The sequence below is a fragment of the Sphingomonas sp. GW821-FHT10C01 genome, assembly GCF_059415525.1.
The window spans coordinates 847582-958725 of record NZ_JBWKNK010000001.1 but is presented as its reverse complement, the minus strand read 5'-3'; the positions used below and the strand labels follow the sequence as shown (position 1 = coordinate 958725).

121 protein-coding genes and 1 riboswitch (2 of these 122 cut by a window edge) are annotated in these 111144 nt (G+C 65.2%); of the genes, 55 read left to right on the top strand and 66 right to left on the bottom strand.

Annotation, left to right across the window (positions count from 1 at the left end; all coding sequences use genetic code 11):
* Both gcvT and AC07M1_RS04640 read right to left on the bottom strand, forming a co-directional pair.
* On the bottom strand, positions 1–118 hold the 5' portion of the coding sequence (gene gcvT, locus AC07M1_RS04645) for a glycine cleavage system aminomethyltransferase GcvT (protein ID WP_495161395.1). It extends 1025 nt beyond the left edge of the window; the window shows 118 of its 1143 coding nt (coding positions 1–118); the start codon lies at positions 116–118; its stop codon lies off the left edge, out of view.
* 154 nt (positions 119–272) lie between these two features.
* Positions 273–366: riboswitch (glycine riboswitch) on the bottom strand.
* Positions 367–429: 63 nt separating this feature from the next.
* A complete protein-coding gene (locus tag AC07M1_RS04640; protein WP_495161394.1) occupies positions 430–1068 on the bottom strand; it encodes a hypothetical protein in 639 nt (212 codons plus the stop codon).
* A 114-nt stretch (positions 1069–1182) separates the two neighbouring features.
* Here AC07M1_RS04640 and ispH point away from each other — a divergent pair, with 114 nt between their 5' ends.
* The 3 genes from ispH to rnhA are packed head-to-tail and all read left to right on the top strand — an operon-like array spanning position 1183 to position 3540.
* On the top strand, positions 1183–2136 hold the full coding sequence (ispH, locus tag AC07M1_RS04635; RefSeq protein ID WP_495161393.1) for a 4-hydroxy-3-methylbut-2-enyl diphosphate reductase: 954 nt from the start codon (positions 1183–1185) through the stop codon (positions 2134–2136).
* Between the two features lie 4 nt (positions 2137–2140).
* A complete protein-coding gene (thrB, locus tag AC07M1_RS04630; RefSeq protein ID WP_495161392.1) occupies positions 2141–3100 on the top strand; it encodes a homoserine kinase in 960 nt (319 codons plus the stop codon).
* Positions 3097–3540, top strand: a complete 444-nt coding sequence (rnhA, locus tag AC07M1_RS04625; protein WP_495161391.1) for a ribonuclease HI — start codon at positions 3097–3099, stop codon at positions 3538–3540. Before thrB ends, rnhA begins: the two co-directional genes overlap by 4 nt.
* On the opposite strand, the gene AC07M1_RS04620 is transcribed toward rnhA, so the two are convergent.
* On the bottom strand, positions 3537–4463 hold the full coding sequence (locus tag AC07M1_RS04620; protein ID WP_495161390.1) for a LysR substrate-binding domain-containing protein: 927 nt from the start codon (positions 4461–4463) through the stop codon (positions 3537–3539). The two genes, rnhA and AC07M1_RS04620, sit on opposite strands and share 4 nt — an antisense overlap.
* Positions 4464–4576: 113 nt before the next feature.
* On the opposite strand from AC07M1_RS04620, the gene AC07M1_RS04615 reads away from it, so the two are divergent.
* The 3 genes from AC07M1_RS04615 to AC07M1_RS04605 all read left to right on the top strand — a co-directional run bounded on the left by AC07M1_RS04615 (position 4577) and on the right by AC07M1_RS04605 (position 6938).
* Positions 4577–5443, top strand: coding sequence for a pirin family protein (locus tag AC07M1_RS04615; RefSeq protein WP_495161389.1), 867 nt, complete (start codon positions 4577–4579; stop codon positions 5441–5443).
* Between the two features lie 108 nt (positions 5444–5551).
* Positions 5552–6193 carry a hydrolase gene (locus AC07M1_RS04610; RefSeq protein ID WP_495161388.1) on the top strand — a complete coding sequence of 214 codons (642 nt, stop codon included), beginning with the start codon at positions 5552–5554 and terminating at the stop codon, positions 6191–6193.
* Positions 6194–6257: 64 nt separating this feature from the next.
* A complete protein-coding gene (locus AC07M1_RS04605) occupies positions 6258–6938 on the top strand; it encodes a hydrolase (protein ID WP_495161387.1) in 681 nt (226 codons plus the stop codon).
* Positions 6939–7084: 146 nt separating this feature from the next.
* Here the strand turns inward: AC07M1_RS04605 and AC07M1_RS04600 are convergent, their stop codons facing one another.
* The 3 genes from AC07M1_RS04600 to AC07M1_RS04590 are packed head-to-tail and all read right to left on the bottom strand — an operon-like array spanning position 7085 to position 9355.
* Positions 7085–7258: a YegP family protein gene (locus tag AC07M1_RS04600; RefSeq protein ID WP_495161386.1), complete on the bottom strand. Its 174-nt coding sequence runs from the start codon at positions 7256–7258 to the stop codon at positions 7085–7087.
* Positions 7259–7310: 52 nt separating this feature from the next.
* On the bottom strand, positions 7311–8414 hold the full coding sequence (locus tag AC07M1_RS04595; RefSeq protein WP_495161385.1) for an NAD(P)/FAD-dependent oxidoreductase: 1104 nt from the start codon (positions 8412–8414) through the stop codon (positions 7311–7313).
* The gene (locus AC07M1_RS04590; RefSeq protein ID WP_495161384.1) at positions 8411–9355 is read right to left on the bottom strand and encodes an alpha/beta fold hydrolase; all 945 of its coding nucleotides are present in this window, start codon (positions 9353–9355) and stop codon (positions 8411–8413) included. The genes AC07M1_RS04595 and AC07M1_RS04590 overlap by 4 nt, the downstream gene beginning before the upstream one ends.
* Positions 9356–9404: 49 nt before the next feature.
* Between AC07M1_RS04590 and AC07M1_RS04585 the strand changes: the two genes are divergently transcribed.
* The 8 genes from AC07M1_RS04585 (at position 9405) to AC07M1_RS04550 (ending at position 16853) form a co-directional block, all read left to right on the top strand.
* The gene (locus AC07M1_RS04585; RefSeq protein WP_495161383.1) at positions 9405–9875 is read left to right on the top strand and encodes an A24 family peptidase; all 471 of its coding nucleotides are present in this window, start codon (positions 9405–9407) and stop codon (positions 9873–9875) included.
* Between the two features lie 52 nt (positions 9876–9927).
* The gene (cpaB, locus tag AC07M1_RS04580) at positions 9928–10953 is read left to right on the top strand and encodes a Flp pilus assembly protein CpaB (RefSeq protein ID WP_495161382.1); all 1026 of its coding nucleotides are present in this window, start codon (positions 9928–9930) and stop codon (positions 10951–10953) included.
* The gene (locus AC07M1_RS04575) at positions 10953–12575 is read left to right on the top strand and encodes a type II and III secretion system protein family protein (RefSeq protein WP_495161381.1); all 1623 of its coding nucleotides are present in this window, start codon (positions 10953–10955) and stop codon (positions 12573–12575) included. Before cpaB ends, AC07M1_RS04575 begins: the two co-directional genes overlap by 1 nt.
* A 17-nt stretch (positions 12576–12592) precedes the next feature.
* The gene (locus AC07M1_RS04570; protein WP_495161380.1) at positions 12593–13231 is read left to right on the top strand and encodes a CpaD family pilus assembly protein; all 639 of its coding nucleotides are present in this window, start codon (positions 12593–12595) and stop codon (positions 13229–13231) included.
* Positions 13228–14523: a CpaE/TadZ family protein gene (locus AC07M1_RS04565; protein WP_495161379.1), complete on the top strand. Its 1296-nt coding sequence runs from the start codon at positions 13228–13230 to the stop codon at positions 14521–14523. Before AC07M1_RS04570 ends, AC07M1_RS04565 begins: the two co-directional genes overlap by 4 nt.
* A 51-nt stretch (positions 14524–14574) precedes the next feature.
* Positions 14575–15552, top strand: a complete 978-nt coding sequence (locus tag AC07M1_RS04560) for a type II secretion system F family protein (RefSeq protein WP_495161378.1) — start codon at positions 14575–14577, stop codon at positions 15550–15552.
* Positions 15553–15556: 4 nt separating this feature from the next.
* Entirely contained in the window at positions 15557–16555 is a 999-nt protein-coding gene (locus AC07M1_RS04555; protein WP_495161377.1) for a type II secretion system F family protein, read from the top strand.
* A gap of 61 nt (positions 16556–16616) precedes the next feature.
* A complete protein-coding gene (locus AC07M1_RS04550) occupies positions 16617–16853 on the top strand; it encodes a hypothetical protein (protein WP_495161376.1) in 237 nt (78 codons plus the stop codon).
* Here the strand turns inward: AC07M1_RS04550 and AC07M1_RS04545 are convergent.
* The 4 genes from AC07M1_RS04545 to AC07M1_RS04530 form a co-directional block, all read right to left on the bottom strand.
* Positions 16850–17344, bottom strand: a complete 495-nt coding sequence (locus AC07M1_RS04545; protein WP_495161375.1) for a chorismate--pyruvate lyase family protein — start codon at positions 17342–17344, stop codon at positions 16850–16852. The two genes, AC07M1_RS04550 and AC07M1_RS04545, sit on opposite strands and share 4 nt — an antisense overlap.
* Before the next feature lie 50 nt (positions 17345–17394).
* Complete coding sequence (ppdK, locus tag AC07M1_RS04540; protein ID WP_495161374.1) at positions 17395–20073, bottom strand: pyruvate, phosphate dikinase; 2679 nt, start codon at positions 20071–20073, stop codon at positions 17395–17397.
* 196 nt (positions 20074–20269) lie between these two features.
* Positions 20270–22474, bottom strand: a complete 2205-nt coding sequence (gene glyS / locus AC07M1_RS04535) for a glycine--tRNA ligase subunit beta (protein ID WP_495161373.1) — start codon at positions 22472–22474, stop codon at positions 20270–20272.
* Positions 22471–23352: a glycine--tRNA ligase subunit alpha gene (locus AC07M1_RS04530; protein ID WP_495162812.1), complete on the bottom strand. Its 882-nt coding sequence runs from the start codon at positions 23350–23352 to the stop codon at positions 22471–22473. Before AC07M1_RS04530 ends, glyS begins: the two co-directional genes overlap by 4 nt.
* 199 nt (positions 23353–23551) lie before the next feature.
* Here AC07M1_RS04530 and AC07M1_RS04525 point away from each other — a divergent pair, with 199 nt between their 5' ends.
* From AC07M1_RS04525 to pth, 4 genes are all read left to right on the top strand, one after another.
* Positions 23552–24985 (top strand): hypothetical protein, encoded by a 1434-nt coding sequence (locus AC07M1_RS04525; RefSeq protein ID WP_495161372.1) that lies wholly within the window; start codon positions 23552–23554, stop codon positions 24983–24985.
* Positions 24986–25118: 133 nt separating this feature from the next.
* Entirely contained in the window at positions 25119–25964 is an 846-nt protein-coding gene (locus AC07M1_RS04520; protein ID WP_495161371.1) for a TraB/GumN family protein, read from the top strand.
* A gap of 149 nt (positions 25965–26113) precedes the next feature.
* Positions 26114–26791, top strand: a complete 678-nt coding sequence (locus AC07M1_RS04515; protein ID WP_495161370.1) for a 50S ribosomal protein L25/general stress protein Ctc — start codon at positions 26114–26116, stop codon at positions 26789–26791.
* An 81-nt stretch (positions 26792–26872) separates the two neighbouring features.
* Positions 26873–27448 (top strand): aminoacyl-tRNA hydrolase, encoded by a 576-nt coding sequence (pth, locus tag AC07M1_RS04510; RefSeq protein ID WP_495161369.1) that lies wholly within the window; start codon positions 26873–26875, stop codon positions 27446–27448.
* 83 nt (positions 27449–27531) lie between these two features.
* Here pth and AC07M1_RS04505 read toward each other — a convergent pair whose 3' ends face one another.
* Together AC07M1_RS04505 and AC07M1_RS04500 are read right to left on the bottom strand one after the other, a co-directional pair.
* Positions 27532–28518 (bottom strand): transferrin-binding protein-like solute binding protein, encoded by a 987-nt coding sequence (locus AC07M1_RS04505; RefSeq protein WP_495161368.1) that lies wholly within the window; start codon positions 28516–28518, stop codon positions 27532–27534.
* Between the two features lie 167 nt (positions 28519–28685).
* Complete coding sequence (locus tag AC07M1_RS04500; protein ID WP_495161367.1) at positions 28686–29222, bottom strand: hypothetical protein; 537 nt, start codon at positions 29220–29222, stop codon at positions 28686–28688.
* Positions 29223–29472: 250 nt separating this feature from the next.
* On the opposite strand from AC07M1_RS04500, the gene AC07M1_RS04495 reads away from it, so the two are divergent.
* The 3 genes from AC07M1_RS04495 (at position 29473) to ychF (ending at position 31905) form a co-directional block, all read left to right on the top strand.
* On the top strand, positions 29473–30072 hold the full coding sequence (locus tag AC07M1_RS04495; RefSeq protein WP_495161366.1) for a TIGR02466 family protein: 600 nt from the start codon (positions 29473–29475) through the stop codon (positions 30070–30072).
* A gap of 78 nt (positions 30073–30150) precedes the next feature.
* Positions 30151–30684, top strand: a complete 534-nt coding sequence (locus tag AC07M1_RS04490; RefSeq protein ID WP_495161365.1) for a glycine zipper 2TM domain-containing protein — start codon at positions 30151–30153, stop codon at positions 30682–30684.
* Between the two features lie 120 nt (positions 30685–30804).
* Entirely contained in the window at positions 30805–31905 is a 1101-nt protein-coding gene (ychF, locus tag AC07M1_RS04485) for a redox-regulated ATPase YchF (RefSeq protein WP_495161364.1), read from the top strand.
* 31 nt (positions 31906–31936) lie between these two features.
* Here the strand turns inward: ychF and AC07M1_RS04480 are convergent, their stop codons facing one another.
* On the bottom strand, positions 31937–32773 hold the full coding sequence (locus tag AC07M1_RS04480; protein ID WP_495161363.1) for an oxygenase MpaB family protein: 837 nt from the start codon (positions 32771–32773) through the stop codon (positions 31937–31939).
* 87 nt (positions 32774–32860) lie between these two features.
* Here AC07M1_RS04480 and AC07M1_RS04475 point away from each other — a divergent pair, with 87 nt between their 5' ends.
* The gene (locus tag AC07M1_RS04475) at positions 32861–34093 is read left to right on the top strand and encodes an alkaline phosphatase family protein (protein ID WP_495161362.1); all 1233 of its coding nucleotides are present in this window, start codon (positions 32861–32863) and stop codon (positions 34091–34093) included.
* 38 nt (positions 34094–34131) lie between these two features.
* On the top strand, positions 34132–34578 hold the full coding sequence (locus AC07M1_RS04470; RefSeq protein WP_495161361.1) for a MaoC family dehydratase: 447 nt from the start codon (positions 34132–34134) through the stop codon (positions 34576–34578).
* Here the strand turns inward: AC07M1_RS04470 and AC07M1_RS04465 are convergent, their stop codons facing one another.
* The 5 genes from AC07M1_RS04465 to petA form a co-directional block, all read right to left on the bottom strand.
* Positions 34579–35106, bottom strand: a complete 528-nt coding sequence (locus AC07M1_RS04465; RefSeq protein WP_495161360.1) for a hypothetical protein — start codon at positions 35104–35106, stop codon at positions 34579–34581. It lies immediately after the preceding gene.
* Between the two features lie 71 nt (positions 35107–35177).
* Positions 35178–35717, bottom strand: coding sequence for an adenine phosphoribosyltransferase (locus AC07M1_RS04460; RefSeq protein WP_495161359.1), 540 nt, complete (start codon positions 35715–35717; stop codon positions 35178–35180).
* A gap of 77 nt (positions 35718–35794) precedes the next feature.
* Complete coding sequence (locus AC07M1_RS04455; protein WP_495161358.1) at positions 35795–36628, bottom strand: cytochrome c1; 834 nt, start codon at positions 36626–36628, stop codon at positions 35795–35797.
* A gap of 17 nt (positions 36629–36645) precedes the next feature.
* On the bottom strand, positions 36646–37935 hold the full coding sequence (locus AC07M1_RS04450; RefSeq protein ID WP_495161357.1) for a cytochrome b: 1290 nt from the start codon (positions 37933–37935) through the stop codon (positions 36646–36648).
* An 11-nt stretch (positions 37936–37946) separates the two neighbouring features.
* A complete protein-coding gene (gene petA, locus AC07M1_RS04445; RefSeq protein WP_495161356.1) occupies positions 37947–38519 on the bottom strand; it encodes a ubiquinol-cytochrome c reductase iron-sulfur subunit in 573 nt (190 codons plus the stop codon).
* Positions 38520–38725: 206 nt separating this feature from the next.
* On the opposite strand from petA, the gene AC07M1_RS04440 reads away from it, so the two are divergent.
* The 3 genes from AC07M1_RS04440 (at position 38726) to AC07M1_RS04430 (ending at position 40772) form a co-directional block, all read left to right on the top strand.
* Positions 38726–39190, top strand: a complete 465-nt coding sequence (locus AC07M1_RS04440; protein WP_495161355.1) for a tRNA (cytidine(34)-2'-O)-methyltransferase — start codon at positions 38726–38728, stop codon at positions 39188–39190.
* A gap of 9 nt (positions 39191–39199) precedes the next feature.
* Entirely contained in the window at positions 39200–40051 is an 852-nt protein-coding gene (gene hemF / locus AC07M1_RS04435) for an oxygen-dependent coproporphyrinogen oxidase (protein WP_495161354.1), read from the top strand.
* 121 nt (positions 40052–40172) lie between these two features.
* Entirely contained in the window at positions 40173–40772 is a 600-nt protein-coding gene (locus AC07M1_RS04430; protein ID WP_495161353.1) for a GNAT family N-acetyltransferase, read from the top strand.
* Here AC07M1_RS04430 and AC07M1_RS04425 read toward each other — a convergent pair.
* Together AC07M1_RS04425 and AC07M1_RS04420 are read right to left on the bottom strand one after the other, a co-directional pair.
* The gene (locus AC07M1_RS04425) at positions 40736–41467 is read right to left on the bottom strand and encodes a hypothetical protein (protein ID WP_495161352.1); all 732 of its coding nucleotides are present in this window, start codon (positions 41465–41467) and stop codon (positions 40736–40738) included. The genes AC07M1_RS04430 and AC07M1_RS04425 overlap by 37 nt on opposite strands.
* Entirely contained in the window at positions 41467–42279 is an 813-nt protein-coding gene (locus AC07M1_RS04420) for a hypothetical protein (protein ID WP_495161351.1), read from the bottom strand. The genes AC07M1_RS04425 and AC07M1_RS04420 overlap by 1 nt, the downstream gene beginning before the upstream one ends.
* A gap of 97 nt (positions 42280–42376) precedes the next feature.
* On the opposite strand from AC07M1_RS04420, the gene lipB reads away from it, so the two are divergent.
* From lipB to AC07M1_RS04405, 3 genes are all read left to right on the top strand, one after another.
* On the top strand, positions 42377–43045 hold the full coding sequence (lipB, locus tag AC07M1_RS04415; RefSeq protein ID WP_495161350.1) for a lipoyl(octanoyl) transferase LipB: 669 nt from the start codon (positions 42377–42379) through the stop codon (positions 43043–43045).
* Positions 43046–43134: 89 nt separating this feature from the next.
* Positions 43135–43389, top strand: a complete 255-nt coding sequence (locus tag AC07M1_RS04410; RefSeq protein ID WP_495161349.1) for a hypothetical protein — start codon at positions 43135–43137, stop codon at positions 43387–43389.
* A gap of 183 nt (positions 43390–43572) precedes the next feature.
* Positions 43573–44247: a hypothetical protein gene (locus AC07M1_RS04405; protein ID WP_495161348.1), complete on the top strand. Its 675-nt coding sequence runs from the start codon at positions 43573–43575 to the stop codon at positions 44245–44247.
* A 4-nt stretch (positions 44248–44251) separates the two neighbouring features.
* On the opposite strand, the gene queE is transcribed toward AC07M1_RS04405, so the two are convergent.
* The 8 genes from queE to AC07M1_RS04365 all read right to left on the bottom strand — a co-directional run bounded on the left by queE (position 44252) and on the right by AC07M1_RS04365 (position 50821).
* Positions 44252–44884 (bottom strand): 7-carboxy-7-deazaguanine synthase, encoded by a 633-nt coding sequence (gene queE, locus AC07M1_RS04400; RefSeq protein ID WP_495161347.1) that lies wholly within the window; start codon positions 44882–44884, stop codon positions 44252–44254.
* A 9-nt stretch (positions 44885–44893) separates the two neighbouring features.
* Positions 44894–45586, bottom strand: a complete 693-nt coding sequence (gene queC / locus AC07M1_RS04395; RefSeq protein ID WP_495161346.1) for a 7-cyano-7-deazaguanine synthase QueC — start codon at positions 45584–45586, stop codon at positions 44894–44896.
* Between the two features lie 37 nt (positions 45587–45623).
* Entirely contained in the window at positions 45624–46031 is a 408-nt protein-coding gene (locus tag AC07M1_RS04390; protein WP_495161345.1) for a hypothetical protein, read from the bottom strand.
* Positions 46032–46100: 69 nt separating this feature from the next.
* Entirely contained in the window at positions 46101–47012 is a 912-nt protein-coding gene (locus AC07M1_RS04385) for an Hsp33 family molecular chaperone HslO (RefSeq protein WP_495161344.1), read from the bottom strand.
* Between the two features lie 131 nt (positions 47013–47143).
* Positions 47144–48067, bottom strand: a complete 924-nt coding sequence (gene argF, locus AC07M1_RS04380) for an ornithine carbamoyltransferase (protein ID WP_495161343.1) — start codon at positions 48065–48067, stop codon at positions 47144–47146.
* Between the two features lie 55 nt (positions 48068–48122).
* Positions 48123–49319 (bottom strand): aspartate aminotransferase family protein, encoded by a 1197-nt coding sequence (locus AC07M1_RS04375; RefSeq protein ID WP_495161342.1) that lies wholly within the window; start codon positions 49317–49319, stop codon positions 48123–48125.
* A gap of 159 nt (positions 49320–49478) precedes the next feature.
* Entirely contained in the window at positions 49479–49883 is a 405-nt protein-coding gene (locus tag AC07M1_RS04370) for a hypothetical protein (RefSeq protein WP_495161341.1), read from the bottom strand.
* Between the two features lie 92 nt (positions 49884–49975).
* The gene (locus tag AC07M1_RS04365; protein ID WP_495161340.1) at positions 49976–50821 is read right to left on the bottom strand and encodes an ABC transporter permease; all 846 of its coding nucleotides are present in this window, start codon (positions 50819–50821) and stop codon (positions 49976–49978) included.
* Positions 50822–50881: 60 nt separating this feature from the next.
* Here AC07M1_RS04365 and AC07M1_RS04360 point away from each other — a divergent pair, with 60 nt between their 5' ends.
* Positions 50882–51559 (top strand): GcrA family cell cycle regulator, encoded by a 678-nt coding sequence (locus AC07M1_RS04360; protein WP_495161339.1) that lies wholly within the window; start codon positions 50882–50884, stop codon positions 51557–51559.
* Between the two features lie 6 nt (positions 51560–51565).
* Here AC07M1_RS04360 and AC07M1_RS04355 read toward each other — a convergent pair whose 3' ends face one another.
* The gene (locus AC07M1_RS04355; protein ID WP_495161338.1) at positions 51566–53056 is read right to left on the bottom strand and encodes a ComEC/Rec2 family competence protein; all 1491 of its coding nucleotides are present in this window, start codon (positions 53054–53056) and stop codon (positions 51566–51568) included.
* A 216-nt stretch (positions 53057–53272) separates the two neighbouring features.
* Here AC07M1_RS04355 and AC07M1_RS04350 point away from each other — a divergent pair, with 216 nt between their 5' ends.
* Together AC07M1_RS04350 and AC07M1_RS04345 are read left to right on the top strand one after the other, a co-directional pair.
* A complete protein-coding gene (locus tag AC07M1_RS04350) occupies positions 53273–53593 on the top strand; it encodes a hypothetical protein (RefSeq protein WP_495161337.1) in 321 nt (106 codons plus the stop codon).
* Complete coding sequence (locus AC07M1_RS04345; protein ID WP_495161336.1) at positions 53590–55113, top strand: methyl-accepting chemotaxis protein; 1524 nt, start codon at positions 53590–53592, stop codon at positions 55111–55113. Before AC07M1_RS04350 ends, AC07M1_RS04345 begins: the two co-directional genes overlap by 4 nt.
* Before the next feature lie 109 nt (positions 55114–55222).
* On the opposite strand, the gene AC07M1_RS04340 is transcribed toward AC07M1_RS04345, so the two are convergent.
* The gene (locus AC07M1_RS04340) at positions 55223–56062 is read right to left on the bottom strand and encodes an outer membrane protein (RefSeq protein ID WP_495161335.1); all 840 of its coding nucleotides are present in this window, start codon (positions 56060–56062) and stop codon (positions 55223–55225) included.
* Between the two features lie 147 nt (positions 56063–56209).
* Between AC07M1_RS04340 and parE the strand changes: the two genes are divergently transcribed.
* The 5 genes from parE (at position 56210) to AC07M1_RS04315 (ending at position 61948) form a co-directional block, all read left to right on the top strand.
* Complete coding sequence (parE, locus tag AC07M1_RS04335) at positions 56210–58189, top strand: DNA topoisomerase IV subunit B (protein WP_495161334.1); 1980 nt, start codon at positions 56210–56212, stop codon at positions 58187–58189.
* Positions 58190–58241: 52 nt separating this feature from the next.
* Positions 58242–58784: an RNA polymerase sigma factor gene (locus AC07M1_RS04330; RefSeq protein ID WP_495161333.1), complete on the top strand. Its 543-nt coding sequence runs from the start codon at positions 58242–58244 to the stop codon at positions 58782–58784.
* Entirely contained in the window at positions 58781–59359 is a 579-nt protein-coding gene (locus tag AC07M1_RS04325) for a hypothetical protein (RefSeq protein WP_495161332.1), read from the top strand. The genes AC07M1_RS04330 and AC07M1_RS04325 overlap by 4 nt, the downstream gene beginning before the upstream one ends.
* Positions 59360–59422: 63 nt before the next feature.
* Positions 59423–60685 (top strand): serine hydrolase, encoded by a 1263-nt coding sequence (locus AC07M1_RS04320; RefSeq protein ID WP_495161331.1) that lies wholly within the window; start codon positions 59423–59425, stop codon positions 60683–60685.
* A 111-nt stretch (positions 60686–60796) separates the two neighbouring features.
* The gene (locus tag AC07M1_RS04315; RefSeq protein ID WP_495161330.1) at positions 60797–61948 is read left to right on the top strand and encodes a hypothetical protein; all 1152 of its coding nucleotides are present in this window, start codon (positions 60797–60799) and stop codon (positions 61946–61948) included.
* Positions 61949–61995: 47 nt separating this feature from the next.
* Here the strand turns inward: AC07M1_RS04315 and AC07M1_RS04310 are convergent, their stop codons facing one another.
* Genes AC07M1_RS04310 through AC07M1_RS04295 form a run of 4 tightly spaced genes read right to left on the bottom strand, consistent with a single transcriptional unit; the run spans position 61996 to position 64935 of the window.
* The gene (locus AC07M1_RS04310; RefSeq protein ID WP_495161329.1) at positions 61996–62532 is read right to left on the bottom strand and encodes a GNAT family N-acetyltransferase; all 537 of its coding nucleotides are present in this window, start codon (positions 62530–62532) and stop codon (positions 61996–61998) included.
* Between the two features lie 8 nt (positions 62533–62540).
* A complete protein-coding gene (locus AC07M1_RS04305; protein ID WP_495161328.1) occupies positions 62541–63335 on the bottom strand; it encodes a LysR family transcriptional regulator in 795 nt (264 codons plus the stop codon).
* Complete coding sequence (apaG, locus tag AC07M1_RS04300; protein ID WP_495161327.1) at positions 63332–63730, bottom strand: Co2+/Mg2+ efflux facilitator ApaG/CorD; 399 nt, start codon at positions 63728–63730, stop codon at positions 63332–63334. The genes AC07M1_RS04305 and apaG overlap by 4 nt, the downstream gene beginning before the upstream one ends.
* Positions 63727–64935, bottom strand: a complete 1209-nt coding sequence (locus AC07M1_RS04295; RefSeq protein WP_495161326.1) for a trans-sulfuration enzyme family protein — start codon at positions 64933–64935, stop codon at positions 63727–63729. The genes apaG and AC07M1_RS04295 overlap by 4 nt, the downstream gene beginning before the upstream one ends.
* An 84-nt stretch (positions 64936–65019) precedes the next feature.
* On the opposite strand from AC07M1_RS04295, the gene AC07M1_RS04290 reads away from it, so the two are divergent.
* A complete protein-coding gene (locus AC07M1_RS04290; protein ID WP_495161325.1) occupies positions 65020–66258 on the top strand; it encodes a phospholipid carrier-dependent glycosyltransferase in 1239 nt (412 codons plus the stop codon).
* A 1-nt stretch (position 66259) separates the two neighbouring features.
* Here AC07M1_RS04290 and AC07M1_RS04285 read toward each other — a convergent pair whose 3' ends face one another.
* The 6 genes from AC07M1_RS04285 to AC07M1_RS04260 form a co-directional block, all read right to left on the bottom strand.
* Positions 66260–67210, bottom strand: coding sequence for a TraB/GumN family protein (locus tag AC07M1_RS04285; protein ID WP_495161324.1), 951 nt, complete (start codon positions 67208–67210; stop codon positions 66260–66262).
* Between the two features lie 42 nt (positions 67211–67252).
* Entirely contained in the window at positions 67253–68356 is a 1104-nt protein-coding gene (locus tag AC07M1_RS04280; RefSeq protein ID WP_495161323.1) for a glycosyltransferase family 2 protein, read from the bottom strand.
* Positions 68353–69399 (bottom strand): 3-isopropylmalate dehydrogenase, encoded by a 1047-nt coding sequence (leuB, locus tag AC07M1_RS04275; protein WP_495161322.1) that lies wholly within the window; start codon positions 69397–69399, stop codon positions 68353–68355. The genes AC07M1_RS04280 and leuB overlap by 4 nt, the downstream gene beginning before the upstream one ends.
* A 47-nt stretch (positions 69400–69446) precedes the next feature.
* Positions 69447–70178, bottom strand: coding sequence for a DNA repair protein RecO (gene recO / locus AC07M1_RS04270; protein ID WP_495161321.1), 732 nt, complete (start codon positions 70176–70178; stop codon positions 69447–69449).
* 190 nt (positions 70179–70368) lie between these two features.
* On the bottom strand, positions 70369–71286 hold the full coding sequence (locus tag AC07M1_RS04265) for a GNAT family N-acetyltransferase (protein WP_495161320.1): 918 nt from the start codon (positions 71284–71286) through the stop codon (positions 70369–70371).
* Positions 71283–72236: a polysaccharide deacetylase family protein gene (locus AC07M1_RS04260; RefSeq protein WP_495161319.1), complete on the bottom strand. Its 954-nt coding sequence runs from the start codon at positions 72234–72236 to the stop codon at positions 71283–71285. Before AC07M1_RS04260 ends, AC07M1_RS04265 begins: the two co-directional genes overlap by 4 nt.
* 480 nt (positions 72237–72716) lie before the next feature.
* Between AC07M1_RS04260 and AC07M1_RS04255 the strand changes: the two genes are divergently transcribed.
* A complete protein-coding gene (locus AC07M1_RS04255) occupies positions 72717–73967 on the top strand; it encodes an MFS transporter (protein ID WP_495161318.1) in 1251 nt (416 codons plus the stop codon).
* Between the two features lie 60 nt (positions 73968–74027).
* On the opposite strand, the gene AC07M1_RS04250 is transcribed toward AC07M1_RS04255, so the two are convergent.
* Together AC07M1_RS04250 and uvrC are read right to left on the bottom strand one after the other, a co-directional pair.
* A complete protein-coding gene (locus AC07M1_RS04250; RefSeq protein ID WP_495161317.1) occupies positions 74028–74279 on the bottom strand; it encodes a hypothetical protein in 252 nt (83 codons plus the stop codon).
* A 313-nt stretch (positions 74280–74592) separates the two neighbouring features.
* On the bottom strand, positions 74593–76509 hold the full coding sequence (gene uvrC, locus AC07M1_RS04245; protein WP_495161316.1) for an excinuclease ABC subunit UvrC: 1917 nt from the start codon (positions 76507–76509) through the stop codon (positions 74593–74595).
* Between the two features lie 77 nt (positions 76510–76586).
* On the opposite strand from uvrC, the gene AC07M1_RS04240 reads away from it, so the two are divergent.
* Together AC07M1_RS04240 and AC07M1_RS04235 are read left to right on the top strand one after the other, a co-directional pair.
* Positions 76587–77906, top strand: a complete 1320-nt coding sequence (locus AC07M1_RS04240; RefSeq protein WP_495161315.1) for an amidohydrolase — start codon at positions 76587–76589, stop codon at positions 77904–77906.
* Positions 77907–78001: 95 nt separating this feature from the next.
* On the top strand, positions 78002–78751 hold the full coding sequence (locus AC07M1_RS04235) for a class I SAM-dependent methyltransferase (RefSeq protein WP_495161314.1): 750 nt from the start codon (positions 78002–78004) through the stop codon (positions 78749–78751).
* 45 nt (positions 78752–78796) lie between these two features.
* Here AC07M1_RS04235 and AC07M1_RS04230 read toward each other — a convergent pair whose 3' ends face one another.
* The 8 genes from AC07M1_RS04230 to AC07M1_RS04195 form a co-directional block, all read right to left on the bottom strand.
* Positions 78797–79711, bottom strand: a complete 915-nt coding sequence (locus AC07M1_RS04230; RefSeq protein ID WP_495161313.1) for an alpha/beta fold hydrolase — start codon at positions 79709–79711, stop codon at positions 78797–78799.
* Positions 79712–79839: 128 nt separating this feature from the next.
* Positions 79840–80424, bottom strand: a complete 585-nt coding sequence (locus AC07M1_RS04225) for an outer membrane protein (RefSeq protein ID WP_495161312.1) — start codon at positions 80422–80424, stop codon at positions 79840–79842.
* Positions 80425–80618: 194 nt separating this feature from the next.
* A complete protein-coding gene (locus AC07M1_RS04220; RefSeq protein ID WP_495161311.1) occupies positions 80619–82475 on the bottom strand; it encodes a CHASE3 domain-containing protein in 1857 nt (618 codons plus the stop codon).
* A gap of 76 nt (positions 82476–82551) precedes the next feature.
* Positions 82552–83172 carry a F0F1 ATP synthase subunit B family protein gene (locus AC07M1_RS04215; RefSeq protein WP_495161310.1) on the bottom strand — a complete coding sequence of 207 codons (621 nt, stop codon included), beginning with the start codon at positions 83170–83172 and terminating at the stop codon, positions 82552–82554.
* Positions 83165–83659: a F0F1 ATP synthase subunit B family protein gene (locus AC07M1_RS04210; protein ID WP_495161309.1), complete on the bottom strand. Its 495-nt coding sequence runs from the start codon at positions 83657–83659 to the stop codon at positions 83165–83167. Before AC07M1_RS04210 ends, AC07M1_RS04215 begins: the two co-directional genes overlap by 8 nt.
* A 64-nt stretch (positions 83660–83723) precedes the next feature.
* The gene (locus tag AC07M1_RS04205) at positions 83724–83951 is read right to left on the bottom strand and encodes an ATP synthase subunit C-like protein (RefSeq protein ID WP_066573537.1); all 228 of its coding nucleotides are present in this window, start codon (positions 83949–83951) and stop codon (positions 83724–83726) included.
* A 47-nt stretch (positions 83952–83998) separates the two neighbouring features.
* The gene (locus AC07M1_RS04200) at positions 83999–84757 is read right to left on the bottom strand and encodes a F0F1 ATP synthase subunit A (protein WP_495162811.1); all 759 of its coding nucleotides are present in this window, start codon (positions 84755–84757) and stop codon (positions 83999–84001) included.
* Between the two features lie 63 nt (positions 84758–84820).
* Positions 84821–85138: an AtpZ/AtpI family protein gene (locus AC07M1_RS04195; RefSeq protein ID WP_495161308.1), complete on the bottom strand. Its 318-nt coding sequence runs from the start codon at positions 85136–85138 to the stop codon at positions 84821–84823.
* A gap of 176 nt (positions 85139–85314) precedes the next feature.
* Between AC07M1_RS04195 and AC07M1_RS04190 the strand changes: the two genes are divergently transcribed.
* Positions 85315–85782: an OsmC family protein gene (locus tag AC07M1_RS04190; protein WP_495161307.1), complete on the top strand. Its 468-nt coding sequence runs from the start codon at positions 85315–85317 to the stop codon at positions 85780–85782.
* A 45-nt stretch (positions 85783–85827) separates the two neighbouring features.
* Positions 85828–86505 carry a RadC family protein gene (gene radC, locus AC07M1_RS04185; RefSeq protein WP_495161306.1) on the top strand — a complete coding sequence of 226 codons (678 nt, stop codon included), beginning with the start codon at positions 85828–85830 and terminating at the stop codon, positions 86503–86505.
* Positions 86506–86761: 256 nt separating this feature from the next.
* On the opposite strand, the gene AC07M1_RS04180 is transcribed toward radC, so the two are convergent.
* Positions 86762–87280, bottom strand: coding sequence for an EF-hand domain-containing protein (locus AC07M1_RS04180; protein ID WP_495161305.1), 519 nt, complete (start codon positions 87278–87280; stop codon positions 86762–86764).
* 266 nt (positions 87281–87546) lie between these two features.
* On the opposite strand from AC07M1_RS04180, the gene purB reads away from it, so the two are divergent.
* The 3 genes from purB (at position 87547) to AC07M1_RS04165 (ending at position 90184) form a co-directional block, all read left to right on the top strand.
* Positions 87547–88860, top strand: coding sequence for an adenylosuccinate lyase (gene purB / locus AC07M1_RS04175; protein WP_495161304.1), 1314 nt, complete (start codon positions 87547–87549; stop codon positions 88858–88860).
* A 63-nt stretch (positions 88861–88923) separates the two neighbouring features.
* On the top strand, positions 88924–89571 hold the full coding sequence (locus AC07M1_RS04170) for a hypothetical protein (protein ID WP_495161303.1): 648 nt from the start codon (positions 88924–88926) through the stop codon (positions 89569–89571).
* A gap of 13 nt (positions 89572–89584) precedes the next feature.
* On the top strand, positions 89585–90184 hold the full coding sequence (locus AC07M1_RS04165; protein WP_495161302.1) for a DUF4126 domain-containing protein: 600 nt from the start codon (positions 89585–89587) through the stop codon (positions 90182–90184).
* Here the strand turns inward: AC07M1_RS04165 and AC07M1_RS04160 are convergent.
* Positions 90181–90906: a dienelactone hydrolase family protein gene (locus tag AC07M1_RS04160; protein ID WP_495161301.1), complete on the bottom strand. Its 726-nt coding sequence runs from the start codon at positions 90904–90906 to the stop codon at positions 90181–90183. The two genes, AC07M1_RS04165 and AC07M1_RS04160, sit on opposite strands and share 4 nt — an antisense overlap.
* A 69-nt stretch (positions 90907–90975) precedes the next feature.
* On the opposite strand from AC07M1_RS04160, the gene gpmA reads away from it, so the two are divergent.
* From gpmA to AC07M1_RS04145, 3 genes are all read left to right on the top strand, one after another.
* Positions 90976–91662 (top strand): 2,3-diphosphoglycerate-dependent phosphoglycerate mutase, encoded by a 687-nt coding sequence (gene gpmA, locus AC07M1_RS04155; protein WP_495161300.1) that lies wholly within the window; start codon positions 90976–90978, stop codon positions 91660–91662.
* 190 nt (positions 91663–91852) lie between these two features.
* Complete coding sequence (locus AC07M1_RS04150) at positions 91853–92749, top strand: SDR family oxidoreductase (RefSeq protein ID WP_495161299.1); 897 nt, start codon at positions 91853–91855, stop codon at positions 92747–92749.
* A gap of 12 nt (positions 92750–92761) precedes the next feature.
* Complete coding sequence (locus AC07M1_RS04145; RefSeq protein WP_495161298.1) at positions 92762–93799, top strand: oxidoreductase; 1038 nt, start codon at positions 92762–92764, stop codon at positions 93797–93799.
* A 201-nt stretch (positions 93800–94000) separates the two neighbouring features.
* On the opposite strand, the gene AC07M1_RS04140 is transcribed toward AC07M1_RS04145, so the two are convergent.
* The 12 genes from AC07M1_RS04140 to AC07M1_RS04085 form a co-directional block, all read right to left on the bottom strand.
* A complete protein-coding gene (locus AC07M1_RS04140; protein ID WP_495161297.1) occupies positions 94001–95341 on the bottom strand; it encodes a glycosyltransferase family 87 protein in 1341 nt (446 codons plus the stop codon).
* Between the two features lie 10 nt (positions 95342–95351).
* Entirely contained in the window at positions 95352–95744 is a 393-nt protein-coding gene (locus AC07M1_RS04135) for a GtrA family protein (RefSeq protein ID WP_495161296.1), read from the bottom strand.
* A 2-nt stretch (positions 95745–95746) separates the two neighbouring features.
* A complete protein-coding gene (locus AC07M1_RS04130) occupies positions 95747–96709 on the bottom strand; it encodes a glycosyltransferase family 2 protein (protein ID WP_495161295.1) in 963 nt (320 codons plus the stop codon).
* Positions 96702–97607 carry a hypothetical protein gene (locus tag AC07M1_RS04125; protein WP_495161294.1) on the bottom strand — a complete coding sequence of 302 codons (906 nt, stop codon included), beginning with the start codon at positions 97605–97607 and terminating at the stop codon, positions 96702–96704. The genes AC07M1_RS04130 and AC07M1_RS04125 overlap by 8 nt, the downstream gene beginning before the upstream one ends.
* A 261-nt stretch (positions 97608–97868) precedes the next feature.
* Entirely contained in the window at positions 97869–98534 is a 666-nt protein-coding gene (locus AC07M1_RS04120; RefSeq protein WP_495161293.1) for an HAD family hydrolase, read from the bottom strand.
* Complete coding sequence (locus AC07M1_RS04115) at positions 98531–100387, bottom strand: thiamine pyrophosphate-binding protein (protein WP_495161292.1); 1857 nt, start codon at positions 100385–100387, stop codon at positions 98531–98533. The genes AC07M1_RS04120 and AC07M1_RS04115 overlap by 4 nt, the downstream gene beginning before the upstream one ends.
* Before the next feature lie 2 nt (positions 100388–100389).
* Positions 100390–101181 carry an aldolase/citrate lyase family protein gene (locus AC07M1_RS04110; RefSeq protein ID WP_495161291.1) on the bottom strand — a complete coding sequence of 264 codons (792 nt, stop codon included), beginning with the start codon at positions 101179–101181 and terminating at the stop codon, positions 100390–100392.
* 79 nt (positions 101182–101260) lie between these two features.
* Positions 101261–102187, bottom strand: coding sequence for an NAD-dependent epimerase/dehydratase family protein (locus tag AC07M1_RS04105; RefSeq protein ID WP_495161290.1), 927 nt, complete (start codon positions 102185–102187; stop codon positions 101261–101263).
* 6 nt (positions 102188–102193) lie between these two features.
* Positions 102194–103558, bottom strand: coding sequence for a lipopolysaccharide biosynthesis protein RfbH (gene rfbH / locus AC07M1_RS04100; protein WP_495161289.1), 1365 nt, complete (start codon positions 103556–103558; stop codon positions 102194–102196).
* Positions 103555–104649: a CDP-glucose 4,6-dehydratase gene (gene rfbG, locus AC07M1_RS04095; RefSeq protein WP_495161288.1), complete on the bottom strand. Its 1095-nt coding sequence runs from the start codon at positions 104647–104649 to the stop codon at positions 103555–103557. The genes rfbH and rfbG overlap by 4 nt, the downstream gene beginning before the upstream one ends.
* Positions 104640–105410, bottom strand: coding sequence for a glucose-1-phosphate cytidylyltransferase (gene rfbF, locus AC07M1_RS04090; protein WP_495161287.1), 771 nt, complete (start codon positions 105408–105410; stop codon positions 104640–104642). The genes rfbG and rfbF overlap by 10 nt, the downstream gene beginning before the upstream one ends.
* A gap of 263 nt (positions 105411–105673) precedes the next feature.
* Positions 105674–106099, bottom strand: a complete 426-nt coding sequence (locus AC07M1_RS04085; protein ID WP_495161286.1) for an OsmC family protein — start codon at positions 106097–106099, stop codon at positions 105674–105676.
* Between the two features lie 110 nt (positions 106100–106209).
* On the opposite strand from AC07M1_RS04085, the gene AC07M1_RS04080 reads away from it, so the two are divergent.
* From AC07M1_RS04080 to AC07M1_RS04070, 3 genes are all read left to right on the top strand, one after another.
* Positions 106210–107307 carry a sensor histidine kinase gene (locus AC07M1_RS04080; RefSeq protein WP_495161285.1) on the top strand — a complete coding sequence of 366 codons (1098 nt, stop codon included), beginning with the start codon at positions 106210–106212 and terminating at the stop codon, positions 107305–107307.
* A 102-nt stretch (positions 107308–107409) separates the two neighbouring features.
* Positions 107410–108213 carry a LytR/AlgR family response regulator transcription factor gene (locus AC07M1_RS04075; RefSeq protein ID WP_495161284.1) on the top strand — a complete coding sequence of 268 codons (804 nt, stop codon included), beginning with the start codon at positions 107410–107412 and terminating at the stop codon, positions 108211–108213.
* Positions 108214–108304: 91 nt separating this feature from the next.
* Positions 108305–109057: an isocitrate lyase/PEP mutase family protein gene (locus AC07M1_RS04070; RefSeq protein WP_495161283.1), complete on the top strand. Its 753-nt coding sequence runs from the start codon at positions 108305–108307 to the stop codon at positions 109055–109057.
* A gap of 129 nt (positions 109058–109186) precedes the next feature.
* Here the strand turns inward: AC07M1_RS04070 and AC07M1_RS04065 are convergent, their stop codons facing one another.
* Both AC07M1_RS04065 and AC07M1_RS04060 read right to left on the bottom strand, forming a co-directional pair.
* Positions 109187–109459, bottom strand: coding sequence for a DUF3297 family protein (locus tag AC07M1_RS04065; RefSeq protein WP_495161282.1), 273 nt, complete (start codon positions 109457–109459; stop codon positions 109187–109189).
* Between the two features lie 97 nt (positions 109460–109556).
* A complete protein-coding gene (locus tag AC07M1_RS04060; protein ID WP_495161281.1) occupies positions 109557–109970 on the bottom strand; it encodes a hypothetical protein in 414 nt (137 codons plus the stop codon).
* Positions 109971–110150: 180 nt separating this feature from the next.
* On the opposite strand from AC07M1_RS04060, the gene AC07M1_RS04055 reads away from it, so the two are divergent.
* The 3 genes in view from AC07M1_RS04055 to tolQ are tightly spaced (at most 53 nt apart) and all read left to right on the top strand, a layout consistent with a single transcriptional unit that may run on beyond the window.
* A complete protein-coding gene (locus tag AC07M1_RS04055) occupies positions 110151–110552 on the top strand; it encodes an EVE domain-containing protein (RefSeq protein WP_495161280.1) in 402 nt (133 codons plus the stop codon).
* A gap of 53 nt (positions 110553–110605) precedes the next feature.
* The gene (ybgC, locus tag AC07M1_RS04050) at positions 110606–111058 is read left to right on the top strand and encodes a tol-pal system-associated acyl-CoA thioesterase (RefSeq protein WP_495161279.1); all 453 of its coding nucleotides are present in this window, start codon (positions 110606–110608) and stop codon (positions 111056–111058) included.
* A 7-nt stretch (positions 111059–111065) separates the two neighbouring features.
* A protein-coding gene (gene tolQ, locus AC07M1_RS04045; protein ID WP_495161278.1) for a protein TolQ crosses the window boundary here: on the top strand, positions 111066–111144 show its start. It continues 626 nt past the right edge of the window; 79 of the gene's 705 nt are visible here — the first part of the coding sequence; the start codon lies at positions 111066–111068; its stop codon lies off the right edge, out of view.

The window sequence follows — 111144 nt, the reverse complement described above, 5'->3', positions numbered from 1 at the left end:
CCGGCATCTCATAGCTCGCGAACGGCACCATCCGGCCGCCCTTGGCGCGATGCCAGGCATCGAGCGGAAGCAGCGCCAGCTCTTCGACGATTTCGGGTTCTTGCGTGGCGTCGCTCATGTCCATCTCCAAAGGAATCGACGGAACAGCCGCAAGATGCGGCCATTCACCGTCGCCCCCTCTGTCACGGAACCTGAGAGCTTTCTCCCGTCCTGCGGCGGACGGAATTACCCCTTCGGTGGCCACCCTTGCGAGCGGCGCTTTCCAGAGTGTCGTGGCTCGCGCGGTCCCTGGTGCCTGAGAGATTCCGGGGCGGTTGCTCCTTCGGCGGAGGCGGTTTCCCGCCTCAACTCTCCCGCGCGCGCCTTCAGCGGTTGCCCACTGCTGACCCGCCCCATCTGCTGCGGCGGGCCAGACGAGTCAATCGCGATTCAGCGCGTCGCGTTGTACTTGAGCTGCTCGTCGGTCAGCTGGAAACCGACCAGAGCCTCGAAAGTCGCACGAAGCACTGCTTGGCGAATCTCCGGCCGCGCCAGCGGATCGACCGCAGCGGTCTCGTCGCCCGCCTTGCGCTTGGCCAGGATCTGGCGGCGGATATCCTCAGGCAGGGTTGCCGCCGAACGCGAGACGATGGCGTAGCTCGTGCCTGTCGCTGACGCGCGGCTCTGGCCCTCGGCGAAGTTCAACGTCACCTGGCCCAGCCGCTTGGACACAACCGAGCTGCCGCCCTGCACCACCGCGACATAATAAGGCAAAGTCACCTGACGCGCCTCACTGCCGAAGCGGCGGCTGCCCAGCACCTCGAAATTGATCGTGGTCTGGATATTCTCGCTCGCGTCGTCGCAGATCGAGGTGACGTTGGTCAGCACCGCAGTCACGTCGATCGCATTGGCGTCGCGACTGGTCGGCGAATTAAACAGGGTCACGTCCCCGGTATGCGCCGCCACGCCGACGCGCGGGCAGGCCGAACGGACCTGAGTGATGCCGCCTTCGGCGATGTCGCCCGTTTTCGCGCAGCCCGCGAGTGCCAACATCGTCGTCGCGGCGAGAGCCAGATTGCGGATACGCAAGGGGGACACCTTTCCTGAAACCTTGATAGGGCCGCCTTCGCTTCGGAAACCGGCGCGGCCCGTCATAGGAACCGCCTTTCGCCCGCGCAAGCAATCGCGTAGAGCCGCCTCGACATGAGCAATGCCGAAAAGCCCGCCCTCGAGCTCCTGATCGCCGCGCCACGCGGCTTCTGCGCCGGTGTCGACCGCGCCATCCAGATCGTAGAACGCGCGATCGAGAAGCACGGCGCGCCGGTCTATGTCCGGCATGAGATCGTCCACAACAAGTTCGTCGTGGATTCGCTCAAGGCCAAGGGCGCGGTGTTCGTTGACGAGCTGGACGAGGTACCCGACGGCGTCCCCGTGGTCTTCTCGGCGCACGGCGTGCCCAAGTCGGTCCCGGCCGAGGCGCAGGATCGCGGCCTCTCCTATCTCGACGCCACCTGCCCCTTGGTGTCCAAGGTCCATCGCCAGGCCGAGCGCCTGGTCGCCGCCAAGCGCCATATCCTGTTCATCGGGCATGCCCGCCACCCCGAGGTGATCGGCACCTTCGGCCAGGTGCCCGCGGGCAGCATGACACTGATCGAAACCGAGGCGGATGCCGAGGCACTGGTGGTCGCCGAGCCCGACAACCTCGCTTTCCTGACCCAAACGACGCTGTCGGTCGACGATACCGCAACGATCCTCAACATCCTCCAGCGCCGCTTCCCAGGCATCGTCGCGCCCAAGGCCGACGACATCTGCTACGCGACCTCGAACCGCCAGGCTGCGGTCCGCGCGATCGCCCAGTCGTGTGATCTGGTGCTGGTGATCGGCGCGCCCAACTCGTCCAACTCGGTGCGGCTCGTCGAAGTCGCCGAACGCGAGGGAACGACGGCCAAGCTGATCCAGCGCGCCGACGAGCTCGATTTCGACTGGCTCTGGGGTGTCGGCACGCTCGGCATCACCGCGGGTGCCTCGGCGCCCGAGCTACTGGTGCGCGAAGTGGTTGAAAGGCTCGCCACCCGCTTCGAGGTGACCGAGCGCCAGGTCGAAACGGCGCAGGAAACCATCGTCTTCAAGCTGCCCCGCGACCTCGAAGCGGCCTGATCCCATGGCAGTCTATACGCAGGTCTCGGCGGAAGCGCTCGCCGGCTTCCTGGCACGCTATGACGTGGGCGAGCTGGTCTCGGCCAAGGGCATCGCCGAGGGGGTCGAGAATTCCAACTATCTCGTCGAGACGACACGCGACCGCTTCATCCTGACGCTCTACGAAAAGCGTGTCGAGGCCGCCGACCTGCCCTATTTCATGGGTCTGCTCGATCATCTCGCCACCAAGGGCCTGCCGGTCCCGCCCGCGATCAAGGATCGGGGCGGCCTCGAGATTCAGGAACTGAACGGCCGCCCTGCCTGCCTGATCAAGTTCCTGTCGGGCATCTCGCTCTCCCACCCCACTCCGGCTCAGGCACGTGCCGCGGGTGAGGCGATGGCGCAGATGCACCGCGCCGTCGCCGACTTCCCGCTCGACCGCCCCAATTCGATGGGTATTGAGACTTGGCGCCCGCTATTTGATCGTTGCGGCGACAGCCTCGACCAGATCGTCCCCGGCCTCCACGCTGATCTCGGCTTCGCGCTCGACGCGACGCTAGCGAACTGGCCGGGCGAGGAACTGGACCGCTGCGCCATCCATGCCGACCTCTTCCCCGATAATGTTCTGATGCTGGGCGAGTCCGTGTCCGGACTGATCGACTTCTACTTCGCCTGCACCGACATCCGCGTCTATGATCTCGCGGTGATGCACAGCGCGTGGAGCTTCGACGCCTATGGCCGCAACTATGACGCGGCCGTCGGCAACGCGCTGATCGCCGGTTACGAGTCAAGCTTCCCGCTGACCGAAACCGAGCGTGCCGCCTTCGCGACGCTGGCGGCGGGCGCGTGCATCCGCTTCTCGCTATCGCGCGCGTGGGACTGGCTCAACACCCCGCCCGATGCGCTGGTGATGCGCAAGGATCCGCTCGCCTATGTCCGGCGGCTCAAGCATTACACGCCCGATCTGGTGAAGCACGTCGCATGACCGAGGAAATGCCGCTGGTCGAGATCGCCACCGATGGCGCGTGCAAGGGCAATCCCGGCCGTGGCGGCTGGGGCGTGCTGCTGCGCATGGGCAGCACCGAGAAGGAACTTTCGGGCGGAGAGCCGCACACGACCAACAACCGCATGGAGCTGATGGCGGCGATCCAGGGCCTCAATGCGCTCAAGAAGCCGTGCCGGGTCAAGCTGTCGACCGACAGCCGCTATGTCATGGACGGCCTCACCAAATGGATCAAAGGCTGGCAGCGCAACGGCTGGAAGACCGCCGACAAGAAGGCGGTCAAGAACGCCGATCTGTGGCAGCAGCTGCTCGATGCGGCCAAGCCGCACCGGATCGAATGGATATGGGTCAAAGGCCATGCCGGCCACCCGGACAACGAACGCGCCGACGGACTCGCCAGCGACGCGGCATTGCGGGCTTAGCTGTCGGCGCCCGATTCCGGGATCCGCCTCCGCTGCGCCCCGCATTCGTCAGTGAGGAAATCGAGCAGCGCCCGCACTGAGGGAAGCAGGCCTCGCCGCGACGGAAAGACGGCGTGGACGATCTCGTTCGCCGGCCGCCATTCAGGCAACACCGTAGCCAGCCGCCCGCTCTCAAGGTCGTCCCAGACGACCAGCGTCGGAAGCCGGACCGCGCCGGCGCCCGCGATCGCGGCAGCACGCAATGCCGCCATGTCATCGGTCACCAGGCGCGGTTGATGACGCACCTCGGCCACACTGCCATCCGCGTGGGTCAAGCGCCAGCGATGCTCGCCTCCAGCCGGACCGAAATCCAGGCTGGGCAAGCCGGCAAGGTCGGCGGGCAGCGCGATGCTGCGGGTTCGCAATAGGTCGGGCGCCGCGACGACCCGGATCGTACGCTCGTCGAAACGGCGCATCACCAGTTCACTCTCGGTGAGCGGCGGCGGACGGACGCGAATGGCGAGATCGAAACCCTCGCCGATCACGTCGACGCGGCGGTTGGTGCTTTCGACATGTAGTTCGACTTCTGGATAGAGCGCCATGAAGCGCCCGAACAATTCCCCGAACTGGAACGCGATCAGGCCGGTGGGACAGCTCAGCCGGATAATGCCTCGGGGCGTCGCACTAGACTGATCGATCGCCATCTGTGCAGCCTCGGCCTCGACCAGCATCGCGACGCAGTGGCGGTAATATTCGCGACCGATCTCGGTTACAGAGAAGCGGCGGGTCGATCGCTGAATCAACCTTACGCCCAGCCGCTCCTCGAGCAGCCCAATGCGGCGGCTGAGCTTCGACTTCTGCATCCCCAGTGCTCGCGCCGCTGCGGCGAAGCCGCCATGATCGACCGCCTGGACGAAGAGATAGAGGTCGTTGAGGTCCCGCATCGTCCTATTGGTAGGACACTGAGTCCATTTTCACAATCTTCTGCCCAGATTGGCGCGCGATTATTGTGTTCTCCAACAAGCGCACTCCCTTCGGAGGGCGCGGGAGAAATACCATGAAGACGATCCTCGGCACCTACAGCAACCCCAACCAGCATTGGGTCGGCGACGGCTTTCCGGTGCGCTCGCTCTTTTCGTACAACAGCCTCGGCGGGCAGGTGAGCCCGTTCCTGCTGCTCGACTACGCCGGCCCGTATAATTTCGCGCCGACCACCAACCGGCGCGGCGTTGGCCAGCATCCTCATCGCGGGTTCGAGACGGTCACGATCGTCTATGAGGGTGAGGTCGAGCACAAGGATTCGGCCGGAAACGGCGGCATCATCGGCCCGGGCGACGTCCAGTGGATGACCGCCGCAGGCGGCATCCTGCACGAGGAGTATCACTCCCCGGCGTTCGGCAAGACCGGCGGCCCGTTCCGCATGGTCCAGCTCTGGGTCAATCTGCCCGCCAAGGACAAGATGGCGCCGGGCGGCTACCAAGGCATCACCGCAGCGGACATCCCGACGGTCGAGCTTCCCGAAGGCGCGGGCCTTGCCCGGGTGATCGCGGGTGAGCTGTTCGGCGCGAAGGGGCCGGCGCGCACCTTCACCCCAATCAACGTCTGGGACGTGCGTCTGAACCGCGACGCCGATCTGACGCTCGACCTGCCCGAAGGGCACACCGCGATGCTTGTGGTGCTCGGCGGCCATGTCACCGTCAACGACAGCGAAACCGCGCGCGAGGCAGAGATGCTGCTGCTCAGCCGTGACGGCGACGGCGTCCGGATCCATGCGGACGGCGATGCAATGATCCTCGTCCTGACCGGTGAGCCGATCGACGAACCGATCGCAGGCTACGGTCCGTTCGTGATGAACAGCGAAGCGGAGATCCGTCAGGCGATCGACGACTTCAACAGCGGCAGGTTCGCGAACGCCGCGGCCTGACGCGGACCCGGCTCCTCTCTTTCCCCCAGGGAGCCGGGTCCCCCTTTCCCTGGACGGCTTCGCGTCCGGCCGTCGCCCCCCACAGGACGCAACAAGAAAGGAACTGTCATGGCCAGCGAGGCTACCCGCGATCCGCTGAAGGATCATCTGCTGACGCCGCAGAATTCGGCGTTTGTCATCATCGACTATCAACCGGTTCAGGTGAATTCGATCGCCTCGATGGATCGCCAGCTGCTGGTGAACAATATCGTCGGCACCGCCAAGGCGGCCGTCGCCTACGGTCTGCCGATCGTCCACTCGACCGTGAATGTCGAAACCGGCCTCAATCACCCGCCCATCCCGCAGGTTCGCAAGGTGCTGGCGGACTATCCGACCTACGACCGCACCACGATCAACAGCTGGGAAGACGTCGAATTCCGCAAGGCGGTCGAGGCGACCGGCCGCAAGAAACTGATCATGACCGCGCTGTGGACCGAGGCGTGCCTCACCTTCCCCGCGCTCGACGCGCTGGCGGCGGGTTACGAGGTTTATGTCCCGGTCGACGCCGTCGGCGGCACCTCGCTCGCCGCACACGATGCCGCACTGCGCCGCATCGAACAGGCGGGCGGCAAGATGATCTCGGTGCCCCAGCTCTTCTGCGAGCTGCAGCGCGACTGGAAGCGCAGCGAGACCGTCCCCGCCTTCATGAATCTGTTCATCGAGACCGGCGGCACCGCAGGAATTCAGTTCTCCTACGACAAAGCCGATTGACCCGCTTGCCCGCCGGGCCCGTATATCGCCCGGCGGGCAAGCCCAAGCTCAAGGAAAATACCCCATGTCCGCCCCCGCAAACTTCAACGGCGCCCGTCCAGTGATCGATCCCGATGACGCCGTCCTGCTGCTGATCGATCATCAGAGCGGCCTGTTCCAGACCGTCGCCGACATGCCGATGCCCGTGCTTCGCAATCACGCCGCGGCGCTCGCGCGCATGGCGACGCTCGCCAATATGCCGGTGATCACCACCGCGTCGGTGCCGCAAGGACCGAACGGCCCCCTCATTCCCGAGATCCACGAGAATGCCCCGCACGCCCAATATGTTGCGCGCAAGGGCGAGATCAACGCCTGGGACAATCCCGATTTCGTCGCGGCCGTGAAGGCTACCGGCCGCAAGACGCTGATCATCGCGGGCACGATTACCAGCGTCTGCATGGCCTTTCCTTCGATCAGCGCGGTGCAGGACGGCTACCGCGTGTTCGCGGTGGTCGATGCCTCGGGAACCTATTCGAAGATGGCGCAGGAGATAACGCTTGCGCGCGTCGTTCAGGCGGGCGTGGTGCCGATGGATACCGCAGCCGTGGCGTCGGAACTCCAGCGCACCTGGCATCGCGACGACGCCGCCGATTGGGCGCAGGTATATACGAAGATCTTCCCGCCCTATCAGCTCCTGATCGAAAGCTACGCCAAGGCACAGCAGGTCGCGACCGAGCATGAACTGCTCGATTCACAGCGCGACTGAGGCAAGCCGAATACAAGAACCGCTCCGGAGGCCTCCCCTCCGGAGCGGTTCCTATACTGGCATGAATCGATACCTGTTCCCGCTCAACGGCCATGCCGCCACGCGCAGTGGCGGATCAGCGGCCGCGATGGGCGGAATGAAACCGGTCAGCCTTCCTCGACTGGCGCGCCCGGCCCGTTCTTCAGGATCGACTCGATCGCGTTCCGTGCCGAGGCCTTGCTGGTATAGCCCTCGGTCCAGAAGATGATTTCGCTATTGTACTTGAACTTGGCGACATACTCGCCAGCCTTGTTCTGCTCGATCACGAACTTGTGCGCCATACGGGCCTCCATCGTTGCGGCCCTCGAACGATAGCCATTCCACGCGGCGCGTCTAGTCGCGGAATCGTTCGATTGAATAGGTTGCCGGGTCGATATGCGCGATCGCAGGATCGGGCGCGGTGCCGAGCAGCATCGATGCCGCCAGCGCCGACGCTGCGGGGGAAGTCTGGATGCCAAACCCGCCCTGCCCCGCACACCAGAACAGGCCGGGGGCCGCTGGGTCGAATCCGTACACCGGCTTGCGGTCCGGCGCGAAGCTGCGCAGCCCTGCCCATTTCCGCTCGACCGCCTCGACCGTCCAGTCGACCGCGCTCTGCAGCTTATCGATCGCGATCGCGACATCGATCTCGTCGGGCGCCGCGTCGCATGGAATGCTTGGGATCTCATCATGCGGCGATAGCCACAGCCGCCCCGCCTCGGGCTTGAAGTAGAATCGGTCGCGCGCGTCGGTCACCAGCGGCAGCGCCGCCGTCGCCGGCGGATCGACCCGCAGCTGGACCATCGTGCGGCGCAGCGGGGCGATGCCAATCGCCGAAGCGCCCGCCAGTTGCGCTACCGGATCGGCCCAGGCCCCCGCCGCGTTGACCAGCACATCGCCCTCGAACACGCCCGCTCGCGTCTCGACCCGCCAGTACCCGTCACGCTTCGCCCCGGTAACATTGGCGGAACACACCAGCTCCGCGCCGCCGCGCCGCGCCAAGGCGAGCCAGGCCGCATGCAACCGCGCGACGTCGATGTCGCTACAGGTCGGGTCCCACAGCCCTTCGGTCCATTCGGGGCGCAGACCCGGACAGCGCGCCGCCGGGTCCGTTTCGGCCAGCGTCACCCCCGCCGCCGCGAACGCCTCCGCGAACCCGTCCAGCACATGCCGGTCGGCCCGCGTGGCGATGAACAACTGCCCGCGCGGCGTCAGAAAGTCTTCGCCGCCCATCTCCACAGGCGGATCGCACAGGAATGGGTGCGATGCGATCGACAGCGGCTGAATATCCGGCCCGCCATAGGTTTCGGACCAGAAGGCCGCCGAACGACCGGTGGCGTGATAGCCCGGCTGCGTCTCCGCCTCGATCATCAGTACGCGCGCATGGGGCGCGACCCGCGCGGCAAGGCTGGCCCCGGCGATTCCGGCGCCGATAATCACGACATCGTAACGGCTCATTTCCCCGGCGTCTGCGCCTCCAGAAACCGGTCGATCTCACCGATCGCGCGATCCCGCACGGCATCCGCCTCGCGCAGGATCTCGTGTGCGCTTTCCGGTCCGAAACGCACGACGCGCGCATCGGGGAGTTTTGCTAGCGTGGCAAGTCCCGCCTTGGCATCGACCAGCCCGTCCGCCTCCGCGACCAGCGCGAGCATCGGCACGTTCATCGTGGCGAGCGCCGGATTCTCCCGCAGTTCGCGGGTCGAACGGAACGCCTCGATCAGCCAGTTCCAGCTCGGCGGGCCGGTGACGTTGGCGGGATTCGCCTTCTGCCACCAAAGCTCATCCTGATAGCGGTCACGGTCATGGGTCAGCAGCGATTGGCGCGACTCGATCGTGTAGGGCCGCTCATTGTCCTTCCACGCGGCCCGCGCCGGATTGCCCAGGCCTCCCATGAAGCGCGCGAACCGCTCGCCGACCGACGCCAGGCCGAGCGGCGATTTGAGGCCTAGCATCGGCGCGACCAGCACGGCGGCATCGGGCTTTATCGCCCGCTCCACCAGCGCGCGCAGCACCAGATGCCCGCCCATCGAATGGCCCATCACGATATGCGGTCCGGGTGTCGACGCCTGCCACTCGCGTGCAAAGGCGCGATAATCGGCGATATAGTCGGCGAAGTCCCGGATATGCCCGCACTTCGCGCCGTCGACGCGGCCCGATCCGCTCTGCCCGCGCCAGTCGAACGAGGCGATGTGCCAACCCTGACCATGCCAGTGGGCCAGCGTTTCCAGATATTTCTCGACCACGTCGCCGCGCCCGCCTTGGAACAGGATCGAACCCCGCGCGGGGCCGGTCACTGGCCAATCGAAGCGGCGCAACCGCCAGCCATCTTCGGCAGTCCAGCTGCCGATGGTCGCACCCCCGGGAATCACCCTGCGATCGAATGGTGAAGACGCCATTTGGGTTGGTTACGTTTTGGAAAGCCGCCGCGTCTAGAGATTAGTCGATATGGGGGCGTTAACATCTACAATTCTGCTGGTCGCGCTTGGCCTGATCCTGGTCTCCGCCGGGATCGAGGACGCGCGCAAGCGAGAGATCGCCAACTGGAAGAACGCCGCCATCGCGCTGCTTGCCGTGCCATGGTGGATCGCGAACGGGCTAACCTTCTGGCCCGACATCGTCATCCAGATCGGTATTGCGCTGGTAGTATTCGCGGTGTTCGCCGCGGCCTTCCATTTCGGGATGATGGGCGGCGGTGACGTCAAGATGATCGGCGCGCTCGCGCTCTGGTTTCCGTTCCAGCCGCTGGTGACGATGCTGATCATCATGTCGCTGGCCGGCGGGGCCATCACCTTGCTGATGTTGATCGACAAATGGCTGCGTCGCCAGAGCGCCCAGCCGGAGGTGCCATATGGCATCGCGATCGCCATCGCCGCCCTTCTCACACTTCGCGAACCGATTCTTAACCACTTCTCGTGAATGCTTAACGCCGGTGAAACCCGGTCCTGAAGACTGAAAGGCCTGAAACGTCATGGATGGACGGAAGATCATTTTGCTGGTGGGCGCGTTGATTATCGCCGCCATCACCGCATTCATGGCCCGGACCCTGATGGTCGGGACTCCAGCCCCTGTCGCCGATGCGGCACCCACCGCCGGCGGCCCCGCGCCGATCCAGGGGGTCGAGGTGCTAGTCGCGACCAAGGCGCTCCCCGTCGGTACGATCCTGGGGCCGGAATCAATCAAGTTCGTTCCCTGGCCCGCTGAGCTGGTCGAGGGCGCCTATTATCGCAAGGCCGATACCGACCTCAAGACGCTGCAGGGCACGGTGGTCCGCTTCGCGATCCCAGCCGGCCAGCCGATCACACAGGGCGGACTGGTCAAGCCCGGCGACCGCGGCTTCCTCGCCGCGGCGCTCGGCGCAGGCATGCGCGCGGTGACGGTCCCGGTTTCCGCCCAGAGCGCGGTCGCGGGCTTCGTCTTCCCGGGCGACCGGGTCGACCTGCTGCTGACCCAGACCGTTCCGGGCGGCGGCGACGGCCCTCCGCTCAAGGTGTCGGAGACGGTGCTACGCAACCTGCGCGTGCTCGCCACCGACCAGAAGACCGACAAGCAGACCGATGAGAGCGGCAACACCGTCGTCAACACCTACTCGACCGTCACGGTCGAAGCGACGCCACGTATCGCCGAGAAGATCGCGGTCGCGCAGACATTGGGTTCGCTCTCGCTGTCGCTGCGCTCGATCGCCGACAATAACGGCGATCTCGAGGAAGCGATCGCTGCCGGTGATGTTTCAGTGCCCGACAGCAACGATCCCAAGGCAGAGAAAGCTATGCTCGCTCGTGTCGCCGCGCGCCCGCAAGAGGGCCGTGCGACCCTGTCCACCGGTGCCGATGTGTCGCGTTTCCAGCGCAGCACCGTGCCGGGCAAGCCGGCCGATCGCAGCGAGGGCGCGTCCGGAGGCGCGTATCCGGGCGGAATGCCCAAAGCCGATGGACCAGTCGTCAAGGTTTCTCGGGGCAACACCGTTACCGTTGTTCCCGTGGGGGGGAATAGATAATGCGTTTCGCAACGATCCTGCGCCGCTCGCTCGCGGCAACGGTGGCGACGGCCCTGGTGATGACCGGGCCGGTGTCGCCGGGCTTCGCCCAGTCGAAGCGGCAAGGCGCCCGTGTGGGGGAGCCGGCGGGAAGCCAGCGCCCGACCCGCGACGTCTGGCTCTCGATCGGCGAAGGCGAGCGTATCACGCTGCCGTCCAACGTCGCCGAGGTGTGGACCTCCAACCCCGAGGTTGCCGACGTCTATGTCAGCAATCCCCGCCAGATAAACCTGTTCGGCAAGTCGTTCGGTGAAGCGACGATCTTCGCCACATCGGCCGGCGGCTCAGTCGTTTATTCGGCGCGCGTTCGGGTGAACCAGAACGTCACTTCGGTCGATCGCGTGCTCAAGGTCGCGATGCCGGATTCGGACATCACCGTCACAACGGTGGGCCAGGTCGCCGTGCTGACCGGCACCGTGGGCACCCCTGAGGATGTCGCGTCGGCGAACCGGCTGGTCGCCTCGCTGCTCAATCCGGGGGTCGATGTGACCGCGCCGGGTGCGACGCTCAAGATGGCTGTGATCAACCACCTCAAGACCGCGACGCCGCTTCAGGTCAATCTGCAGGTTCGCATTGCCGAAGTGAGCCGCAGCTTCTCCAAGAGCTTCGGCGTCAACCTCACCTCGCGCGACAGCAGCGGCGGGTTCCTGTTCGGAATCGGCCAGGGCCGCCAGGGTTCGATCACTGCGGGACCCAACGGTACGACCTACACCTTCCCGGCCGGACCTCCGCCGCGGGGCGGCACGATGTTCGGCGCGGCCGGCAAGATCCTCGGCCTCGACATCCTCGGCTCGCTCGATCTGGGCGAACAGATTGGTCAGGTCACCACGCTCGCCAACCCGAATCTGACCGCGCTGTCGGGCGAGACCGGCTCGTTCCTTGCGGGCGGCGAAATTCCGATCCCGATCAGCCAGGGGCTAGGCGCGGTGTCGGTCGAGTATAAGCAATATGGCGTCAGCCTCGCCTATACCCCGACGGTGCTGTCGGACGGCCGCATCTCGCTGCGCGTCCGCCCGGAAGTGTCACAGCTTTCGGCGGCCGGCGCGGTGACGATCGGCGGCACGCAGGTGCCGGCGCTCACCACGCGGCGTGCCGAGACCACGGTCGAGCTTGGATCGGGCCAGAGCCTGATGATCGGCGGCCTGCTTCAAAACACGCACGACAATTCGATCGATCAGGCGCCGGGCCTCGGCCATATCCCGATCCTGGGCGCGCTGTTCCGCTCGAACGGCTTCAAACGCAACGAGACCGAGCTGGTGATCGTCATCACCCCCTATCTGGTGAAGCCGGTCAACGCGAACGAGATCCGCCTGCCCACCGACGGTTATCGCGCGCCGACCGATGCCGGCCGCGTGTTCCTGGGTGAACTGGGCAAGGGCGACAGCGGTGCGCAGCGTCCGATGCCGCAAATGGCGCCACCGGCCGCAACCGGCCCATCGCTCGGCGCCGTGAACCCGATGCCGACCGACCCGCAACCGCAGCAGCCGTTCGCAACGCCCGCTCAGCCGGCGCTGGTGCAGGGCAAGCAGCCCAAGCGGAAGAAGGGGTCAGATGCCCCCGCTCCCGGCTTCGGCTTCAATTGATCGCAGGAGGAACGCCCATGTCGACGCGTAACACGATCCTGCTGCTGACCGGCGCCGCCGCCGTGCTCACAGCATGCGGCCCGACAACCATGCCGAAGAATCGCGGCGTGGAATCGATCAACCAGCCCGTAGTCGCCCGCACCGACTATGCCTTCGACGCTGCCACCGACGGCAGCGGCTTCGCTCCGGGCGAGCGGGCGCGGGTCGCTGGCTGGCTCGCCTCGCTACGCTTGTCCTATGGCGACCGCGTCTATGTGGACGATCCCGGTGGTGCGGGTGTGCGGAGCGAAGTTGCCGCGGAGGCCAACCGCTACGGCATCCTTCTGTCCGACAATGCCCCCATGACCCCCGGCGCGATCGCCCCGGGGACCGCGCGCGTCATCGTCAGCCGGATGCGCGCGACCGTCCCGGGCTGCCCAAACTGGGCACGCGAGGGTCAGGTCGATACCGACAATATCGCCAGCGCCAACTATGGTTGCTCGGTCAACGGCAACCTCGCCGCGATGATCGCTCGCCCCGAGGATCTCGTCCGTGGTCAACCGGGTACGGAAACCGCTGATCCGCTCACCAATTCGAAGGCGATCGACGCGCTGCGTAAGGCACCTCCGACCGGTGCGAGCGGCCTGAAGAGCGAATCCGCGGGAGGCAGCAAGTGAACGCACCCTTCAGCTCCGGGCGCACCGCGCATCGCGAGCCGTTCGTCGCTTTCGTTTGCGACGAGTCGACGGCGGAATCGCTCCGCCCGATCGCGATCGAGCAAGGCTGGAATCCCGAGCGGGTCAACAAGGGCGGCCTGCGCAATGCCGTGCAGACGCTCTCGGTCTCGGCCAGCCCCAACATCCTGTTCGTCGATCTTTCGGAGAGCGGCGACCCCCTCAACGACATCAACGCCTTGGCCGAGGTCTGCGAACCCGGCACCGTGGTGATCGCGGCAGGTCAGGTGAATGACGTTCGCCTGTACCGTGACCTCGTCGCCTCGGGTATCCAGGACTATCTGCTCAAGCCGCTCAACCCGGACGTGCTGCGGGAGACTTTCGTCCAGGCCCAGGCCGCCCTGAACGCGCCTAAGCAGAGCGACGCGCCGACCGATCGCCCACATTGCGCGGTGGCGGTCATCGGAACGCGCGGCGGCGTCGGCGCGTCGACGATCGCGACCTCCATTTCCTGGCTGATGAGCGAAAAGGGCGGACGCACCACGGCGCTGCTCGATCTCGACGTGCATTTCGGGACCGGCGCCCTCGCGCTCGACCTCGAGCCTGGGCGTGGCCTCACCGACGCGATCGAGAATCCGAGCCGCATCGACGGGTTGTTTATCGAACGTGCGATGGTGAAGGCGTCCGACAAGCTTGCCGTGCTCTCCGCCGAAGCGCCGATCAACTCGCCGGTGATGACCGACGGAGCGGCCTTCTTCCAGCTTCAGGAGGAAATCCGTAGCGCATTCGAATGCACCGTCGTCGATCTCCCGCGGTCGATGCTGGTCAATTACCCGCACCTGATCACCGACGTTCAGGTCGCGGTGCTGGTCACCGAACTGACGCTGGCGGCGGCGCGCGACGCGATCCGTATCTTGAGCTGGTTCAAGTCCAACGCGCCGCACACCCAGATGATCGTCGTCGCCAACCGCGTTCCCGCGGGCGGCCAGCTCGAAATCAGCCGGAAGGACTTCGAAGGGTCGATCGAACGCAAGATCGATTATCTCCTGCCCTATGATCCCAAAACCGCCGTCCAGGCCGCCAAACTCGGCAAGCCGCTGGCCGAAGCGGGCAAAGGCGTGAAGGGTCTCAGCCCCCTCGCTGAGATCGCGGAGCGTGTCGTCGCCTATACCGATTCGGCCGAAGACACGAAGGATGCAAAGGGCAAGGGAGCGAAGGGCGACGCGGGCAAGAGCAACTCGCTGCTCGGCAAGCTTTCAAGCCTGTCGATCAAACTGCCTGGCAAGAAGAAGTAACGCCGGCCGGCGCAAGGCCGGTCCGCTCAGGGTTCGGAGTCGTAGCAAGGCATGGATATGTTGCCGATCATGCTGCTCGCAGGGGGCGCCTTCATGGTGCTGCTGCTGCTGGTCCTCGCCTTCGCCGGTCCCTCGGCGCAGAAGGCTGGCGCGCGGCGGCTGACCTCGCTCCGCGATCGTCACGCCGGCGTTGTCGGCTCCGGTGCGGTCGAAGCGCAGATGCGCAAGATCTCGACCGCGCGCGCCACCAACATGGACAAGGCGGCGGCACGCTTCCTGCCCAACCCGGCCCTACTCGGCAAACGGCTCGAGATGACCGGCAAGGGCTGGAGCGTCGGTCAATATGGCCTGGTCACCTTGTGCCTGACGCTGGTCATCACCGCCGCAATGGCGGTCCAGGGGCTGCCGCTCCTGCTCGCGCTGCTTGTCGGTCTGGTGGTCGGCGTCGGCCTCCCGCATGCTGTTGTCGGCTTCTTCATCAAGAAGCGTATCGACAAGTTCACCGCCAAGTTTCCCGACGCGATCGAACTGCTGGTGCGCGGTCTGCGTTCCGGCCTTCCGATCACCGAGACGATGGGCGTCGTCGGTGCCGAGGTCGACGGCCCGGTGGGCGAGGAATTCCGCTCGATCTCGGACAAGATGAAGATCGGCCGCACCCTCGATCAGGCGCTTCAGGAAACCGCCGACCGGCTGGGCACACCCGAATTCCAGTTCTTCTGCATCACCATCGCGATTCAGCGCGAGACCGGCGGCAACCTTGCCGAAACGCTCGCCAACCTCGCCGATGTGCTGCGCAAGCGCGCGCAGATGAAGCTCAAGATTCGCGCCATGTCGTCGGAATCGAAGGCGTCGGCCTATATCATCGGCTCGCTGCCCTTCATCGTGTTCATGATGATCTGGTTCATCAGCGGCGAGTACATGCAGAAATTCTTCGTCGACGAACGGCTGATGATCGCCGGCGGCGGCGGACTCGTCTGGATGGCGATCGGCGGCCTCATCATGGCCAAGATGATCAGTTTCGAGATTTGATGCCATGATCAGCAGCCCCAACGGACCCACACTTCTTGGCGTCGACGTCATCTATGTCGCGACGTTGCTTGCGGGCGTGGCGGCGTTCTGCGTCCTCTTCGCCATCTACGCCGCGACCACGGTACGCGATCCGATGGCCAAGCGGGTCAAGGCGCTCAACGAACGTCGCGAGCAGTTGAAGGCCGGCATCACCGCATCGACCAGCAAGCGCCGCGCAAAACTGGTCCGCCAGAACGACACCACCGATCGTCTCCGCTCCTTCCTCTCATCGCTGAAGGTGCTTCAGGACGAGCAGGTGCAGGCCGCGCAGACCAAGCTGCTCCAGGCCGGCATCCGGTCCAAGGATTATGCCTATGCCGTGATCTTCGGCCGCATGGTGATGCCGATCGTGATCGGCGGGATCATGCTGTTCGTGGTGTATGGGACCGAGCTGTTCGCGGACTGGACGCCGATCAAGGCCTATGGCCTGGTCGCGGGCAGCTTCATCCTCGCCTACAAAGGCCCGGACATCTATCTCAAGAACAAGATTCAGAAGCGCAGCGCGGCGATCCGCAAGGGCATTCCCGATGCGCTCGACCTGCTGGTGATCTGCGCCGAGGCGGGCCTGACCGTCGACGCGGCGTTCGGCCGAGTCTCCCGGGAATTGGGCAAGGCCTATCCCGAACTGGGTGAGGAATTCTCGCTCACCGCGATCGAGCTGGGCTTCCTCACCGATCGCCGCATGGCGTTCGAGAATCTAGCGAAGCGCATCGATCTCGATTCGGTGCGCGGCGTGGTCACCACGATGATCCAGACCGAGAAGTACGGCACCCCGCTCGCCTCGGCGCTGCGCGTGCTGTCGAGCGAGTTCCGCAACGAACGCATGATGCGCGCCGAGGAAAAGGCCGCGCGCCTGCCCGCGATCATGACCGTGCCGCTGATCCTGTTCATCCTGCCCGTGCTGTTCATCGTGATCCTCGGGCCGGCGGCCTGTTCGATCAACGATGCGCTGATGAGTGGCTAGGGCGCGACCGGTGTCCGCCAGCCGCTGTTCACATCGCCGTCGCGCCAGCTAGGGAAGTTCGATGCCGTTCACCTCTCCCTTCGGATGGGTCCTGCTCGTCGCGGCGCTCGCGGCGGGCTGGCTGATCGGCGCGACGACCAGCCCGGTCGTCAGCAAATGGCGCAAACGCTACCGCGAGCGTGAAGTGATCATCGCCAAATACCGACGCGAGATGGAAAAGGCACTGCTCAAGGCACGTGAACGGATCCGCAAGCTCGAACGGGAACGCGCCCCGGGCGACGCCTCGCCGGAAGACTAGGCCCCCGTCACCAGGATCGCACGGTAATTCTCGATCACTTCGGCCAGCGGTCGGCCCTGCCCGTCCACCACCAGCGCACGGTGACGCAGGATCGTCACGGGCGCCGCGCCCTCCCCGTCCCACAGGATTCGGGTCGAGACCGTGCGGCGGCTGGGCGAGAAAGGCAGGATCACGCGGCCGAACGGCACGTCGCTCGTCTCCAGCGCCTCGTTCATCGCTGGCGTGAGCCGGCTGGCAACGTACCAGTTGACCGCCTCCGACAGGATCGCCTCACCGCACATCAAGTGGACGCGGCGATAGCCAAGCCGCTCGCCCTCGGCATCGAGGCGACGGCGGGCAGCCGCCTCGCCCGCGACCAGCCGGTCGCGGCGTACCTGCGCATGGACGCGCGGCGCTCCGGCAAGCCCCAACGCGACCGCGCGCTCCTCGAGCACTTCGGTGGCGGTACGGCCATTCAGGAGTTCAGCGTTGAGGCGGTCGACAGGATTCATTTCTAGGCGTGGTTTCAGGCTCACCGCGCCACCCATCGCCGCCACGTGCGTCAGCTCCCCCCGTTCGTTCGGGCTAGCGCCGCCTGCGCAGCGGCGAGCCGCGCGATGGGCACGCGATAGGGCGAGGCGGAGACATAGTCGAGACCCGTCTGCTCACAGAAGGCGATCGAGGCCGGATCGCCGCCATGCTCGCCGCAGATGCCGAGCTTGATTCCCGGCCGCGCCTTGCGTCCGCGCTCCGCCGCGATCTCGATCAGCTCGCCCACCCCTTCGACGTCGATCGAGACGAACGGGTCGCGGGCATAGATGCCCTTTTCGACATAGGTGGTCAGGAACCGGCCGGCATCGTCGCGGCTGACGCCCAAAGTGGTCTGGGTCAGGTCGTTGGTGCCGAAGCTGAAGAACTCGCCGACCTCGGCGATATCGCCAGCGCGCAGCGCGGCGCGCGGAAGCTCGATCATCGTGCCGACCAGATATTCGATCGTGCGGCCCTTCTCGGCGAACACCGCCTGCGCGGCCTTGTCGACCACCGCCTTCATCAGCTCGAGCTCGCGCTTGGTCGCGACCAGCGGGATCATCACCTCAGGCACCGGCGCCGCGCCGGACTTCTCCGCCACCTCGCACGCCGCCTCGAAGATCGCGCGCGCCTGCATCTCGTAGATTTCGGGATAGGTCACACCCAGGCGGCAGCCGCGATGGCCGAGCATCGGGTTGAACTCGTGCAGCTCGGCGGCGCGGCGACGCAGCGTCTCGACGTCGAGACCCGCGGCGGCGGCCACTTCCGCGAACTCGGCTTCCTCGTGCGGCAGGAATTCGTGCAGCGGGGGATCGAGCAGGCGGATCGTGCAGGGCAGCCCCGCCATCACCTCGAAGATCTCGGTGAAGTCCTTGCGCTGTTCGGGCAGCAGCTTGTCGAGTGCGGCGCGGCGGCCCTTCTCGTCCGCCGCGAGGATCATCTGGCGCACCGCGGTGATGCGCGCCGCGTCGAAGAACATGTGCTCGGTGCGGCACAGACCGATTCCCTCGGCGCCGAATTCGCGCGCGGTGCGGCAGTCGAGCGGGGTCTCGGCGTTGGTGCGCACCTTGAGGCGGCGGACCTTGTCGGCCCATTCCATCAGCGTGCCGAAGTCGCCCGCCAGCTCGGGCTGGATCGTCGGCACCTGGCCCAGCATCACCTCACCGGTCGAGCCGTCGATGGTGATCAATTCCCCTTCGCGAATTTCACGCGCTCCGACCCGCGCAATCCCTTCCTTGGCGTTGATCGAGAGCGTGCCCGCACCCGAGACGCAGGGACGGCCCATGCCGCGCGCCACCACCGCCGCGTGGCTGGTCATGCCGCCCCGCGCCGTCAGGATGCCCTTGGCGGCGTGCATGCCGTGAATATCCTCGGGCGACGTCTCGACACGGACGAGGATGACGGCGTCACCGGCAGCGGCGCGCTTCTCGGCGGTGTCGCTGTCGAACACCGCAAAGCCCGATGCCGCGCCGGGGCTGGCGGGCAGCCCCTTGGTCAGCACGTCGCGCGGCGCATCGGGATCGAGCGTCGGGTGGAGCAGCTGGTCGAGCGCCGCAGGATCGACGCGGGCGATCGCCTCTTCCTGCGTGATCAGGCCTTCGCTCGCCATGTCGACCGCAATCTTGAGCGCGGCCTTGGCGGTGCGCTTGCCCGAGCGGGTCTGGAGCATCCACAGCTTGCCGCGCTCGACGGTGAACTCGATGTCCTGCATGTCGCGATAATGGCGCTCAAGCTGGTCGAACACCCGCGCCAGCTCGCCATAGGCCTCCGGCATCGCCTCTTCCATCGACGCCGGCTTGGCGCCGGCATTCTCGCGCGCGGCCTTGGTCAGATATTGCGGCGTGCGGATGCCCGCGACCACGTCCTCGCCCTGCGCGTTGATCAGGAACTCGCCATAATAGGCGTTCTCGCCGGTCGCCGGGTCACGGGTGAACGCGACGCCGGTGGCCGACGTGTCGCCCATATTGCCGAACACCATCGCCTGCACGTTGACCGCGGTGCCCCAGTCGCCGGGAATGTCGTTGAGGCGGCGATAGACCTTGGCGCGCTCCGACTGCCACGATCCGAACACCGCGCCGATCGCGCCCCAGAGCTGGTCGTGCACGTCCTGCGGGAACGCCTTGCCGTCCCACAGCTCGACCACCAGCGCCTTGTACTCGGCGACCAGCGCCTGCCAGTCGCTCGCGGTCATCTCGGTGTCGAGATGATAGCCGCGATCCTCCTTGGCGATCTCCAGCGCTTCCTCGAACCGGCCATGGTCGAGCTCGAGCACGACGTCCGAATACATCTGGATGAAGCGGCGATAGCTGTCCCACGCGAAGCGCGCGTCGCCGCTGATCTCGGCGAGGCCCGCGACGGTCTGGTCGTTGAGGCCGAGGTTGAGGACGGTGTCCATCATGCCCGGCATCGACGCACGCGCGCCCGAACGGACCGAGACCAGCAGCGGATCGGCGGCGACGCCGAATTTCTTGCCGGTGATCCCCTCGATATGCGCGACGCCATTGGCGACTTCGGCCTTGAGGCTGTCGGGGAAGGTCCCGCCATTCTCGTAATAGAGCGCGCAGACCGGGGTCGAAATCGTAAAGCCGGGGGGCACGGGCAGGCCGATCGAGGCCATGCCGTCGAGATTGGCACCCTTGCCACCGAGCAGATTCTTGTCGCCGGCGCCGCCGTCCGAAACATCGCCGCCGAAGCGATACACATAACGAGTCATTCAAACCCCTTCCGTGGCGCCCTCCCCGGCGCGTTGGGCGCGCCTACCGCAGGTGCGAAGAAGGGGGAAGACCCTGTCCAGCGCTGTCACCGAACAGATTTGCTTGTGTTGCGGAAAAATGACGCGTGGTGCAGGCGGTCCAATCGGGCCGAAACGTCCCAAAAGTCACGGTCCTACACGCGCGCGAGTCGCTTCCTTACCCCTCGATCTTGCCGAAATCGGCGACGCGATGGACGGCGTCGCGCATCCGCGCGAGCAGCGCGAGGCGGGACTCACGCTTCGCGGCGTCCGAGTCGTTCACGGTCACCTTGTCAAAGAACGCATCGATCGGCGCGCGCAGCGTTGCCAATGCCGCCATCGCACCTTCGAAATCCTCCGCCTCGACCGCAGCCGCAGCCTTGGGCTCGGCGCTGTCGAGGGCGGCAATGAGGGCAGCTTCCTCATTTTCGGGTGTGTAGGAAAGTTGTTTGTGCGGAGCCGCTCCGTCACCCCGGACTTGTTCCGGGGTCCAGCCCTCCTCCCGCGATGCCGTCGCCTGCGGCGCGGTGGATCCCGGCACAGGGCCGGGATGACGGGTGGAGTCGGCGGCGGCGTAGCCCTCCTTCTTGAGGATGTTGGCCGCGCGCTTGTACCCGGCGAGCAGGTTCGCACCGTCGTCGGTCGCCATGAACGCCTGGAGTGCGCGGACGCGGGCGAGCAGGCGGACGAGATCGTCCTCCCCACCCAGCGCGAACACCGCGTCGATCAGGTCGTGGCGGACGCCAGCTTCGCGCTGCTGAACCTTGAGGCGGTCGGCGAAGAAGTCGAGGACATCCTCTCTCGCCAGCCCATCATCGTTCCGAAGCCGGCTCCTTGGCTGCTCGTACAGAAAACCATACGAACGGGCCGCAGCCATCCGCAGACTTACTCGCAACGAGTTTGCGGAGATCAATCGGATAACAGCTATCGCTGAACGACGAAGCGCGAACGGATCCTTCGAACCCGTCGGCATCTCGCCGGCCAAGAAAAAGGCCACAATCGTATCCAGCTTGTCCGCCAGCGACACCGCCACCGTCACCGTCACCGGCGCCGTGGGCACGTCATCGCCCTGTCCGACCGGCTTGTAGTGGTCGCGGATCGCCTCGGCGACCGCGGCGTCCTCGCCCTGCGCGGCGGCGTAATAGCCGCCCATCAGGCCCTGAAGCTCGGGGAATTCGCCGACCATGCCGGTGACGAGGTCCGCCTTGGCCAGCCGCGCGGCGCGTTCGGCCTGTGCCGGGTCCGCACCCTTGACGATCCCTTCCTCGACCAGCCAGCGCGCCAGCTTTGCCACCCGCTCGACCTTGTCGGCGACCGTGCCCAGCTTCTCGTGGAACACGATCTTCTCGAGCTTCTTCGCCTGTTCCGCGAGCGGAACCTTCAAATCCGTCTCGTAGAAGAAACGCGCATCGGCCAACCGCGCCGCGAGCACCTTCTGGTTGCCCTCGACGATCTTGGCGCCGCCATCGGCCGCGTCGATATTCGCGGTGCACACGAACGCGTTGGCCAGTTTCCCGGCGGCGTCCTGACACACGAAGTACTTCTGGTTCACGCGCGCCGTCAGCTGGATCACCTCGGGCGGCACGTCGAGGAACGCTGCGTCGAAGCGGCCGAGCAGCGGCACCGGCCATTCGGTGAGGCCAGCATTCTCGATCAGCAGGCCTTCGTCCTCGATCAGCGTGAGGCCGGCCTTGTTCGCCGCCATCTTGGCGCCGAGCGCGATGGTGACGCGGCGCTCCGCCTGGTCGACCACGACATTGCAGGCGCGCAGCTTCTCGACATAGTCCGACGCCGAACCGATGGTGATCGCGCCCGGATGGTGGAAGCGGTGGCCGACGGTCGCCGCGCCCGAACGGACACCCGCGACCTCGAACTCGACGACATCGTCGCCGAACAGCGCGACGATGCCCTGCAGCGGACGTACCCAGCGCAGGCTCTCGGTCGACTGCGACGCCGCGCCCCAGCGCATCGACTTGGGCCAGGGGAAGGCGCGGACAATCGCGGGGATCGCCGTCGCCAGTACTTCGGCGGTCGCCCGACCCGGCTTGTCGATCACCGCGAACAGGGTGGCGCGGCCCTTCACGTCGCGCGTCTCCAGCGCGTCGCGGGTCAGCCCGGCCTTGCGCAGAAAGCCGTCGATCGCCGCGTCGGGCGCGTCGGCGGGAGGGCCCTTCAGTTCCTCGCTCACGGCCTGCGTCTGCGCGGGCAGGTCGCGCGCGATCAGCGTCAGGCGGCGCGGGGTCGCATAGGTGACCAGCTCACCGGCCTTGAGACCGGCCTTTTCCAGCTCGGCGGTGAACAGGCGCGAGAGGTCCTCTCGCGCTTTGTCCTGCATGCGGGCCGGAATTTCCTCCGAGCGGAGTTCGAGCAGGAAATCGTTCACAGCGACCACTCCGGATATTTGGCGGTCCATTCAGGCGTCATGTGCGCGATCCACGCCTCGCAGCTGCCCTTCGCCAGATCGCGGACGCGGCCGATATAGGCCTGGCGCTCGGCGACCGAGATCACCCCGCGCGCCTGCAGAAGGTTGAAGAGATGGCTCGCCTCGATCGCCTGCTCATAGGCGGCGATCGGCACATTGTTGGTCAAGCAGTTCTCGCACTCCGCGACCGCCTTGCGGAACGAATCGAACAGCGTCTCGGTATCGGCGACCTCGAAGTTGTACTTCGACATCTGCTTCTCGTTCTCGAGGAAGACGTCGCCATAGGTGAACTGCGCCTGCCCCTCGCCGGCGTCGTTGAACGCCAGGTCGTACACGCTGTCCTTGTTCTGGATGTACATGGCGAGGCGCTCGAGCCCATAGGTCAGCTCGCCCGCGACCGGCTTGCAGTCGAAACCGCCCATCTGCTGGAAATAGGTGAACTGGGTCACCTCCATCCCGTCGCACCACACTTCCCAACCCAGTCCCCAGGCGCCGAGCGTCGGCGATTCCCAATCGTCTTCGACGAAGCGGATATCGTGCCTGGTGAAGTCGATGCCGATCGCCGCCAGCGACCCCAGATACAGTTCCTGCAAATCGGGCGGGCTCGGCTTCAGGATTACCTGATACTGGTAATAATGCTGAAGGCGGTTGGGGTTCTCGCCATAGCGGCCGTCGGTCGGGCGGCGGCACGGCTGGACGAACGCCGCGTTCCACGGATCGGGGCCGAGCGCGCGCAGCGTCGTCGCGGTGTGGAACGTGCCCGCGCCCATGCGCATGTCATAGGGCTGAAGGATCAGGCATCCCCGCTGGCTCCAATATTCGTGGAGCTTGAGGATCATGCCCTGGAAGCTGAGCGGCTGGGTCATATGGCTTCGCGCTTTGGCGCAGGGGCCATGCACGGTCAACCGCCCCCGCCATCCTCGTTCTTGCCGGGGGCCACCCTTCCGCAATCCGCACCGCCACCAATATCGTGGCAAAATCGCTACAAATTCTTGCGACCATTTGTTAGCTGGCATCCGGATATCAAGCGGGGGCGGGATGCGGTCTATTCAATTCGTTCGGATACTTGCCGCGGCGTCTATCGCCGCAATCATCGCCGGTTGCGGCGGGGGCGGAAGTTCGGGCGGAGGGAATGTCGTTACGGTTCCGCCCACGCCGACACCCACGCCGCCGGTGGTCACACCGACGCCGACGGGCAGCACCTTCTCCGTCGGGCTCGGCGCCGCCCTGATCGGCGAAATAACATTCGATACCAACAAGTCGGGAATATTCGGAGACAGGATCGAGTCCGCCGGCGTTGCCGTTTCGGACTGGCTTCTATTTGCCAATACATCCGGTCAATTTGGTCCGACAGGAACCCTTCGGAATGATAACACGACTGCCACGCTAACCCCGACCGCGGCGATACAGGCGCGCGGCATCGACATGCTCAGCGGGTACACATTTGCGGAGCTCACCGCGCCTCTTGGGGCCACCAACATTTCTGCGATCACCACATTGCTTCAATCAGTTGATGACGATCTGGTCGCCGTGAACACCGGCTTGGGGCTGAACGCCCGCGAACTTTCGACCTTCGCGGCGGTGCCCGCAATGTCGAGCAGCGATACCAGCACCGCCGCGCTTGGCCGACGGGTCACCGCCTATAATCTCAAGCTTTCGGCACTGGCGGCGCTCAGCCAACCAGCCCATGAAGCAATAGACCCGGACGGTCTTGTTCGCTTCAATACCTTGCGCGCCACCTTGGGCGAAGCATTCCGGCTGGGTCGCGTCGATCTGAACAGCGCAACCTCGATTCGCGCGCTGATGGAACGGATGCCACTCACAGCGCCGACCGCACCGTCGGAAAGAGGGCGGGCCATCGCGGCGCTCCTCGCCCGATATGGCGCCGCCGTGGACCTCTATCTGACAGACGCGCGGCGCGCCGCCGACGTCCAGCACGGCTACCGGTTCATCGTGCTTCCAGCGATTCTGGATACACTGCTCACTCGAATCTCGGCGGCGGACGCCGATGCGATAACGACCGATGCGATTGTCGCGGCGTTTCACGAATTTTCGGACCTTGCCGTGCCGAAAATTGAAACGCGACCCTATAGTAAAGAAGGGATTCCGCACAGTCTCGTCGCGGTCCCGGATTGGCGCGCGTTCAATCGCGTTGTGGAGAGCAATGTGCTCATCCTTCGCGCAAATTGCCGGCTGGGCAGCGGCGATAACGCCCCGCCCTTCTGCAACGATACCGCGATTACCAACATCGGCTCCACCGGCGTCGACAGAGACGAGCTCAGACTGGAAGCCGTCCGCGTGCCCGACAGGTTCGCGGGCCGAATGAGCGTGGTGCTGGCGCCCGACGGCGAAATCACGATCCGGCGATTGAACGGGGCAGTCGGCCTGGCCTGGTTCGACCATGGTATCGTCCATACGAACGGCTTGAAGGCCACCGGTCGCACCTTTGTCCAGCTGGGCCTTGCCCGCTAGCTTCCCCTTGAGGGGGTGGAATGAATGCGCCCCGGCGAAGGCCGGAATGGCAGGCATTGGAACAGGAACGGCCTCTGCTGGTTAACGGCGCGATAGTTGACGGCCCGGTGACATATGGGCTTGGTAGGACCAGATGCTCCGACGCACATTTCCCATCCTCTCCGCCCTCTTCCTCTCCGGTTGTTCGCTGTTCGGCGCCAATGCCGATCCGGCATTATGGGTGGTGAAGGACGACGACACGACGATCTACCTGTTCGGCACGGTCCATGTGCTCGAACCCGGCACGCGCTGGTTCGACGACGGGGTGCGCGAGGCGTTCGACCTGAGTGACGAACTGGTGCTGGAGATCGCCAAGCCCGATCCGGCCGCGATCGCCGCGCTCACCGCTCAGCTTGGGACGCGCGGCGGCCCGCCCTTCGCGCCCGAGGTGGATGAGGCGGCGCGGAAGCTCGGCATGGCCAAGGGCGAGATCGACAAGATGGAGCCCTGGCTCGCCGCGCTGACGCTCAACCAGCGCGCGGTGGCCAAGGCCGGCTATTCCGCCGACGACGGGGTCGAGGCGACCTTGTCGAGCGCGGCGGAAGACGCGGGCAAGCAGGTCAAGGCATTGGAGAGCGTGCGCGGCCAGCTGATGGCGTTCGATGGCCTGTCGGGCGCGGCGCAGAGCGCGATGCTCGACGCGACGGTCAAGGAGCTGCCGACCGCGGGCGAACGACTCAAGCGCTTCGTCAAGGCTTGGGGGGCGGGCGACGCCGAGACGGTCGGCGCCGAGATGAACCGCATCGGCGAATCCTCGCCCGAGCTGGCCGAGGTGCTGGTCGCCCGCCGCAACGCCCGCTGGGCGGACTGGGTCGCGGCGCGGATGGCCCAGCCCGGCACCGTGTTCGTCGCGGTCGGCGCCGGCCACCTCGCCGGCAAGGGCAGCGTCCAGGTGCTGCTGGGCGAGAAGGGCCTGAAGGTCGAGCGGGTGGCGTACTAGTTTCGCGTGTGCGAGCCGGTGCCGAAACCCACATAAGTCCCCCGGACTGGACTTTCCCTCCACTCTCCGGTAGAGGCGCGCGCTTCGATCAGGGTCATCCCTGGAGGCCTGGTCGAAGATGAACCAATTAGCGCACAGGAATTCGACACATGAGCGATACGCTTACGCTGTCGGCCGAGACGCGCGACCGGGTTGGCAAGGGAGCCTCCCGTGCGCTTCGTCGTGAAGGCCGCGTACCCGCCGTTATCTACGGCAACAATCAGGAACCGCTGAGCATCCACCTTGAAGAGCGTGCGCTCATCAAGGCGCTGAACACCGGCCACTTCTTCAACTCGGTCATCATGATCGAGGGCGCGAACGGCAAGCCGATCCGTACCCTCGCCAAGGATGCCGCGCTTGACGTCGTGACCGACCGCCCGGTCCATGTCGACTTCCTGCGCATCTCCGAGCATGCCAAGGTGCACGTGAACGTGCCCGTCGTGTTCGCCGACGAAGACGCGTCGCCCGGCCTCAAGAAGGGCGGCGTGCTCAACATCGTCCGTCACGAGCTCGAAGTGGTCTGCGACGCGGCCCACATCCCCAGCGAGATCACCATCTCGCTCGAGGGTCTGGACGTCGGCGCCTCGATCCACATCTCGAACATCACCCTGCCCAAGGGCGTCGAGAGCGCGATCGAAGACCGCGACTTCACCATCGCCACCATCGTCGCTCCGTCGGCGCTGAAGTCCGAGGAAGCCGAAGCGGCTGCCGAGGCTGAGGCCGAAGTCGAAGCGCCGGCTGAAGAAGCCGCCGCCGAAGGCGAGCCGGAGGCGAAGGAAGGCGAGTAAGCCTTTCCCGCCCTTTCGGGTTATTCTAGAGCGCCCTCGCACCCCGGTGCGGGGGCGTTCTTCGTTTCAGGGTGATTTCCAATGCAGTTGTGGGTGGGCCTCGGCAATCCGGGGCCGCAATATGCGATGAACCGGCACAATGTGGGCTTCATGGCCGCCGACGCGATCGCGGAGGTGCATGACTTCACGCCGCCCGCGAAGAAGTTCCAGGGCTGGGTCCAGGAAGGGCGGGTCGGCACGCAGAAGATCCTGCTGCTCAAGCCCGCGACCTTCATGAACGAGAGCGGCCGATCGGTCCGCGCCGCGATGGATTTCTATAAGTTGCCGGTCGAGGACGTGACCGTCTTCCATGACGAGCTCGACCTCGCCCCCTTCAAGGTCAAGGTGAAGCGCGGCGGCGGCGCGGCGGGGCAGAACGGCATCCGCAGCGCGATCGCCCATATCGGCGCCGACTTTCGCCGCGTGCGCATCGGCATCGGCCATCCGGGCCACAAGGATCGCGTGACCGGCTATGTCCTCGGCAATTACGGCAAGGCCGAGATCGAGGACCTCTCCGACCTGCTTGGCGCGATCGCGGGTGAGGCGGAATGGCTCGCCAAGGGCGACGACGCCCGCTTTATGAACGACATCGCGCTGCGCCTGCACCAGGAGCCCTGAAGGCACGGCACCGACCCCTCGCAGAAACGAAAAAAGGCCGGGGATCACCCCGGCCCTTTCCGAATTCAGCGCCTTGCGGCGGATCAGCTCTTCTTGCCGACCACCACGCCCACCGCGCGGCTGTTGGTGCCGGTGATCGCGAAGCTGATACCCAGCTCTTCCGCCTTCGATCCATAGGCCAGACCCTGGAACGTGCCACCCGCGGCACTGCCCGGGCCGAAGCTGCCGGTGAACTGGTTGTTGCCCGCCGCAATCGCACCGGTGCCGGTAAAGGTGCCGTACGGCGTCGCCGCGGCGCCATAGGTCAGGTTCAGCGTCACCGTGACCAGGCCGGTCGCATAGTTGATCGAGGTCGTGACGGTGCCGCCCAGCTTCTCGACGGTGCTCGCGCCAGCGGCGGGCGAGATGACCACGCGGCCAGCGATCCGCATCGTATAGTTGACCGTGCCGGCGGATGCGGCCGGCATGTCGCTCACTGCCGTGCCATAACCGAACGTGCCATAGGTCACGCGCTTGGCGCCCGCCGTACTGTCGCCACGCCACCAGGCGCCATAGCTGACGCGCGTCAGCGTCTTCAGGAACGCGTCGTTGGTGACCTGATCCTTGATCGTGTTGTTGAGCAGCTCAAGCTGGGTGAACTGCCCCGCCGTGGTCGGCGCCGTGCTCTCACGGAAGACATATTCCAGCGCGGCCGGCGTCGGACCGGTCAGCATGTCCGGACCCGTGAAGCGCGCTTCCTCGGTATTCTCGCGCACAACCTCTTCGGTGGTCATCGTCGAGGTAAGGGTGCTCTGCAGCGCAAGGCGCACGCGGTTCGAGAAGCCATCGGTTCCGGCGGTGCCGAGCGTGACCGGACCAGCGACGTCGCCGGTGTAGCTCATCGCGGCGCTGACGGTGAACACCTCGGCCGGCGCGGTGAGCGGGAAGCTCGAATAGCTGATCGGCGACGGCGACGGGCTGGGCGTCGGGGTGGGCGAAGGCGTGGGCGTCGGGGACGGGTCCTTGCCACCGCACCCGGCGACGGTCAGCGCCACGGCGGTGCTGGCGATCAGAATGGAACGGCGAATCATCCTTCGACTCCTGTTACTTGCCCATCTGCAAGGCGGTTTGCGCCTTTACCGCGGATGAACGGGCTGTGCCCGCAAGGGTTGCGTGCGATATCCGGTAGCGTGACGGAGACGGAAACGAAAGACCGCAATTGGACCTGCGCCCAACCGTGGCCGTCCCGCGACCAGCCTCAGCTTCCGGTCGCGTCCATGATCTGGCGAAGCTGCTGGATCTTGCCCAGCCGCTCGGCGGGGCTGATCTTCGCCATCGTACCGGCGCCAAACTCGGCACCGCTCTGCACACAGGTGGTGACGGTCGCGTAGTTCTGGGTGCGATCTCCCTTGTCGAACACAGTCGCCGCCTGGTCCTTCGCTGCCCAGTCGAGATAGGCGTCGAGGTTCGCCTTGGACAATTCGGGCTTGGAACCCGCGGCCGGAATCACCTGATCGCCCAATTTGTCCGCGATCATCTTGCGATAATAATCGAGGAACGGCGCCGCGCCGCCCGCGATCGAACGCGGCACCGGGCTGTCGAGCAGCCGCTGCTGCCACTTCACCGCCGCGAAGCAGCGCGTGTTGAGCGCCAGCGCATCCTCGAGCAGCTTGGCCTTCTGCGCGGCCTGCTCCGCCGCCTTGGCTTCCGCCGCGGCCTTTTCCTTGGCGCCGTTGTCGCCGCAAGCGGCGAGCGCGACGAACGCCAGCGGCATGAGAATAGCGATGCGCTTCATGGACTTCCCTTCCATTGGAAGCCGTGACTTTGCCGCCTGCGACCGGGGTGTCAACGTCTTAGAGACCATCTGAAAATGCGCTTGAAGCGCATTTGCCGCACCAGCCCGCTCCCCCACCCGGCCACCTATCGAGATACACTGAAGTGGCTGGCCGAGTGGAAAAACGGGCTGGTGCAGCCTTGAAATTCGCCCTTTCGCGAATTTTCAAACGAGCTTGCGCCGGCTCCCTGCGCGTGCTGTGCGAAGCGCCATGACGATCCGCAATCTCTTCGCCACCCGCTTCTCCGAAACGGTGCTCGCCGACGACACGCTGCTCGCCGAGCTGGCCGATGCGTGCCGCGACCTCGCCGCACAGGACCGAGCGGGCCAAGCCTGGTCGAAAGCGCATGGCTATCGCGGCTACACCTCCTATGCCTCGCTCGATGACCTGCCGATGCGTGACCCGCGCTTCGGCGACCTTGTCCGCCACCTCAACCGTCACGCGGCGAAGTTCGCGGACGAATGCGCGTTCGACCTTGGCCGCAAGCCGAAGCTCGACAGCCTGTGGATCAACATCCTGAAACCCGGCGGCACCCATTCCGGGCATATCCACCCGCACAGCATCATCTCCGGCACCCTCTATGTCGAAATCCCACCCGGCGCCGGCACGCTCAAGCTTGAAGACCCGCGCCTGCCGATGATGATGGCCGCGCCCCCTCGCCGCCCCGACGCGCCGGAGGATCTCCAGACCTTCGTCTATGCTCAGCCCGCGCCCGGCACGATCTTCCTGTGGGAAAGCTGGCTGCGGCACGAAGTGGCCGCCGGCAACGCCAAGGCCGACCGGATCAGCATCAGCTTCAACTATCGCTGAATCGCATCGGATCGGCCGAATTTCGGGAACCATTGCGCATGTGATACGATTCAACCGCTTAAGTTGAGGAGATTCACCATGCGCAAAGGACTGACAGCACTCTTGGCGCTGTCGCTGACCGTTCCTGCCGTTGCCGCCCCCATATTCGCGGGCACGGCACATGCGCAGACGTGGGAGGAGCGCCAGCGCGACCGGGATCGCGAACATAATGAGCGCCGTGGCGACTGGCGCGATCAGAATCGCGACGACAATCGTGACCGTGACTGGCGGGACCGGGATCGGAACTGGCGTGATCGCGACCGGGATGGCCAACGCGACTATCGCTGGCGCGGCGACCGCAGCGATCGCAACTGGGATCCCTATAACAATTATCGCCAGGGCAACTACCGCGAACGGCGCCTGGGCCGCCAGGACCAGATCTATCGCGGCCGTGACGGGCGCTATTATTGCCGCCGCAACGATGGCACCACCGGCCTGGTGGTCGGCGCGGCGCTGGGTGGCATCCTGGGCGGCGCGATCGGCAATGGCGACCTGCTCGGCGTGCTGCTCGGCGGCGCCGGCGGCGCGCTCGCGGGTCGCGAGATCGACCGCGGCAACGTTCGCTGCCGCTGATCCGCGCGAACTGACGAGACAGGCCCGCTGGTCGCAAGACCAGCGGGCCTTCTTGTTGGGCTGGCCTTTTGCGCCCGTCCGCCCTATCTGCGCGCCTTTCCCGAGTTACAGGACCAGATCATGGGCTTTCGCTGCGGCATCGTCGGCCTGCCGAATGTCGGCAAATCGACGCTTTTCAACGCACTGACCGAGACTGCGGCGGCGCAGGCGGCCAACTATCCCTTCTGCACGATCGAGCCGAATGTCGGCAACGTCGCCGTGCCCGACGCCCGCCTCGATTCGCTGGCGAAGATCGCCGGATCGGCCAAGATCATCGAGACCCAGCTCGGCTTCGTCGACATCGCCGGCCTGGTGCGCGGCGCGAGCAAGGGCGAAGGCCTCGGTAACCAGTTCCTCGGCAACATCCGGGAGGTGGACGCGATCGTCCACGTCCTGCGCTGCTTCGAGAATGACGACATCCAGCATGTCGACAACAAGGTCGATCCGATCGCCGACGCCGAGACGGTCGAGACCGAGCTGATGCTCTCCGACCTCGAATCGCTCGAAAAGCGCGTCCCCAATCTCCAGAAAAAGGCGGCACAGGGCGACAAGGAGGCGAAGATCGCCGCCAGCGTCCTCGGCCAGGCGCTCGACCTGCTGCGCGAGGGCAAGCCCGCGCGGCTGACCGTGCCCAAGGATATCGAGGAAGAGCGCCTGTTCGCGCAGGCACAGCTGATCACCGCCAAGCCGGTTCTCTATGTCTGCAACGTCAACGAGGAAGACGCCGCCAACGGCAACGCCTTCTCCGCGCGCGTGTTCGAGAAGGCCAAGGCGGAGGGTGCCGAGGCCGTCGTCGTCTCCGCCGCGATCGAGGCCGAGATCGCGACCATGCCCGCCGACGAGCGCGGCGAGTTCCTGGGCGAGCTGGGCCTTGACGAAACCGGCCTCGCCCGCGTGATCCGCGCCGGCTATTCGCTGCTCCACCTGCTGACCTTCTTCACCGTCGGTCCCAAGGAAGCACGTGCCTGGACCACCCATGTCGGCGCCAAGGCGCCGCAGGCGGCGGGCGAGATCCACACCGATTTCGAACGCGGCTTCATCCGCGCCGAGACCATCGCCTTTGACGATTACGTCAAGTTCAACGGCGAATCCGGCGCGCGCGACAACGGCAAGCTACGTTCGGAGGGTAAGGAATATGTCGTCCAGGACGGCGACGTGATGCTGTTCCGCTTCAACGTCTGAGTCTCCCCCTCTCCCTCCGGGGAGAGGGAACTTACCCGAACGCCCAGCGAAAGGTCTTGGCGATGGCCAGCGTCGATCCGCGCACCAGCGGCGCGGCAGGCGGACGCTTGAGGCCGTGCATCGCCCGTGCCCAGTCGGGCAGCAGGTCGACCGCCGCCGCGAAGATCGCGGTCTGGGCGGGCGCGATGATCAAATTGGGCGCCGGATGCTCCAGCACGAAGCGCGCGACCTCACGGGTGCGGGCGTCGACGACCAGCTGAGGGCGGATGGCGGCGATCAGGGCTTCGGCCTCGACCTTGCTGCGCGGAATCGGATTCGTGCCGAGCGCTTCGGCAGTCCGCGCGGTCTCCGCGTAGTAGATGTCTTCCTCGGCACGGCTGATCGGCACGCCATAGCGCTGCCATGCCGCAAGGAAGCTCCACATCTCGGTGACGTGCACCCACGCCAGCAATTCGGGGTCGTCGGCGCGATAGGGCGTGCCGTCGGGCAGCGTCCCCGCGACCCGTTCATGCACCTCACGCACCTTGGCGATGCTCGCTTCGGCGATACCACGCTCGGCATAGGTGGTATCGGCGATGAAGCGCGCGGTGCGGCGCAGGCGCCCCAGCATGTCCTTGCGGAAGGCGCTATGGTCCCACACGCCCGCCAGCACCGCCGGGTGCAGCATCTGCAGCAGCAGCGACGCGACCCCGCCAACCATCATCGTCGTCACGTCGCCATGCACGCGCCAAGTGACGCTATCGCGCGGGAAGAGCGCGTTATCGCTGCGCTGGACCGGCTTCTCGCCCTTGTCCTGATCATTGAAGGTGCGCCGGACCACCCCGATCAGGCGGGTGCGCAGGCCGGCGGCAAGATCGGGCGGAGACATGGATCGAAGCTAGGCGCGATGCATGTCTCCGGCAACGGTCCTTGGCCCCGCCTTCACCTTGTCATCCGATCCGGATAGGCCGCGCGCATGCACTGGTTCCGATCCCTGACCCTCGCCGCGATGGCCGCCCTGCTTCACGCCTGTACAGCCCCCGCGATCGCGCCGAACGCTTCCCCCGCTCCGATCCGGGAGACGCGGGCACCGGTGACGATCCTGATCGGGATCGACGGTTTCCGCGCCGACTATCTCGACCGCGGCGTCACCCCGACGCTGTCGCGGCTGGCGGCGGAGGGCGCACACGGGGCGATGCGCCCCTCCTTCCCGGTCAAGACCTTCCCCAATTTCTACACCCTCGTCACCGGGCAGCGGCCCGATCGCCATGGCATCGTCGCCAACCGGTTCGAAGACCCCGCCCGGCCCGGCGAGCGCTTCACCCAGGCGTCGTCCGAGCCGTATTGGTGGGACCAGGGCGAGCCGATCTGGGTCGCGGCGGAACGCGCAGGCATCCGTAGCTCGATCCTGTTCTGGCCCGGCTCCAGCGTCGCGGTGAATGGCGTCCGCCCCTCGGACTGGCGCCCGTTCGACATGTCGGTGACCAGTGAGGCGCGCGTCGATACCGTGATCGACTGGCTGCGCCGCCCGACGGCAGTCCGCCCGCGACTAGTCGCCGTCTACTTCGACACAATCGACAGCGCCGGTCACAAGCTCGGGCCTCAGGCGCGGGACCTCGACAAGCCCCTGGCAGAGATCGATGCGCAGATCGCGAGGTTGACCCGCGCGCTCGCATCCCTTGGTCAGCCGGCCAACCTCGTCATCGTCGCCGATCACGGCATGGGCGGCTCCAGCCCCGAACGCCGGATCCGGCTCGACCAGATGATGCCCGCCGACCTGTATCGCGTGATCGAGCAAGGCCCCTATGCCGCGATCGAGCCCGCGCCGGGACGCGACGGCGATCTTGCCGCGGTGCTGCTGAAACCCCACCCGCACATGCGATGCTGGCGCCGCAACGCGATCCCCGCGCGCCTCCATTATGGCAGCAACCCGCGCACGCCATCCTTCCTGTGCCTGCCCGAAATGGGCTGGATGATCGCCTCCGGCCCGCCGGCGGAAAGTGCCGGCAAGGGCGAACATGGCTGGGATCCCGACGCCACGGAGATGCGCGCGCTGTTCATCGCCCACGGCCCCTCGATCGCCCGGACCGGCACCTTGCCGGTATTCGACAATGTCGACGTCTATCCGCTGCTGCGCCGCCTCACCGGTCTACCCCCGGCGCAGGCTATCGATGGGGACGCGGCGACATTGGCGCCGGTCACGCCATAGGACTTGCATCAAATCCGTTTCTGATCGAAACTGATTGTATGAAGTATTTCGAGGACCTGACGGTCGGCGACAAGGCGAGCTTCGGATCGTACGAAGTGACGCGCGAGGAAGTGCTGGAGTTCGCGGAGAAATATGATCCGCAGCCCTTCCACCTGTCCGACGAGGCGGCGGCCAGAACCCATTTCGGGCGGCTGGCGGCGAGCGGCTGGCACACCTGCGCGATGACCATGTCGATGTTCGTCGCGCATATGAAGGCCAATCCCTCTGCCAGCCTAGGCGCGGGCGGGATTGACGAGCTGCGCTGGATCAAGCCGGTCTTTCCCGGCGATACGCTGCGCTGCGAGAACGAGCTGCTCGAGAAGGAGGCGATGGAGAAGCGCCCCGAAATGGGCCGGACGCGCGCGCGCATGACCGTCTATAACCAGCATGACGAGCCGGTGATGAGCTTCGTGGCCCGCGGCCTGGTCGCCCGGCGTCCGGCCTAACTAGTTCGGACGCCGCCGGTCGCGACGGTTCTCGCGGCCCAGCTCGCGCCGATCCTGGCGATACTCACGGTTATAGTCGCGCCGGTCGTCCCGCCGCTCCTCGCGAAACTGGTCGCGAGTCACGCGGCCGTCGCGATAGGCATCCCGGTCACCTCGCCGGTCCCGGCGATAGTCGCGGTCGTCCTGACGTCGGTCACGGCCGAATTCGCGCCAATTGTCGCGGACCTCGCGGCGATCGCCGCGCCAACCTTGGCGGCGCTGCTCCCAATAGCGGCGCTGGCTGTCGTTCCAGCGATACGGGCGGCGATAGCTGTCATAGACATAGTAGCCGGTGCCGGGATAATAATAGTCGCCCTGCCAGCCCCAATAGGGGTTGCCGTAGCTGCCACCATAATAGCCGTCGTCATAATAGCCGCCGCTGCCATAGCCGACCGAGACGCCCGAATAACCATAGCCGTCAGTACAGGCGGAAACCCCAAGCGCCGCCGCCCCGATCAGGCCGGCGGTGAAGATACGCGGGATATGCATGGTCGCTCTCCACGGACGCGTGAAGGCGCCCTTAACCGTCCCGAAACGGCGGAGAGGGCCGCAGGGTTCCCTCAGTGGCCGTCGAAGGCCACGAGGGTAACGACGTCGACCCCTTCCACCCGTAGCGCGTCGGCACCGCCCAGCTCGGGCAGGTCGATCACGAACGCCGCCTGAGTGACCGTTGCCCCCGCCTTCCGCAGCAGCCGCACCGCCGCCCGCGCGGTGCCGCCGGTGGCGATCAGGTCGTCGATCAGCAGCACGCGTGCGCCGGGCGCGAAGGAGTCGGCATGGATCGCGATCCTGTCGGTGCCATACTCCAGCGCGTAATCCTCGGCGATGGTCGCGCCGGGCAGCTTGCCGTCCTTGCGCACCAGCAGCACACCAGCCCCCAGCGCCAGCGCGACGGGCGAGGCGAAGATGAAGCCGCGTGCCTCGATTCCCGCGACCAGGTCGATCGGGCCATCCACCGCGTCGACAATGGCTTCGACCGCGCGAGCAAGCCCCGCGGGGTCGAGCAGTAGCGTGGTGATGTCGCGGAACAGGATCCCGGGCTTGGGGAAATCGGGAATGGTGCGGATCAGCGCGGCGAGATCGTCGGCAAGGGCGGTCACTGGCGGCCTCCTTCAAAAAAGCGAACGGCCCGGGAATCGCTTCCCGGGCCGACGGAGAAAGTGTCAGGCGGAGGAGCTTAGTCCTTCACGTTCCGCCAGATCTGCTTCTTGGCGCCATAAGCGAGGAAGCAGAAGATCACGAGGAAGATCAGCGTGGCGAGACCGGCGGTCTTGCGTGCTTCCATCTTCGGCTCGGCAGTCCAGGTCAGGAACGCCGCAACGTCCTTCGCATAGTTGTCGAGCGTCGCGGCGGTGCCGTCCGAATAGGTCACCTGACCATCCTTCAGCGGCTGTGCCATCGCGAGGTTGAGGGTGTGGAAATAGGGGTTGTAGTGCAGCCCCTCACCCGTCTTCGCCTCCGGGAATTCCTTCACCAGCGCGGCCGGCTGGTTCTGGTAACCCGTCATCAGCGAGTAGATATAGTTGCTGCCGTCCGGACGCGCCTTCGCCATCAGCGAGAGGTCGGGCGGAATCGCGTTGTTGTTCGCGGCGCGCGCAGCGACGTCATTGGCATAGGGCGACGGGAAGCGGTCATAGGGCGCGCCGTCACGGGTCGCCGGCTCACCCGTTTCCGGGTTGATCGACGGAACCTGGAAGCCCTTGGCGATGGTCTTCACCTGGCCTTCGCTATAGCCCAGCGCCTGGAGGTCGCGGAACGACACCAGCCGCAGCGAGTGGCAGGCCGCGCACACTTCCTTGTACACCTGAAGCCCGCGCTGGAGCTGCCGGTTGTCGTACTTGCCGAACATGCCCTCGAACGAGAAGCCCGGCTTCTTGGCGTGTTCGTGGAACTTCGCCTCGACCGTCGCCTTGGGCGGCTCCTTGATCCAGTTGGACACCGTGTCGAAGATGCCGAGCAGAAGGGCGAAGACAAACCCGACGCCGACGATAAATCCGCCAATGCGAACCATGTTATCTCAAGCCCCTTTTATTCGGCAGCCGGCGCGGTCTGCGCAGGCGAGGTGCCGCCCTTGCCGCCCAGCACAGCCTCGGTGATCGAGTTGGGCAGCGGACGCGGGCGTTCCATCGCCGACACGATCGGCAGGATCACGAGGAAGTGCAGGAAGTAGTAGGTGGTCGCGATCTGACCGATCAGGATCACGCCCGGCGTCGGCGCGGCGCCGCCGATGTAACCCAGCACCAGCACGTCGACCAGCAGCACCAGCAGGAACCACTTGTAGGTCGGGCGGTAGTTCGCCGAACGGACCGGCGAGGTGTCGAGCCACGGCAGGAAGAACAGCAGCAGGATCGAGCCGAACATCGCCAGCACGCCCCACAGCTTCGCCGGGAACAGGAAGTCGATCGTGAACGACTTCAGGATCGCGTAGAAAGGCAGGAAGTACCATTCGGGCACAATGTGCGCCGGGGTCGAGAGCGGGTTGGCCGGGATATAGTTGTCCGGGTGACCCAGCAGGTTCGGCGCGAAGAAGATCAGCGTCGCGAACACCAGCAGCGCCACGCCCACACCCACGCCATCCTTGGCGGTGTAATAGGGATGGAACGGCACGGTATCCTGCTCGCTCTTCACCTCGACGCCGGTCGGGTTCGACGAACCCGGAATGTGCAGCGCCCAGATGTGGAGGATGACCACACCCATGATCACGAACGGCAGCAGATAGTGAAGCGAGAAGAAGCGGTTGAGCGCAGCGTTGTCCGGCGCGAACCCGCCGAGCAACCACACGCGGATCGTCTCGCCCACTCCCGGAATCGCCGAGAAGAAGCCGGTGATCACCTGCGCGCCCCAGAAGCTCATCTGGCCCCAGGGAAGGACATAGCCCATGAACGCGGTGGCCATCATCAGCAGGAAGATGACGACGCCGAGCAGCCACACCATCTCGCGCGGCGCCTTGTACGAACCGTACCACAGGCCGCGGGCGATATGGATGTACACCACCAGCAGGAACATCGACGCGCCGTTGGCGTGCGCATAGCGGAGGAACCAGCCGGCGTTCACGTCGCGCATGATGTGCTCGACGCTGTCGAACGCGATGCCGGCATTGGCCGCATAGTGCATCGCCAGCACGATACCCGTGATCAGCTGGAACGTCAGGAACATCCCGGCGAGGACGCCGAAGTTCCAGAAATAGTTGAGGTTGCGCGGCACCGGATAGCCGGCGCCGACGGCGTTGTAGACGAAGCGCGGAAGGGGCAGACGATCGTCCACCCACTTCATCACGGGATGCTTCGGCTCATACTGCTTTGCCCATGGGAAGCTCATGCCAATAGCCCTCAGCCGACCCGGATCGCGGTGTCGGAAATGAATTCATACTCGGGAACGTGCAGGTTCGTCGGCGCCGGGCCGGTACGAATGCGGCCCGCAGTGTCGTAGGCCGAACCATGGCATGGGCAGAAATAGCCGCCGAACGGCCCCTTGTTCTCGCCCTCGCCCGCGCCCAGCGGCACGCAGCCCAGATGGGTGCACACGCCAAGGGTGACCAGCCAGTTCGACTTGCCTTCCTTGGTGCGCTGCGCGAGCGTCTGGGGATCGCGCAGGTCCGAAACCGGCACGGCGTTCGCCTCGTCGATTTCCTTCTGGGTCAGGTTGCGCACGAACAGCGGCTGCTTGCGGAAGGTCGCCTTGACCGACTGGCCTGGCTGGATCGCCGACACGTCGAGTTCGGTGGTCGAGAGCGCGAGCACGTCGGCCGACGGGCTCATCTGGTTGATCAGCGGCAGCGCGACGACGCCTGCGCCAACACCCGCCCAGGCGACCGCACCGATCGCGAGATAGTCACGACGGCGGGGATCGGCCGGCGCGTCGATCGCTCCGTCCTGGGTAACAGCTTCATCATGCGTTGCCATGCATCAGCCCTTGCACTTCATAATTCTGCGCGAATGCGCCTGTAAAAACCGGTGCGGCGAAACGCGCGAACGCAACGCCAAGCCCCCCGGTGCCCCCGGTGGCTGGGCGGCCTGATAGACGGCACATGCCGCATTTGCCAACCGCCTTTTTACCCAGCCCTTCGCCGACTTGCGGCTGACCGCACCGCTGCCCTATCGGGATCGGCATGCGTATTGCCCTGTTCCAGCCCGATATCGCCGGAAATGTCGGCGCCGTCCTGAGGATCGGGGCATGCCTGGCCACGGCGGTCGACCTGATCGAACCCATGGGATTCGCATGGGATGACAAGCGCGTCGCACGCGCGGGCATGGACTATATCGATCATGTCCAGATTACCCGCCATGACGGCTGGGACGCGTTCGAGCGGCAGGCACGAGGCCGAATCGTGCTGCTGACCACCAAGGGCGCGACGCCGCTGCACGATTTCGCCTTCGCGCCCGACGATATCCTGCTGTTTGGCAGCGAAAGCGCCGGGGCCCCCGAGCATGTCCATGCGCGCGCCGATGCGCGCGTCTACATCCCGATGGCGCCAGGGTTGCGATCGATGAACCTGTCGGTCTCGGCCGGCATCGTGCTGGCCGAAGGGCTGAGACAAACCGCCCTATGGCCTTCCCCAACGTCGATCGGCTAGGGGCCGCATATGCTGACCCTCGACGATCAACAAGCCACCGCCCGCGCCTGGTTCGAAGGCCTGCGCGATTCGATCTGCGCGGAATTTCAGGCGATCGAGCGTGAGGCGGGATCGGACGCCGCGTTCGACTATACGCCATGGGATCGCGCCGATCCGTCGGGCGAACCGGGCGGCGGCGGCGTGCGCGGGGTGATGAAGGGCAAGGTGTTCGAGAAGGTCGGCGTCAACGTCTCCACCGTCGGCGGCACCTTCGAGGGCGATTTCGCCAAGACCATCCACGGCGCGGGCGAGGATCCGCGCTTCTTCGCCACCGGCATCAGCCTGGTCGCGCACATGGCCAATCCGCATGTTCCCGCGGTGCACATGAACACCCGCTTCCTGTGCACGACCAAACGCTGGTTCGGCGGTGGCGCCGACCTCAATCCCCCGATTCCCTATGCCGACGACACCGCCGATTTCCACGCGACGATGCAGGCGGCGTGCGACGCGCATGGTCCGGAACATTATCCGCGCTTCAAGCAATGGGCCGACGAGTATTTCTACATCCCGCACCGCAAGGTGCATCGCGGGGTGGGCGGCATCTTCTACGATCACCTCGACAGCGAAGGCGATGCCTGGGACGCGAATTTCGCCTTCACCCAGGACGTCGGCCGCGCCTTCCTTCAAACCTTCCCGGCGATCGTGCGGCGGCGGATGGCAACGCCCTTCACCGAAGCGGACAAGGCCCAGCAGCTCGAATGGCGCGGCCGCTATGCCGAGTTCAACCTGGTCTATGACCGCGGAACGTTGTTCGGACTCAAGACCGGCGGCAATATCGACGCGATCCTGATGAGCCTGCCACCCCTGGCCACATGGAGTTGATGATGCGCCTGACGGCGCATGGCGGCACCAGCCCGCTCCCCCACCCGGCCACCCATGTCATGCTACCGCTGGGTGGCCGGGTGGGAGAGCGGTCTGGTACCGCATCGCGGAGCGCGCGAACATGTCGCTGATCCCCGTCAAGCCGGGCGAGGTGGCGACGATCGTCACCAGCCTCGAGATGCTCGAGCGGCCCCGCCCCCGGCCGCTGCCCGATTCGCCACTGCGGCTGGTGAAGTGGGAAAGACCCTCGCCGGATAAGTACCGCGCGCTGTTCCGCCGCATCGGCGAACCATGGCTGTGGTTCTCCCGCCTGATCATGGACGAAGGCCGCCTGACCGGCATCATCCACGACGCCGCGATCGAGATCTTCGCCGTCATCGACCCGCGCGGCATCGAGATCGGGCTGCTGGAACTCGATTATCGCGAAAAGCAGACTTGCGAGCTGTCGTTCGTCGGCCTCGTCCCCGAACTGGCGGGACAGGGCCATGGCCGCTGGCTGATGGCCCACGCGCTGATGCGGGCATGGCGGCAGGACGTGACACGGGTGTGGGTGCATACCTGCACGCTCGACCACCCATCGGCGCTGGGGTTCTACCGCGCGTCGGGATTCGTACCGTTCAGCCGCGCGATCGAGACGTTCCCCGATCCGCGCCTTTCAGGCCATTTGCCGCGCGAAGCGGCGCCTCATATCCCGTTGCTGGACCCCGCCAGCCGACGATAGGCGGCGATCCGGACCAAGGTGAACGCGGTATGCGCCACGGTCGCGGCGACAACGGGAAGGATAAGCAGAATCTGCGCCCACTCCGCCCCGCCAGCGGCGGCGATCCCTGCCTGCGCGAGGATCAGCAGCACCAGCGCGCCGGCGCCCGCAATCACCGCCACACCGAAGCCTAGGATCGCGATCCGCCAACCATTACCGATGCTGAGACGGAACCCGCGTTCCACCGCCCGCAACAAGCCGCGCTCGGGCTCCGCAGCATAGGCCGCGCCCATCATCCAGGTGCGACCAAAGATATAGATGCCCGGCAGGATGAACAGCGTGAAGCCAAGCTGCATCGCGGCGCCATTGGCGAAGCCAAGCAGCACGAAGGGGAGCAGCCGGACCGCTGTCGCCTGAAGCAGGTCACGCACGGTCTCAGCGCGCTGCAGAAATAGCTTGAGCAGCGCCAGACTGCCGAATTCCAGAGCAATCGAGATCAGCAGCAGCCAGATGAAATTAGCGCCGTAGAAGTCGCGCACCACTTCACGGATCTGATCCTGCGTTGCCTGCTCGGGCAGCGAAATCCCGCTCGCCAGCAACGCCAGCGCGAAGATCGGGAGCAGGTAGAAGACGCCGGCGATACGGACGATCAAGTCACGTTCCGCCCGCCACAGGGCCGCAGCGTCGGCGAGCGCGCTGCCAAACGAAAGTCTCATTACGCTGGGGCAACCTCTCTATCGGTGCGAAGCGCGAGATACAGCTTGGCCGTGAACGCGGCGCCTAGAACGGTGAAGGCGGTCGACACCGCACCGCCGATGATCACGATGAGCACCGTCGCCAGCGACAACCCATCCTCACCCCGCCCGGCGATCAGCGTGATCACCGCACCGAACGCGGTGGTCGCGGCGAGATAGGAAACCCACGCGACGATGGCATAAAGGATCAGCACGCCGATGATCCGCAGCGCCGAGCCGCGGGTCAGCGACCAGCTGCGCGGAATTGCGGACAGCACGCCCTTCTCCCCTACGAGCGCAGGCAGCAGCACAACGAGACGCGCCAGCACCCAGACCATCAACGCCAGCATCACAAGGGCATAGAGCGTCAGCCACAGTGCCGCGCCGGCGGATATCTGCGGCATCGCCCCCGTCGCGCTGGCACTGAGGTCAGCACCGCTCATCACCAGGATGATCCCGGCGGGAATGCTGAGCAGAAACAGCGCGACAAACAGCCCGATCATGACCAGCAGCGCGGCGGGAAGACGGCGCGTGGCGACATTCGCGGCACCCCGGCCGATGGCAGGATCAAGCGCGAGCGCAGTGATCGCGAGTTGCCCCCAGAATGAAACGATCGCGAGCACCACCGAGGCCAGCCCAAGCCCGGCCGCGAGGCCCGGCGTCGCGCCCTGCCCCAGTCCGGACAAGCTGCCGCTGACCGCTGCCGGTACGAACATGGCACCCAGCGCGATCGGCAGCACCGTTCCCGGATTGTCGCTCAGAAACTCCACCGTCCGATCCCAAACGGCACTCATGCTGACCATATGTCACCCCTTGCTCCAGTTCGTTAGCCGATCGCGAAACGACGCGCCACTAGTTGCGAAGCGGCGCGCGGCGGGCCATTTGCGCGCGATGGAGACGAAACGCGGCATCGAATGGCGGGTAGCTGAAGGGCGCGTGCCCTATCCGGAGGCCCTGGCTGAGATGGAGACGCGCGTCGCGGCGATTCAGCAGGGCGAAGCGGGCGAGCTGATCTGGCTGCTCGAACATCCGCCAGTCTATACCGCCGGTACCAGCGCCGATCCCGCCGAGCTGATCGACCCGCGTTTCCCGGTCTTCGCCACCGGACGCGGCGGCCGCTATACCTATCACGGCCCGGGACAACGGATCGGCTATGCGATGCTCGACCTCTCCCGCCGCAACAAGGACGTGCGCTGCTACGTCCATGCGCTCGAAGGCTGGGTGATCGCGGCGCTCGCCGAACTCAACATCAACGCCTTCCGCGCCGAAGGGCGGATCGGCATCTGGACCCGCGACGGCGGGAGCGAAGCAAAGATCGGCGCAATCGGCGTGCGGGTACGACGCTGGGTGACGATGCACGGTTTCGCGGTGAACCTGGCCCCCGATCTCGACGATTTCGGCGGGATCGTGCCGTGCGGCCTGCCCGAATTCCCGGTCACGAGCGCCGCGGCGCTGGGCAAGGATATTTCGCCCGCGACCTTCGATGCCGCGCTCGCGTCCGCACTCCCCGCCTTTCTCGATGCGCTGGGCGGTGATTGCGCCCTCGACAAGCGGGGTTGAGGGGATGGCCCGCACCGACTAAAGTCGCTCCCGGTTTGGGGGATTACCGCATCCGTGCCGCCCCCGCCCATATCTAGGGAGCCTCATACATGCGTGCACTTTTCACCAAGGCTGTTGCCGGTTCGATGATCGCCAGCGCCGCGCTGCTGCTGTCGGCCTGCGGCGAGAAGACCGAGACCACCGCTGACAACACCGCGGTTCAGGACGTGAACGCGACCGATCCGGTGCTCGACGGCACCATGAGCGACAACATGACCATGGTCGATGGCGCCACCGGCAACACGATGGGCATGGCGAACGAGACCGCCCCCGCCGGCAACGAGACCGTCGGCAACGGCATGTAAGTTCGCTTGCGCGAATTCGAGTTCGGGGCCGCGCGGGAAACCGGGCGGCCCTTTCGATTCAAGCCCTTGTAAATCCACGCCTTCTTGTCGGGTCGCGTCACAAGCGGGCAAAAAGCGCTTGGGCACAGGGTAAAAAATCCGTAACCCGGGGACTTATTCGAGTTTGCGTTCAAGAGGGTCAGGATGCTGGTTTCGCGTTTCATGTGCGCGGCCGCGGGAGCGGCGGCATTGTTCGGTGCGGCGCCCGCATCGGCACAATTCTATTTCAAGGGCCCCGACGTCGTCGGTCCGCGCGTCACCGGGGAAGAGCCGGGCATTCTCGCCCAGGCGCTGCCGGGAGCGACGCCAGCTGAGCTGCGCGCGGCGATGGTATGGAACGTCCGCGCCGCGCTCAACGTCGCCGCGCTGCAGTGCCAGTTCGCCAAGACGCTGCTGACGCTGCCCAACTACAACACCATCCTCAAGGATCACGCCACCGAGCTGAATGGCTCCTATGCGACGCTGACCAAATACTTCATGCGCGTGAACAAGACCCCCAAGGCGGGTCAGATGGCGCTCGATCAATATGGCACGCGGGTTTATTCGAGTTTCTCGGCGGTCCACGCCCAGCTCACCTTCTGCTACACGGCCGACGACATCTCGCAGCAGGTGGTCTTCGCCCCACGCGGCCAAGTCGGCGAAGTCGCGGCGCTGCGACTTCGTGAGCTGCGCAACAGCCTGACGAAATGGGGCGAGCACCAGTTTCCCGCCTTCCATTATTACTACGTTCCGGCGTCGGCACCGGTGCCAGTGTTCAGCGACGCGAAGTGCTGGCGCAAGGAAATCTATTCGCCGTCGCGCTGCCAGTCGAAGCGGTAAGCCCCTAACGAAGCCCCAGCGACTTGTGCGCCTGCAAGGTCAGGCGCCATTTCGGCCGTTCCAATGCGAAATCGACCGCCGCCTGGACATTGGCGGCGGCGTTCGCATCGTCCATCGGCTGAACCAGGAAATGGGCGAAGTCCCATTGCTCCAGCACCGCGACGTCGGTCCCCGACTGCGGCCAGACCAGCTTGAGCTCATCGCCGCGGCGCTGGACAACGTCGCTTCCCGCCTTGGGGCTGATGCATATCCAATCGATGCCAGGATGCGCGCGCAAGGTGCCGTTGCTCTCGATCGCGATGCGGAAACCGCGTGCATGGAGCGCATCGACCAGCGCGTCGTCCACCTGCAGCATCGGCTCCCCGCCGGTCAGCACGACGAAGCGACGCTCTGTGCCCACCCCCCAGAACGCCTCGACCGCCGCCGCCAGCGCATCCGCATCGGCGAACTTGCCTCCGCCTAGCCCGTCGGTACCGACAAAGTCGGTGTCGCAGAATTTGCAGACGGCGTCCGCCCGGTCCTGCTCACGTCCCGACCAGAGATTGCATCCGGCAAAGCGCACGAACACCGCGCGCGCGCCGGCATTCACCCCCTCACCCTGCAGCGTGAGGAACATCTCCTTGACCGCATAGCTCATCGTCGGCGCCTATCGCGGGGTTTCGGCATAGCGGGTGGGGTCGGGCACGCCCGCTTCCTCGAACCCCTTGGACCGCAAGCGACAGCTGTCGCACAGGCCGCAATGCATTCCACCCGGCGCCGGATCATAGCATGACCAGCTCAGCCCAAGGTCGAGGCCCAGGCGCGTCCCCTCACGGACGATATCCGCCTTGGTCATGTACTGAAGCGGTGATCGGATGCGGAACGGTTCACCCTCGACCCCGGCCTTGGTCGCTAGTTCTGCCAGCTTCTCGAATCCCTCGATGAACTCGGGACGGCAATCGGGATAGCCCGAATAATCGAGCGCGTTGACCCCGATATACAGGTCACGCGCGCCCGACGCCTCGGCCCAGCCGAGCGCCAGACTCAGAAAGATGGTGTTGCGTGCCGGCACATAGGTGACCGGGATGCCGCCTTCTTCCACCCCGGTCTTGGGCACGTCGATATCGGCGGTCAGCGCCGATCCGCCGAACTGCGACAGGTCCATCGGAAGCACGATGTGCCGCTCGGCACCCAGCGCATGGGCGATCCGTCGTGCGGCGGCCAGCTCGACATGATGGCGCTGATTATAGTCGACCGAGAGCGCCAGAAGGCGATAGCCGTCCGCGCGGGCGCTGGCGGCGGAAACGAATGAGTCGAGGCCGCCCGAAACAAGGGCGACGGCAATCTTGGTGTCGGTCATGGCTGCGGGCTACCGGCTTTGCCGCAGCGCGGCAAGGTCAGCGGGCCGTGGCGGCCTTGCAGGCCCCGGTCCGCCGGCCTTCATACTCCTCGGTGAAGGGCAGACCACGGCTGATCCCCTGCGTCTCAATGCGGACCAGGCGCGGTGTCTCCACCGTCAGGCTCGTGTCGGTCTTGCCCGTCGGACAGGTGAAGCTGATGCGCCCGCCATTCGGGCCATTCTCGACCACGAAATTAGTGCATCCCGCCGAGCGGTCGCGCAGCTGAAGCAGCACGCGCGGATCGGTGACGCAGATCGACCGGGTGCTTCCGTCGGACGCGCGCAGCGTCCACTCACCGCGCTCGATCTGAGCAAGCGCGCTGAGCGTGCCCGACTGGGCGAGCGCAAAGCCCCCGCCCCCGATCGAGAGGGCCAGGGCACCGGCTATGAAAGCGATTCTGCTCATTTCACCGCTCCTCTAGCACGATTCGGCTTTCGATTGGCTGACAATTACAACCGCCAATTGCGGCTGCAGTCAGGCGGCATCCACCGCGATCGGGAATTTTTGCGCGCAAAAGGCGCAATCGACCGTGATCACGCCGTCCTCGGCCATTTCCGCCCGATCCTCCGCGCTGAACTTGTCCAGCACCGATTTGATATAAGACGGGTCGCAACGGCAGCCGCGGACAAGGTCTACCCCACCCTGTACACGGACCTCATCTTCCTCATTGAACAGTCGCCAGACGAGATTCTCCAGCGGGATCGACGCGTCGGCCAGCTCGTCCGCACCCATGGTCGATCCCAGCGCCTCGACATGCTCCCACTCGGGATGGTGCTCGCGCGTATGCAGCCGTTCGCCGCCCTCCTCACCCTCGGGAAGGTGCTGCAGGAATAGCCCCCCGGCAATGCACTTGCCCTGCGCGTCATGGCCGACACCCAGCCGCACCAGCGTCGGGATCTGCTCGGACTGGTCGAAGTAGTTCTCCGCCGCTTCGGCCAGCGATCCGCCATCGAGCGGGACGATGCCCTGATAGCGCTCGCCGCTCGTCGCCTGATCGAAGGTGACGGCCAGATAGCCCTGGTTGAACAGCGCATAGAGCGAGGGGTTATCGCCCAGTTCGGCCAACCGCTCGGCATCGAACTGAACGTAACCGCGCAGTTCGCCGCCCTTATAGTCGCACACCAGCAGGCGGATGATTCCGCCGCCGCTCTGCGCCTGAACCTGGGCCTGCAAGGTGAGCTGACCGCCCGAATCCTTGAGCGTCGATCCGAGCAAGGCCGTCAGCGTCAGCGCTTCGGCCAGCACCCGTTCGATCGGCGCCGGATAGGCATGCGCCGCCAGGATCCGGTCGAGCACCGGCCCCAGCCGCGCGACACGGCCGCGCGCGTGGCGGGCCGGAATCGTGAAGTTGACCGTGCGGTCGAGGTCGGCGGCGGGCATCGTCATTGTCGTATCTCCACCATTCATACCGAACCCGGGATCGGCTGTCGCTGCCGGTCCCGGGTCGGGAAACGAACGGATTGTCGGGTTTCGGCGAATATGGGGAGCCAAGTCCCCGGTTCAACTCGCCGCCGATATCACCCGATCTGGCCGAAACACCAGCGCAGCACCGCCTTCTGGGCGTGGAGACGGTTCTCCGCCTCCGGCCAGATCAGCGATTGCGGCCCGTCGATCACCGCGTCGGTCACTTCCTCGCCACGATGCGCGGGCAGGCAGTGGAGGAACTTCGCGTCGGGCTTGGCCTGCGCCATCAGCGCCTCCGTCACCTGATAGGGTGCGAGCGCGGCGAGCTTCACGTCCGCATGCGCCTGACCCATCGAGATCCAGGTGTCGGTAACAATGATATCGGCGCCCGCGACCGCCTCGACCGGATCGTTGACGGTGCGCGCGCGGCCGTTGCCCAGCGCCATCGCCTCCTCGGGTAGCGCGAAGCTCTGCGGACAGGCGGCGACCACGTCGAAATGCATCAACCCCGCCGCCTCGACGATCGAGGCGAGCACATTGTTGCCGTCGCCCAACCACGCGACCTTGAGGCCGGGCAGCGCCTTGCCGCTCTCCAGAATGGTCTGGAGATCGGCCATGATCTGGCAGGGGTGGCTGTCGTCGGTCAGGCCGTTGATCACCGGGACGGTGGCGTACTGCGCCATTTCGAGCAGCTTGGCGTGGTCGTCGGTGCGGACCATGATCGCGTCGCAATAGCCCGACAGGACGCGCGCGGTGTCCGCCACCGTCTCGCCTCGCCCGAGCTGGCTGGTGGCGGCGTCGAGCACCACCGCGCTGCCGCCGAGCTGGCGGATCGCCATCTCGAAGCTGACGCGGGTACGGGTCGAATTCTTCTCGAACACCATGGCGAGCGTGCGACCCGCGAGCGGGGCGTCGGCGTCAACCGTCCCCTTGGGCAGGCCGGCACGGGCACGCTTGCGGTCGATCGCATCGGCCAGAATCGCGGCGACGCCATCGGCGCCCGCGTCGGAAAGCGACAGGAAGTTACGATAAGTCATGTTGTGGCTCCCCCGTCACCGCCGGTGCCGCGCCAACGGCACCGGCGGGAAGGAATCAATCGTCAGCGGGCGGCACGTAGCTGCGCGCGCCGGCGCTCAGCTTCTCGATGCACTCGGAGATATGGCTGTCGTCGATCACCAGCGGCGGAAGGACGCGGAACACGTTCTCGCCCGCGGCAACCGTGAGCAGTCCGTGATTGTCGCGCAGATGCGCCACGAAATCGCGCGCCACCGCCGGTTCCTTGAGCTTGACGCCCAGCATCAGCCCCTTGCCGCGGATCTCGTCGAACAGATGATCGTGATTGGGAATCAGCTGCTCAAACCCCGCACGCAGGCGCTCGCCCATCTGCTCGACGCGCTCGAAGAAGCCCGGCTCCAGCATCACGTCGAGTACCGCCTGCCCCGCCGCCATGGCGAGCGGGTTGCCGCCATAGGTCGATCCATGGGTACCGAACACCATGCCCTTGGCCGCTTCCTCGGTCGCGAGGCAAGCGCCGAGCGGGAAGCCGTTTCCGATCCCCTTCGCCGCGGTCATGATGTCGGGCGTGATGCCGTAATGCTCATAGGCCCACATCTTGCCGGTACGGCCATAGCCGCACTGGATCTCGTCCAGGATCAGCAACAGGCCATGCTCATCGCACGCCTTGCGCAGGCCCTGGATGAACTCGACCGTGCCTGCGGTCATACCGCCTTCGCCCTGCACCGTTTCGACCAGGAAACCCGCGGTCTCGTCGTCGATCTTGGCGATCGCGCCCTCGAGATCGTTGAACTTCACATAGTCGAAGCCCGGCAGCAGCGGCTCGAACCCGTCGCGCATCTTGGGCTGGTCGGTCGCGCTGATCGCGCCGATCGAACGGCCGTGGAAGGCGTTCTTGAACGTGATCAACTTGTGCCGCTGCGGGTTGCCGTTGACAAAATGATAGCGGCGCGCGGTCTTGATCGCGCACTCGATAGCCTCGACGCCCGAATTGGTGAAAAACACCGTATCGGCGAAGCTGTTGTCGACGATGCGCTGCGCCAGCGCCTCACCCTGCGGCGAACCGTAGAGGTTGGAGACGTGCATCAGCGTCGCGGCCTGCTCGGCGATCGCCTTGGTGAACTGCGGATGGCCATGGCCCAGCGCGTTCACCGCGATCCCCGCGGCGAAGTCCAGATATCGTTCCCCTCGTTCCCCGATCAGGTAGCAGCCCTCGCCTCGCACCGGACGCACTTCACACCGCGGGTAGACGGGCATGAGTGGGGTGATCGACATTGACTGTTCCTCCTTACAAAAAACTGGGGTTAGGCTCCGGAAACAACAAAGGCGGCCCAACCGGACCGCCCGGAGCGGGGATTTACGAGCGGAAGGGGCGTGCGGTCAACACCTCGCGACAGGGTACGGGAAACTCTTCCCGCACCCCCGCCCGCGACCTCAATCGTCCCAGCGATCGCGGCGATCGTCATCCCAGCGGTCCCGCCGTTCCTCGCGCCATTCCCGGCGCAACCGGTAAATCAGTCGGTCGGCACGTTCGTCGACCCTTTCGCGTTCCCGGCGCGAATAGCCATCGCGACGATAATCCGCCTCCAGCTCATGGATATCGCGCAGCTCGCTGCGATAACGGCGCACCTCGCCGCGCGACAGGATGCCGCGCTGGATCGTGCGATCGAGCATCCAGGACGCCCGGCGCAGCGACTCACTGCGATGGCCCCATCCACGATCCCGATCGTCATGCCAGCCGCGCCCGCCACGATCGCCGCCGTCCCATTGCTGCGCAGCCGCCGGCATCGCCGCCACCGCAAACCCCGCCAGCGCCAGTCCGATCATCAGTTTACGCATACCCATCGCCTCCTCAGTCGATGGAAACGGCGTAGTTGCGCAAGCAGAACGAAAAGCTGAACGCGGCTGACAGCGCCCGTTCAGCCTTATTTTCAGCTTCGCGTCTTCCAGCCCGAGCGCAGCAGCGCGTAGCAGGCGAACCCAAGCACCGCATTCAGCCCCAGGATCACCGCGCTGCCAAGCACGATCGGCGAATCGGCGACACCCAGGAATCCATAGCGAAAGCCCGAGATGATGTAGAAGAACGGGTTGGCGTGGCTGATCGCTTGGAAGGTCGGGGCGAGTTTGTCGACCGAGTAGAAGGTCCCCGACAGCAGCGCGAGCGGCGCGACCACGAAGTTGGTGACCGCGGCCGCGTGATCGAACTTCTCCGCCCAGATCGAGGTCATCACGCCCAACAGCGACAGGAACAGTGATCCCAGGAAACCGAACCACAGGATCGCCCATAGATGGTGCGGCATCACACTGACACCCGGCCACAGCGCCATCGCGAGCCACACGGCCGATCCGACACAGAAAGCGCGGGTGACGGCGCCCGCGCATAGCGCCGCGAGCAGTTCGCCGGTAGAAAGCGGCGGCATCAGGTAATCGACGATCGTCCCCTGGATCTTGCCGACCAGCAGCGAGAAACTGGCATTGGCGAAGGCGTTCTGAAGCATCCCCATGACGATCAGGCCTGGGGCGATGAAGTCGGCGAAGTGAATCGGCTTTCCGTCCAGCGTCACGGTGCGTCCGCTGCCGCCCAGGGCGACCGTGAAAACAACGAGGAACAACAAGGTGGTAACCGCCGGCGCCCAGATGGTCTGGAGCTGCACCTTGAAGAAACGGCGCACCTCCTTCACATATAGCGTCCAAAGCCCTCCCCAATTGACGTTGCGAATCACCGGGACGCCGGGGGCGGCGATAGTTGTTTCTTGCACGCGGGGTTGTTCGGTCATGGTTAGGCCGGGTAATGGCTCCCGCTGCCCCCCGCAACGGGGATGATGAAGGACGTTTGAATGAGCTGGACCGACGAACGGATCGAGACGCTGCGCAAGATGTGGGACAGCGGCCTGACCGCAACCCAGATCGCCGAGGAACTGGGCGGCGTCAGCCGCAATGCCGTGATCGGCAAGGCGCATCGCCTCGGCCTCGCCTCGCGCCCCTCGCCCGTGAAGCCCAATGCGCCCGAGGCGAAGGCTGCCGCTGCCGCGCCCGCCGCCGAAACCGCTCCGGCCCCACGGCCCGCGCCTGCGCCGAAGCCGGTGCCCGCACCGCCTGTCGCCGCGGCACCCGCACCGCGCGAGTCGGCGCCTGTCGCCGATACGCCTGCGGAGCCCGCACCGGCGAAGCCCTCAGGCCCGGTGCTGCGCTCGGTCGGCCCCGGCGGCTTCATCCGTCAGAACCCCGGCGAGCAGGCGCCTCCGATCTCGCCGGCCCCGCCGCGTCGCCTGGTTCCCGCCAAACCGAGCAAGGAGATCGAGGGCAAGACCAGCCTGCTCGATCTCAACGACAAGGTCTGCAAATGGCCGCTCGGCCATCCGGGTGAACCGGACTTCCACTTCTGCGGCGACAAGGTGAATCCCGGCTTCCCCTATTGCGTCGCGCATTGCGGCCACGCCTATCAGGCACAGCTTCCGCGCCGCGACCGCCGTCCGCCGCCGCCGATGCCCTATGGCGGTCCCCGCGTCCGCTAAGGTCCGCTAGGTCACCTTCGGCGCACTGACCGATACCGGTCGGGGCGCGAAGGCGATGTCGCCATTCGCCGATACCGCGAAGCGATAGGCCTCGTTGGTCCCGCGTTCGCCCGAATGGGTGAAGGCGAGTACGCGCATGCCGTCGGTGCGGACGTGGATGATACCGTAGTTGGTCCGCTCGAACCCGAAATAGACGGGTTTCTCGCCCGCCCCCGGATCGAGGTCACGCGACGGGCCCCGCATCGCGAAGAACGCCGCCAGCTCCGTGCAGAAGATCACCGCCGGAGTCGTCCGCGACGCCTTGCCCAGCGCCGCCATCAGCGTTGCGCGGGGGTGGATATGCTCCTTGGCGCTACTCTCGTCGCCTGACGAGATCATCGACACCACCGCGCCAACCTCCTTCAGAAACTCCATGTCGAAGTCCGCGGCACCGTGGTGCGGAGTCTTGAGGATCTCCGACCGCAATGCCGCATCGGGCAACGCCGCTCGCATCCGCGCCATCGCTTCCTGGTTCATGTCCCCGGTGAACATGAAACGCACATTGCCGTAGCGCAGGCGGAAAGTGATCGAATGGCCATTGATCGTGTGGCTTTCCGACCAACTCCCCTTGCCCCGCGGCGGAAAGGTGCCCAGCATCATGTCGGCGTCATTGGGCGGGCTACGCAGGAAGCGCAGCCCCGGCCCGGCGGCTGTCGGCTCGCTGATCGGACCCAGCAGTTCGACCGCAACCCCCTCATCCCGCAGAAAATCGAACGCGTCGGTGCTGAGGTGGTCGATCCGCCGGCGCACCATAGGCGCCCCGGTCAACGCCTGCGTCCGCGCGTCCCATGTCTCGAGCGCCTTCACCCAGGACCTGAAATGCTTGTTGCGCTCGGCCTCGGGTACATTAGCGGGATCGTCGACCAACCCCGTGACGAACGGCACCCCGTCCACCTCGGTCGTCGCACCCAGCATCTCCAGATCCTTGCGCGCCTTGCCGTCGGGCTTCTTCCCCGGCCGTTTGACCATGCCATTATGGTAATAGCGCAGCGGTGCGATGAAGAGCCGCTGCCGTTCGTCGATTCCGTCCTCGGTCTCGGTCCCCTGCAGAATGTTGAGTCCTTCGAAATGATCGGCGTCGCCATGGGTAACGAGCGACAGGTCGACCTTGAGCGGATCGGCGGCCGTGGTACCGCGAAAACGGAAGGCCGCATGGCGCGCGAACAGCTTGTTGTCGCCGCCGTCGATGAAGATCGTCTTGCGTCCCGGCGTGTCCAGGATCAGCCCGTCGCCCTGCTGTACGTCGATCATCGACAGGCGCAGCAGCCCGGTATCGCGGAACTTCGCCGAGGATTTGACCAGTCCCTCCCGCCGCACCTTGCCGCCATGTTCCAGCGCCCTGATGCGATGCCCTGCGGCGCTGGTGGAGACTAGTTCGACCTCATCCCCCCAGTACAGATGCCAGATGCTGCCGTCGTCGCAGCGCATGTCGACAAAGTCATCGTCCAGAAAAGGCATGACACTTTCCCCCGAAACAACGCCATCGCGCCAAATGTAGCGCAAATCGATGACAGGCTTGCTTCGAATCGCCCTGCCCATGACGCGAGATGCGTACAGCCATCATGCCACGAAGCCACTACCAGCCTTCGATAACAACCCCATGAGCGTAACACAAAACATCGATGAACAAGCACAGTTTACCGCTCGATAAGTAATGGCTGATAGTAAAGCCGAGTGATTGCTCGGCTAAAACCCTCTCACATCTCCCTGCCCTCGATCCAGATCGGGCTTGTTCTGGCGAGCCTGCTCGCCACCTCCTTCTATCCCGCCGCAAAGGGGCCGATGGCGCTGATCGCGCTCGACGGCCGCGATGCGGGAACATTGGCGGCCCTCGCGATCGAACGCGGCGCCGCGCTTCGGGGCCGCGGACCGCGCCCCAACATCCTGATCGTCGACGGTCAGCGCGACCGGCTCTTGTGGCCGATGCTGGCACGCGGCGTCCTCGTCATCGCCGCGCCCGAAGACTGGTGCGGCGCGGAAAGGAAGCGAACATGACCCCACCCGAGGTGACGTTGCTCCGCCTGCATGGTGTACGGATCCTCGTCGCTTCGAGTTGGGCGGTCATTCTATTCATCGCGCTCGCCGCCACTCTTGTCGCCAACGAAAAGGCGCTTCCCGTGCTGGCCATGGGCACCGGCGCCACCCTGCTACCCACCTGGATGGCATTGCATCAGCGCACCGACCGCGCGGCGCGGATCACAATCGGCACGCTGGCGGCGATCCTGCCCGCGCTCGGCGTCTATGCGCTCGCCGGTTACAGCTGGCAGATGGACGCCCATATGTATTTCTTCGTGGCGCTCGCGGCGTTGACGATCCTGTGCGACTGGAGCGTCATCGTCGTCGCTTCAGCGCTGATCGCGCTCCACCATCTGATCCTTCAGTTCATCGCGCCGGCCTGGGTTTTCTATGACGGCAGCGGGCTTGGGCGGGTGATCTTCCATGCGACCGCGGTGGTGATGCAAGCGGCAATGCTCATCTTCCTCATCCATGTGCTGCGCGGCCTGATGCAGCGTCAGGCCGATGCGCGGCTGGCCAGCGAGCGCGTGGCCGAGGATGCCGAGGCGCGCCGGGGCGCCGCCGAGAACGCGATGACCGCCGCTGCGGAGGCGTCACGCCACGAAGCCGAGGAACGCAAACGCCAGGCAGAGGTGGAACGCGCCGCCGCCGCGCGCGCGCAAATGCACAAGCTGACGCTCGATTTTCAGGACAACGTGTCAGGCGTGGTCCAGGCGGTGGGCGACGCTGCCGCGGAGCTCGACGGCCTCGGCCACGCGCTGCTCGACATGGCGCGACGTGGCAGCCGCGAATCGACCGACACCGCAAGCCGTGCGACCCAGGCCTCGGCAAGCGCGGATATTCTCGCCGAGCGACTGCACGACATGGCGGCGTCGATCACCGCGATCGCCGCGAGCGCGGATCAGCAGGCCCGTCGTAGCGATGACGCCAACAGCATCTCGGCGGCTGGGCGCGACGCCGTCCGCATCCTGACGGAACAGTCGCACAGCATCACCGGCTTTGCCGACTCGATCCACAATATCGCGGCCCACACCAACATGCTGGCGCTTAACGCGACGATCGAGGCGGCACATGCCGGCGATGTCGGCCGCGGCTTCGCGGTGGTCGCGCATGAGGTGAAGCTGCTCGCCGGGCAGGCCGCGACCGCGACGCACGAAATCCGTCAGCTCGCCGGATCGGTCGATACGGGCGCCGATGTCGCGCAGGACGCGCTCACCCAGATTTCGGCGATGGTCGCGGATCTCGCCACCGCCGCCAACGCGATCCGGAGCGCGGTCGAAACCCAGCGCCAGACCGCCGCCGCGATCGAGCTGTCCGCGCGCGACACCGCGCTCGGGGTCGAGGCAATGGCCGATCGGGTGGTCGAGATCGCCTCGATCGCCAGCGAAACAGAAACGCTTTCGGACCGCGTCGCCGGCGCCGCCCGCAGCCTCTCGGCAACCGCCCGCCGCCTTGACGACGCGACCCGGCAGTTCGTCACGGGAATCGCCGCCGCCTGAGGGTATCTCCGGAACCGGCAACAACCCCGCTCCACAGGGCGCATCCCAAAACACGAAGAAAACGGCCGGCGGATCGCTCCGCCGGCCGTTGCCCTCGCTCACAAGCGACTTAGAAGCGGAACGCCGCCGTCGCGCGAAGCGAATGCATGTCGAACCGGTTCTGGCTGCGCGCGAAATCCGCGCCGCCCGCCAGCACGAACGGGTTGGTCGCACCGGCGGTACCGGTGCCAACGTTCACCCGCGCATCGTCGTCATTGTAGCGGCTGTAGAGATACTCGACACCGAGCGAGACGTTCTTGCTCAGCTTCTGCTCCAGGCCACCGCCCGCCTGCCAGCCCCACGCATGGTCCTTGCCCGAAAGCGCGAACGAGTTCGTGGTGTTGCTGGTGGTGAAGCTGTGGTCGATCTTGGCATAGGCGCCACCACCGGTCGCATAGACCAGGGTCTTCGGGCCGACCGTGTAACCGGCACGGGCGCGCAGCGCCGCGTTCCAGTCAAGCTCACGCGTCATGGTGTAGAAGGCCGGGGTGGTGCTGAACGCCGAAACGCTGTCGCGCACTTCCGACTTGCCGAATTCGGCGACCGCGCCAAGCACGACCTTGCCCATCTGCTTGTCGAAACCGAGGCGGGCATAATATTCGACGCCGTCCTTGTCGTTCTTGCACGCAAGGTTGGCGGTCGAGGTCGCCGCGCCGTTGCAGAAGCCGGGCGCGAAGGCGTTGCCGCCGCCCGATGTCGCGATCGTATCCCCGAAGCTGCCGTTGCGGCCCGCGTCGAACAGGATCGATTCGCCGACGTCATTCTTCTGGGTGGTGAAGCCGACCGAGCCGCCGATGTAGAAACCGGTGAATTCGTCGCCGGTCGCGGAATCCTGGGCATAAGCCGGGACTGCGGCGACAGCGAGGGTCAGGGCGCCGGTGGCGGCGCCCAGTAGGGTACGCATACGCATGTTGGGGGTACTCCATTCGTTACTAGCGGCGGGATAACGAGCGATTGCGCCATTCTATCCCGCGCTTCGTCCGAAAGCGGCGCGTGTGTTGCATTGCAGCAACAGCCCCGCTTGCCCGCACCCTGTGGAACGATATAGCAACAGGCGATGTCCTCCGATCTGTTCCAGCCCTCGTCCGCCCCGTCCGCCAACACCTATGACGCCTCGTCGATCGAGGTGCTCGAGGGGCTGGAGCCGGTCCGCCGCCGTCCCGGCATGTATATCGGCGGAACCGACGAGCGCGCGTTGCACCACCTTGCCGCCGAAGTGCTCGACAATGCGATGGACGAGGCGGTCGCGGGCCATGCCAACCGGATCGAGGTCACGCTCGACGTCGGCAACCGACTGACCATCACCGACAATGGCCGCGGCTTCCCGATCGATCCGCACCCGAAGTTCCCGGACAAGTCGGCGCTCGAGGTGATCCTCTCGATGCTCCATTCGGGCGGCAAATTCTCGGGCAAGGCCTATGCGACCTCCGGCGGTCTGCACGGCGTCGGCATCAGCGTGGTCAACGCGCTGTCGGTCGATACGGTGGTCGAGGTAGCGCGCGACAAGCAGCTCTATCGCCAGCGCTTCAGCCAGGGCCAGACGCTGGGTCCGCTCGAGCATCTCGGTGGCACCCCCAACCGGCGCGGGAGCCTGGTCAGCTTCACCCCCGATTCCGAGATTTTCGGGGAAATGAACTTCAAGCCCGCGCGGCTGTACAAGCTCGCCCGATCCAAGGCCTATCTGTTCGCGGGCGTCGAGATCCGCTGGAAATGCGCGCCCGAGCTGATTTCGGACGACACCCCGGCCGAAGCGGTGTTCCAGTTCCCCGGCGGCCTCGCCGATCACTTGAAGGAACAGCTCGGCACGCGCGAGGGCGCGACCGCGGAGTTCTTCTCGGGGACCCAGGAATTCCCGGACTCGCAGGGCCGGGTCGAGTGGGCGGTGGCCTGGCCGCTGTGGAGCGACGGGTCCTATAGCTGGTATTGCAACACCATCCCCACGCCCGATGGCGGCACGCACGAGCAGGGGCTGCGTCAGGCACTGGTGCGCAGCATCCGCGCGTTCGGCGAACTGGTCGGGCAGAAAAAGGCCAAAGACATCACCGCCGACGACATCATGGTCGGGTCGGAGCTGATGCTCTCGGTCTTCATCCGCGAACCGCAATTCCAGTCGCAGACGAAGGATCGCCTGACCTCGCCCGAAGCGACGGCTTTGGTCGAAAAGGCCGTGCGCGACCATTTCGACCATTTTCTCGCCGACCGTATGGACCGCGGCAAGGCGTTGCTCGGCTATGTCCTCGAGCGCATGGACGACCGCCTGCGCCGCAAGCAGGAGCGCGAGGTCAAGCGCAAGACCGCGACCAGTGGCCGCAAGCTGCGCCTGCCCGGCAAGCTCACCGACTGCTCGGCCGACGATCCCGCCGGAACCGAGCTGTTCATCGTCGAGGGCGACTCGGCCGGCGGCAGCGCCAAGCAGGCACGCGACCGCAAGACTCAGGCGATCCTCCCGATCCGCGGCAAGATCCTCAATGTCGCATCGGCAACCAGCGCGAAGATCGGCGCGAATAGCGAAATCGCCGACCTGATCCAGGCGCTGGGCTGCGGGACCCGCAAGGACTGCCAGCCCGACAGCCTCCGCTACGAACGCATCGTCATCATGACCGACGCCGATGTCGACGGCGCGCATATCGCGACGCTGCTGATGACCTTCTTCTTCCAGGAGATGCCCGACATCGTCCGCCGCGGGCACCTCTATCTCGCCCAGCCGCCGCTCTACCGCCTCACCGCCGGCACCAAGTCGCTCTACGCCCGCGACGATGCGCACCGCGCCGAGATCGAGGCGACCGCGTTCAAGGGCCGCAAGGTCGAGGTTTCCCGCTTCAAGGGCCTGGGCGAGATGAACCCCGGCCAGCTGCGCGAAACCACGATGGACCCGAAGACCCGCAGCATGATCCGCATCACTTTGCCCCAGGAATATGAGGAACGCGCGGGGGTGAAGGATCTGGTCGACCGGCTGATGGGTACCAACCCCGCGCACCGCTTCGCCTTCATCCAGGAAAATGCCGCCCGGCTCGACGAGGAAGCGATCGACGCCTGATCTTTTTCGCATGCGCGTGTAAGAAATCCGCGTCGCCCGCGACTAAAGGGGCATGAACGCGAAAATGGCCCAGGTCGAAAGCGGGAACACGGCGCAGGACAGGCTCTACGCCGAAGCTTCGGCGGCGCATGCTCCAGCGATCGCCCGGCTCGCGCGGGCGGTGGAAGCCGATATCGATCGCGCCCGCGACCTCGAACAGGACATGCATCTGGCGCTGTGGAACAGTCTGGCAGCCTATGACGGTCGCTGTGCGCCCGGAACCTGGACCTACCGCGTCATCCACAACATCGCCGCCACGTACGTCGCCCGGGCCAGGCGCGGCGCACGCCTCGCGTCGCTCGATGAGGCGGATATGATCCTGACCAGCGAAGATCCGGAAACCGTGGTGGACCAGAGCCGCCTGCTGGCGCGCCTGCATGGCCTGATCGCAGCGCTCAAACCGACCGACAGCAGCGTCATCCTGCTTTATCTCGAAGGGGTCGACGCATCGACGATCGCCGATGTCGTCGGACTTTCGCCAGGCAACGTCGCGGTGAAGGTGCATCGGATCAAGATACTGCTCGCCAGCCATTTCGCAACGGGAACACCGTCATGACTGATCCGATCGTCACGCTCTGGACGGCGCAGCAAGCCGGCGCCACGGCCCCTTCGCGCGAAGAACTCGCCGAGTGCGCCGCCCGGTTTCGCCGCAGGCTGCGCACCCGCGACCTGATCGAATATGCCGCGGGCGCGCTGGTGATCGCGATCTTCGGCTATATCGCCATCGACGCGTCCGACTGGGGCATCCGCATCGCCAGCCTGATGCTGATCGCGGGCACCAGCGTCGCGCTGCGCAATCTGTGGCACCGCCACCCCTCGAACGATCCCGCAGTGCTCGGACAGGATGCCCTGACCCATTATCGCGGGCTTCTCTCCGCACAGCACCGGGCATTGGCGAGCGTCGGCCGCTGGTACCTCGCCCCGTTCCTCCCCGGCATGGTCGTCTTCATCGCCGCCGCCGTTCGCGCCCAAGCCGAATCGATTCCGCTCGCGGCCGCCCTGCGCAACGGCGCGATCGGCACCACGATGATCGCGCTCATCTTCGGATTGATATTCTGGTTCAACCGCAGCGCTGCCCGCGCGATCGCCATGGAAATCGCGACGCTCGACACCAATCCCGCTATCGATTGATCCGCCCCGGAAAGGATGCCCATGCGAACAGCCCTTCTAGCCGCCTGCTGTCTAATCTCCGCAATGGCCGCGCCAGCGCTTGCGCAATCCCCCGCACAACCGACCCCCGCGTACGCCGAAATCTCGCCAGCGCTGAAGGCGCGGCTCGACGCGTTGCCGGCGCTGATCAACGGCACCGGTGATTTCGACGACTATTTCGCCCCCGCCTTCAAGGCGCACATACCCAAGGCACAGTTCGACCAAATCGGCCCGCAGATGAAGACGCAATATGGTGCCGTGGTGAAGGTCGAAAAGGTCATTGCCGCCTCGCCCCACGCCGCCACGGTCGAATTAGGCCTCGAGCGGGGCATCGCCATCGTCGATATCGTCGTCGATCCGGCCCCACCGCATCGCGTGACCGGTCTGATCTTCTCCCGCGTCGAACCGCGCGGCGACAGCGTAGGGAAGGTCACGGCAGAGATCCGCTCGCTGCCAGGCGCCGCCGCCTTCGGCATCTATGCGCTGGACAATGGCGTGACGCCGGTCAGCGAACTGGCGGGCGATCGACCGATGCCGATCGGATCGGCCTTCAAGCTCTGGATCCTCGCCGAAGCCGCGCAGCAGGTGAGCGTCGGCACGCGCAAGTGGAGCGACGTCGTCACGCTGGACGCGCGCTCCATGCCCTCCGGTATCACGCAACACTGGCCTGTCGGCGCACCGGTGACGCTGCATACGCTGGCGACGTTGATGATCTCGATCAGCGACAACACCGCCTCCGACGCGCTGCTGCGCGCCCTCGGTCGCGACAAGGTCGACGCCATGGTCGCGCAGACCGGGGTCGCAAACCCCGACGCGACATTGCCGCTGCTGACCACGATGGAGCTGTTCCAGCTCAAGGCACCCGCCAACGCCGATCTGGCCGCCAAGTGGAAAGCGGCCGGCCCGGACGGCCGCCGCAAGCTGCTCGCCGACAATCGCGCGCGCCTTGCCTCGACGAAGATCGATCCCTCGATGTTCGGCGACAAACCGCTCGCGCCCGATGTGGAATGGTTCGCCAGCCCCCGCGACGAGGCGGCAGTCCTCGACTGGCTCCGTACCAAGGGTGGCGAGCAGGCACTGGCGATTCTGGCCGTCGCTCCCGGGACCGCCGGTGCCGCACAGTTCGACTATATCGGGTATAAGGGCGGGTCAGAGCCCGGGGTGATCTACACCAGCTGGCTGGTGAAGACGAAGAAGGGCAATTGGTACGCGGTCACCGGCGGCTGGGCGCGCAAGGACTCTGCGGTGGACGAACGGGGATTCCTGATGCTGATGAGCCGGTTGTTGACACAGGTAGCGATGCGCTAGGTTTAGTGCCTCGCACCGCGATGGCGTGGCGGCCCGCAATCGTTTCAGTCAGCGAACGTTAAGCTCGAAAGCCGTCAATTTCGCGCCGAAGTATCCAAGGGGGAGGCTTTCATGATCGCGCAGAAGCTACCATTGCTCGTCGCTGTGTTGCTTGTTTCGCCCACCGTCGCTCATGCACAGGACGGCAACAATGAACAGGTGATCGTGGTCACCGGCAAGCCGCTGGCGGAGACTGAAAGCCAGCTCAAGGCCTGCCTCGCGCGCAAATGCCCGCCCAGGGAGGATATCGACGCCAGTCTGGCGCATGCCGAGAACCAGTTCATCGCGGGCGAGTATCACGCCGCACGGAGCACGCTCGCCTCCGCGCGCGGTCGCAACGCCCGCTATGCCAGCCAATATCCGGTCGAGGTCTCCGACCTCACTCGCGCCTATGGGCGGCTGAGCGATCTCGACGGCTATCGTAATCTCAGCCGGCTCCTGCAGGTCGAATCGCTCGATGAGCTCAAGGCCGGGCTCGACAAGGACGATTCACGTGTTCTGATGCAGCGGTTGATGACCGGCGACGAATACGCCCGCGCGGGACGGATTGTCGCCGCGATCCAAGTCTACCGCAAGGTTGCCAAGCAAGCAGACCAGGCCAAGCTGTCACAGGTGCGCGGTCATGCCATGTTCCGCGAGGCGGTGCTCTATGGTGCGGTGAGCGAGGTGCGGGTGCAATATCGCGGCGCCGCCGAAGACGCGATCAAACGGATCGAAAAGACGACCCAACCCGAACTCAAGCCCTTCCGTGAAGCGGCGGGGATGCTTCGTGCCAGCCTCGCCTCGGCGCAGGGCGACAAGCAGGCGGTCGACAAGGCCGTGGCGTCGATCGGCACCAAGGTCGACAAGCCTGTCCTCATCTATGCGCCGACGGTGCAGCTCGATCAGGCCTCCGTCGATACGACCGGCATCGGGCTGGCGACAAAGGGACTTCATACCGGACCCCAATGGATCGACGTGCGCTTCCGTATCGCAGCGGACGGTACCGTCCACGATGTCGAGACGCTGCGGCAATCCGAAACCGTGAATGGTGCTTGGCCCAAGAAGGTGCACGAAGCGCTCGCTGGCCGCCGCTATGCGCCACTCAAGCTTGCACCGGAAGACGATGGGCTCGAGCGGATCGAGCGGTTCACGATGGTCTTCGACACGCTCGCGCCGACCGGTTCGCGACTACGTTCCCGCGAGCTTACCGGCCGGCTGGCGTCGATCGACCTGACACCCTGACCGCCCGCCGGTATCGCACGGTACAGGTCGCGAACCGAACCGGATCGCTAAGGCCGGGCGGCACCGCCCCATTCCTCGCGCAGCAACCCATAGATGGTGGTGTCGCGCACGCCCAAATGCGTCTCCCACTCGGCGCGCAGCAGCGCTTCGAGCTTGAATCCCAGCCGTTCCAGCATCGCGCGCGACGGCGTGTTGTCCGGATCGGTATCCGCGAACACGCGGCGCTGCCCCTCGGCGAAGATCCGATCGATCACCGCCGACACCGCCTCGCGCGCGATGCCGCTACCCCAATAGTCGCGGACGAGGATGTAACCGATCTCGGTGACGTTGCCCTGCCGCTTCTCGCCCGCCACGACCACGCCGATCGCGGTATCGTCGTCCTTGAGCGTGATCGCCCAGCGGCGCCACTCGGGCGCGTCGTACGCCAATTCCGCGCGCGTTTCCTCCACACTCGTGTGCGGCGGGCGGGACCAGTATCGCATGACGTCCACATCGGTGAACGCCGCGTGCAACGCCTCGGCATCGTCGAGCGTGCGCGGCCGCAGGGTCAGCCGCGGCGTCTCGATCACGATCGTTTCGCGCATTGGCGGGGTCAAGCTTCGCCCAGCGCCTCGACCAGCGTCTTCACCTTCTTCTGCCGCCACTGCGGCAGTGGTGCGACCATCCAATAGCCAAGCCGTGACGCCTTGGGGTCGCCCAGCACCGCCACGCGCCCGGCATCGATATCGTCGCGCGCCAGCAGTTCGGGCACGGTCGCCCGGCCAAGCCCCTGCGCCGCCGCGTCGAGTGCCAGCCCGGCGTCGCCCACGCGAACCAGCGCCACGCCCTCTTCAGCGACGCAGCCCGGCCATGCGATCGGTGTGTCGGCGTTGGAGCCGGGCCGGCCCACGGTCACCATGCCGTCGCTCTCCAGCGCCTCGCCCTCATGCTCACCCGGCCCTTCGCCCCAGCGGATCGCCAGGTCGAGATTGGCCTCGGTGAAGTCGATGGCGTCGTCCGCCGTCACCAGCACGAAACGCAGCTCGGCATCGTCGCGTGCAATCTCGGCCAGACGCGGCATCAGCCACTTCTCGGTCAGGTCGCGCGGCGCCGCGATGGTCAGCGACTTGGATGATTGCCCAGCCTGCATCGCCCGCACCGATTCCTCGAACTGCAGGAAGCCTGCACGCAATGCGGCAAGCCCCGCCTCGGCCTCGGGCGTCAGCTCCAGCCCCTTGGTGGTACGTCGGAACAGCACCACGCCCAGCGTATCCTCGAGCGCGCGGATCTGCTGGCCGACCGCCGCCGGAGTCACCGCCAGCTCGTCCGCCGCGCGCGTGAAGGACAGATGCCGCGCCGCCGCGTCGAGCACGCGCAGGCCGTTCAGGGGAAGATGTGTCCGCTTCATTCCGCTACCGCCGGGGCCAACAAAGTGAATTTTGGGATCGCCACGTCGAACTCCATGCCGTCAGCACCGACCATGCGATAGCTTCCCTGCATCGACCCGGTCGGGGTCGCGAGCGGGCAGCCCGAGACATAGTCGTAGCTGGCACCCGGTACGATCATCGGCTGCTCGCCAACCACACCCTCACCCTCGACCGAATGCCGCGAACCGCGCCCATCGGTGATGATCCAGTGGCGCGTCAGCAGCTGCACCGCCTGATGCGACTGGTTCTCGATGCGGATATGATAGGCCCAGAACCAGCGCCCGCGATCGGGCTCCGACTGTTCGGGCAAATAGCTCACCGACACGCGCACGACGATGTCGCGCGTGATTTCCTCCTGAGAGAAAAGCGCCTTCACAACCCGACCGAGCCGAGGGCCTGATCGAGATCGGCGATCAGGTCCTCCGGGTCCTCAAGGCCCACGTTCAGGCGCAGCATTCCCTCGCCCACGCCCATCAGCAGGCGCTGGTCCTCGGCAACGCCGCTGTGCGTGGTGGAGGCCGGGTGAGTCATCAGCGAACGAGAATCGCCGATATTGTTCGAGATGTCGATAAGCCCCAGCGCGTCGAGCAGGCCGTGCGCCTGAGTGCGTCCGCCATCCAGTTCGATCGAGAAGATCGGCCCGGCAGCCGCCATCTGGCTCATCGCCAGATTATGCTGCGGGTGGCTGGGCAGGCCGGGGAAATTGACGCGCGGCACGCGCCCCTCCAGGAAGCGCGCGACCTTCAGCGCATTTTCGCTCTGCCGCTGGATGCGCAGGTCGAGCGTCTCAAGGCCCTTGAGCACGACCCAGGCATTGAACGGCGACAGCGTCGGCCCGGTGTTGCGGTGGAAGGGCAGCAGCGTGTTGTTGATGAACTCCTCGGTCCCGCACACCGCACCCGCGAGCACGCGGCCCTGCCCGTCCATCATCTTGGTCGCCGAGTAGGCCACGACGTCGGCGCCGAAATCCATCGGGCGCTGCAGCGCGGGGGTGGCGAAGGCATTGTCGACCACCGTGACGATGCCGCGTTCCTTGGCGATCGCACACACCGTCTTCAGATCGACCACATCCATCGTCGGATTGGCCGGAGTCTCGAAGAAGAATACCTTGGTGTTCGGGCGGATCGCATCGACGAACTGCTGCGGATCGCGCGCATCGACGACCGTCGTCTCGATCCCGAACTTGGGAAGCTGCGTGTCGGTCAGCCAGCGGCACGAACCGAAGGCGGCACGCCCGCCGATCAGATGATCGCCCGCCGAGAGCTGGCACAGCAAAGCCGCGGTCATCGCGGCCATGCCCGATGCCGTCGCGCGGCACGCCTCGGCGCCTTCGAGCAACGCGATGCGCTGCTCGAGCATTTCGACCGTCGGATTCTGCAGGCGCGAATAGGTCATGCCCTGCTGGTCGCCCGAGAAGCGCGCGGCGGCGTCGCCGGCGCAATCATAGGCATAGCCCGAGGTCAGGAAGAGCGCTTCGCTCGTCTCGCCCCACTCGCTGCGCGCGGTCCCCCCGCGCACGGCCAGGGTTGCGGGCTTCCAGTTCTTGGTGATCTCGCGATCTTGTCCGGTACGACGCTTCATGGCGAACCCTCTAGAAGCGTTGCCCACAGGCGCGCAAGGGCAGGCGGGTGACGAGCGCGCAAAGCTGCGCTATCGCATCGCCGGATGCTCGATCGCCTCGCACAACGCCCCGTCCTGCTGGCGCTGCTGATCGGCATCGCGGCGCTGTTGCTGTTCGGCATCGGCGTGCAGCGCCCGAGCATCCTGATGTTCGACGAAGTGCACTACGTCCCCGCCGCGCGCGTGCTGCTCGACCTGTCGCACCCGGTGAACATCGAACACCCCTTGCTCGGCAAGTCACTGATCGCACTTGGGATTATGATCTTTGGCGATAACCCCATCGGCTGGCGAGCGTTGTCCGTTGTCGCCGGGGCGCTGACGATCGTCGGGGTGTACGCCTTCACGCTCAAGCTTACGCGCACGACCCGGCCCGCGCTGTTCGCCGCGTTGTTCGCGATGCTGGGTCAGCTGGTCTTCATTCAGGCGCGGATCGGCATGCTCGACGCCTTTCTCGGGCTGTTCCTGGTTTGGGCGGGCGCAGCATTCCTGTGGGCGATGCAGGCCGATTCGCCGCACGCACGCCGGCACTGGATCGCCTGTGCGATACTGTTCGGGTGCGCGGTGGGGGTCAAATGGGCGGCGATCCCCTATGTCGCGCTGGCCTGCGCCGCGTCCCTGTGGCTGCGGCGTGGTCATGCCGAACGATTTGGCGGCATGGGCTGGTTTTCCGGCCTCGCCATTCTCGGCGGGGTTAGCATCACCACCTATTTCCTGACCTTCGCGCCGGCCTTCTTCTACGAAACCGATCCGCTCACACTGGCCAGGCTGATTCCCTTCCAGCTCGAGATGCTGAGTCTCCAGACCCAGCAGCTTACCCCACATAACTACCAGTCCGACTGGTGGAGCTGGCCGCTGCTGATCCGGCCGATCTGGTACTTCTACGAACCTGATCAGGGCGCGACGCGCGGCGTGCTGCTGATCGGTAATCCGGCGATCATGTGGGGCGGGTTGATCGCCGTCGCGGCCTGCTGGTGGGCCGGACTGCGCGAGAAGGCGGGCGTGCCGCTCGCCGCGGCGGCCCTCTGGACCTTCTCGATCGCCGTGTGGGCGGTGATCCCGAAGTCGCTGGGATTCTATTATTACTACTATCTCCCCGGCATCATCCTGTCCGTCGCTTTGGCGGTCGCATTTCATCACTATGCCGCCCGGGTGAAGCGCAACGACGAATGGTATCTGGTGCTCTGCGTCGGCCTGTTCGCCTATTTCTACCCGATCCTGTCGGCGCTGGCACTGCCCAGCAACCGGGGCTTCGAACGCTGGATGTGGTTGTCCAGCTGGGCCTGAACTAACGGGTCGCGCGCCAGACCGGCCCCTCGACCGCCAGTCCGCGGCGATCAAGCTGGTCGAGCACCCCACCCTCTTCCGCAAGCACCCGAAGCGGCACCACGGCGAGCGTTACGCCGGGCTGCGCAATCGCCTCATCGATCGCCTCGATCCAGTGCCCCCGCAGCGCGGGGCCGAAGCTGCCGTCGGTCCATGGCCAGCAGCGTCCCAGCGCGGTTTCAAGCGGGTTCGTCATGACCGCGGACACGTCGAAGCGGGTCCACGCCCTGCCACGAGCCGTCACGAGATCGGGGCCGATCTCGGCCGCCGCCATCGCGGCGTCGAGGCACGGGAGATGGCTGGCGGGCGTCGCCGCGAACAGGTTGTCGAGCATATCCTCGCCACGCACCTCGCCGACCGGTCGGGTGACGATATCCGCGCGCCGGGCAGCCTTGCGCACGACGTCGGTCGCATCGTCGGCGGTGTCCTTGCTGAACGCTAGCCGCTTCGAGAGCAGGTCAAATGCCGTCATCAGGAAATTGCGCCGGTCGTAGCTCTGCCCGTACCGCGCTTCGAGCGCCTGCAGGCGCGCCAGCCGCTTCGCGTCCAGATAGTCTGCGGCGATGCCCTTGTCGGGCAGCTTGGTGAGCTTGCCGCCCTTGAAGATGAGCCGCAGGATATCGCCCGGCGAAACCTTAGCCTTGGTACCCAGAATGATGCGCTGGGCACCCGTCGTGGCTGTTTCGAGCCGATCGGGATGCCATGGCGTCGCCTGAGGCACGTTGGTGATCTCGCCGACGAGCAGCACGACTCCCGTCGGCGTCTCGATCGTCCACATCGGCGCGCCCGACCGCCGCGCGGTGACGACCACCTCTTGTTCGGGATCGGGCGCAACCTCCTGCGCGGCAGCGGGAACCACAGCACTCACCGACAACAGGGCAAGCGCGAGAAACAGGGAGCGGGAAGAGCACATGACGCCCTCCTCGCGCGCGATCAAAGCCGCAATAAGGCAGCCCTAGTATCGCCCCCACACGAAGCGCGAGGACAGCGCGAAATTCCACACCGCAGCCACCACGATCCCCGCCAGCGCCGATGGCGCCCATTGCGCCTGCTGGACGTCATGCAGGAACGCCGCCACGCCGACATTGGCGATCGCTCCCACCGAGCAGACCAGACAGAAGCCGATCCATCCATCCAGCAACTGGCGGAATCCCTTCAGCCGTGCGTCGCGGTAAGTGAGCGCGTTATTGAGGAAGAAGTTGAACGTCATCGCCACCAAAGTCGCGACGATCGTGCCCGTGAGGAAGCTGTACCCGAACAGACGATAGAACAGCCAAAGCGCGCCGAAATGCACGCCAGCGCCGAGCGCACCGATGCCCGAGAACATCGCGAACCGCACCGGGATCACACGCCCGAACATCCGGTCATACAGCGCGATCAGATATTCCATCGCGACAACGTGATCGAGCTTGCTCTCCCCCTCCTGGCGGGTGCGGAAGACATAGGGCAGCTCGACAAACTTCAGCGGCCGCGAACTCGCCGTCATGATGTCGAGCAGGATCTTGAAGCCGATCGCCGACAGGTGCGGCACGATCTCTCGCACCACCTCGCTGCGGACCATGAAGAAGCCGCTCATCGGATCGCTCAGGTCTACCTTGAGCACGCGGCGCGACAGCTTCGTTGCCAGCGCCGACTTGGCGACGCGGTCCTTATCCCACTCGCCGGTGCCGCCGCCGTCAACGAATCGCGATCCGATCGCCACGTCCAAGGTCGCATCGGCCTGGAGCGCGTCGAGCATCTTCGGCAGCAGCGTCTCGTCATGCTGCATGTCGCCGTCGATCACCGCGACATGCGGCGCGGCGGTGGCGCACATCCCCTCGATCGTCGCCGAAGAGAGCCCTCGCCGCCCGATCCGCTGGATCACCCGGACGCGCGGATCGATCCGACCCAGCGCGCGCGCGGCATCGGCGGTGCCGTCCGGGCTGTCGTCATCGACGAAGATCACTTCCCAGCGCCGGCCGGCAAGCGCCTTGTCGAGCGCAGCGACGAGGATCGGCACATTGCGCCGCTCGTTGAAGGTCGGGACGATGACCGCCAGTTCGAGCGGCTCAGCGCTCATGCAAGCGCCTCCAGCACCGCGTCGCCCATTGCCTCCGTCGACAGCGCGCCGCCAAGGTCGGCGGTGCGCGCGCCGGCGACCAGCGCCGCTGTAACCGCCGCCTCGATCCGGTCTGCCGCTTCCTCCATGCCCAGCGAATAGCGCAGCAGCATCGCAGCCGAAAGGATCGTTGCGCACGGGTTGGCCTTGCCTTGCCCGGCAATGTCGGGCGCCGATCCGTGAATCGGCTCGTACAACCCCTTGCCCGAGCCGCCCAGCGTCGCCGAGGGCAGCATGCCGATCGAACCCGCGCACATGCTTGCCTGGTCGGACAGGATATCGCCGAACAAATTACCGGTAAGGATCACGTCGAACTGCCCCGGATTGCGCACCAGCTGCATCGCGGCATTGTCGACATACATGTGCGTGAGCTCGACGTCGGAATAGTCCCGCGCCACTTCGATCACGACGTCACGCCACAGCTGCGAGGTTTCAAGGACGTTGGCCTTGTCGATCGAGCAGACCTTGCGGTTGCGCACGCGCGCCGTCTCGAACCCGACCTTGGCGATGCGCGCAACCTCGTCCTCGTTGTAGGACATGATGTCATAGCCCTCGCGGCGGCCGTCCGCGGTGGTGCGCATGCCCTTTTCACCGAAATAGACGTCGCCATTCACCTCGCGCACGATCACCATGTCGATCGCTCTCGCCACTTCGGGCTTCAGCGTCGAAGCGTCTTCCAGGCCGGGGAATAGTCTCGCGGGACGCAGATTCGCGAACAGCTCCAATTCCTTGCGCAAGCCCAGGATCGCCTGTTCGGGGCGCAGATGGCGTTCCAGATTGTCGCCACGCGGATCGCCGACCGCACCGAACAACAGCGCATCGGCCCGCTTGGCTAGGTCAAGCGTGCGCGCGGGAAGCGGATGGCCGTCGCTGAAATAGGCCGCGCCGCCGACCGGCGCCTCCTCGAAGGTCAGCCCCAGATCGAGCGCGTCCAGAACGCGGCGCGCCTGCGCGGTGACTTCGGGGCCGATCCCGTCGCCGGGAAGAACTGCGATCAACGGCATGGGTTCTCCAATCGTGAGGTCTCGCGCGCCTTACCGCCTTGGCGCCATCACGCAACCGCCCTGTTGAGTCGGTCGACCAGCCGTGCGCGGGCCGTCAGCACCTCGGCGGCCCTGCCATGCAACAAGTCGCGCTCGAGAAAATGGGCGGTGAGTCGCAGGCCCGCGAAGATGTCCTCCCACTCCGCCGGCCCGCCAACGACCACGAAGCGCGGCAGAGACAGCAGGCGCGATTCATAGCCGACAGCCCCCGATCGGCTCACCGCGATGCCACTTTTCGGACTGACAAAGGCAAGATCGTCGTTGGTCCCGGTCGCGGCGCAGCGGTCAAGATCGAGTCCGAAGCCAAGCTCGGCGAGCATCAGCAGCTCGTACCGCACCAATGCCGCGGCCCAGCCGCGCGCCGCCGGCGCCGCCTCGATCGCGTCGAGCATCCCGCCCAGCGCGGCATGGATCAGCGGATAGGGTTGCCCCTCGGGCAACGCCGCTGCGGTCAGCGCGGTTGCCCATTCGAACGCCGCTGCGGGCAACGGCTCACGGAACATCGGCGCGCGGCTGTGCACCAGCTCGACGGTGAGCGCGGGCAGCTGCTCCTCGGTCCGCGCGCGCCAGTCGCCCAGGATGACGTTGCCCGGCTGAAGCACCGGGCGCAGTTGCCGCGACCGACCGCCACGGACATAGCCAGCCATCAGCCCGACCTCCGCCGTCAATGCACGCACAATCGCGCCGGACTCGCCGTGCGGGCGGATCGAGAGGACGATGGCGGAGGCAGCGAGGTGCATGGCGGGAGGCTTAGACCGTCTGACCGGACACGGGAATCAATGTCTGCGCCGCCCGCCTCGTCATCCCGGCTTCGTGCCGGGATCCACCGGGAGGCGAGCATTACGCAAACGGCTCAATCGCATCGTGCGAGGCGCCGTGGATCCCGGTGCAAGGCCGGGATGACGCCGAATGCCTAAGCTGTCGCGAACCTTATCCCCGCCGCAGCTTCTTGCTCAGCCCGTCCAGCCCGGCGGCCTCGACCAATGCCTTGCCACCCGCAACCGCTCGATTGAAACCACCCAGCGCCGTGGTCGCCGCGCGGTTGGCGAGGCTCGGGCGCAGCAGCAGCAAATCAAGACACGCCACACCGTCAGTCGAGAATTGGCGCTTGTGCTGCCCCTCACCCTCGGTGAAATCGAAGCGTGCGAACCGACCCTCTTCGAACAAGTCCTGGAACGCCTCCATCTGCAGTACGGCGCCGGGTGACAGGTCGTTGAACGCGGTGTCGTGCCCGACATATTCGTAGATCAGCGTCTCCCCCGCCGCCGGGCAGTAAAGATACGCCGCGGGTTTGCCGCCGATATGGAGCAGCCAGGCGCGCACGTCGTCCGCAGCCGCCATCTCCGCCATGGTACGGACGAACTCCGGCGTATCCGGCAGCCCCTCTCCCATCAGCTTTTCCTGATAGGTGTTGACCGCAATGCCGCGTGCGATGCCGTGGAATAGCTGCAGTTCGGCGGCGGTGCGGAAGCGGCGCACATCGAGCGTTCCACCCGACGCCTGAGCGACTTTCTTCGCCTTGCGCTTCACGCCCTGCCGGGCACTCGACGACAGGCCGGCAAGATACGCGTCATAGGATCCGCTCAGGTCGGTGAAGTAGCGGGTGTAGCGCTGGCGAACGAACCCGATCATCCCGCCCGAGGCCTCGGTCATCGCCTCGACCCGATCTTCGGGCAGCGAGGTGACGACGTAACCCTGCGCTTCGTCGGGCAGCGGTGGAAGCGCCGGCAACCGCCCTTCGCGCGCGGCATCGAGGCTCAGCGTAACCGGCATAAGCGCACGCTTGACGCGCAGCACGGTGCGCGCGCCGATGCGGAAGTTGAGCGCAGCCGCAGCAATATGAGTCACGCGACGCGTTCCGAGACGAGGTTCGACCAGAGCTGCTGCGCCTGGCGGATGCGGGTGCGGATCAGGCTGGGACCGAGGGGAACGTCATTATGGTCCAACGGTAGATGGGAAAGGTCGGTGAAGTGGCTGGTGACGATCGCGTCGCGGCGGGCATCCAGCATCCGGCACAAGGCGTCGAACCGGCCGACATGAACGCCATTGGCGCGGGTGCCGGCGCGCGTGGCCAGCTCGAACCCGTGACTGACGATCGTCACCGCGGCGTGCCCCGCGCGCGCCGCATGGTCGAGCGCATCGCGCATTTCCCCGGTCGACAGCGCGCAGATCTGGAAATGGCGCAGATGCCCGGCGCGATCCTCGATCAGCGTCACCGGCAGCTCGATCACTCCGCGATGCTCGACCGGGGCGATCTGGCGCTCGTGCAGTCCGATCGCGCTGGGCCAGGGATGTTCGGAGCCGTTGTGGCTCGAATCGTAGCGGATGCCGAGTTCGGCCAGCGCGGTCAGCGTGTCGTCGCTCGCCGAATAGCTGCCCGAACGGAAGGCGATCGGCCGAGGCGCGCCGGCCGCGACCAGCAGGTCGGACGCCGCACGGATCAGCTCGCGCTGCTCGGCCAGCGTGAAGTCGATCAGCTCGAACGAGGCGTGCTTGGTGCGATCCTCGGCACTCGCCGCGGCCCAATTGGGGTGGAGATGCAGCTGCACCTCCTGCCCCGCCTCAAGGATCGCGCCGACAACGCGCTTGATCGGCTCGATGCCATAGGCGACGGCGGGCATGGGATCGACAAAGAAAGTCGCCTTCAAATCATGCTCGGCAAGCTTGCGCAGCTGATAGCCGATCCCGACCCCCGCCGGCTCGAGCGAGCGTTCGGCGATGTCGCCAATGTCCAGCCCAGCGGCGTGGTGACGCCACATCAATTCGGTATCGACAGTCAGGAACGCGCGAGTCGGCATGACGCCGCTTTATCCTTCCCCCGTGAAGAAATCCCAAATCCGGACATCATCCGGCATTCCAGCCCCCTCCGCAGGAAGCTGAAAGCCCCGCGCTTCGAGAAAATTCTTGAGCTGGAGCGCAAGGCAGGCAACACAGGTCCATATGTCCGAGGCGTAATTCGGGACGGAGCGTAACGATGACCGGTATGACGATCCGCCGCTTCAGCCTTGTCTCCTTCGCCCTTGTCATGAGCCGGACCGGCATCCTCAGTTGATGCTCCCCGCCTGATTGGCCGCCGGGCGCGCCGTTTGCGCGCATGATCCCCGCGGCAACGGGTGGCACATGTCGCCGCCCTCACGTTCAAACACGATGCGGTTTGCATATCCCAGGACGGCGCGACCCTTTCACCGAGCGATATCGGGATCGTCGTTCGCCTGACCGCATCACATGACGCCCGGCTTCTCGCCGGCTTTCGAGGTATCATGATCAAATCGCGTTCCTTGGGCCCAGACGATCTTCCAGCTCCCAGCGAGCGGAAGGCGGCTCGCCGCAATTTGTTCGTCGCCTTCACGATCCTGTTCTGCACGGTCGGCATCCCGGCGATGATGATTCCGGTGCTGCTCGGCGCCATCCAGGACGATACCGGCTGGTCGAGAGGGGATGTATCGACCCTCAACTCGATCAAATTCGGTGTCGGCGCCGCCACCGCATTCTTCACGGGCCACCTGGTCGAACGGTTCGGCGTCAAGCGCCTTGCCGTCCTGTGCGCCGTGATGGCGGGCGTGGCGCTGGCGATGTTCGCCAATGCCACGACCCTGCCCATGCTCTACCTCGTCGGAGCGCTGTTGGGCTTCAGCGCGCTTGGTACGGCGACCTCGATGAAGATCTTCGTGTCCCAATGGTTCGTGGAGGGCCAGGGGGTGGCGGTGGGGATCGCCTTTATCGGCCTGAGTTCCGCTGGCGTGGTGGTCCCGTGGCTGACCACCGTCGCGGTCGATGCCTATGGCTGGCGCAGTGCCGTATTGATCATGAGCGCCGGAATCTGGTTCGTCGCATTGCCCATCCTGCTGTGGGGCGCGCGCGAACATGTCCAGCCGTCTGCGCGAACGGAGGATGGCCCGGCTGTCGACGAAAGCCCGGCGGACGCGTTCCGCAGCATTCGTTTCTCGTCCGTCTTGATCCTCCTGCTCTGCTCGAACTTCCTCATCGGTCTCGTCGATGAATCGGTCGCCACCCATCTCTTCCTGTTTCTCGACCGCGAGGTGCAGCTCGGCGCTGGCATTGCCGCCATCGGCTTCTCCAGCGTCATGCTGATGAGCAATGTTGGGAAGATCGGCTTCGGCTGGCTGATCCAACGCTTCTCGACGAGCGGGGCGGCTGCCTGCTTCTTCATCGCCGCCTTTGGCGTACTGCTGACGTTGCCGGTCGGCGGAGTCGGCACGATCGTCCTTCTCGCGATCGTCTATGGACCGACGCAGGGCGGCTTCCTCGTCAATATCCCGGTGCTGTCCCGCCAGATCTTCGGCCCGGTCGCGATGATCCGGGTGATCGCGGTGATGACGACGGCGTTCAACCTGGGCGCGGCGGTCGGTCCGGCGGGCGTGGGCTATGTCTTCGACGCGACGGGATCGTACCGGATCCCGTTTATCCTGCTCAGCGGCATCGCCGTGCTTGCCGCGTTCCTGATGGTTCTTTGCGGCCGACTGGTGCGAAGCGACCCGCTTCAGACAAGGGCGCCGGAGCCCGGCTGAAGGCCCCTCGGTGCCGGAACGCCGGAAGCGGACAGTCGGCAAACGACCTCATAGCAGTCGTTAGCTTGCAAGCGGCCAAGGGTTCCAACCGGTTGCTGATGCTTCCGCCTGAACATCACCGCTGAATATGTCGACTGTTGCTCGCGCTTTTACGGAAGGCAATTCGGAACCGTTCTCGTGAAGCGCATACTCGAACACACCCTTTCCCTCGGTCTCAGTAGCCTTCGGGTGCATCGTCACGAACAGACCGATTTTGGAGATACCGGCGCGTTCCAACGCCAAGTCCATCGCTGGTTCAGCGATAGCCTTCATTCGCATGATGTGGAGTCGCTTAGGTTGCATGCTCGATTGACCCTAATCAATGGAATGGCAGCTAGCCAATCGATAGCCGCCGTGCTTGCAATGTTGGAATTGGTTTGCTTGCATCGGCGGGTCGCGTGGCGGCGGCTCTTTGATTGCGTCGATCCGTTCGGTTCAATGGTTCTCGGAACCCCCGCCGGACAAAGGCGACAAAGTTGACAGAATAAATCGCGTTCCGCGTAACTTCGTCAACTTCCGGGCGATCCGTTGTCGATCGACAATTTCCGGAATCCACCAAATACCGGACTCAGGCTCGATCGGCCCATCACCGCGCGTGGTAGAAATCGTAGACCTGCTGCGCGACCGCGGCGCTGACCCCCGGCGCCTTGCGCAGATCCTCGAGGCTCGCCCCGCGCACCGCGCGCGCGGTGCCGAAGTGCATCAGCAGCGCCTTTTTCCGCGCGGGACCAATACCGGGCACCTCGTCCAGCGGGCTGGCGGTGAGCGCCTTGGCGCGCTTCTGGCGGTGCGCACCGATCGCGAAGCGGTGGACCTCGTCGCGCAGCTTCTGGATGTGAAACAGCGCCGGTGAGTTGACCGGAAGCATCCGCTCGCTGCCGTCCATCAGGTGGAACACCTCGCGCCCCTCGCGCCCGTGATGCGGCCCCTTGGCGACGCCCACCATGCAGACATCCTCGATCCCCAGTTCCTCGAGCACGCCGCGCGCCGCATTGAGCTGGCCGCGCCCGCCGTCGATCAGGACGAGATCGGGCCACACGCCCTTGTCGCGATCGGGATCTTCCTCCTGCGCGCGGCTGAAACGGCGCGTGAACACTTCGCGCATCATCGCGAAATCGTCGTCTGTCGCGGCGCTCTTGATGTTGAACTTGCGATACTGGCTGGTGCGGAACCCCTCCGGCCCGGCGACGATCATCGCACCGACCGCATTGGTCCCCTGAATGTGCGAATTGTCGTAGACCTCGATCCGGTCGGGCGGATCGGCCAGCCCGAACAGGTCGGCGATGTCGCGCAGATTCTTCGCCTGGGTGGTCGATTCGGCGAGCCTCCGGTCGAGCGCCTCGACCGCGTTGCGCTTCGCCTGTTCCAGCAGCCGCCGCCTTGTGCCCCGTTGCGGCATGCCGATCGCGACCTTGCGCCCCGCGCGTTCGGCCAGCGCCTCCGACAACAGCTTCAGATCGTCCATGTTGCGGTCGACGAAGATGGTGCGCGGCGGCGGCACCTCTTCATAGAATTGCATGAGGAACTGGCTCAGTACCTCCTCCTCCGGCACTTCGGCGGTGTGCGCGGGGAAGAAGGCGCGATGGCCCCAATTCTGCCCACCGCGGATGAAGAAGGCCTGGATGCCGATCGTGCCCTGCTTGGCGGCGAGCGCGAAGATATCGGCGTCGCCCACCCCCTCGGCATTGATCGCCTGCGACCCCTGGATGAAGGTTAGCGCCTTCAAGCGGTCGCGCAGCACCGCCGCCAGCTCGAAATCGAGATTCTCGGCGGCAGCCTGCATCTGTTCGCCGAGCTTGGCCTGGACCTTGGTCGACTTGCCCGACAGGAAGTCGCGCGCGTCCGCAACGAGTTCCTCATAGCCCGCTTGATCGATACGATCGACGCAGGGCGCCGAGCAGCGGCGGATCTGGTAGAGCAGGCATGGCCGGTCGCGGGTGTTGAAGAAGCCGTCGGTGCACGACCGCAGCAGGAACAGCTTCTGCAGAGCGTTGAGCGTCTTGCGCACCTGTCCCGCGCCCGCGAACGGGCCGAAATAGTCGCCCTTGATCCGCCGTGCGCCGCGATGGAGCTGGACGCGCGGAAACGCGTGATCGCCGCGCAACAGGATGTACGGGAAGCTCTTATCGTCGCGCAGCAGGACGTTGTAGGCGGGACGGAAGCGCTTGATCAGCTGCGCCTCGAGCAGCAGCGCCTCCGCCTCGTTATTGGTGGTCACCACGGTCATCGACCGGGTCTGCGCGATCATGCGGCGCAGGCGGTTCGAGAGCTTGGCCGGCTGGGTGTAATTGGCGACGCGATTCTTGAGCGCGCGCGCCTTCCCTACATAGAGCACGTCGCCGCGCGCATCCTGCATGCGGTAGACGCCAGGCCGCGCGGGCAGCGTCTTCAGGACATTGCGGATCGCCGCCACGCCAGTGTCGAGATCGGGGGTTTCCGACCCACGCACGGCATAGGTGGCGGTTTCTTCGTTGAAGCGATTGGGGGAATTGGGGTCCGACATGCTCCGCGCGATGTAAGCGGATTGCACACCGGTTTCCATCTGATAGCTTTGCCGAAAATCAATTGGGGGACTGTCACATGCGTATGCTTACCGCTCTGCTCGCCACATCGCTGCTCGCCGCGCCCGCGCTCGCCGGACCGGACTTCGCCCCGGCGGTGGATGCGGACTATGCCGCGCATCTCGAGAAGCTGTTCCTCGACTTCCACAAGAACCCCGAGCTGTCGTTCAAGGAAACGCGCACCGCCGCGATCATGGCGAAGGAGTTGCGCGCGGTCGGCGGCATCGTGGTGACCGAGGGCGTCGGCGGGACCGGCGTGGTCGGCGTGATGAAGAATGGCGACGGCCCCGTGGTGCTGGTGCGCGCCGACATGGACGGCCTGCCGCTCAAGGAGGATAGCGGGCTTTCCTACATGTCCAGCGTCACCCAGACCGATATCGATGGCGTGGTGAAGCCGGTTATGCACGCCTGTGGCCATGACGTGCACATCACGTCATTGATCGGCACCGCGCGCCAGCTCGCCAAGCTGAAGGATCGGTGGAAAGGCACGGTGGTGTTCGTCGTCCAGCCCGGCGAGGAACGGATCGACGGCGCGCGGCGGATGATGGCCGACGGCCTCTATACACGCTTCCCCAAGCCCAATTACGCGGTCGCCTTCCACGTTACCGCGGGCATCCCGACGGGCAAGATCGGGCTGGAGCCGGGGATCAGCAGCTCGTCGTCGGACAGCGTCGACATCACCATTCCCGGCATCGGCACGCACGGTGCCGCGCCGCATATGGGCAAGGACCCGATCGTGATGGGTGCCGAGATCGTGATGGCGCTGCAGACCCTGGTCAGCCGCGAGATCGCGCCATTGAAGCCCGGCGTGGTCACGGTCGGTTCGTTCCATTCGGGCTTCAAGCACAACATCATCTCCGACAAGGCGGAGCTTCAGCTGACCATCCGTTCGGACGATGAGGACACGCGCAAGAAGCTGATCGACGGGATCAAGCGCATCGCCACCAATGTCGGCCGCATGAACGGCATGCCCGAAGACAAGCTGCCGCAGGTCAAGGTCGGCTTCGAATCGACCCCGGTGACGCTCAACGACCCGGCGCTGACCAAGCGGGTGCGCGGCGCGCTGACCGGCGCGTTCGGCAACGACATCATCCATTTCGAGGAACGCCAGGGCATGGGCGCCGAGGACTTCGCCTATTTCATCCAGAAGGATACGGGCGTGCCCGGCGCCTATTTCGTGGTCGGCGGCACACCCCAGGCGGACATCGACGCGGGCAAGAATGGCGGCAAGCCGGTACCCGCGCACCATTCGCCCTTCTTCAAGATCGATCCCAAGCCGTCGGTCACGCTCGGCACGACGGCGATGACCGTGGCGGTGCTCGACCTGCTCAAGAAATAGCCCGTCATCCGGCCGCCAGCCGTTCGTCGAAAGGCGATTGCGGGCGGCCGGGCGCATTTTAGCCTGTCGTGCGTCAAAGCAATGGGAGGAATGCCATGAAGCTTGCCATTACCGCCGCGATCCTGCTCGCCGCCGCTGCTCCGCTTGCCGCGCAAAAGCTAACGCCGGCCATTACCGCCGCGCTGACCGATCCGGCACGCCCGGCCGACCAGCGCGCAACCGACGCAGCGCGCAAACCCGGAGAGTTGCTGGCATTCGCGGGGATCAAGCCCGGCGACAAGGTCGCGGACTTCGTGATGGGCGGCGGGTACTGGACGCGCATTCTGTCCCCGCTCGTCGGCGCGAAGGGCAAGGTCTATGCCTATCAACCCGACGAGTTCATCAAGTTCCGCGCCGCCTATAGCAAGGAGCAGGAGGCTACGGTCGCCGACCTCGCCAACGCCGTCGCGCTGAACGACAGCCTCGCCGCGTTCAGCTTCCCCGAAAAGCTCGATGCGATCGTCACCGTTCAGAATTACCACGACATGTTCCTCGCCCCCTTCCCCAAGGGCACGGGCGAAGCGGTGACCCGCAAGCTCTACGACGCGTTGAGGCCCGGCGGCGTGCTGCTGGTCGTCGATCACGTCGCCAATGCGGATCCGGAGAACAAGGCGCCGAACCTCCTTCACCGGATCGATCCTGATCTGGCGCGGCGCGAAATCGAGAAGGCGGGTTTCCGCTTCGCGGGCAAGCTCGACCTGCTGCGCAACACCACCGATCCGCACACCACAAACGTCTTCGACAAGTCGGTCCGCGGCAAGACCGACCAGTTCGTGTTCAAATTCGTGAAACCGCGCGCCCAGTAGAGCGCCTTCGGGCGCCGCTCCCGTACGGAACGGCGCCCGCGTCCGTTACTGCCAGTCGGCGCGGCCTTCCTTGCCGTCAAGGAACGGGCGCACGGTGCGCACCAGTTCGGGCGCGAGGAAGATGTCGTAATGGGTGCGGCCGGGCAGGATGGCGAGGCGATGCTTCGTCACATGCTCACGCTGCCACCCGCCGTCGCGCTGGCCACCGCCGAGCAGCTTGAAGAAGTCGACGCTCCCCTCCGGCCGCCACATATCGGCATCGCCGACCACCAGCATCACCGGCATGGTCAGCGCCTTCACCTGCGACGACCAATCGAAGTCGCGGCGCATCAGGTCGCCCATCTGGTCGAGCAGGCGCGGGAAATCCTCGACCTTCGGCGCGCGCGCGGCGTAGCTGGTGTACATCGGCGTGCCCTTCATCATCGGCGCCATCGCGGCGGTGAGCTGCCGCTGGATCGGCACCATCTCGGGCTGGATGCCGGCGGTGGACAGGGTCATCGACACCAAAGCCAGGCGGCGCACACGATCAGGATGCTGGGCGGCGAGCTGGAAGGCGACCCCGGCGCCCATCGAATAGCCCATTACATCGACCTGCTTATAGCCGAGCTTGTCGAGCAGAACGTTCATGTCGCCACCCATCGGCTCGATCGCGATCGGGCGGGTTCCGAGCGGGGTGCGGCCATGGCCCTGAAGATCGACGGCGATCACCTGACGCCCGGCGGCGAGCGCGGGCAGGATCGGAGCGAACATCTCGATCGAGCCGAGGCCGCCATGGAGCAGGAGCAGCGGCTCACCCTGGCCGTAGATCTCGTAATGATAGGCGATCCCCGCCACTTCGACGGCGCCTGAGCGGACCGCGGACTGGGTGGTGGCGGTCGGTGCGGTCTGGGCGTGAGCGGCGAGCGGCGTGGCCAGAGCGGCGGCGGCGAGCAGCAGGTGCGAGCGGATCGTTGCGAACATGTCTTCGTCTCCTGTTCCGGCGCGCGGGTTTGAGCGCCTTCATGAGGACGACGAACGGCAATCGCCGATTTCGACATGCGATCCGAAAAAACTTCGCCCGCGCGGCAGAACCCGCGCGGGCGAAGCAATCAGAAGCGAAAACCGAGGCCGACGGTGCCCTGATGGCGGCTGCCGACGATCCCGCTATAGTCCGAGAAACGATATTCGGTGCGGGCGACGAACTTGCCCATATTATACTCGATGCCCGCGCCGAGCCGGTAGCCGCCGTGATTCCCTGCCGAGCTGCTATCGGGATTCGCCGTCGTGGCGGGCGAGTCATAGGTCCCACCGAGCCGGGCGTTGGTGTAGCCGGCCTTGCCGTAGATCATGACGTTGTCGCTCACCACCGCACCGAGACGGCCGCCGACATAGAAGTCACGCCCGGTTTCGGAGCAGGCGCGGTCATTCGCAACGACCACGCTGGTCTCGCAGCCCTTCTTGGTCGATCCGGTCACTTCCCCCTCCACGCCATAGCGCAGCTTGCCCGCGCCCAGATCATAGGTGGCAGCGCCGCCGTACAGGACGCCAGTGTCCTTGAAGCCTCCGCCGCTGGCGTGATCGACACCGCCGATCACAACGATGCTGGGGCCGGTGAACGGCGCGGCATCCTGCGCGGCGGCGGGGACCGCGGCGAGCGCGGCAGGCAGAATCAGGGCTGTGGCGAGAATTCGCATGGTGTGTCTCCTCAATGGTCGGGGTGCCGGCAAGGGGGCCGGCAAAGGGGTACGCGATGCTCCTCGAGCAGGACTCGGCCGCTGCATATCGGCCGGAACCAGTGATCGTTTCGGAGCCGGGCAGTTATTTGCTCGAATTATGGCGCGTGGAATTTAGTCCGCCCCAACGCTGAACCTCAGATCAACGGCGGGTGTCAGGCGTCGAGGACGTCGCGAACCTTGAGCGCCAGCTGCTGGACCGTGAACGGTTTCGCCAGGAAGGCGACGCCATGGTCCAGCATCCCGTTATGGACAATCGCGTTACGAGTGTAGCCGGTGGTGTAGAGGACCTTCAGCTCAGGCCGCATCTGGCGCGCGCGGTCGGCAAGGACGCGGCCGTTCATGTCCGGCATGACGACATCGGTGAAGAGCAGGTCGATCCGCGGCTGTATCTCCAGTACGGTCAGCGCCTGGCTGGCGTCCGACGCCTGAACCACGACATAGCCCAGCTCACGCAGCGCATCGACCGACATGTGCCGTACGCCCTCCTCATCCTCGACCACCAGGATGATCTCGTCCGCTTTGGCCCGCGGCAGTGCATCCGGCGAGAGCAGCGCGCCCGGCGCCTCCGCCTCGCCAAAATGGCGCGGCAGATAGAGCTTCACCGTCGTGCCGACACCAGGCTCGGAATAGATTTTCACATGCCCGCCCGACTGTTTGACGAAGCCGAACACCTGGCTGAGACCCAGCCCGGTCCCCTTCCCCACCCCCTTGGTCGTGTAGAAGGGTTCGAAGGCGCGTTCGATCACCTCAGGCGGCATGCCGGTGCCGGTATCGGTTACCGACACCATCACATATTGGCCTGGCGCGACATCGCCATGGGTTGCGGCATAGCCGTCGTCCAGGTGCGAGTTCGCGGTTTCGATGGTCAGATGGCCCCCGCCCGGCATCGCGTCACGCGCGTTGACGCACAGATTGAGCAGGGCGTTCTCGAGCTGCACGCCGTCGATGAAGGTGGCCCACAGACCGCCCGCCAGCACCGTTTCGATCCGGATCGTCTCGCTGATCGTCCGGCGCAACAGTTCGGACATGCCGCCCACCAGCTTGTTTGCATCAAGCGCTCGGGGCGCGAGCGGCTGCTGACGCGAGAAGGCGAGCAATCGCGCCGTGAGCTGGGCCGCGCGCTCCGCGCCCTCCATCGCATTGTCGATTCCAGCGCGCGCCTTGTCCGGATCGGTCTTGAACCGCCGCTTCACCATGTCGAGGCTGCCGATGACGATCGCGAGCATGTTGTTGAAGTCGTGAGCGACCCCGCCGGTCAGCTGGCCCATCGATTCCATCTTCTGCATCTGGCGCAGCTGCGCCTCGGCCGCCGCGCGGTTCGCCGCCTCTTCGGTGATCCTGCGATTCGCCTTGAGCAGCGCGTCGCCCACCTCGATGGCGACGCGCGCACGACGGCGCGCGTCGCGCGCGGCATAGGCGGCAAGTGCAAACACCACGAATGCGCTCGTGATCAGCCACAAGGTGAGCCAGGCGGACCAGCTCGCCAGCGCCTGGGACCGCTCCGTCAGATAGCGGCTCTCCTGCGCCTTCATCGCGCCGATGATCGTGCGGCAACGATCCATCAGCGTCTTGCCGATCCCGGCCCGGACCAGTTCGGTGGCACGATCAAAATGCCCCGCGCGCGCTTGGTCCAGCCCCACGGACAGTCGCTCGACACGCGCGATCGCGCATTGTGCCAATTGGTCGGCGGCGAGAAGCTGATCCGGATGATCGGCCACCATTGGTCTCAGCGCGCCGAGATCGCCAGTCAGCTCGCGACGGGCATCGAAATAGGGCTGAAGATAGCCCGGGTCGCGCGTCACCAGATAGCCGCGCTGTCCGGTCTCCGCGTCCTGAAGGCGCGAGCGGATCGTGCTCAGTTGTTCCTGGACCTTGAGCGTATGGACCACCATTCGCTGCGCGGTCTGCTGGCGCTTGAACAACGTAAGGGTGCCCAGCACGGCCGCCGCGATCACGACGAAGCCGATGGTCAGCGCAATCAGCCCACGATCTCGGCGAGCTTCCCCCATGCGGTCGACCGTACGTGAAAAAAAGGGCGCGGCAAGATGCCACGCCCTTTTTTGCGATCAGCCCCTGAAGGCAGGATCAGTTCAGCCGCGACAGCCCCGCGATGGTGCTATCGACCAGCGGCTTGTCGGCGCCCGCATCGTGCTTCTGCGCGATGATCGCCGCCGCCGCCCGGGTCGCCGCATCGGCGGCATGGGTGCGGACTTGATCGAGCGCGGCGCGTTCGGCTGCCGCGATCTTGTCCTCGGCCATCTTGGCGCGGCGCTTCACCAGCTCATCCGCGTCAGCCTTGGCCTTGGCCACCAGCGCCTTCGCCTCTTCGTCGGCATGCGCGACCATCGCCGCCGCCTGCGTCTCGACGCCGGCCAGCTTCGCGGCATATTCGTCGCGCAGCGCTTCGGCTTCGGTACGCAGCTGCTCGGCTTCGGCCAGACGCGCGCGGATGCCCGCGATCTGCTTGTCGAGCATCCCGCCGATCAGCTTCGGCACGCCCTTCCAGACCGCGACGAGGATGAGGATACCCATCGCCGCCGCAACCCACATGGTCGCGTCCAGGCCAAGCGCGGTCGGCTCGGCATGATGCTCGGCACCAGCCTTCGCCTCGGTGCTGGCATGCGGCATGCCCTCAAGCTTGTCGGCGTTTTCCAGCCGGTTCGCGACCTCGGCCGAAGCCGGGGGCAGGGTTTGCGTATTAGCCATTGGCGATCACCGTCTTCACCGCGCTGCTGGCTTCGGCGGCAGTCGTCTTCACGCCGGAGAGGCGCGCGACGATGTCCTGCGCCGCGTCCGCCGCGACCGATTCGATTTCCGCCAGCGCCGACTTGGTCGAAGCCGCGATGCGCGCCTCGTCCTCGGCCAGCTTGGCGTTCAGTTTCTCGGCGGCGCCGGCGAGCGACTTGGCGGTCGCCGCAGCGGCCTTGTCGCGCGCCTTGGCGAGCAGGGTCTGCGCCTGCTCACGCGCCGCATTCTCCTGCTGCCGCCAGTTTTCCTCGGCCGCATCGGCCTGGGCGCGCGCGGCTTCGGCGGCGGCGAGATCGTCGGCCACCGACTTGTCACGGCTGTCGATCGTCCCCTGCACCTTGGGCACCATACCCAGGCCGATGACGAAGAAGACAAAGCCGAAGGTCAGCAGAAGCCAGAAGATCTGCGACGCATAGGTTGCCGCGAGCTGGGATATCTGAGGCATCGGAATTCCCCTTCCGCCGCCGGACGAGCGCTAGGCCCATCCGGCGTGGAAGTTCAGACGAGTGTTAGGCGACGAAGATCAGCAGGACTGCAACGACGAACGCGAGCAGACCGAGAAGCTCGGCGGCCGCGAAGCCGATGAACATGTTGCCCTGCTGACCAGCGGCCGCACCCGGGTTACGCAGTGCGCCCTGCAGGAAGGCGGCGAACACCGCGCCCACGCCGAGCGCTGCGAGGCCCGCGCCAACCGCCGCGAGACCTGCACCGAGGAGCTTTGCTGCTTCTGCGTCCATGATTCTAACTCCAGTTCAAAAGTTCAAAGGTTCAACAAGAAAGCGGATCAATGATGTTCGTGCAGGTGCACGGCATCGTTGATGTAGAGCGAGGTGAGCAGCGCGAAGACATAGGCCTGCACGCCCGCCACCAGCAATTCGAGCGCCGAGACGCCGACCATCAGCGCGAAGCTGGCCGCGCCTACCGGGATCGCCCAGCCGGTCGGTCCCGACATGATGATGAAGCCGGCCAGCACCTTCAGCAGGATATGGCCCGCGGTCATGGCGACGAAGAGTCGCAGCGCGAGGCTGAACGGCCGCACCATGAACGACACCATCTCGATCGGCACCACCAGCAGCAGCACTGGGATCGGCGTGCCATGGGGCACGAACAGCTTGAAGAAGCGCAGACCATGCTTGGCGAAGCCGACGATCAGCACGATCGAGAAGGACAGGATCGCCAGCACGCCGGTGACGGTGAAGTGGCTGGTCGCGGTGAAGGGATGCACCCCGGGGATCAGGCCCAGCGGAAGCAGGCCGACGATATTGGCGAACAGGATGAACATGAACAGCGAGAAGACATAGGGAAGGAATTTGCGTCCTTCCTTGCCGATATTCGCTTCCAGCAGCTTGTCGATGAAGCCGGTGAAGCCCTCGACCGCCATCTGCCAGCGGCCAGGCACAACCTGACGCTTCATCCCGCCGAGCATGAAGACCCACAGCAAAGCCGCGGCCGCGATCAGCCACAGCGCGCTGTTGGTGAAGGCGATCTGATGTCCACCGACATTGAACATGTCGGCGATCGACTGCACCTCGAACTGGTGCATCGGGTCGATCTTGCCTGCTTCTTCAGCCACGTCCGCTTCCCATGTAACCGAAGCGCCCGAAAGTCATTTCGAGCGCTGGTTCGAAATCCGAATGATGTTCCTGAAGGCGCTGACGACCCCAAGGGTCAACATCACCAGCAGGAGCCAGGGAGAGGTGCCGAGGAAATAATCGAGCGTCCACCCGATCACCCCGCCTCCCAACAGCCCGCCGATCAGCTCGGCGAGAACCCGGTTGCCCAGACGATAGTTGCGCCCGTCTTCCCCGTTGCCCTCGCCCTTGCGGATCGCCTCTTCGGATTGTGCCCGTGCCAGCCGCTCGTTGAGCGAAGTGACGCGTGCATCCTCCTTGAGGGGGTCCAGTCCGGGCTCGTTCTCGGCCATATCGTCTCTCCTCAGTGCCTGTGACACTAGGCTAAACGCATATACCAAGCGGCGAGCCCGCCAAGGCAGGCGCGCTTTAGAAAGGGGGGTGCCCCGAGTCAACCGCAGTGCAATATTCGGCGCTTGGCGCGACGCGCGCGGGGGGATTATGGCTGCCGCGCCAAGGGAGGGCCAGCATGACCGAGCATGAGTATGAGTCGCGCATCGAATGGACCGGTGATCGCGGTGAAGGCACGCGCAGCTATCGCGGTTACGATCGCACTTGGGAAATCCGCATCGAGGGCAAGCCCGTCATCGCCTGCTCGAACGATCCGCTGCTGGGCGGCGACCCCGCAAAGCCCAATCCGGAAGACCTGCTGATCTCCTCGCTCGCGTCCTGCCACATGCTTTGGTACCTGCACCTCGCGTCGAGCGCGGGGATCGTCGTGCGGAGCTATGTCGACCGTCCGGTCGGCGTCGGCGAGACGGCGAAGAACGGTGCGGGACGCTTTCTGCGCGCCACGCTCCGCCCGGTGATCGAGGTCGAACAGGGCGCAGATCTCGTCCGCGCCGAGGCGATCCATCACGAGATCCACGACTATTGCTTCATCGCGCGATCGGTGAATTTCCCCGTCAGCTACGAGCCGCGCTTCATCGAGGTGTAGACGAGCCCCCTTGAATGCTTCCGGCTTTCGCGAAACAACCGGGGCATGGGGGAAGGTTCGGACACTAGCGGCCACCGCGCCCGCCTGCGCCAGCGGCTGCTGACCGATGGCGAGGGGCTGCTCGATCACGAGCTGATCGAGTATCTCCTCGCGCTCGCCATTCCCCGGCGCGATACCAAGCCGCTGGCCAAGGCGCTGATCCACGAATTCGGCGGCATCGGCGGCCTGCTTACCGCCGACGCCGAGGCGATCGCGCGGGTGCCGGGGATGGGCGAAACGTCGGTCGCGGCGATCAAGATCGCGCACGCCGCGGCGCTGCGCCTGCTGCGCGGCGAGGTCGCGGCGCGGCCGGTGCTGGCGAACTGGCAGGCCCTGCTCGATTACCTCCGCGCCGACATGGCCCACCACGTTATCGAGCGGGTGCGCGTGCTGCACATGAACAGCCGCAACATGTTGATCCGTGACGAGCTGATGCAGGAAGGATCGGTGGACGAGGCGCCGGTCTATGTCCGCGAGGTGATCCGCCGCGCGATCGACCTGGGTTCGGCGGCGATCATCCTAGTCCACAACCACCCAAGCGGCGATCCCGCCCCCAGCCGCGCCGATATCGAGCTGACTCGCAACATCGTCGAGGCCGGCAAAAGACTCGGCATCGCGGTTCACGACCACATCATCATCGGCACCGAAGGCCATTCGAGCCTGCGCTCGATGGGGTTGATGTAGCCGACGCCGACGCCCCCGCCCCTCCGTCACCCCGGCCTTGTGCCGGGGTCCACCGGGAGGCAGGCACGGAGCAAGAGGCTCGAGCCTCGCCGTCGCGGCTTCGTGGCCCTCGGCACAAGGCCGGGCGACGCGGAGGAACGGAAAGCCCTTCGATTGCCCGGCACGACTCAGCCCCACGCAAAGCGGCCGCCGGACCGGAGTCCGGCGGCCGTGGGACGGGAGATGCGAGGTTCCCGCCCCTAGAGCGCAACCTTGCTTACGAAGCCGCAGCCGGCGTCAGGAAGATCTTGAGCTCATCCTTGTTCACGCCGCCCGACTTGTCGGCATCGGCCTGGGTGAGCGCCGCGCTCAGCCATTTCTTGTCCGCGACCGATTCGCCCTTGAAGGCAGGCTCACTCGCCGAACGCAGCGCAACCATCCAGCTGCTGAACTCTTCCGCCTTCAGGCTGCCGTCGGCGTCCTTGTCATAGGTCGGGAAGCCCTGATCGACGACAGCGGCGATCTGGGTGGCGTTCGCCGGCTGCTGTCCCTGGGGCGCAGGCTGCGGCTGCTGCTCGGCGGTTTGCGCCGGCTGTTCGGCCGGAGCAGCCGGCTCAGCGGGAGTCGCCTCCTGCGGCTGCTGCGCGGTTTCCGCCGGCTGTTCAGTGGCGACCGGAGCTTCTGCCGGCTGGGCCGGCTGCTCCGCGGGCGGCGGCGCTTCCTGAGCAGGAACCTCCTGAGCAAGCACCGGCGCCGAAATCATCACCGCACTAGCAAGAAGAATGGACTTAATCATGGAATATCTCCTGAGTTATTCTATCCACATCCCGGATTAGGATTCAGGATAGCTCGATTGATCTGCATCCATTAAACCCGTTGTATATTTATCACGTTCCATCATTTAATTTAACGGATTCTCCACTTGACGGCACCAAAACTCAGTTCATCGCATCGACGTGCAGAATTCACGACGAATTGATTGGAATTATTTGCCAGTGCGCCCGGTTTGCCGCAACGCGGCACCTTTGCTAGGGGCGCCCGCGCAGCACGAAAGGCATTCCGATGGTCCCCCGCTATTCCCGCCCCGCCATGACCGCGATCTGGTCGCCCGAAACCCGCTTCGGCATCTGGTTCGAGATCGAGGCACACGCCACGCAGGCGTTGGCCGAACTGGGCGTGGTGCCGGAAAGCGCCGCCAAGGCGCTGTGGGACTGGTGGGCGACCAAGCCGCAGATCGACGTCGCCGCGATTGACGCGATCGAGGCGGTCACCAAGCACGACGTGATCGCCTTCCTGACCTGGGTTGCCGAGAATGTCGGCGATGAAGCGCGCTTCATGCATCAGGGCATGACCAGCTCCGACGTGCTCGACACCTGCTTGTCGGTCCAGCTGGTCCGCGCATCGGACATCCTGCTCGAAGACCTCGACCAGCTGCTCGAAGTCCTCAAGCGCCGCGCCTATGAGCACAAGCTGACCCCGACGATCGGCCGCAGCCACGGCATCCATGCCGAACCGGTGACCTTCGGCCTCAAGATGGCCGAAGCCTATGCCGAGTTCAGCCGCAACAAGGCGCGCCTGCTCGCGGCGCGTGCCGACATCGCCACCTGCGCGATCTCCGGCGCGGTCGGCACCTTCGCCAATATCGATCCACGCGTCGAAGCGCATGTCGCCGACAAGCTCGGCCTCGCGGTCGAACCGGTCTCGACCCAGGTCATCCCGCGCGACCGCCACGCGATGTTCTTCGCGACGCTGGGCGTGATCGCCAGCTCGATCGAGCGCCTCGCGGTCGAGGTCCGCCACCTCCAGCGCACCGAAGTTCTGGAAGCGGAAGAATATTTCTCGCCGGGCCAGAAGGGCTCGTCGGCGATGCCGCACAAGCGCAACCCGGTGCTGACCGAGAACCTCACCGGCCTCGCCCGCATGGTCCGCAGCGCGACCATCCCCGCGATGGAGAATGTCGCGCTGTGGCACGAGCGCGACATCTCGCACTCCTCGGTCGAGCGGTACATCGGCCCGGACGCGACCATCACGCTCGACTTCGCGCTCGCGCGCCTTACCGGCGTGATCGACAAGCTGCTGGTCTATCCCGTGCGGATGCAGAAGAATCTCGACCGCATGGGCGGCCTCGTCCACTCGCAGCGCGTGCTGCTGGCGCTGACCCAGGCCGGCGTGTCGCGTGAGGACAGCTATCGCCTCGTCCAGCGCAACGCGATGAAGGTGTGGGAGAGCGACGGCGAACTGTCGCTGCTCGAACTGCTCAAGGCCGATGCCGAGGTCACCGCCGCGCTCTCGCCGCAGGAGATCGAGGAGAAGTTCGACCTCGATTACCACTTCCGTCAGGTCGACACGATCTTCGCCCGGGTGTTCGGGGAATAATACCAAAGATTGACGCCGCCGCCGGTTAGTGTGACGCTCCTGTAACACAATGGGAGACCGGCGATGGCCAAGGCGAAGAAGAGCAAGTCCACCAAGGCGGGCAAGCTGCCCAAGTCCGTCGCCGGGATCGAGCTGCCCAAGGAACTGCGCAAGCAGGGTGCCAAGCTGCTCGACCTGATCAAGAACCCGATGGTCGGCGATCTGGTCGCCGCGGGTCTGGTCGCCCTCGCTGCCAATGTCCGCAACCAGGGCAAGCCGGCGGACGGTTCCGACGACGCGGGCAAGGCGAAGGACAAGACCACCACCGCCGAGGCGCTGGGCAAGACCGCCGCGACGCTCGCCACCGTGGTCGCGGCGCGCGCTGCCGAGAAGATCACCAGCAAGCTCGCCGAGCGACCCGCGCCGCCGCCCGCACCCGCCGCAGCGGCTCCCGCTGCCGCCCCGGCCCGCGCGCCGGCGAAACCCCGCGCCTCGACTCGCGCCAAGGCCGCCGCCCCGCTCAAGGCAGGCCCGACGCGCAGCGCACCGGCCAAGGCGCCGACCAAGCCAGCGGCCAAACCAAAAACCGCTACTTCCGCATCCAAGCCCGCAGCGAAAACCCCGGCAAAGGCGGCACCCAAGCCCGCCGCCCCGTTGAAGGCCGGTGCGACGCGCAAGGCCCCCACCCGCAAGCCTGCGGCGCGCAAGCCCGCGCCCAAGTCCGCCAGCTGACGCCCGGCGCGCGATGGGCGCGGTGGAGATCATTGGCCTGGCCGCCAGCATCAGCCTGCTCGCGGGCTGGCGGCTTTACCTCTGCGTCTTCGCCGTCGGCCTCGCCATGCACACCGGCTGGGTCGAGCTGCCCCAGCAGTTGAAGGCGCTCGATGTCCTCGCCAACCCCTGGGTGATCGGCATCGCCGGATTCGGCGCGGTCGCGGAGTTCTTCGCCGACAAGGTGATGTGGCTCGATTCGGCATGGGACGCGGTGCATACGCTGGTCCGCCCGGTCGGCGGGGCGCTGCTCGCGCTGGCGATCGTCGATCCCTCCGACCCGGCGTGGCAGGTGATGGCGCTGCTGCTCGGCGGCAGCGCGTCGCTGCTGACGCATGGCGCCAAGGCGAGCGGCCGCGCCGTGGTCAATGCCAGTCCCGAACCGGTGAGCAACGCCGTGGTCTCGACCGGCGAGGATATCCTGACCGGCGGGTTGCTCGTCCTCGCGCTCGCCAATCCGGTCGCGGCGGTTGTGATCGCCGTGCTGATCTTCGCCGCGACGATCGCGGCGCTGATTATGCTGCGACGGTTGCTGCGCAGGCTGCTGCCGTCGAAACCCACCAATCCGGCCTAGCCGAACAACTCCCCCAGAAAATCGCGCATCGCCTGCCAGCTGCGGCGGTCGGCGGCTTCGTCATAGCCGAAACCCGGCCGCGGCGAGCCCTTCATACTCGGGTCGCTGAAGGCGTGCCCGGCATTACCATAACCGTGAAGCTGCCAGTCGGCGCCCACCTCTGTCAGTTCGGCAGCGAGCGCGGTCACCGCCGCGGGCGGGGCGAGCGGATCGTTCCAGCCATGGCAGATCAGCAGCTTCGCCGCGATCGGGCGGGGATAGTCGTAGCCGGGCGGATCGAAGATACCGTGGAACGCGACGATTCCCATCACATCGCCGCCTGAGCGCGCAAGATCGATCACCGACTTGCCACCGAAACAATAGCCGATCGCCGCCGTCTTCGCGGTATCGACCTGCGGCAGCGCCTTCAGCGCCGCAACGCTGGCGTGGAGCCGGTCGCGCAGCAGCGGACGATCGGCGTTGAGCTGGTCCATATAGACCGTGGAATCGGGCGCCCCGCGCGTGGTGCGCTTGCCCTGGCCATAGGTATCGACGACGAAGCCGACATAGCCGAGCGCGGCCAGCCGCTCGGCGACCACGCGATCCTGCTCCTTCTCGCCCAGCACATTGGGGACGATCATCACGCCGGGCCGCAGCTGGTCCCATGAGGTGTCGAACGCCGCTACACCCTCGAACGGACCGCCTGGCCCGTCATACACGATGGTTTGCCTTTCGATCGCCATGTCCATCCTCCGTTGCCCTCTGCGCGTCATCCGCTAAGGACGCGGGCAAATTCCCGCAAGGAGTCGCCCATGCCCACGCTCGTCCTGATCCGCCACGGCCAGTCCGCCTGGAACCTGGAAAACCGCTTCACCGGCTGGTGGGACGTCGATCTGACCGAGCAGGGCGTCAAGGAAGCTTGGGCCGCAGGCGAGCTGATGAAGGAAAAAGGCCTCGACTTCGACCTGACCTTCACCAGCTTCCAGAGCCGCGCGATCAAGACGCTCAACCTCGCGCTCGAGGCAATGGGCCGGCTGTGGCTGCCGACCGAGAAGAGCTGGAAATTGAACGAGCGCCACTATGGCGGCCTCACCGGGCTCGACAAGGCCGAGACCGCGGCCAAGCATGGCGACGATCAGGTCAAGATCTGGCGCCGCAGCTTCGACATCCCGCCCCCGCTGCCCGAAGCGGGGTCGCCCTGGGATCTCGCCAAGGACCTGCGCTACAAGGGTATCCCGATCCCGCAGACCGAAAGCCTCAAGGATACGATCGAACGCGTCCTGCCCTATTGGGAAGAGCGCATCGCGCCTGAGCTCAAGGCCGGCAAGCGCGTGCTGATCGCGGCGCACGGCAATTCGCTGCGCGCGCTGGTCAAGCATCTGTCGGGCATCTCTGACGACGAGATCGCGAGCCTGGAGATCCCGACTGGCCAGCCGATCGTCTATGAACTGGCGGACGATCTGACGGCAACCGACCGCTATTATTTAAACGAGCGCTAGAGCACGCGATACGCACACCGTTTTCGCGGATCGTCAGAGCGCATATCGCAATGCCAGGTTCGTCTCGGCGAACCTGGTCTCGTTTCACGTCGATGCCAGCCCTGCGACTTCAGGCGCGGCGGAATTTGCGCCACTCCCTCGATATCGTATACGCCTCGGATACACGAACAGATCGGAAGATTCAGAGCGCATGCGATTCCTCGTTACCGGCGGCCAGGGAATGCTGGGCCGCGATTTTGCGCGTGAGATAGCACTTGTTCCCGGCCTGACCGTCGCAGCCCCGGGTAAAGCTGAACTGGATGTGCGCGACAGCGCGGCCATGCAGGCGGCGGCGCAGGACGCCGAAGGCGGGTGGCTTGTTCATTGCGCGGCGATGGTCAATGTCGAAGGCTGCGCCCGTGATCCGGAATCGGCACGCGAGATTATCGTCAATGGCACGGTCAACGCCATCGCCCTCGCCCGCGCCGCCGGTGCGCGGATGTTCTACCCTCAATCCTTCCTGACCCATGACGGTCGCTCCAACCCCATTGCCGAGACGGAGGAGCAGCGGCCGCTCGCATTGTACGGCGAACTGAAGCTCGAGGCCCAGAAGCGTATCGAGGACAGCCTGGGCGAGGATGCGCTGATCGTCTGCATGGCGGGATTTTTTGGGGGCGAGGAAGCCGACAAGAATTTCGTCGGACGGATCATCCCGGCGATGCATGCGGCGATCCTGCGCGAAGAAGCGCAATTCAACGTGGGTGACCGGGTCTGGCAACCGACCTGGACGCGAGACCTCGCCTTCAATTCGCTGCACCTCATGCTCGCCGGATCCCGGGGTCGTTATCAAATGGCCTGCCATGGCGAAGCAAGCTTCGCCGAGCTGGCGCAGGAGATCGCGCGGGCATTGGATTGGACCGATCGGCTGGAAGTCGTGCCGGTCGAGGCCGCAAGTGTATCCGCCAATGAACTAGGCCGCCGGCCCGATCGGGCCGTACTGAGTTGCGATCGCCTCAAGGCGGAGCGCCTTGACCTGCAGCGTGACTGGCGGGCAACGCTGCATGCCTATCTGCGCCATCCCTTTTTCGATCAGTATCGTTTCAACTGAGGCCCCGTCTCCATGCACAAGCTCTTCCAGCCTCTAGCGGCCCCGGGCTTCATTCCGCTGCGCAACCGGTTGGTGATGTCGGCGATGAGCCGCAGCTTCGCCGACGCGGACCGGTGCCCCACCGAAGAGATGGTGCGCTACTATGAACGGCGTGCGCGCCACGGCGTCGGCCTGATCCTGACCGAGGGAACCATCATCCATGCCAGCGGCGATGGCTGGGTCAACGCGCCCTATATTGCCGAAAGCAAGCACGCCAAGGCGTGGAGGCCGGTCATCGATGCCGTTCATGCCGCTGACAGGGCGATCGCATGTCAGCTCTGGCATATGGGGCGGATTTCCCACGCCGATTTCACCGGCGGTCCGCCGGTCAGTTCGACCGCCCGTGCCGCCGCTGGCCACAATCGCCAGAATGACAAGCCCTTTGGCGAACCCCGCGCGCTCGATATCGCGGAAATGCCGGCCATCTTCGCCCAGTTTGCGGACGCCGCTCAGCGCGCGGTCGATGCGGGATTTGACGCGGTCGAACTGCACATGGGCCATGGCTATTTGCCCGATCAGTTCCTTGACGGGCAGGTGAATGATCGCACGGATGGTTATGGCGGTTCGGTGGAAAATCGGTGCCGGTTCGCTCTGGAACTGGTCGAGGCGGTGACCAAGGTCGTGCCCGGTCGGCAAGTGATCGCGCGTATTTCGCCGTCGCGCTTCATGGGCGATCTTTATGAATGGCCGGACCTTGACGCGATGATCGCCCACCTCGTCCCCGCCCTGGGCCAGCTCGGCCTGGGCGCGCTCGACGTCAGCTGCGCCAACTCCGACTATTTCAAGACCGCGGGGCGCATGGTGCGCAAGATTCGCCCGCACTATGACGGCGTGATCATCGCCGGCGCATCGCTCACCCCCGAACAGGCTGAAGCCGAGCTCGAAAGCGGGGTGGTGGATGCCATCACATGGGGGCGCGCGATGATTGCCAACCCCGATCTTGCGGAGCGTATCCGCACCGGCGCCGAGATCGTCCCGTTCAACGATACGATGCGGGCCACGCTGGTCTGATCAGGGTCCAAGGGAACGGGAAGCGGCGAGTGGCGACGGACCGATCGCCGGATTGTTTGCCGTCCTGCTCCCCCGCCTGGACCACGGCCGAGGCCCGTAAGCATGACACGCGCCAGGCCGCGACGAACCGGGCCAGGGCGCATATCCCGCAGGGCAGCGTTATGATGGTCGTGCTGGCGGCCAGGCCCGCAGCTGATTGAGTTAACCGGGAACCCGGTCGCCTCCCGTCCGCCGGGGCGGATGCCGCCCTTCGCGCATTTCAATCCACAAGCTATTCAGGGTTGCCAGCGCCAGCGCCCAGGCGACGGTCATGATGATCAGGGGACGCACGAACGGTCCCAGCGTCACATGCTGTGAAATCATGGTCACCGTATCGCGAAAATAAAGATTGCGGGCCGCCTCGGGCAGCGTGTCGATCGGAATATCGAGCGGAATAGCCAACACATAGCACGCCACGATCGCCCATTTGCGTCCCAGGCCTCGCCACGGCTCCATCATCACGAACAGCATGAAGCAGACCTGCGCATAGCCGCCCGCCTCGCTTGTAACCGTGGCGGCGAGCATACCGAGCGCCATCGCACGATATGCGGTGAACGCTTCCGGCCGATACCAGATCGCCAAGGCGGCGAGCACGATCAAGCCTTGGGTGAGATACTGTAGAGCGGGCAACAATATCAGCAATCGCTCCACCCATGTCGAACCGATGATCTGGGACATGGGAAAGGCGCCATTCTCCAACAGCGAATGGAGCGGGCGATATGTCGTGGTATACCAGACATCCAGGATCTGCGCGGCCTCCTGACCGGAATAATCGCGCACATTCCTATAGATTTCGAATGGTGTACCGTGCCCGAAGAGCGCGAAGCTCACCAAATAGATCAGGACCGCCGACAAAAGCGCACCCTCCACCCAGCGCCATCTGCGCTTCAACAGGAGCGGGACGATCGATGCGATCAGGTAGATCTTGAAGTTGATCGCCAGGCCCGCGAAGAACCACCGGGCACGCGCCGAGGATAGCAGCGGGCCGCAAGCCAGGAGCAGGCAGGTATAGGCGAGAATGATCAAATTGCCGCGTTCGAGTCCGATGAGCATCGGGGTGCCCATGGTCAGGCACAAGGTTCGCATTGGCGCGGTCGCGGGGTTGATCCGCCGCATAACCTTCCAAGTCAGCACGACGTTGATCAAGAAGATGGCGGCAATCGTCGCGAGACCAAGCCAATCGCAATTGCGCGCGGCGAGACCCACGCTGGCATCGAGACCTCGTGTATCGGGATAGCAGCGATCGATACCGAATATGCGCAGGAAGACGAAGGAAAGCGGCGGATAGATTGCTCGCCACGCGTCATAGGCGCCCGCCTGTCTCGACCAATAGGCGGGATTGAACCAGTCAGCGAACGTATCTGAAGGATCGAAGAAGAAGGGCGGCGGCAGGTAGCCGTAGACCCAAATATGCAACCCTAAATAGACGAGTCCGATAAGAATAACGCTCGCCAAAACGGCTTCGACCGGATTCCCTCGCCACGAAGAGCTCGGCGCCTTCATCGCACTCGCGTCACATCTTGGCCGGCAAGCGAAACACCAACCGTTTGAGGATGAGATAGTTGATTGCCGAAACCGCGATTGTCGCGATGAGCCCGGCGATATAGGGCGACGGAAACAGCTTGAGCGCGACCCATAGTCCAGCGAGGCTCAGGAAATAGGTCCCGACATACGATATGATGAAGGATAGCTTGCTCGATTGCCGCCCGGCGAAAGCATATCGACTGTAGGTGAAATAGTTGAATATCACACCAAGGACATGCCCCAGAGCCTGCGCGACATAGACGTGAATACCGAACCACAGAAACAGCGCGAAGAGCAGATAGCCGAACAGCATATTGACGATCCCCGCCTGGTAATAGCGGAAGAGCTGCCACCATTCCTCCCTGCGTCGCCAGTCGAACATCGTCAGTATTCCGTCGGGAAGTTCACCCGCTCCTTCTCCAGCACCAACGCCTGGTTGCGCGTGCGTTCAGAGATCAGCTTTATCTGCACGCCGATCAGCCCAAGGAACAGGAAGAGTACGCAGAACTGCCCTTCCAGCGCGGCCGCCAGCAGCCACAGCTGAACCGAGCGCCCCATAAAGGCCGCGAATACTGCTCCACCAAGGCAGAACGCCGTCAAAAGCGCCATGAAGAAAGCAACATAGAGCGGCGCCCGGAGCAGATTCTTCGAGGACCCGGCCAACCCGTTCAATGCAAAGTCGAGCAGCGTGAAGAAGTTGTTGTTCGAACGACCGCCCGCGCGCGGCGGCCGACGATAGGGAATCGTCTCGATGTCGAAGCCGGTTTCCACCAGCAGGCCGCGGAAGAAGGGTTCGGGCTCGTTCATCGCGCGGATGGCGTCGACCACCTTGCGGTCATACAGGCCGAAGCCGGTCGCGTTGGGGATCGCCTGATAGTCGCCGAAACGATGCTGCAGCTTGTAGGACAGTTCGCGGAAAAAGCGCAGCAACGGTCCGGATTTCTCACCTTCGCGGGTGCCCAGCACGATCGGCACCCCACCCCGCCAGCGTCGCACGAATTCGGGGAGCAGTTCAGGGGAATCCTGGAAATCGGCGCACATCCCGATCACGGCAGCGCCCCGCGCGGAGAAGATACCATGCGTGGGCGAGCGCATCTGGCCGAAATTGCGGCTATTGACGATCAGGCGGATACGCGGGTCGCGGGCACACATCGCGCGCACCACTTCCACCGTCCGGTCAGTCGATTCATTATCAATGAAAATGATATCGAACGAACGCGTGACCGACTCCAACTGTTCGATCACGGCCTGCGCGATCAGAGGCGCATTATCCTCCTCGTTACGGCATGGGATAACGACGGAGATTTCCGGTGACGCCGTATCGGCTGGAACGGTAGGATCAGTCATGACGGGAATTCCTGATTGCTTCACCCGGCGGTGGACGCAGGCGATAGACCTCGATGGCCATCCACAACAGGAATAGCGCAATCGCCAGCGCCAGCGCCGGCAGCCAGATCCGCCGCTGCGTATCGACATGCGGCGATTCCAGAACGCGCAGCGCGGCGTCAGACATCAGATCTTCGACGGCCATACCGCGAAGATAGCGCATGTAACCGTCATACAGGGATTTGGCGACGTCCAACTCGCGCTCCAGCTGAGGGATGCGGTCACCGATGGCAGTCATCGCCGCGCGCGGCTCGGCACCGCGATTGCGCAGGCGGAACTGATCGTAGTTCGCTTGCGCCTTCCCCAATTGATCCGATGCGTTCTGCACAAGCTTCACCAGCACATCGCGCTTGTAGGCGGTCTGCCGACGACTGATCCGGCCCAGCTCTTCCTGCACAGCCGCGTGATAGGCACCCACGATATCGCGCGCCCACTCCGCATCGCGATTCTCCATTTCGATCACGATGATTCCACCACGTATCGATCGAACTTCGACATTGCGCGCGAGATAGCGTTGCAACGCCACGCGCCCGTCGGACTTGAGCCGGTCCTTTAGTCGTGTCTTCTCGATGACATCGTCACGCACCGCGACGCCGTTGCCAACCCGCAGCGCGACTTCCACCGCCGCCTGATTGCCGAACACGCCGTTGAGCGCCCCAAGGTGTCCAGGCGTTCCGCCGAGACCCGGCGCACCCCGATCGGACGGCGTAAACGAACTGGTCGCCAAATAGCGTTCCGGGAAAGAGGCGAGGACGGCGAAGCCGGCCGCCAGCCCGCCAAGCAGCAATGCGCGCCAACGGAACTGCGAAAGGACACGCAGATGGGCAAGTTTGCCGATGACGCTCTTTCGGGGGGTCATCGTATCGAATTCACCGCCGCCGCGGTCACGCCGAGTTGGAAGATCACAAAGGTCTGTTCGGAAGGAGGTGCAACCGGCGATCCGGCCAGAAGATTCTGCGCAGGGAGCGCCGGTGCCGAACCCGGCGGAAACAGGAACGCGGGCAACGGCGCGCGCCCTGGCTTCGCGCAAAACCGTCGATCTCCCGACCGGGTACCGGCATGATATCGGGGAGCATGTGAAAGGAAAACCATTTGCTTCGGAGACAAGGTCTTGCCGCGCCTATGCCGCGAGAGCGCTCGGACGATGGCAAGCCAGCGCTTCCGCCAATGGCGTAAAGTCATCATAAGGGCGGCACCCAGGCGGCACCCAACCCGGCTCGGCATAACCATAGGTCATGAAGTAGAATGGCATGCCGGCCCGCATCGCCACCACATGATCCAGGATGCTATCGCCGACAAAGAGACATTCGTCAGCGGACAGCTGAAGGCGCTGCAGCGTGCGATCCAGCAGGTCCGGGGCAGGCTTGGGAGCAAGACCCTCCGCCCCTCCGACGACCGCGGTGAAGAACGTCGCGATACCTGTGTCCTCCAGTACCTTCTCACACAGGAACTGGGGCTTGTTCGAACAGATCGCCAGACGGAAGCCGTGAGCCGAAAGTTGCCGCAACCCTTCCGCCACGCCATCGAACAGCGCTTCGGAAGGGGTGGAGATTTCGCTGTATCGCGCGCGAAACTCACCAAGATCCGCCGCCGGATCACGGCATGCATCCCCCAACAGGGCCGCCACCATGGCCTGCCCTCCCTGGCTCATCAGCGAGCGCGCGAACTGGGGATCGATCGACCGGGCGGCACCGCGCTCGGCAATCATTCCCTCCAGAATGTCGATGCAGATGCCGCAACTATCGACAAGCGTACCATCGAGATCGAAGATGATGGCACGCTTCATCGCAGCGTTCCGCACGGCGCCATCGCGGCTTCCAATTCCTCATCGCTGAGAAACGGCAACAGATCCTCGAGCGGAGACGACACCATCGAACCGTCTTCGAGGCGACGGGAGGACAGTTTCGGAGAGAATTGCTGCCGCTTGTCGATCATCACCTCGCACAGATACGGACCGTCGCTGTCGAGCGCCGCCCGTACGGCGGCCGGCAGATCGGCATCGCGCTCGACGCGTGCGGAGGGAATGCCGAAACCGGCGGCAAGCCGGGTGAACTCGGGAAATGTCAGGCCGCTGTCCGGACCGCAGCCGACGATGTTGTCGGCGAAATGGTTCTGCTGCGCCTGACGGATGGAATGGTAGCCGTCATTGTTGAGAACGAAGATCTTCACCGGCAGCCGCTGTCCCACGATCGTCTGCAGTTCCTGCAGGTTCATCATGATGCTTCCGTCGCCGGCAAGGCACACGATCCGGTGCGCATCGCCGGCGTACCAGGCGCCGATCGCCGCGGGCAGATCATATCCCATCGAAGCACAGCCGGAGTTGGTGTACAGGCGCTGATCCGGCTTGATCTCGGCGGCCTGGAATACCGTCACGCACGCGGTACCGTCGCCGGTGACGATAATCTCGCCCGGCTCCAGCGCCTCGAACAGCTTTTGCCCGAAGACGTAGGGATTGATGGGGCCGGTGTCGGACGCATATTCGGGCAGCACCACCGGATATCGCGCGGAGCGATCCCGGCTGCGGGCGAGGTACGCCGCGCGGAAGGCTGGCCGGTCGCCCTCCGGCAGGGCGAGACGCTCTGCGACCGCGAAGAAGTCCCGCAGATCCGCATGGATCGGCCGGTGAAGGCGCAAGGTCGGCTTGTCGAGTTCCGCCCGGTCGACGTCGACCATGGCGACCTTGGCATTGCGAGCGAAGCTCTGCCAGTTGTAGCTGATCTGGCGCAGGTTGCAGCGACAGCCGAGCACCAGAACATAGTCCGCCGACTGAACCGCGAAATTCCCCCCGCGATCGCCGACCGAGCCGGGACGCCCGACAAACAGCGGATTCGTGTTGGGGATGACGTCATGCGCGTTCCAGCCGCTGACGACCGGAACGCCCAGCCGTTCGACGAACGCGAGAAACCGGGCATGGGTACCGGACAACCGGATACCCGAACCGGCCAGCACCACCGGCCGCTCCGCCGCGCACAGCTCGGCCAGCATGGCGGCGACTTCGGCCTCCAGCCGCTCGCCGGTCAGCGTGCCGAGCTCGGCCGCGTTATTCGGCACTTCGCCATGCCCGTCGTCATTCGCGGGATCATAGCCCTCGAGTTCGTCGGGATCGACCGGCGCCGCCTGGACGTCGATCGGAACATCGATCCAGACCGGTCCGGGGCGACCGCGCGTCGCGAGATAGATCGCCTTTTCGGTGACCTTGCGGACATTGGCGGGGTTGTCGAGGACCACGGCATATTTGGTGATGCCGCGAGCCATGGAGACGATATCGACTTCCTGATCGCCCAACTGGCGCAACGGCACGTCATAGTTGAAGGCGCAGGTCTCGCGCTTCACCTGCCCCGATACCACCACCATCGGAATCGAATCGACATAGGCCCCATAGACGCCGTTGAGCGCGTTCACGCCGCCGGGACCCGTGGTGACGTTGACCAGTGCCGGGCGGCCGGACAGGCGGGCATAGCTTTCCGCCGCGATCGCCGCGCTCTGTTCGTGATGCGTGAAGACCTTGCGCATGCCGCGCTCGCGACCGAACGCGTCGTTCAGATGCATCGCGCCGCCGCCCGTCAGCATGAAACAGTCCCGTACCCCGCGCTCGGCGAGAATATGGGCCATCACGTCGGCTACCCGGATTTTCGCCACGTCTACGCGGCCTTCGCGTTCTGGCGGGCTTCCATCATGGCGATGCGTGCCTCGTCCTCGGCAGCGATGGTGCGATAATAGTCACGCTTGTTCTTGAGCCAGAGCAGCTCGAACTCGATCGCCAGCTCCATGCCCTCGCGAGCGGAGCCATCCTCGAGCACCGCGGCATCGAAGATCACCTTGCGGGTCTCGAACCGATCGAGCCGGATCGCCCGCATACGACGCAGCGGTTCGATCGAATCCGGGCTGACCCCGCCGCCAACGACCAGATCGAGGTTATGCTTCTTCGCAACCTCGGCCACGCCGCAGGCATAGGCTGTCATTTCATCGGAATTCACGAAATCGCGTGCCCGCCCCATCGAGCCGGCGAAATCGACGCGACCGAACACCATGCCGACCTGCCCCTGGGACGCGACGTCGCCAAGGCTCTCGATCTGATCATAGGTCCCGCGCGTTTCCACGTTGAACAGAAAACCGACATCCGCCCGCTCTTCCACGGGATAGAGCTTGTCCTTGCCGGCAACGAACTTGGACAGCGCGTAGGGCGTCTCGACCATCGGCGCGATGATGTAGTCGGCGCCATATTGACGGCACTCGATCAGATCGCGGATCGCCTCGCAGCCGCCAATCTTGAGGGCGACCTTGACGCCGGCCTTGCGCGCAATCTCGAGCAAGCGCAGCAATTCATCGACGCGGGTGCCTTCCGCTTCAAATTCGGCCTTCACGGCCACAACGCCAAAATCGGCTCGCGCACGCGCGAGGACGTCCAGCATTTGCTTTTCGTGCTTGTTCAACGCCATCTCCATTGAAAGGCGGCAGAACTCGCCCCCTCCCTGCACCCGATGTCGCTATCTGAAAATCTACACGAATTTGTTAACTACGAATCCAGTTCACGGTGTCCCGTACCTGGTTCCGTATGTCGGTCGTTCTCAGCCCCAATCTGGCGGCAATGACCCAGCTATCCTGCGCGGCGCCCAGATAGGCGGAGCAACGGCTGTAATCGAGCGCGGGTCGCTCGATCGATATCGCGCCGCCGACCTCCTGCGCGACCAGCTGCGCGATATCCTGCATTTCGAGCAGCTGGCTTCCACACAGGTCGAGCGGACGATCGGCGCCGATACGGCGCCGCGCCGCGCGCAACACGATGCGACACAGATCCTCCACATGCAGAAAGCTGCGGAAAACCGGGTGGTCGGCGGTGACGACGATCCGTCCCTCGCTCAGCGCCTGCAGCGCGAAGTTGGACACGGCATAGGCGTCCAGCTTGTTGATGTGCGGGCCGGCGATGTTGAAGATGCGCCCGCAAAGCGTGGGAACCGCGGCTTCCCGCGCCCATTCAAGAAAGCGTCCTTCCTGCTCCAGCTTGGCAAGGCCATATGGATGCGCATCGCGCCCGCTCTCCGCCATCTGCGCGGCGCCGGACGACGCCACGAACAGGCTGGCCGGCGCGGCACCGGATATCGCGGCGAAGAGCGCCGCGTCGATCGCGCTGTTGCCACGGCGGAACGCGTCCTCGCCAAGCCCGGCGACCTTGTCCTTGGTCAGGTAGGCGAGGTGAATGACATGCGCGCCCGCGACATCGTCTGGCGTGATATCGGTGAGCGGACGAACCGGCAGCTCCCGTCCATCGACCAGACGGACGACCCCGGCACGCGACCCGAACAGGAAGATCTCGTCACCCTCGGCAAGACCGTCGGCGTCTCCGGGTCGATGCATCAACTCCAGCAGCGCGCGCCCGATCCAGCCCGTCGGACCGGTCAGGACAAAGCGCGTCCGGTCAGAGGGTCCGAGGGCCGCCACAACCAATCACCCGCGCGTTCTTGTTCCGGCGATGAAGGCCGAAATGACGCTGACCGTATAATCGAGGTGGCTTTCCGTGAGGCCCGGGTAGAGGCCGATCCAGAAGGTATGGGTCGTCGTCAGATCGGCGTTGGCCAGTTCGCCAACGACCCGATAGTTACGCCCCTTCATATAGGGCTGACGCAGCAGGTTTCCGCCGAACAGAAGTCGCGTGCCGATCTTCTTTTCGTTGAGGTGCTGGACCAGCTCCTCGCGGTCGATCCCGCTTTCGGGCCGGATGGTGATCGGATAGCCGAACCAGGACGGCTCACTGTTCGGAGTCGCCTTGGGCAGGATCAGCACATCCTCCAGCGGACGCAGCAATTCGGTGAGGATGTCGAAGTTGCGGTTCCGGGCGGCGATGAAGTCGTCCAGCCGGTCCATCTGACCCAGGCCGACCGCCGCCTGCATATCGGTGATCTTCAGATTATAGCCGCAATGGCTATAGGTGTATTTGTGATCATAGCCGAACGGCAGCGAGCCGAGCTTGCGGCAGAAACGCTTGCCGCAGGTGTTATCCTGGCCCGGCGCGCACCAGCAATCGCGCCCCCAGTCGCGCATCGATTCCATCACACGCTTGAAGCGCGGCTTATCGGTGAACACCGCCCCGCCTTCGCCCATGGTGATATGGTGCGCGGGATAGAAGCTCAGCGTGCCCATATGGCCGAAGGTGCCGACATTGCGCCCGTCATATTTCGCGCCGAGCGCGTCGCAGCAATCCTCGACCACCAGCAGATCGTATTTTTCCGCGACCCGCATCACCTCGCCAAGGTCGAACGGGTTACCCAGCGTGTGCGCGATCATGATCGCGCGGGTTCGGTCGCTGACCGCCGCCTCGATCATGTCAGGCTTGACGTTGTAGGTCGGGATGTCGACGTCGACGAACACGGGGACGATGCCATATTGCAACGCCGGATTCACCGTCGTCGGAAAGCCGGTGGCGACCGTGATCATCTCGTCACCCGGCTTCAGCGCCTCTCCACGCAGATAATGGCTGGTGAGAGAGGAGAAGGCGACCAGATTGGCCGACGAGCCGGAATTGACGGTAATGGCATGTTTGACGCCGATCCGGTCAGCCAGCCTCTGCTCGAACTCCGTGTTGAATCGGCCCGTCGTCAGCCAGAAATCGAGGCAGCTTTCAGTGAGAAGCTGCATTTCCTTCGCGCCATAGACCTTCCCCGACACCGGGACCGGGCTTTCGCCGGGAACGAAGGGAGCGGCCTGATGGTGCAACTGGGCATATTGGCCGACCAGATCCACGATGAGATTGCGAAACTCCGGCTCCGACATCCCCCGCAGGTCGGAAGGAATGGTTCCGGTAGCGCGATTCATAGGGGATCGCCTTGAGTCAACGCCGCGTCGAGCAACGTCTTATAGTCGTGGATTTGATTACGGGTGAGCTGAAGCGCATCCTCTCCGTGCTCGACCTGCCGATGCCAGTCCACGATCCAATCTATCGCCTTCGCAAGACCAAGGGCCGGACGCCAGCCAAGCTGCGCGCGCGCCTTTGTGCAGTCCAGCTTGAGCAGATTGGCCTCGTGCGGCTGCGCCGCGCCGTCGAGTTCGAACTCCCCCTGCCCCCAGCGACTGATCATCTTGCCGACGATCCAGTCCACCGGCTGGGCGTCCTGCGGGTCCGGGCCGAAATTCCAGGGTGAGGCCGCCCAGCGGTCTCCATGCGCCAGATGCTGGGCGATCAGCAAATAGCCGCCCAGCGCCTCCAGCACATGTTGCCAAGGGCGGATCGCCTTGGGCGAGCGGATCCGCACTTTGTTTCCGCCGGCGATCGCGCGCACGATATCGGGAACCAGACGGTCCACCGCCCAGTCGCCCCCACCGATGACATTGCCGGCACGCACGGACGCGATGAGCGCGCCGTTTTCCTCATGAAAGAAGGAATTGCGATAGGCGGAGATCACCAGCTCGGCAGCGCCCTTGCTGGCGCTATAGGGGTCATGCCCGCCCATCGGATCGCTCTCGCGATAAGGCCAGACCCACTCGCGGTTCTCATAGCATTTGTCGCTCGTGACCGCGACGACCGCTTCCAGCCCTTCCACGCGACGACAGGCGTCGAGCACATTTGCGGTGCCCTGCACATTGGTCGCGAAGGTTTCCCGCGGCTGATCATAGGACAGGCGCACAAGCGGCTGCGCGGCGAGATGGAACAGGGTCTGCGGCCTGGCCTGCGCCACGACCCGATCGACCAGCTCCGCGTCGCGGATATCGCCCACGACATGATGGATCAGGCCATCAAGCCCGACTTGCTCGAACAGGCTTTGCTGCCCAGGCTCCGGTGCCAGCGCCAGGCCGGTCACCTCGGCGCCCATTTCGTGGAGCCACAGGCTAAGCCATGCGCCCTTGAACCCGGTATGCCCGGTAACCAGAACGCGCCGCCCGCGCCATTGCGCGGAATCTACCAGCATTTCCAGGGCGCGCCCCCTACCCACAGTTCCTCGAGGTGGTTCTTGTCGCGCAGCGTGTCCATCGGCTGCCAAAAACCATCGTGGCGGAATCCGTGGAGCTGGCCTTCCGCGGCGAGCCGCTCCATGGGTTCGCGCTCCCACAGCGTCTCCGGTCCAGCGACGTAGTCGTCGAGCACCGAGGGGTGGGCGACGAAGAACCCGCCGTTGATGAGCCCGCCGTCGCCGGCCGGCTTCTCGCGAAACCCGTGGACCCGATCGCCCGTAAATTCGAGCGCGCCGAATCTGCCCGGAGGCGCCACGGCGGTCACCGTCGCCTTGCCGCCATGCGCATTGTGAAACGCCACCAGCGCGCCGATATCGATGTCCGCGACCCCGTCGCCATAGGTGAAGCAGAACGGCTCGTCGTCATCGAGATACTGGCGCACGGCCTTCAACCGCCCACCGGTCATCGTGCTATCGCCGGTGTCGACCAGCGTAATTCGCCAGTCCTCGCTCCAGTTACGATGCACATCCATGCTATTCTTGCCCAAGTCGATCGTAACATCGGCCATGTGCAGGAAGTAGTTGGCGAAATATTCCTTGATAATATAGCCTTTGTAGCCCAGGCAAATCACGAAATCGTTGATTCCATGTGCGGAATAGATTTTCATGATATGCCACAGGATCGGCTTGCCGCCGATTTCAACCATGGGCTTTGGTCGCACGGAGGTCTCTTCGCCGAGCCTGGTGCCCAGCCCCCCCGCCAAAATCACAGCTTTCATTCTAGAATACGCCCGAGACTGATTGATTTAGAACCAACGAATGCAGGGCTGCCTACCCAACTTCAAGAGCGAGCGGCCTTTAGGGCGGGCTAAGGCAACGACTGGCCTGGATCAAGCCGAAACTCCCCCATGGTTTCGCTCCGGATCGCTGACCCGAGCGGGTGCCGGGACCCCAAAAAGCCGTCGGCACCCGCTCCAGCGAGCCGGCCCATCCGCGCACCCGGGACACCCGGGAAAGGTCCGGGGATGGGTCCAGGCTCGGTTCAAACCAGGGTGTGGGTCAACGTGATCTCGGCATTGAGCACCTTCGACACCGGGCAATTGGCCTCGGCGTCCTTGGCCAGCTTCTCGAACTCGGCCGGGTCGATGCCGGGGATCGACGCGGTCAGGGTCAGGTCCGAACGGGTGATCGCGAACCCGCCATCCTTCTGCTCCAGCTTGATCGCGGCCTTGGTCTCCAGCGTCCCTTCCGAATAGCCGGCGCGGGCAAGACCAAAGCTCAGCGCCATGGTGAAGCAGCCGGCATGCGCCGCCGCGATCAGCTCCTCGGGATTGGTGCCCGGCTCGTCCTCGAACCGCGTGTTGAAGCCATAGAATTGGTCGGTCATCACCCCCGACTGGGTGGTGATCGCGCCCTTCCCTTCCTTGCCGAAGCCGGAGTAGCGGGCGGTGGCGGTACGGGTGGTCATGGGAACATCTCCTTGCTGCGACACGTTCGATTCGACTGCGTAACGCCGGAATACCCCAAGGGGTCCGGCTTTGCGCAACGAGGATTACCGATTAGAGCAATTGACGAAACATGCAGAATCCCGCCGTCATCTCCCGCCCCTTCTTCGAACAGAAGAGCCGCGCCTTCTGGATGCTGCAGGGCGCGGGCTGGGGCGGCTATCTGATGCTGCGCGCGGTTTCGAACTTCTCGAACCGCACGTTCAGCTTCGAGGATCTGATCCGCGTCACGATCGAAGCGATCGTCGGCTATTGCCTCACATTGCTACTCTCTGCGCTATACGGTTACTTCCGCCGCCTCCCCCGCATCACCGGCATCCTCGCGACGATCGCGACGCTCGCCGCCGCGACCCTGGTCTATGCCGTGCTCACCGCCTTCACCGTCTCGGTGATGCGCGGCGATCCAGGGATCGAGATCCCGCTGGTGCTGGGCAGCCTATTCCTGAGCTTCACCGTGCTCGCCGGCTGGTCCGCGCTGTATTTCGGCATCAACTTCTATTTGATCGTCGAGGATCAGATCGACCGGATGGAGATGCTGGAGAGCCAGGCATCGTCGGCGCAGCTCGCGATGCTGCGCTATCAGCTCAACCCGCATTTCCTGTTCAACACGTTGAACTCGATCTCGACGCTGGTGCTGCTCAAGCAGACCGATCGCGCCAATGCGATGCTCGCGCGCCTGTCCAACTTCCTGCGCTACACGCTCGCCAACGAACCGACCGCGCATGTCACCGTGGCGCAGGAGGTGGAGACGCTGAAACTCTATCTCGAAATCGAGAAGATGCGGTTCGAGGATCGACTGAAACCGACCTTCGACATCGATCCGCGCGTGGTGAAGGCGCGCCTGCCCTCGCTGCTGCTCCAGCCCCTAGTCGAGAATGCGATCAAATATGCCGTCACGCCGCAGGAAGAGGGCGCCGAAATCGCCGTCGCCGCTCGGCTCACCGGCGATCGGGTGCAGATCACCGTATCGGATACCGGACCGGGATTGATCGAGGGCAAGAACCGGCCAAGCCTTTCAACCGGGGTCGGGCTCACCAATATAAGGGAACGTCTGGCACAGGCTTTCGGGCCGGATCATCGGTTTGACGCGCGGTCGGACCCCGGCAGGGGTTTCCGCGTCGAAATCGAGATTCCGTTCCAGGTCGAGGAGCAAGCGAGAGAGGCGGCCTGACCGGAACCGCACCGTAACAAACTCGTTGGGGCATGAAGTACGGGGGATTGTTTGCGTAGCCTCGAATATCGAAGCGGCGCCGAATGAGAGTAAAGTGAAACCATGACGATCCGCACCATTCTGGTCGATGACGAACCCTTGGCGATCCAGGGCCTCGAACTACGACTCCAGACGCATGAAGATGTCGAAATCATCGACAAGTGCCAGAACGGGCGCGAGGCGATCCGCGCGATCAAGACGCACAAGCCCGACCTTGTCTTCCTCGACATCCAAATGCCCGGTTTCGACGGCTTCTCGGTCGTTCAGGGGCTGATGGAGGTCGAACCGCCGCTGTTCGTGTTCGTCACCGCCTATTCGGATCATGCGATCCGCGCGTTCGAGGCGAACGCGATGGACTATCTGATGAAGCCGGTCGACGAGGCGCGCCTTGCCGACACGCTTGAGCGGGTGCGTCAGCGCCTGACCGAGAAGCGCGGTGTCGAGGAAGTCGAGAAGCTCAAGGAAGTGCTCGCCGAAGTCGCGCCCGATGCGGCCGAGGAACTGGCGTCCGGCGACACCGCCGAGGTCGCGTCGAACCGCTACGAGAAGCTGATCAACATCAAGGATCGCGGCCAGATCTTTCGCGTCGATGTCGATACGATCGAGGTGGTCGAGGCCGCCGGCGACTATATGTGCATCAAGACCGCGGACAATACGCTGGTGCTGCGCGAAACGATGAAGGATCTGGAGAAGCGGCTCGATCCGCGCCGCTTCCAGCGCGTCCACCGCTCGACCATCGTCAATCTCGACCAGGTCAAGCAGGTCAAGCCGCATACCAATGGCGAGTGTTTCCTGGTGCTTGATTCAGGGTCGCAAGTGAAGGTCAGCCGATCGTACCGCGACGTGGTGGCACGCTTCGTCCACTGACAAAGCTTCGCCGGACGGTCGTTTGTCGGCAAGAAACAGGATTGTTCCCCATTCGTTCCGGCAGTAGAACTGCCGGAAACAGGAGGAATCGATGACCGCGAAATTCGATCGTTTCGCCGCGCTGCATGAACCGCGCGCGCCGCTGGTGCTGTTCAACATCTGGGACGCGGGATCGGCAAAGGCCGTCGCGGCCGCGGGCGCGCCAGCGCTCGCCACCGGCAGCGCGTCGGTCGCCGGGGCCAATGGCTTCGGCGATGGCGAGGCCGTGCCGCTCGACTTCGTGCTGGAGAATGCCGCGCGAATCGCCGCGTCGGTCGATGTGCCGGTAACGATCGATTTCGAGGGCGGCTATGCGGTCGACCCGGCGGGCGTCGCGGCCAATTTCGTGCGCCTCGCCGCGACCGGCGCGATCGGCTGCAATTTCGAGGATCAGGTTGTCGGTGGCGAAGGGATCCATCCCTGCGCGGCTCAGGCCGAACGCATCGCGGCGGCCCGCGATGCGGTTGGCCCCGCCTTCTTTATCAACGCACGCACCGATATCTTCCTGCAGGCCAAGGCGGACACGCATGACGAAGCGAAGGTCGACGCCGCGATCGCCCGTGCGCACGCCTATGCCAAGGCCGGCGCCAGCGGCTTCTTTGTCCCCGGTCTCGCCAATCTCGAGCTGCTGGCGCGGGTCTGCTGGGAATCGCCGCTACCGGTGAATTTCATGGCTTTCCCTGGCGCGCCCGATGCGAAGGCCGTGGCCGACGCGGGCGTCGCGCGAATCAGCCACGGACCTTTCCCGTGGCGCGCGGCGATGAAGGGATTGGAAGACGCGGCGCGGGCGGCGTTCAACGGGTGAACCGCAACCCGAACCGTCATCCCGGCCTTGTGCCGGGATCCACGGCTCCCCACGCGATGCCGTTGGCCCTTTGGCCCCGTGCCCGCCTCCAGGCGGATCCCGGCACAAGGCCGGGATGACGGGACAGACTTAAGCTTCTTCCGAAGCCTCGCCTTCACCCTCGGGCGAAGTCTCGAACCATGCCTCGACCGGGCCGCTGAGCTTGATCGTCAGCGGATTGCCCTTGCGGTCGGTCTTCTTGCCCAGCTGGACGCGGATCCAGCCTTCGGAGATGCAATATTCCTCGACGTCGCGGCGCTGCACGTCCTTGAAACGGATGCCGATGCCACGCTGAAGCAGCGTCTGGTCGAAATGGGGGCTCTTCGGATTGACCGAGAGCCGGTCGGGAGGAGTGTCGCTCATGGCGCGCGGCTCTAACCGAACAAGCGGACAAACAAAAGCGGCGCGGGAACAAACCCGCGCCGCCCTTGCTGTCGCTGTGCCCAAGGTCCAGGGGCGGTCAGCGGCAGTAGCGCACGTTCACCCGGCGACCCAGATACGGGTCGTACACCCGGCGGACCGAACAGCCGCGCCAGCCGCGCTGCTCGTAATGGCGATAGTAATAGCCATCGCGCGGGTAATAGCCCCGGTTGTTGTAATAGGGTTTGTCGTAATCATAATAGTTACGATCATAGTCGTAATAGCGACGATCGTAGCTGTCATAATAGCGATCGTTGTAACGGTCGCGATAACGATCCCGGCCCGAACCCGCGATCGCCGCGCCGATCACGACACCGGCTATGCCGGCTGCAACGGCGACGCCGGTATTGTCGCGGTCGCGATGACGATAGCGCTGCGCCTCCGCAGGCGCGGCCGCGGTGAGCGCGGTGGCGCCAAGCGTCAGTCCGAGCACCGCCTTGGTGATGGTCTGCATGACTTCCTCCTCGTGCAAAGCTGCACCTGTCGACGCCGGAAACGCATATGCGGGCGCCTTGGATGCATATCTGCCCGATTCGATCTGAACTGTCCCAAAATCGCGTGTTCACTTGCGGTTTATGGAGCTTTGGCGTTTGAAGGCGGCGCCAGCCGACACAAAGCAATAAGGAACCCCTCAATGAACCTCTGGCTGATGAAGTCCGAACCCGACGTTTTCAGCTGGGATGACCTGGTCCGTGACGGCAAGACCGAATGGGACGGGGTACGCAACTACACCGCCGCCGGAAACCTGCGCGCGATGAAGGTCGGCGACCGCGCCTTTTTCTATCACAGCAATATCGGGCTTCAGATCGTCGGCATCATGGAAGTGAGCCGCGAGGCAAAGCCCGACGGCGAGGGCAAGCACTGGGTCTCGGTCGAAATGAAACCGGTCGAACCGCTGGCCAATCCGGTCACACTCAAGCAGGTGAAGGCCGAACCGAAGCTCGCCGAGATGGAGCTGGTCAAATTCTCGCGCCTCTCGGTCGGCAAGGTCACACCCGACGAGTGGAAGCAGGTTATCGACATGTCGAAGGCGTAACGACCCGCCAACGGGTTCCCCTCGCGACCCCTCGCCGCTAGGGAAGATACTTAATGCCCGCCGACGACCCCGTGATCGCCGGCCGCTTCGACGGTCTGGAGCATCGTTTCCCGGTTCGTGTCTATTTCGAGGACACGGACCTGTCGGGGGTGGTTTATCACGCCAATTATCTGCGCTTCATGGAGCGCGCGCGATCGGACATGCTGCGCCTGGCCGGGATCGACCAGCGCGCCGCGCATGAGGCGGGCGACGGCGCCTATGCCGTCACACGGATGCAACTGCGCTTTGCCGCACCGGCACGGCTCGACGACGCGCTGATCGTCGTCAGCCGGCTGGTCCGCATACGCGCGGCGTCCGTCGATATTCAGCAAAGAGTCATGCGGCACGACGAATTGCTGGTTCAAGCAGAGGTCGAGGCCGCGTTCGTGGCGCCCAACGGGCGCCCACGGCGGCAACCGGCCCATTGGGTGGACGCGTTCGTGCCGCTTGTAACGATGGGGAATTGAGCGACACATGGACTGGTTCATTAATACCAACGCGCACACGTCGGTGATCGGCCTGTTCCTGCAGGCCAAATGGGACGTGCAGGCGG

Coding starts and splice junctions, on each gene's coding strand:
- gpmA (WP_495161300.1), top strand. CDS start 90,976: ATGCCCACGCTCGTCCTGATCCGCCACGGCCAGTCCGCCTGGAACCTG.
- AC07M1_RS04545 (WP_495161375.1), bottom strand. CDS start 17,344: ATGAATCCTGTCGACCGCCTCAACGCTGAACTCCTGAATGGCCGTACC.
- AC07M1_RS04560 (WP_495161378.1), top strand. CDS start 14,575: ATGGATATGTTGCCGATCATGCTGCTCGCAGGGGGCGCCTTCATGGTG.
- AC07M1_RS04210 (WP_495161309.1), bottom strand. CDS start 83,659: ATGCCTCAGATATCCCAGCTCGCGGCAACCTATGCGTCGCAGATCTTC.
- AC07M1_RS04440 (WP_495161355.1), top strand. CDS start 38,726: ATGCGTATTGCCCTGTTCCAGCCCGATATCGCCGGAAATGTCGGCGCC.
- AC07M1_RS04230 (WP_495161313.1), bottom strand. CDS start 79,711: ATGTTCGCAACGATCCGCTCGCACCTGCTGCTCGCCGCCGCCGCTCTG.
- AC07M1_RS04145 (WP_495161298.1), top strand. CDS start 92,762: ATGCACAAGCTCTTCCAGCCTCTAGCGGCCCCGGGCTTCATTCCGCTG.
- rfbG (WP_495161288.1), bottom strand. CDS start 104,649: ATGCTGGTAGATTCCGCGCAATGGCGCGGGCGGCGCGTTCTGGTTACC.
- AC07M1_RS04520 (WP_495161371.1), top strand. CDS start 25,119: ATGCTCCGACGCACATTTCCCATCCTCTCCGCCCTCTTCCTCTCCGGT.
- AC07M1_RS04500 (WP_495161367.1), bottom strand. CDS start 29,222: ATGAAGCGCATCGCTATTCTCATGCCGCTGGCGTTCGTCGCGCTCGCC.
- AC07M1_RS04530 (WP_495162812.1), bottom strand. CDS start 23,352: ATGATCCTCAAGCTCCACGAATATTGGAGCCAGCGGGGATGCCTGATC.
- AC07M1_RS04470 (WP_495161361.1), top strand. CDS start 34,132: ATGAAGTATTTCGAGGACCTGACGGTCGGCGACAAGGCGAGCTTCGGA.
- AC07M1_RS04130 (WP_495161295.1), bottom strand. CDS start 96,709: ATGACTGATCCTACCGTTCCAGCCGATACGGCGTCACCGGAAATCTCC.
- AC07M1_RS04080 (WP_495161285.1), top strand. CDS start 106,210: ATGCAGAATCCCGCCGTCATCTCCCGCCCCTTCTTCGAACAGAAGAGC.
- AC07M1_RS04505 (WP_495161368.1), bottom strand. CDS start 28,518: ATGATTCGCCGTTCCATTCTGATCGCCAGCACCGCCGTGGCGCTGACC.
- AC07M1_RS04550 (WP_495161376.1), top strand. CDS start 16,617: ATGCCGTTCACCTCTCCCTTCGGATGGGTCCTGCTCGTCGCGGCGCTC.
- lipB (WP_495161350.1), top strand. CDS start 42,377: ATGGAGACGAAACGCGGCATCGAATGGCGGGTAGCTGAAGGGCGCGTG.
- AC07M1_RS04235 (WP_495161314.1), top strand. CDS start 78,002: ATGAAGCTTGCCATTACCGCCGCGATCCTGCTCGCCGCCGCTGCTCCG.
- AC07M1_RS04555 (WP_495161377.1), top strand. CDS start 15,557: ATGATCAGCAGCCCCAACGGACCCACACTTCTTGGCGTCGACGTCATC.
- queE (WP_495161347.1), bottom strand. CDS start 44,884: ATGAGCTATGCGGTCAAGGAGATGTTCCTCACGCTGCAGGGTGAGGGG.
- AC07M1_RS04120 (WP_495161293.1), bottom strand. CDS start 98,534: ATGAAGCGTGCCATCATCTTCGATCTCGATGGTACGCTTGTCGATAGT.
- AC07M1_RS04600 (WP_495161386.1), bottom strand. CDS start 7,258: ATGGCGCACAAGTTCGTGATCGAGCAGAACAAGGCTGGCGAGTATGTC.
- AC07M1_RS04240 (WP_495161315.1), top strand. CDS start 76,587: ATGCGTATGCTTACCGCTCTGCTCGCCACATCGCTGCTCGCCGCGCCC.
- AC07M1_RS04480 (WP_495161363.1), bottom strand. CDS start 32,773: ATGTCTCCGCCCGATCTTGCCGCCGGCCTGCGCACCCGCCTGATCGGG.
- AC07M1_RS04355 (WP_495161338.1), bottom strand. CDS start 53,056: ATGCCTTTTCTGGACGATGACTTTGTCGACATGCGCTGCGACGACGGC.
- AC07M1_RS04305 (WP_495161328.1), bottom strand. CDS start 63,335: ATGAAGCGGACACATCTTCCCCTGAACGGCCTGCGCGTGCTCGACGCG.
- ispH (WP_495161393.1), top strand. CDS start 1,183: ATGAGCAATGCCGAAAAGCCCGCCCTCGAGCTCCTGATCGCCGCGCCA.
- AC07M1_RS04170 (WP_495161303.1), top strand. CDS start 88,924: ATGGCCAAGGCGAAGAAGAGCAAGTCCACCAAGGCGGGCAAGCTGCCC.
- AC07M1_RS04620 (WP_495161390.1), bottom strand. CDS start 4,463: ATGCGGGACCTCAACGACCTCTATCTCTTCGTCCAGGCGGTCGATCAT.
- AC07M1_RS04225 (WP_495161312.1), bottom strand. CDS start 80,424: ATGCGAATTCTCGCCACAGCCCTGATTCTGCCTGCCGCGCTCGCCGCG.
- AC07M1_RS04140 (WP_495161297.1), bottom strand. CDS start 95,341: ATGAAGGCGCCGAGCTCTTCGTGGCGAGGGAATCCGGTCGAAGCCGTT.
- pth (WP_495161369.1), top strand. CDS start 26,873: ATGCAGTTGTGGGTGGGCCTCGGCAATCCGGGGCCGCAATATGCGATG.
- rnhA (WP_495161391.1), top strand. CDS start 3,097: ATGACCGAGGAAATGCCGCTGGTCGAGATCGCCACCGATGGCGCGTGC.
- AC07M1_RS04410 (WP_495161349.1), top strand. CDS start 43,135: ATGCGTGCACTTTTCACCAAGGCTGTTGCCGGTTCGATGATCGCCAGC.
- AC07M1_RS04390 (WP_495161345.1), bottom strand. CDS start 46,031: ATGAGCAGAATCGCTTTCATAGCCGGTGCCCTGGCCCTCTCGATCGGG.
- AC07M1_RS04515 (WP_495161370.1), top strand. CDS start 26,114: ATGAGCGATACGCTTACGCTGTCGGCCGAGACGCGCGACCGGGTTGGC.
- AC07M1_RS04215 (WP_495161310.1), bottom strand. CDS start 83,172: ATGGCTAATACGCAAACCCTGCCCCCGGCTTCGGCCGAGGTCGCGAAC.
- AC07M1_RS04165 (WP_495161302.1), top strand. CDS start 89,585: ATGGGCGCGGTGGAGATCATTGGCCTGGCCGCCAGCATCAGCCTGCTC.
- AC07M1_RS04450 (WP_495161357.1), bottom strand. CDS start 37,935: ATGAGCTTCCCATGGGCAAAGCAGTATGAGCCGAAGCATCCCGTGATG.
- AC07M1_RS04575 (WP_495161381.1), top strand. CDS start 10,953: ATGCGTTTCGCAACGATCCTGCGCCGCTCGCTCGCGGCAACGGTGGCG.
- AC07M1_RS04295 (WP_495161326.1), bottom strand. CDS start 64,935: ATGAAGCGTCGTACCGGACAAGATCGCGAGATCACCAAGAACTGGAAG.
- radC (WP_495161306.1), top strand. CDS start 85,828: ATGGGGGAAGGTTCGGACACTAGCGGCCACCGCGCCCGCCTGCGCCAG.
- AC07M1_RS04190 (WP_495161307.1), top strand. CDS start 85,315: ATGACCGAGCATGAGTATGAGTCGCGCATCGAATGGACCGGTGATCGC.
- AC07M1_RS04290 (WP_495161325.1), top strand. CDS start 65,020: ATGCTCGATCGCCTCGCACAACGCCCCGTCCTGCTGGCGCTGCTGATC.
- AC07M1_RS04375 (WP_495161342.1), bottom strand. CDS start 49,319: ATGTCGATCACCCCACTCATGCCCGTCTACCCGCGGTGTGAAGTGCGT.
- AC07M1_RS04475 (WP_495161362.1), top strand. CDS start 32,861: ATGCACTGGTTCCGATCCCTGACCCTCGCCGCGATGGCCGCCCTGCTT.
- AC07M1_RS04220 (WP_495161311.1), bottom strand. CDS start 82,475: ATGGGGGAAGCTCGCCGAGATCGTGGGCTGATTGCGCTGACCATCGGC.
- AC07M1_RS04385 (WP_495161344.1), bottom strand. CDS start 47,012: ATGACGATGCCCGCCGCCGACCTCGACCGCACGGTCAACTTCACGATT.
- AC07M1_RS04195 (WP_495161308.1), bottom strand. CDS start 85,138: ATGGCCGAGAACGAGCCCGGACTGGACCCCCTCAAGGAGGATGCACGC.
- AC07M1_RS04430 (WP_495161353.1), top strand. CDS start 40,173: ATGTCGCTGATCCCCGTCAAGCCGGGCGAGGTGGCGACGATCGTCACC.
- AC07M1_RS04280 (WP_495161323.1), bottom strand. CDS start 68,356: ATGAGCGCTGAGCCGCTCGAACTGGCGGTCATCGTCCCGACCTTCAAC.
- ppdK (WP_495161374.1), bottom strand. CDS start 20,073: ATGACTCGTTATGTGTATCGCTTCGGCGGCGATGTTTCGGACGGCGGC.
- AC07M1_RS04200 (WP_495162811.1), bottom strand. CDS start 84,757: ATGCACCAGTTCGAGGTGCAGTCGATCGCCGACATGTTCAATGTCGGT.
- AC07M1_RS04055 (WP_495161280.1), top strand. CDS start 110,151: ATGAACCTCTGGCTGATGAAGTCCGAACCCGACGTTTTCAGCTGGGAT.
- AC07M1_RS04615 (WP_495161389.1), top strand. CDS start 4,577: ATGAAGACGATCCTCGGCACCTACAGCAACCCCAACCAGCATTGGGTC.
- AC07M1_RS04330 (WP_495161333.1), top strand. CDS start 58,242: ATGAACGCGAAAATGGCCCAGGTCGAAAGCGGGAACACGGCGCAGGAC.
- AC07M1_RS04085 (WP_495161286.1), bottom strand. CDS start 106,099: ATGACCACCCGTACCGCCACCGCCCGCTACTCCGGCTTCGGCAAGGAA.
- purB (WP_495161304.1), top strand. CDS start 87,547: ATGGTCCCCCGCTATTCCCGCCCCGCCATGACCGCGATCTGGTCGCCC.
- uvrC (WP_495161316.1), bottom strand. CDS start 76,509: ATGTCGGACCCCAATTCCCCCAATCGCTTCAACGAAGAAACCGCCACC.
- AC07M1_RS04585 (WP_495161383.1), top strand. CDS start 9,405: ATGGGGGCGTTAACATCTACAATTCTGCTGGTCGCGCTTGGCCTGATC.
- AC07M1_RS04490 (WP_495161365.1), top strand. CDS start 30,151: ATGCGCAAAGGACTGACAGCACTCTTGGCGCTGTCGCTGACCGTTCCT.
- AC07M1_RS04495 (WP_495161366.1), top strand. CDS start 29,473: ATGACGATCCGCAATCTCTTCGCCACCCGCTTCTCCGAAACGGTGCTC.
- AC07M1_RS04590 (WP_495161384.1), bottom strand. CDS start 9,355: ATGGCGTCTTCACCATTCGATCGCAGGGTGATTCCCGGGGGTGCGACC.
- AC07M1_RS04325 (WP_495161332.1), top strand. CDS start 58,781: ATGACTGATCCGATCGTCACGCTCTGGACGGCGCAGCAAGCCGGCGCC.
- AC07M1_RS04365 (WP_495161340.1), bottom strand. CDS start 50,821: ATGACCGAACAACCCCGCGTGCAAGAAACAACTATCGCCGCCCCCGGC.
- AC07M1_RS04465 (WP_495161360.1), bottom strand. CDS start 35,106: ATGCATATCCCGCGTATCTTCACCGCCGGCCTGATCGGGGCGGCGGCG.
- AC07M1_RS04315 (WP_495161330.1), top strand. CDS start 60,797: ATGATCGCGCAGAAGCTACCATTGCTCGTCGCTGTGTTGCTTGTTTCG.
- recO (WP_495161321.1), bottom strand. CDS start 70,178: ATGCACCTCGCTGCCTCCGCCATCGTCCTCTCGATCCGCCCGCACGGC.
- AC07M1_RS04605 (WP_495161387.1), top strand. CDS start 6,258: ATGTCCGCCCCCGCAAACTTCAACGGCGCCCGTCCAGTGATCGATCCC.
- queC (WP_495161346.1), bottom strand. CDS start 45,586: ATGACCGACACCAAGATTGCCGTCGCCCTTGTTTCGGGCGGCCTCGAC.
- ychF (WP_495161364.1), top strand. CDS start 30,805: ATGGGCTTTCGCTGCGGCATCGTCGGCCTGCCGAATGTCGGCAAATCG.
- AC07M1_RS04570 (WP_495161380.1), top strand. CDS start 12,593: ATGTCGACGCGTAACACGATCCTGCTGCTGACCGGCGCCGCCGCCGTG.
- argF (WP_495161343.1), bottom strand. CDS start 48,067: ATGACTTATCGTAACTTCCTGTCGCTTTCCGACGCGGGCGCCGATGGC.
- AC07M1_RS04360 (WP_495161339.1), top strand. CDS start 50,882: ATGAGCTGGACCGACGAACGGATCGAGACGCTGCGCAAGATGTGGGAC.
- AC07M1_RS04070 (WP_495161283.1), top strand. CDS start 108,305: ATGACCGCGAAATTCGATCGTTTCGCCGCGCTGCATGAACCGCGCGCG.
- AC07M1_RS04150 (WP_495161299.1), top strand. CDS start 91,853: ATGCGATTCCTCGTTACCGGCGGCCAGGGAATGCTGGGCCGCGATTTT.
- AC07M1_RS04420 (WP_495161351.1), bottom strand. CDS start 42,279: ATGAGTGCCGTTTGGGATCGGACGGTGGAGTTTCTGAGCGACAATCCG.
- AC07M1_RS04370 (WP_495161341.1), bottom strand. CDS start 49,883: ATGCGTAAACTGATGATCGGACTGGCGCTGGCGGGGTTTGCGGTGGCG.
- AC07M1_RS04320 (WP_495161331.1), top strand. CDS start 59,423: ATGGCCGCGCCAGCGCTTGCGCAATCCCCCGCACAACCGACCCCCGCG.
- AC07M1_RS04135 (WP_495161296.1), bottom strand. CDS start 95,744: ATGTTCGACTGGCGACGCAGGGAGGAATGGTGGCAGCTCTTCCGCTAT.
- petA (WP_495161356.1), bottom strand. CDS start 38,519: ATGGCAACGCATGATGAAGCTGTTACCCAGGACGGAGCGATCGACGCG.
- AC07M1_RS04595 (WP_495161385.1), bottom strand. CDS start 8,414: ATGAGCCGTTACGATGTCGTGATTATCGGCGCCGGAATCGCCGGGGCC.
- cpaB (WP_495161382.1), top strand. CDS start 9,928: ATGGATGGACGGAAGATCATTTTGCTGGTGGGCGCGTTGATTATCGCC.
- AC07M1_RS04065 (WP_495161282.1), bottom strand. CDS start 109,459: ATGAGCGACACTCCTCCCGACCGGCTCTCGGTCAATCCGAAGAGCCCC.
- AC07M1_RS04060 (WP_495161281.1), bottom strand. CDS start 109,970: ATGCAGACCATCACCAAGGCGGTGCTCGGACTGACGCTTGGCGCCACC.
- AC07M1_RS04075 (WP_495161284.1), top strand. CDS start 107,410: ATGACGATCCGCACCATTCTGGTCGATGACGAACCCTTGGCGATCCAG.
- AC07M1_RS04125 (WP_495161294.1), bottom strand. CDS start 97,607: ATGACCCCCCGAAAGAGCGTCATCGGCAAACTTGCCCATCTGCGTGTC.
- AC07M1_RS04345 (WP_495161336.1), top strand. CDS start 53,590: ATGACCCCACCCGAGGTGACGTTGCTCCGCCTGCATGGTGTACGGATC.
- hemF (WP_495161354.1), top strand. CDS start 39,200: ATGCTGACCCTCGACGATCAACAAGCCACCGCCCGCGCCTGGTTCGAA.
- AC07M1_RS04250 (WP_495161317.1), bottom strand. CDS start 74,279: ATGAAGGCTATCGCTGAACCAGCGATGGACTTGGCGTTGGAACGCGCC.
- AC07M1_RS04180 (WP_495161305.1), bottom strand. CDS start 87,280: ATGATTAAGTCCATTCTTCTTGCTAGTGCGGTGATGATTTCGGCGCCG.
- rfbF (WP_495161287.1), bottom strand. CDS start 105,410: ATGAAAGCTGTGATTTTGGCGGGGGGGCTGGGCACCAGGCTCGGCGAA.
- AC07M1_RS04425 (WP_495161352.1), bottom strand. CDS start 41,467: ATGAGACTTTCGTTTGGCAGCGCGCTCGCCGACGCTGCGGCCCTGTGG.
- AC07M1_RS04455 (WP_495161358.1), bottom strand. CDS start 36,628: ATGGTTCGCATTGGCGGATTTATCGTCGGCGTCGGGTTTGTCTTCGCC.
- AC07M1_RS04160 (WP_495161301.1), bottom strand. CDS start 90,906: ATGGCGATCGAAAGGCAAACCATCGTGTATGACGGGCCAGGCGGTCCG.
- AC07M1_RS04205 (WP_066573537.1), bottom strand. CDS start 83,951: ATGGACGCAGAAGCAGCAAAGCTCCTCGGTGCAGGTCTCGCGGCGGTT.
- AC07M1_RS04405 (WP_495161348.1), top strand. CDS start 43,573: ATGCTGGTTTCGCGTTTCATGTGCGCGGCCGCGGGAGCGGCGGCATTG.
- AC07M1_RS04310 (WP_495161329.1), bottom strand. CDS start 62,532: ATGCGCGAAACGATCGTGATCGAGACGCCGCGGCTGACCCTGCGGCCG.
- thrB (WP_495161392.1), top strand. CDS start 2,141: ATGGCAGTCTATACGCAGGTCTCGGCGGAAGCGCTCGCCGGCTTCCTG.
- parE (WP_495161334.1), top strand. CDS start 56,210: ATGTCCTCCGATCTGTTCCAGCCCTCGTCCGCCCCGTCCGCCAACACC.
- AC07M1_RS04340 (WP_495161335.1), bottom strand. CDS start 56,062: ATGCGTATGCGTACCCTACTGGGCGCCGCCACCGGCGCCCTGACCCTC.
- rfbH (WP_495161289.1), bottom strand. CDS start 103,558: ATGAATCGCGCTACCGGAACCATTCCTTCCGACCTGCGGGGGATGTCG.
- ybgC (WP_495161279.1), top strand. CDS start 110,606: ATGCCCGCCGACGACCCCGTGATCGCCGGCCGCTTCGACGGTCTGGAG.
- AC07M1_RS04610 (WP_495161388.1), top strand. CDS start 5,552: ATGGCCAGCGAGGCTACCCGCGATCCGCTGAAGGATCATCTGCTGACG.
- AC07M1_RS04260 (WP_495161319.1), bottom strand. CDS start 72,236: ATGCCGACTCGCGCGTTCCTGACTGTCGATACCGAATTGATGTGGCGT.
- leuB (WP_495161322.1), bottom strand. CDS start 69,399: ATGCCGTTGATCGCAGTTCTTCCCGGCGACGGGATCGGCCCCGAAGTC.
- AC07M1_RS04285 (WP_495161324.1), bottom strand. CDS start 67,210: ATGTGCTCTTCCCGCTCCCTGTTTCTCGCGCTTGCCCTGTTGTCGGTG.
- AC07M1_RS04525 (WP_495161372.1), top strand. CDS start 23,552: ATGCGGTCTATTCAATTCGTTCGGATACTTGCCGCGGCGTCTATCGCC.